We start from the raw sequence: 114400 nt of genomic DNA on the forward strand, positions 1-114400 counted from the left end.
CTTTCGCACACTTAGACTCAACAGTTGTATTAAGTCGTAATATCGCATCTCTTGGTATTTACCCTGCGGTTGACCCATTAGATTCAACTTCTCGTCAATTAGATCCATTAGTTGTTGGTGAAGAACACTATAATGTAGCACGTGGCGTACAAGGTACATTACAACGCTATAAAGAGTTAAAAGATATCATCGCTATTTTAGGTATGGATGAGTTATCTGAAGACGATAAATTAGTGGTTGCTCGTGCACGTAAGATCGAACGTTTCTTATCACAGCCATTCTTCGTTGCGGAAGTATTTACCGGTTCTCCAGGTAAATATGTATCATTAAAAGATACAATCCGTGGCTTCAAAGGTATCTTGGAAGGTGAATTTGACCATATCCCAGAACAAGCGTTCTATATGGCTGGTTCAATTGACGAAGTAGTGGAAAGAGCGAGCAAGATGTAATTGTTCCCTAACCCCAATTAGGAACTAAAGGAGAACAACATGGCATCTCAATTTGAGCTTAGTATCGTAAGTGCTGAAAAAGAAATCTTTAATGGCGATGTAATTAGCGTTCGTGTAACGGGTATTGATGGTGAGTTAGGAGTGTATGCAGGACATACACCTTTATTAACCTCGATTAAACCTGGTATGGTTAAATACACACTTGAAGATGGTAAAGAAGAGTTTATCTATGTGTCTGGCGGCTTTTTAGAAGTTCAGCCAACTATCGTGACTGTTCTTGCTGATATTGCGATTCGCGGTGAAGAGTTAGATCAACAACGAATTCTTGCTGCAAAACGTAAAGCAGAAGATACATTAAGCAAATCAAATAATGCAGAACTTTCTGCGAAACTATCTCGTGAAATTGCTAAATTACGAGTTTATGAAATCGTAAATTCAAAATTAGCAAATAGACGTTAATCAAAAAACCTCAGTGTTTTCACTGAGGTTTTTCTTTTTTTACTTCTTTATAATTATTTTTCTGCATTTTATTAATATGATTCTTATATATCGTTGCGGTGAAAATTCTTAGACTTAAAAAAAGAATTAAGTTTTATTCTACAATTGTTAATAATTTGTTCATTTTGTTCTAAAAATTAGCAAGCGGTAGATTTTTCTAAACTTTTTGCAAAAAAGTACTTGCAAGGATTTCATATTTCTCTATAATGCACCTCACACAACGACGCACTGTTGTGAACGATTTAAAATTGATTGCCAGTGCGTCGTTTCTTTTTGTTCTTTAACAATTTATCAGACAATCTGTGTGGGCACTTGTTGATTGACTTAATTGAAAAAATATTTTTGATTTTGAAGTCTTAATAGGTGCTTAAACTAGAAATTCATTTTTACTTTTGAAGTAATATGTAAACTTTAGCTAAGCAGTTTATTGAGCGATTAAACTTTTTGAATTGAAGAGTTTGATCATGGCTCAGATTGAACGCTGGCGGCAGGCTTAACACATGCAAGTCGAACGGTAGCACGAAGGAGCTTGCTCCTTGGGTGACGAGTGGCGGACGGGTGAGTAATGCTTGGGAATCTGGCTCATGGAGGGGGATAACTACGGGAAACTGTAGCTAATACCGCGTAATATCTTCGGATTAAAGTGTGGGACCGCAAGGCCACATGCCATGAGATGAGCCCAAGTGGGATTAGGTAGTTGGTGGGGTAAAGGCCTACCAAGCCGACGATCTCTAGCTGGTCTGAGAGGATGACCAGCCACACTGGAACTGAGACACGGTCCAGACTCCTACGGGAGGCAGCAGTGGGGAATATTGCACAATGGGGGGAACCCTGATGCAGCCATGCCGCGTGAATGAAGAAGGCCTTCGGGTTGTAAAGTTCTTTCGGTAGCGAGGAAGGTATCAAATTTAATAGATTTGGTAATTGACGTTAACTACAGAAGAAGCACCGGCTAACTCCGTGCCAGCAGCCGCGGTAATACGGAGGGTGCGAGCGTTAATCGGAATAACTGGGCGTAAAGGGCACGCAGGCGGTTGATTAAGTGAGATGTGAAAGCCCCGGGCTTAACCTGGGAATTGCATTTCATACTGGTCAACTAGAGTACTTTAGGGAGGGGTAGAATTCCACGTGTAGCGGTGAAATGCGTAGAGATGTGGAGGAATACCGAAGGCGAAGGCAGCCCCTTGGGAATGTACTGACGCTCATGTGCGAAAGCGTGGGGAGCAAACAGGATTAGATACCCTGGTAGTCCACGCTGTAAACGCTGTCGATTTGGGGATTGGACTTTAAGTCTGGTGCCCGAAGCTAACGTGATAAATCGACCGCCTGGGGAGTACGGCCGCAAGGTTAAAACTCAAATGAATTGACGGGGGCCCGCACAAGCGGTGGAGCATGTGGTTTAATTCGATGCAACGCGAAGAACCTTACCTACTCTTGACATCCATGGAATCTTGTAGAGATACGAGAGTGCCTTCGGGAACCATGAGACAGGTGCTGCATGGCTGTCGTCAGCTCGTGTTGTGAAATGTTGGGTTAAGTCCCGCAACGAGCGCAACCCTTATCCTTTGTTGCCAGCGGTTTGGCCGGGAACTCAAAGGAGACTGCCAGTGATAAACTGGAGGAAGGTGGGGATGACGTCAAGTCATCATGGCCCTTACGAGTAGGGCTACACACGTGCTACAATGGCGTATACAGAGGGAAGCAATATGGCGACATGGAGCAAATCTCACAAAGTACGTCTAAGTCCGGATTGGAGTCTGCAACTCGACTCCATGAAGTCGGAATCGCTAGTAATCGCAAATCAGAATGTTGCGGTGAATACGTTCCCGGGCCTTGTACACACCGCCCGTCACACCATGGGAGTGGGTTGTACCAGAAGTAGATAGCTTAACCTTCGGGGGGGGCGTTTACCACGGTATGATTCATGACTGGGGTGAAGTCGTAACAAGGTAACCGTAGGGGAACCTGCGGTTGGATCACCTCCTTACCAAGAATTAAGCGACTGCAAGTGTTCACACAGATTGTTTGATGAATGAATAAGCGTTTGCGTTAGATGGAGAGAAAAGTTATTGAAAAATAACGGAATTTAACGTAGAATAATGCGCTCAAATGGCAAAGTGGAGAGCATCTTTAAATGTTGTCCCCATCGTCTAGAGGCCTAGGACATCGCCCTTTCACGGCGGTAACCGGGGTTCGAATCCCCGTGGGGACGCCATTTAAAGATGACTTTTGTTGTCTAAATTGTTCTTTAAAAAATTGGAAACAAGCTGAAAAACTGAGAGATTTTCGAAAGAAAGTCTGAGTAGTTAAAAAAATCTTGACTGAACAAAAGCAGTCAAGTGTTTAGTTGAATAAAATACAGCATTGAATGGATTTGAATAAGATTTGAAAACATTTGAGGTTGTATAGTTAAGTGACTAAGCGTACACGGTGGATGCCTTGGCAATCAGAGGCGAAGAAGGACGTGCTAATCTGCGATAAGCTTGGATGAGTTGATAAGAAGCGTTTAATCCAAGATTTCCGAATGGGGAAACCCACTAGATGAAGAATCTAGTATTTACTACTGAATACATAGGTAGTAAAGGCAAACCGGGAGAACTGAAACATCTAAGTACCCCGAGGAAAAGAAATCAACCGAGATTCTGTAAGTAGCGGCGAGCGAAAGCGGAAGAGCCTGTTAGTGATAGCAGTAGACACAGAAGAACGAGCTGGGAAGCTCGACTATAAAGGGTGATAGTCCCGTATTCGAAGTGTCTATTGTGGTACTAAGCTAACGACAAGTAGGGCGGGACACGAGAAATCCTGTTTGAAGATGGGGGGACCATCCTCCAAGGCTAAATACTCCTGATTGACCGATAGTGAACCAGTACTGTGAAGGAAAGGCGAAAAGAACCCCAGTGAGGGGAGTGAAATAGAACCTGAAACCGTGTACGTACAAGCAGTGGGAGCCTCTTTGTGGGGTGACTGCGTACCTTTTGTATAATGGGTCAGCGACTTATATTTTGTAGCGAGGTTAACTGAATAAGGGAGCCGAAGGGAAACCGAGTCTTAACTGGGCGTTTTAGTTGCAAGGTATAGACCCGAAACCCGGTGATCTAGCCATGGGCAGGTTGAAGATTGGGTAACACTAATTGGAGGACCGAACCGACTAATGTTGAAAAATTAGCGGATGACTTGTGGCTGGGGGTGAAAGGCCAATCAAACCGGGAGATAGCTGGTTCTCCCCGAAATCTATTTAGGTAGAGCCTTGAGCGGACACCTTCGGGGGTAGAGCACTGTTTCGGCTAGGGGTCCATCCCGGATTACCAACCCGATGCAAACTGCGAATACCGAAGAGTGATACTCAGGAGACACACGGTGGGTGCTAACGTCCATCGTGGAGAGGGAAACAACCCAGACCGCCAGCTAAGGTCCCAAAGTACTAGTTAAGTGGGAAACGAAGTGGGAAGGCTTAGACAGCTAGGATGTTGGCTTAGAAGCAGCCACCATTTAAAGAAAGCGTAATAGCTCACTAGTCGAGTCGGCCTGCGCGGAAGATGTAACGGGGCTAAAACTAGTCACCGAAGCTGCGGCATCAGTCGAAAGACTGTTGGGTAGGGGAGCGTTCTGTAAGCGGATGAAGCTGAATTGAGAAGTTTGGTGGACGTATCAGAAGTGCGAATGCTGACATAAGTAACGACAAAACGAGTGAAAAACTCGTTCGCCGGAAGACCAAGGGTTCCTGTCCAACGTTAATCGGGGCAGGGTGAGTCGGCCCCTAAGGCGAGGCTGAAAAGCGTAGTCGATGGGAAACGGGTTAATATTCCCGTACTTGGTATAACTGCGATGTGGGGACGGAGAAGGTTAGGTTATCAGACTGTTGGATGTCTGTTTAAGCCGGTAGGTGGGAATTTTAGGCAAATCCGGAATTCCGTTAACACCGAGAAGTGATGACGAGTCTCTACGGAGATGAAGTAACCGATACCACGCTTCCAGGAAAAGCCACTAAGCTTCAGGTTATACTAAACCGTACTATAAACCGACACAGGTGGTCAGGTAGAGAATACTCAGGCGCTTGAGAGAACTCGGGTGAAGGAACTAGGCAAAATAGCACCGTAACTTCGGGAGAAGGTGCGCCGGCGTAGATTGTAGAGATTTACTCTCGAAGGTTGAACCGGTCGAAGATACCAGCTGGCTGCAACTGTTTATTAAAAACACAGCACTCTGCAAACACGAAAGTGGACGTATAGGGTGTGATGCCTGCCCGGTGCTGGAAGGTTAATTGATGGTGTTATCGAAAGAGAAGCTCCTGATCGAAGCCCCAGTAAACGGCGGCCGTAACTATAACGGTCCTAAGGTAGCGAAATTCCTTGTCGGGTAAGTTCCGACCTGCACGAATGGCATAATGATGGCCAGGCTGTCTCCACCCGAGACTCAGTGAAATTGAAATCGCCGTGAAGATGCGGTGTACCCGCGGCTAGACGGAAAGACCCCGTGAACCTTTACTATAGCTTGACACTGAACATTGAATTTTGATGTGTAGGATAGGTGGGAGCCTTTGAAGATGACACGCCAGTGTTGTTGGAGGCGTCCTTGAAATACCACCCTTTAACGTTTGATGTTCTAACGAAGATTGCGGAACGCGGTCTCGGACAGTGTCTGGTGGGTAGTTTGACTGGGGCGGTCTCCTCCCAAAGAGTAACGGAGGAGCACGAAGGTTTGCTAATCACGGTCGGACATCGTGAGGTTAGTGTAATGGTATAAGCAAGCTTAACTGCGAGACAGACAAGTCGAGCAGGTGCGAAAGCAGGTCATAGTGATCCGGTGGTTCTGAATGGAAGGGCCATCGCTCAACGGATAAAAGGTACTCCGGGGATAACAGGCTGATACCGCCCAAGAGTTCATATCGACGGCGGTGTTTGGCACCTCGATGTCGGCTCATCACATCCTGGGGCTGAAGTAGGTCCCAAGGGTATGGCTGTTCGCCATTTAAAGTGGTACGCGAGCTGGGTTTAGAACGTCGTGAGACAGTTCGGTCCCTATCTGCCGTGGGCGTTGGAGAATTGAGAGGGGCTGCTCCTAGTACGAGAGGACCGGAGTGGACGCATCACTGGTGTTCCAGTTGTCTCGCCAGAGGCATTGCTGGGTAGCTACATGCGGAAGAGATAAGTGCTGAAAGCATCTAAGCACGAAACTTGCCTCAAGATGAGTTCTCCCCGACTATAAGTCGGTAAGGGTTGTTGGAGACTACGACGTAGATAGGTCTGGTGTGTAAGTGGTGTGAGCCATTGAGCTAACAGATACTAATTGCCCGAGAGGCTTAACTATACAACGCTCAAGTGTTTTTGAGCACTACACTCAGTAGCAGCTTGTTTCGAATTTAAGAAGAAAGAACAAAGACAAAGAAAGAAGACAAAAGACATCAACAGAATATTCTGGCGACCAGAGTGCTGTGGCTCTACCTGACTCCATTCCGAACTCAGAAGTAAAACGCAGTAACGCCGATGGTAGTGTGGGGCTTCCCCATGTGAGAGTAGGGCATCGCCAGATTGAATTTAGGACCCCGTAGTTAGAGATAGCTACGGGGTTTTTGCTTTTCTACAACTGGCATGATGTTGTTTAATCCAGAGCCTTATTCTTAACCTCAACCTCATCCTTATCTTTACTTTCATTTTCTCCTTTCTTTTTTTCCTTTTTGCTGATTTAAATAGCCCTACTAATGATTTGCAAAACGGCAGGGAAATTTGACCGCTTATTGAGAATAAAAAAACGGCTAGAAATTGATTCTAGCCGTTTCCTTATTAAGCGGTATATATTATTTGTTGATATGGTGATCAATAATTTCTGCCCATGTAAGACGATAAGCTTTCCAGTATTGTTGTTCCGCATGATGTTTATTTTGGCACAGCGGCGTCCAAGGTTTAGCGATCCCTGTATAATGAATAAGTATCGGTGCTTGATCACCAATATTCATGATATCGTCATAAATATCTAAACGATTACTTTCAATTAAATAATAGCTTGCACCAAATTGATAATTATATTTTTTTGCTAATGGGAAGTATTGATTCTGTAGCACTAAATTTAAAATATCCTGATCGGCTAAGTCAGAACCGCTTTGCTGATAAGTCAGAATTGCATTTTCTAACCTCTGATCTATATCAGCGGTTTCTCGCCATTTTTTATTATTAAACAATAATACTCCGGCATTAAAATATTGCTCTATATGTGGGAAAAACTTATGGTAGAAGAAGCCGCTATTAATTAAAAAATCCGGTGAGGCTGCGGCTAAGTAATTTGTCAGATCTTGTTGGTATAGTGATAACAGAGAGCCATTTGCAATTATGTCACAATCGAGATAAAGCACTTTATCTTGAGGAATAAGTTGAGGAATTAAACAACGGTAGTAGCTTGCTTCGGATACATATTGCATAGTTTTTAAATGCGAAAAATTTGTCTGTTCAACTTTTATATCTGTAATACGGCAATTTATCTTATTCAAATTCAGATTAAGAGCATAAAACCACTGTTCTGAAAAATCTTTATTGATCAGATAAAAGTGTATGTCTTTATCAAAAAAGCAAATAGATTTAATTAGGGTAATAATTTGTTCTGCGTAGTTACGATCCGCAGCAAAAGCAATATGCATTGTAGCGGTCATTTAAAGGGCTACCTGTGGATGAAAGGTTTCACTAACCTTGACGAATTCTGTAAGCGAAATGGATTTAAATTTTGTGTTTAACCCTCTAGCTTCGAGATCGTTGGCTAATATAAATAAATGAGATATTTGTGAAAAAAGTTGAGGATATTTAACTGCTAGCAAGACACCGTCTTGCCATAAGACTATGGCATCATTTGCCGTAATTTGAGCGAGTATTTGGTTTAGTTCAGTTAACTCATATTGTGCTTTAGAAAATGTATAAAGCATAGGGATTCCTTATTAGAACGTTAGTACCTTTTCAGCTTGCGCAAGAATGGCAAACAGCTCTGTTTGAGGGATGATATTTGCGTTAGGTAAAATCCATTCGGCATTGCTTAATGCTCTTTGGTTGATGGATTCTTCACAAATAAAACATTCGGTTAAATCATATAGATCAATTAATTTAAAGGCTGAGATATGATCTTTCTGTAAGATGATATTAGGCTGCTGCTGCGCTAATAGATTGAATACGCTGTCATTTAAAAAGCAGATAGCGATTTCATCTTCGGCACAAAAAGCGCTGGCAGCAAGTAAAGTATCTAAGCCTTCACGACTGGTTGCCGTTCCAAAAGGTGGTTGAGTAAAAAGGAATGCAAGTTTATATTTTTTCATCATTAAAAGGTTAATAGTCTGTCTGCTTTGAGTGCCGCTTGGCTAAATTCACCAAGTCCTGCCAGTATAAAACCTTCGGCAAGATTCGTTTGCTGGGTTTTACTGGTTTGATGATCCACAACTCCCCGTCTTTGTGCTGCAGAAATACAAAGGTGTAAGGGTAAACCGTGTAATTTTGCGAGGTGTTGCCATTTTTCTAATAAATTTATTTCATCACTTGCAGGGTTTACTAAAGCATTTGCATTGCTGATACCGTCTTGAAAGAAAAATACTTGTTTAATGTTATGTTCTGCAGCTAATAATGCTTCAGCAACTTGATAAGCCAAATATGCCCCTTGTGCACCGTAAACAGGCGATGTTATCGCAAGTACATAATCCATTATTCGTTATCCTGTTTAATTTGTCGGATATAAAGGTAAACGGTATGGCGAGAAATATTTAAGCGATCAGCCACTTGATTGATCGCATCTTTGATATCAAAAATACCTTTCTCATATAACGATACGACAATATGGCGATTTTTATTGTTATTAGCAACATTACGATCCGCCATGGTTTCTTCAATCGTATGTTCGATAGTTTGAGCAACTAAATCTTCCACAGAACTCGCAAAATTAACTGCTGTGTCTTCGTCATCTTGTAGCGGCGCAATAAAGGCGCTTAAAAATTGTGATGCCGGTACATCTAAATTGATATTAATGCAAATAAAACCGATAACATGTTGTTTGCTATTACGGATCGCCACGGTGACGGATTTCATTAATACACCGCCTTTAGAGCGCGTGAAATAAGGCTTAGAGACGCTATCCGTTTTCATTTGATGTAACGATTTAAGCGCTTTATCAGTAAGAGGCGAGCCGATTTTGCGATCGGTATTATGCCCGTTTGCAATATATATGGCAGAGTTTTCAAGGAATTCTAGTGAATGCAGGACGATTTCGCAGTGTTCGCCGATTAAGGCGGCAATGCCGTCCACAATCGGAAAATAAGACGCTAGAATCGCATGATCTTCTTCGGTAAACGTTTGGAATTTTTTCATATGTATTTAGGGACTTTATGTCACTTTTGTTATGGAGTCATATTGAGGAGACCTAAAAAGCAAGCGGTCTAATTTGCAAAAAATTCTACAAATTAGACCGCTTAGATTCAAGGGTTATTTTTTCGCTTCAGCCGCTTTGAAATCTAATAATTCGATTTCAAATTTTAAGGTTGAGCTTGCCGGAATTTTACCTGCTTGACGTTCTCCGTATCCTAGCTGAGGCGGTAATACGATTTCCATCTTGCCGCCTTTTTTCAGCATTGGAATCGCTTCAATCCAACCCGGAATTAATTGATTTAATTGGAATTCAATTGGCTCACCACGATCGTATGAGCTATCGAACACCGTACCGTCCGTTAATGTACCTTTATAGTGTACTTTCACGGTATCTTCAGCTTTTGGTGATTCGCCGGTACCTGCTTTTTCAATTTTGTAGAGTAAGCCAGAAGCGGTTTTTTTCACGCCGGCTTTTTTCTCATATTCAGCACGGAATTTGTTTCCTGCTTCGATAGTTGCTTTACTTTTTTCAGCAGCAATTTTGCTTTCTTGGCTTGCAAGATAAGTATCAAGTGCTTTTAATTGTTTTTGTAAGTCTTCATCGGTTAATTTACCGGTTTTTTTAATCGTATCTTGTACGCCGGCTAAAATTTTATCTTGGTTGTAAGAGAAGATTTCTTTTTGTGATGCAACCACGCCTTCAATGTTTTTGCCCATTAATACGCCGACTGCGTATGAAGACTCATCTACAAATTTTTGATCTGCTTTTTGTTCTGCAAAGGTCGCTTGCGATGCTGCAAATACGCTCGCTGCGACTGCAAGTACAGAAAGTTTGCTTTTTAACATAGATTTTCCTTATAAATAATTGTTAAAAGAAAGATAGATAGGGTAAAGTGTATTCCTTTATTAGACAACCTTTTTTATTAAAAATGACGATAGAACACGATCTTTTACAACGTATAGCTGAATTAGAAACAAAAGTTGCTTTCCAAGAAGTGACGATAGAAGAGCTGAATCAAGCGTTGGTTCATCATCAATTTGCTTTGGATAAGCTCCAAACCCAAGTTCGACACTTTGCGGAAAAGTTGCAAGGCGTTCAATCAAGTAATGTTGCCTCATTAGCGGAAGAAACTCCCCCACCGCATTATTAGGTTATGAACTTATTCATTAGTTCGGATTCTAATCGCACATAGTTTTTATGAGGTAATTTTACTAAGTATGTTATTTAAGAATTTAGTGAAGTGGAGTGTTGGTTTAGCAATATCTATCTTGGCGTTAACTGTTTTTGCTTCTTCGGTACAAGCGGTTGAAAATGCGCAAAAAAATGCAAAAAATGAACCGCTTTTTAAAGATGGGAAAGGCTATTACTCTTATAAGAAACCAATAAGGATTGAGCTACCTAAAGATGGTCGCGTATTAATTCAATATTTCTTTAAATATGATTGTGCCATTTGTTTAAATGCTAATGACTATTTAAAACAGTACGCAGAACAACATAAAGATAAAGTTGTGTTGCAGCGTTCGCCTGCTTATGAAAAAGGTGATTCGTTTACCGGTCAAATGCATTCGACTTTTATGGTCATCGGGCGTGAGGATTTGAGTGAACTTTATTTATTTGATAGTGTAGGGCGCAAAGACCATGTCAGTTTAGTGAAAAGTGATGCGGCTGTGACACAATGGCTAACTTCAAAAGGTTTAGATGCTAGCGCATTTAATAAATTGTTTTATTCGGAAGAAGTTAAGCAACGAATGGAACAAGAAAGAGTGTTGTTTAACTTATACAATCCACCGTATGTACCGATAGCTATATTGAATGGCAAATACATTTTGTTACAAAATACTTTATACAACGACGATTATACTTACGGTGTATTAGATTTCTTAATTGAGAAACTACAACAAGAACAAAAAGAGGATAAAAAATAATGAAATTAAAAATTGGAATTATCGGCGCAATGGCGCAAGAAGTTGAAATTTTACGTAATTTAATGGTTGAAGCAAAAGTAACGGAAATAGCGGGTTGTAAAATTTATGACGGTAAAATTAATAATACGCGTGTGGCGTTATTACAATCCGGCATTGGTAAAGTTGCTGCTGCTGTAGGCACGACGTTATTACTTGAATTAGCAAAGCCGGATATGATTATTAATACGGGATCTGCTGGTGGCTTAGATCCAAAATTAAATGTCGGAGATATCGTGATTTCAACGGAAGTGCGTCACCACGATGTAGACGTGACGGCATTTGGTTATGAAAAAGGGCAATTACCGGCTAACCCTGCGGCATTTATTCCAAATGAGCATTTGATGAATGTGGCAATTAAAGAAACAGAAAAAGCGGGGTTTAATGCGGTATCCGGTTTAATTTGTAGTGGTGATTTATTTGTGAACGGAGCAGAAAAAATTGCGCAAATTCGTCAAAACTTCCCAAGCGTTGCAGCTGTTGAGATGGAAGCTGCGGCGATTGCACAAGTTTGCCATGCGTTTGAAGTACCTTTTGTGATTGTACGTGCGATTTCAGATGTTGCAGATAAAGAATCTCATCTTTCTTTTGATGAATTTTTACCACTGGCAGCAGAAAAATCATCAGAAATTGTAGTGGCAATGTTAAATAGCGTTGCTTAATGGAAAGTAAACAAGCGGTCGAAATTTAACAAAATTTTGCAAAAAAAGTTAAAAATTCGACCGCTTATTATCGCTATTCTATTGTAAGTTTTGTACAATATTCAATCTTTTACCTACGCTTATTTGTAGGTCTTTTTTTATTTATTGATTACCTAATTATATTTTTGAGAAATTTATGAGTACTACTCCCAATATTGGTTTTATCAGCCTTGGCTGCCCTAAAAATTTAGTTGATTCCGAACGTATTTTGACGGAGTTGCGTACAGATGGTTACAACATTATTCCAAGTTATGAAAATGCGGATTTAGTGATTGTTAATACCTGCGGTTTTATCGACAGTGCGGTACAAGAGTCATTAGAGGCTATCGGTGAAGCATTGGAAGAAAACGGCAAAGTCATTGTAACTGGTTGTTTAGGGGCAAAAGAAAACCAAATTCGTGAAGTGCATCCGAAAGTATTAGAGATTACCGGACCACATAGTTATGAAGCGGTTATGCAGCATGTACATAAATATGTGCCACGTCCGGAACGCAATATTTATACCAGCCTAGTACCGGCGCAGGGAGTTAAACTGACGCCTAAACATTATGCTTATTTAAAAATCTCAGAAGGCTGTGACCATCGTTGTACGTTCTGTATTATTCCTTCAATGCGTGGTGATTTAGATAGTCGCCCGATTGTTCAGGTGTTGGACGAGGCAAAACGTCTTGCTGACTCAGGAGTAAAAGAGTTATTAATCGTTTCTCAAGATACTTCCGCATATTCGTTAGATCAGTCAAAAGAAAATCAAAATAAAACGGTCTTCTGGAATGGTGCACCAATTAAAAATAATCTGATTACGCTATGTGAGCAATTAGGAACTTTAGGCATTTGGGTTCGTCTACATTATGTATATCCGTATCCGCATGTCGATGATTTAATTCCGTTAATGGCGCAAGGTAAAATCTTGCCGTATTTGGATATTCCGCTACAACATGCAAGTCCGAAAGTATTAAAAGCAATGAAGCGTCCGGGCTCTATTGAGCGCACGTTGGAGCGTATTAAAAAATGGCGTGAGATCTGTCCGGAATTAACGTTACGTTCAACCTTTATTGTCGGCTTCCCAGGGGAGACGGAAGAAGATTTCCAAATGTTATTGGATTTCTTGGAAGAAGCACAATTAGATCGTGTCGGCTGTTTTAAATTTAGCCCGGTAGAAGGTGCGGTAGCAACTGAAATGGCGGATCAAGTGCCGGAAGATGTGAAAGAAGAGCGTTTTCACCGTTTTATGCAAGTTCAGCAACGTATTTCAGCTGCTCGTTTACAACAAAAAGTGGGTAAAACCCTTGCCGTTATCGTTGATGAAATTGACGAAGAAGGTATTATTGGCCGTTCAATGGCTGACGCACCGGAAATTGATGGTGTAGTATATGTAGATAATATTTCAAATCAGGAAGTTAAAATTGGCCAAATCATTTCTGTAACGATTACAAACGCAGATGAATATGATCTTTGGGGAACGTGTTAATTTTTGGGACAATTCGTATGGAACACACTAAAAAACCTAATTTAGCAACATTTGAAGCTGCAGTAGCAGCAAAAAAATATGAAGAATCTTGTACCGAATTACTTGAGATTTTAGCGAAACTCGATAGTAATTTTGGTGGTATTCAAGACATTGAGTTTGAATTTCCTTCTCAATTAAAAGATCTTGAGCAAGAGAAAACAGTTTATTTCTGTACGCGTTTAGCGAATGCAGTGAGTACGTTGTTTTCTGATCCAGGCTTAGAGATTTCAGTAGAAGGTGCGCAGCGTTTTCTAGCATTCCAACGCTGGTTGTCCCTGATTTTTGCAAGTTCTCCGTATGTTAATGCGGATCATGTATTACAAACATATAATCGTAATCCAAATCGTGAGAATAGCTTAGATATTCATTTAGAAGCAACAAAAGCGGCATTAATTAAATTCTGTATTTTATATTTACCGGAATCGAACGTAAATTTAAACCTTGATGCTGCATGGAATGCAGATCCGGAACTTTGTGCTTCACTTTGCTTTGCATTACAGTCGCCTCGATTTATCGGTACGCCAGCATCATTCTCAAAACGTGGTGCGATTTTACAATGGTTCCCAGCTCGTTTAGCACAATTACAAAATCTAAATAATGTGCCGAGTGCCATTTCGCATGATGTTTATATGCACTGTAGCTATGACATTGCCGCAAATAAGCACGATGTGAAAAAAGCATTAAATCAAGTGATTCGTCGCCATATCGAAAATGAATATGGGTGGCAAGATCGTGATGTGACTAAAATCGGTTACCGTAATGGTAAGCCGGTAATGGTTGTATTACTAGAACATTTCCATTCTGCACATTCGATTTATCGTACTCACTCTACTTCAATGATTGCAGCTCGTGAACATTTCCACCTCATCGGTTTAGGTAATGCATCGGTTGACCAAGCGGGTAGAGACGTATTCGATGAATTCCATCTGGTTGATGGTAATAATATGAAAGACAAATTAGAGTTTATCCGCTCAATTTGTGAAACGAATGGTGCATTAGTGTTCTATATGCCGAGTATCGGTATGGATTTAGCAACGATTTTTGCAAGTAATACCCGTTTAGCGCCAGTACAAGTTATCGCTTTAGGTCATCCGGCAACGACTCATTCCGACTTTATTGAGTATGTGATTGTGGAAGACGATTATGTAGGTTCGGAAGAATGCTTCAGCGAAACGTTATTACGTTTACCGAAAGATGCATTGCCGTATGTTCCATCTGCGTTAGCGCCTGAGAAAGTTGAATACTTATTACGTGAGAATCCGGAAGTCGTAAATATTGGTATTGCTTCAACCACGATGAAGTTAAATCCGTATTTCTTAGAGGCATTAAAAGCGATTCGTGATCGTGCTAAAGTGAAAGTACATTTCCATTTTGCTTTAGGTCAATCAAATGGTGTGACCCATCCGTATGTGGAACGCTTTATTAAATCTTATTTAGGTGATTCGGCAACGGCACATCCTCATTCACCTTACCACCAATATCTCAGTATTTTGCATAACTGCGATATGATGGTGAATCCGTTCCCGTTTGGTAATACAAACGGTATTATCGATATGGTCACGTTAGGTTTAGTCGGTGTATGTAAGACCGGACCGGAAGTGCATGAACATATTGATGAAGGATTATTTAAACGTTTAGGTTTACCTGAGTGGCTTATCGCTAATACGGTAGATGAGTATGTTGAACGAGCAGTGCGTTTAGCAGAAAATCATCAAGAGCGTTTAGAATTACGTCGTCATATTATTGAAAATAACGGTTTGAATACGTTATTTACCGGAGATCCTCGCCCAATGGGACATATTTTATTAACGAAAGCGATGGAATGGGCTAAGCAGAATAGTGTTGAACTACAAATTAATACACTTGTAGATGAACCTAAAGCAAAAACGCCAAGAAAAACCAAAACGGTTAAAGCTGCTTCGACAACGAAGGTAAAAACAGCAACTAAAGCTAAAAAGGAAACGGCGAAAAAAGATTCTCCGTTAAAAGCAGCAGCTAAAAAAGTAAAGAAAACGACTAAATAATTAACGTATTTATTGTAAAAGCACCGAGGAGACCTCGGTGCTTTTTTATTGTTTAAATTCTGGTCAGATGAGTCTTGTTTTTCGAACCTTTTGATATGAATTAAGTCTTATGGAAAGCAAATGTTTATATAAACAATTTGTGATAGTAGTAACCTTTAAAATAAGGAATTAATAATGAAATTTATGGTAAAAGTACTTGCGGTTGCGGTATTGGCAACAACAGTTTCAGCGTGTAACGGCTTAACTAAATCACAACGTAATACGGCAATTGGCGCCGCAGTTGGTGGGGTTGCTGGTAATATGATTGGAAATTCTACTGGCGCGACATTAGGTGGTGCTGCATTGGGCGGTGTTATCGGTAGCCAAATTAAATAATTCTTCAAATAAGACCAGTTAATTATAAAAATTAGCTGGTCTTATTTTTTATACAAAAAGTTGCATAAATAAAATTATCTAATATAATTCGGATGTTTTGAAACGAAATTTAGATATTAAATATCGAAACTTCTCATGAGGAAAGTATGTCAAAAAGAAATACGCAACAACGTCGCCACCTAATTGTAAAAATGGTACAAGAACAGGGAGAGGTGAGTGTTGAAACATTGGCAAGTTTCTTCGAAACGTCTGAAGTGACGATTCGTAAGGATTTAACCGCTTTAGAAGAAAGCGGTTTGTTATTACGTCGCTATGGTGGAGCAGTAAAAATTCCATCAGAAATGATAGAAGATAGTAACGAGCAACTTTCAAAACAAAAATTAGCGATTGCGAATGAAGCGGTAAAACATATTCGAGATCATAATCGGATTATCATTGACAGCGGCAGTACGACCGGAGCGATGGTAAAAGCCTTGTACCAGACGGGCTTAGTGATTATGACTAATTCATTAGCATTAGCAACCGAATTAACCATGCTTGATAATGAGCCTACGGTTTTGATGACCGGTGGTACTTGGGATACTCGTTCTGATTCATTCCAAGGTAAAGTTGCCGAGCAAGTACTACGTTCTTACGATTTTGACCAACTATTTATTGGTGCAGATGGTCTAGATTTAGCACGTGGTACCACAACATTTAATGAACTCGTAGGCTTAAGCCAAGTTATGGCGGAGGTTTCTCGAGAAGTTATCGTCTTAATTGAGTCTCAAAAGATGGGGCGTAAAATGCCAAATCTTGAGCTTGAGTGGAAAGGCGTGAATAAATTGATCACTGATGCCGATATTGATGAAGAAATTAAAAAGACCATCGAATCATATGGGATAGAAGTGATTGTGGCTCGTGATTAAGCGAGCAAATAATAAACAGTGGCAATGATCGTATTTTAATGGAATTGGCACATTAGAATCGTAATTTATTCGCTATTGCCCAGTTATTTATTATTTTTTAACTTTAACATAGGAAAGACATTATGTGCGGAATTGTAGGTGCAGTAGCACAACGCGACGTAGCTAACATTTTAGTAGATGGTTTACACCGCTTAGAGTATCGTGGTTACGACTCTGCGGGTGTTGCAGTTCTAAACGAAGAACACAATATGCAAATTGTTCGTCGTGTAGGTAAAGTAAAAGCATTAGATGATGCTATTTCTGCAAACCCATTAGTTGGTGGTACAGGTATTGCTCATACTCGCTGGGCAACTCATGGTGAACCATCTGAAACCAATGCTCACCCGCATCGCAGCGGTAAAATTGCAGTGGTACACAATGGTATCATTGAAAACTATGAAGAATTAAAAGCGGTTTTACAAGAGCGCGGTTATGTATTCCAGTCGCAAACTGACACTGAAGTAATTGCTCACTTAGCAGAGTGGGAGCTCCGCACATCAAGTTCTTTATTAGAAGCGGTTCAAAAAACAGTCGTTCAATTACGTGGTGCATACGGTACAGTAGTAATGAATCAAGATGATCCATCTCGTTTAATCGTTGCGCGTTCTGGCAGCCCATTAGTTATCGGTTATGGTGTTGGCGAAAACTTCTTAGCATCAGACCCATTAGCATTATTAAGCGTAACTCGTCGTTTTGCTTACCTTGAAGAAGGTGATGTAGCGGAAATTACTCGTCACACTGTAGATATCTATAGCCGTGACGGTCAAAAAGTTGAACGTGAAATTCACGAAGGTAACTTCGAAGCAGATGCTGCAGACAAAGGCCCATACCGTCACTATATGCAGAAAGAAATTTTCGAACAACCGGTAGCGATCATGAATACCTTAGACGGTCGTATCGAAAATGGTAAAGTGAAAATCGATGCAATTGCACCAAATGCAGCAGATATTTTAACTAAAGTTGAACACGTACAAATTGTTGCATGTGGTACATCTTACAATGCGGGTATGGTAGCTCGTTATTGGCTTGAATCATTAGCTGGCGTTGCATGTGATGTAGAGATTGCTTCTGAGTTCCGTTATCGCAAATTTGTGACCCGTCCTAATAGTTTATTAGTAACTATTTCACAATCAGGTGAAACGGCTGATACGTTAGCGGCATTACGTTTAGCTAAAGAAGCTGGGTTTATGAGCGCAATGACAGTTTGTAATGTAGCAACTTCATCGCTTGTTCGTGAGTCTGATTTTGCATTTATGACAAAAGCTGGCGTAGAGGTAGGTGTTGCTTCAACTAAGGCATTTACTACTCAGCTTACATGTTTGTTATTATTAACAGCTGCTTTAGGTCGTTTAAAAGGTAATTTAACTGCATCACAGGAAGCAGATATTGTTCATGCATTACAGCGTTTACCTGCACAGATTGAGAGTGCATTAACGCATGAGAAAGAAATCGAACAACTTTCAGAAGATTTTGCAGATAAACATCATAGTTTATTCTTAGGGCGTGGAGAGTTTTATCCAATTGCAATGGAATCTGCATTAAAATTAAAAGAGATTTCATACATTCACGCAGAAGCTTATGCAGCAGGTGAGTTGAAACACGGTCCATTAGCATTAATTGATAGTGAAATGCCAGTTGTGGTTGTGGCACCAGAAAATGAATTACTTGAAAAAGTAAAATCAAATATTGAAGAAGTACGTGCTCGTGGTGGTCAGTTATTTATTTTTGCTGATCATGATGCAGGGTTAGGGTATAAAACGGTAGTGTTCCCTAAAGTAGATGAAGTAACTGCACCTATCTTTTACACCGTACCGTTACAATTACTTTCTTATCATGTTGCGCTAATCAAAGGTACTGACGTTGATCAACCTCGTAACCTTGCGAAGTCTGTAACAGTAGAATAATTGATCTAAATATAGAGAAAAGCCGGAGATTTGATTAATCTCCGGCTTTTTTTTATTCACAAGCGGTATAATTTCAACAATATTTTGCAAAGGGGAACAGTATGCAGAATTTTGTTAATCATTTACCTGCTTTTTTGCAATATCCATTGTTTTGGGTGTTGGCATTGCTTGCGATTGCTGTCGGCTTATTTATTCAAAATAAATTGCGAATGGATATTGTCGCTTTGTTGGTAATGTTGGGCTTTGGGTTAACGGGCATATTAACTACACAAGAAATTTTTGCCGGTTTGAGTGACCCGAATATTGTCTTACTGGCTTTGTTATATGTGGTGGGAGAAGCTCTGGCTCGTACGGGGGTGGCGTATCATATTAGCGATTGGTTGATGCGGGTGGCGGGTTCTAGCGAAACCAAAGTGTTGGCCTTGATGATGTTATCAATCGGGTTGTTGGGCGCATTTATGAGTTCGACCGGCATTGTTGCTATTTTTATTCCTGTAGCATTGGCGATTTGTGCCGGTATGAATATTTCTCCTAGGCGGATGATGATGCCGCTCAGTATTGCCGGCTTGATTAGCGGTATGATGACTTTAATTGCTACTGCACCTAACTTAGTCACGCATGCGGAATTAGTTAAAGCCGGCTACCAAGGGTTTGGCTTTTTTAGCTTTACACCGATTGGTTTGGTTGTTCTGCTGTTAGGTATTCTATATATGCTCATTGCTCGCCGTTGGTTGGATAATGGCGATGTGCAAGTGTTAGCTAAAGACGATAACAGTATGTCGCATTTGATTGAACAGTATCAATTGCATGGGCGTGCCAAGATGGTGATTTTGCAAGAAGATTCACCGTTTATCGGCAAAACTATGGACGAACTAAAATTACGTTCGTTATATCGAATGAATGTGATTGCTATCCAGCGCTATAAAAATTTCCGTTCACAAATTATGGCGGCGTTCGGTAACGATCAATTGCAAGCGAAAGATATTTTACTGATGGATATTAGCATTGATGAAGAATCTTTTGCGATGTTATGTGAGGAATGCAAATTACAGCGTATTGAACTAAAAGGCGAATATTTTTCTACACACGCTAAATCGGTCGGCATGGCGGAATTTGCGGTGATGCCGGAAACGGAAAGTATCGGAAAAACAGTACAACAGCTAAATTTTCGCTCGACTTACGGTTTAAGTGTGGTGGGGATTAAACGAGAAGATCGCATTCTACAAGAAAATCTACTCACCGAATCGGTGAAAGCCGGTGATGTGCTGTTAGTCATGGGCGTTTGGCAAAAAATCATTACGCTTGAAAAATACGATAAAGATTTATTTTTACTCGGTATGCCGAAAGAAGGAAAACAAATCGCACTGGCGACAAGCCAAGCGCCTTATGCATTATTTTCCGTTGGGTTAATGGTGATACTAATGATCAGCGGCTGGGTACCGAATGTGCTTGCTGCTTTGATTTGTTGCTTGTTACTCGGTAAGTTTCGTTGTATTGATATGAAAAGTGCTTATGACTCCATTCATATTCCGAGTCTGTTATTAATTGTCGGTATGATGCCGTTTTCGACCGCAATGCAAAAAACGGGTGGTGTATCGTTAATTGTGGAAGAGTTTTTAGCGCTTACCGGCGGGGAAAGTACGCATTATAGCTTGGTGTTATGCGGTTTATTTGTGCTTACTGCATTAGTTGGGCTGTTTATTTCGAATACGGCAACCGCAATCTTAATGGCACCGATAGCAATTGAAGTGGCGAAACAATTAGGCTATTCACCGATTGCATTTGTGATGGTGATTACGATTGCATCCTCGGCGGCATTTATGACGCCTATTTCTTCGCCGGTCAACACCATGGTGATTGCGCCCGCCGGTTATCGCTTTATCGATTTTGTGAAAGTCGGCGTACCGTTCACATTATTAGTAATGGGCGTAACGATATGGTTAGTTACGTTATTATTTCCGTTGTAGTTTGCGTCCATTAGCTAAAAAGCCTGTGATTTTTATGATCACAGGCTTTTTTTAGTAACATGAAGCGGTATAATTCGGCGGATTTTTTACAATAAGAGAGAATTATGCAAACGATCATCAATTATTTACCTTCCTTTATGCAACTTCCCTTGTTTTGGGTATTAGCGATTCTGGCTGTTGCGGTCGTGCTATTTATTCAAAATAAATTGCGTATGGACGTCATCGCACTCATGGTGCTATTGGCATTTAGTTTAAGCGGTATTTTAACCACCAAAGAAGCGTTAGCCGGATTTGGTGATCCAAACGTGATTTTACTTGCACTACTTTATATCATTGGTGATGCGCTTGTTCGAACCGGTGTGGCGAATCAAATGAGTGATTGGTTACTACGTGTAGCGGGAGCGAGTGAAGCTAAAGTGATTGCTTTGCTGATGTTATCGATCGGTACGCTCGGTGCATTTATGAGTTCGACCGGTATTGTGGCAATTTTTATTCCGGTGACTTTAGCAATTTGTGCCAGCCTCAATATTTCTCCTCGTCGTTTAATGATGCCGCTTGCCGTTGCCGGTTTAATCAGCGGTATGATGACCTTAATCGCGACAGCCCCTAATTTAGTGACACACGCTGAATTGGTTAAGGCCGGTTATGAAGGATTTCATTTCTTTAGCTTTACCCCGATTGGTGCCTTAGTTTTAGTACTTGGTATTTTATATATGTTGGCGGTACGTCGTTGGTTAGATGATGGTAGTGTGCCGGTGGTGGCAAGTAACGAAGATTCAATGGCGCATTTGATTGAAGAATATAAGTTAAATGGTCGTGCCAAAATGGTAGTGTTAAGCGAAAATTCACACTTTATTGGTAAAACTATTGATGAACTGAATCTGCGTTCGGTTTACCAGCTTAATATTATCGCAATTCAACGTTATAAGAATTTCCGTCATATTACTTTAGCCGCATTTGGTAAAGACCAATTACAAAAGAAAGATATTCTATTGATGGATATCGGGGTTGATGAGGCTCGCTTTGTACAACTTTGCGAAGAATTCGGTATGCAGCCGATTGAGTTGAAAGGCGAATATTTTTCGACTCAATCTAAGTCAGTCGGCATGGCGGAGCTAGGTGTAATGCCGGAAACCGAAACCATCGGGCAAACCGTTGATGCGTTAAATTTCCGCTCTAACTTCGGTTTAAGTGTGGTGGGTATCAAACGAGAAGGACAGATTTTACAAAATAATTTGCTGACTGAAACGGTCAAATCCGGTGATATTTTGCTAGTGATGGTGGTGGCGATTGCCTCTTCCGCTGCGTTTATGACGCCAATCTCGCCGGTCAACTCGATGGTGGTTTCGCTCGGTAATTATCGATTTAGCGATTTTCTTAAAGTCGGCTTGCCTTTTACGGTGATTACGATGTTAGTAACTGCTTTCTTGGTGCCGATTCTTTTCCCTTAATGTAAGCTTAAGCGGTCGATTTTGTCTATTTTTTTGCAAATTTAATGTCAAAGTTGACCGCTTGTATAAAGTTGTACACAAAAATCCTTAAATGATTATTTCTTTTTTTGTAATAGTCTATTAACTATAATCTATCTTATCATCAATAATTATTTCTCTATAATACGTTTCCGACACAAAAGAGAAGGGACGATATTCGAGGAATAATGAGATTAACTTTTAAACATATTTTTTTATCACTTTTTTTAGGCATTGCCTTAAGTATTACAGCCAGCTTACCCGTGATTTCTAATGTTGAAGCGAAACAAGAACAACAAGAGAAAGTTATCGAGGTATATGAAGAATTAAATAACGCATTGATTAACCCGAATTTTGCCAAGTTACAAAGTTTATTAGCGGATGATTTTGAATTGGTTACTTCGAAAAACGATACGATGACAAAGCAAGAATGGATTAAGAATATCCAAAAAGGCGGGATGAAGTACGGTGCGATTCAAGAATCTAAAATTAAGTCAAAGGGTTATGACGAATTATTAGTTACTGCTCGTGTGTTTGGCGATATGTGGGATCAAACAGGCAGTTGGAATGTCAAATTTGATATTGATACTAAACAAAACGGCGATAAGGTACAGATTACAAAAATCATTGTAACGCCTGTTAAAGCATAAGCTTGCCGTGTAAGAACAGTGTTCACCTTAGCGGTCGGAAATTGCAAATTTTTTGCAAAATTCGACCGCTTTTTTTATGGTTAGCTATAGCGTCTTTGCATAATTTCGGTAAGCAGATCAAACACTTTTAACACCCGAGGCGATGTAATTTGTTGATAAGGGCGATATAAATAGAGTTGCCATTTTTCAAATTGTTGCTCCGGAAAAAGTTGTATCAGTTGCCCATTTTCCAGATAAGGTTTACAAACCGTATTACCGATATGCGCAACGGTTCTGCCGGCAAGTACGGCTTGTAATTCACAATACAGATCGGTTGTGATAAAGCCCAATTTTTGTGGCACAAGAACGGTATGCTCATCAAGATAAATTTCCCACGGCTGACCGGTTGTTGCGTTAATTAGACTGCTAAAAGGGAAATTTTTGCGTAAATCATCCAGATCTTTTGGGATACCCCAGCGGGCAATAAAATCGGGTGAGGCAACAAAAATATCGTGCATTTCTGCCAACGGACGCACGATAAAATTCGGATCCGGCTCTTTACCGGCACGGATACCGATATCTATTCGATGTTTGACATTATCTAAGCGTGCGGCATCGACTCGCCAATCAATAATTAAATCCGGATAAGGCTTAAGAGCCTGTAGCAGTTCAAATAAAATTTGTTCTTGGTCTCGTAATTTCGGAAGCGTAATTCGTACCGTACCAGCCATTTCATCTTGTTGTTTTTTGCCTAAATTGAATACACGTTCACTCTCGGTTAACAGTTGTTTTGCGTGTAATAGAAATTCTTCACCGAAATCCGTTAAGGTAATATTGCGAGTGGTGCGCTTAAATAGTTGTTCGCCTAATTCACTTTCCAGCGCATTGATAACTCGAGTGATAACAGGCGGTGAAATAGCTAATTGGTTTGCCGCTTCTCGGAAATTTAATGTTTGTGCCGCAGTGCAAAAGTATTTCAACGCATCAAGTTTATTTAACATATGATTTTGCCATCAGAAATGGTTGGAAGAACGATTGTATAAAAATGCCGAGGATTTGAACATAGAAAGTTAGCTACTCACTCATTTTGTGATTTATTTTATATTCTAAAATATTTTGCATAGTTGTAATTAGTTTTATTTATTTGAGCAATAAGTAAAACTTTTTTATAATTAAAAGCCAAGTTTGGTGATATTTAAAGAAAATTTTTAAGGAGAATCTTGTATGTCATTCAAAAGTGGGGCGTTAGGACTTGTTTCACTCCTTTCGATTTCAATCGCACAAGCTCACAACGTATGGTTAGAACCAACCAAAAATACGAATGAATATGTTGTGAAGTTTGGTCATGAAACCACAGAACCCTATCCTGAAACAAAACTCCAATCTGTCCAATTACTACAAAAGAATGGTGTTCTCTCTTCCATAAAACCTCAATTTAATCAAGGTGAAGCCTATTTTAATGCCGGTCGTCATTCCATGGTATTTTTGGAATTTAATAACGGTGTTTGGTCGAAATTACCAAGCGGTAAATATGTTGAGAAAACCAAAGCACAAGAACCTACAGCGGTACTCAGTTTAAATCCAATAAAACTTGGTAAAGCGATTCTGGTGTGGAATGCCGATTCATTTAAATCTCATTCATTGGAATACGAGCTTGTTCCGCTTTCAAAACCGGTTGCGGGCGAAACGATGGATATTTTGGTATTACATTATGGTAAACCGGTATCCGGTATTAAGGTTGGATTAGGAGAGGATAAACCTTTTAATCTGACAAATGAAAAAGGGATAGCTCAATTTACGCCGGTAGCCGGTTATAACAAAGTTTGGGCTGAGTTTGAAGAAAAGGGTGTTGTTCATCCGGATTATACGGAACGAACAATCGAATACATGCTGACATTTGAAGTAAAATGATGAGATTAAAATATTTATTAGTAATACTATTTGCATTGACCTCTTTAGGTGTTTCAGCGCATAGCCTACATTTATTTGCGCTTTATGACGGACATGAGATTTCGGGTAAATCATTTTATTCCGATCAATCGCCAGCTGCCGAAACTTATTTGGAAGTTTTTAGATTGGGAAAAGATGGAAGCGAGACTGTACCGATTGCTACAGCAAAAACGGATGTTTATGGCAGTTTTTCTATTCCAATTTCCGGTGATGGTCCGTTTAAAGTAGTAGTTGAAGGTGCGGAAGGGCATCGTGCTGAGGGGATTGCGGATAATGTGATTAAACGCACTTTAGGGCGAGCCGAATTCGAAGTGTTACGAGAAGATATTCAGAAGTTAAAACACAAAATCTACCTGCATGATCTTATCGGCGGTATTGGTTATATCTTCGGATTATTTGGTATTGTTACGTTATTAAAATCGAGAAAGGACAAAAGCTAAGTGCATTTATCAGAAGGCGTTTTACATGCTCCAACACTACTTGTCGGTGCCGTTGTTGCGACTGTTGGGGTGACTATTGGCTTACGTAAACTCGATTATAGTCGTTTAACGTTAACGGCATTGTTTGCATCTGCATTTTTTGTTGCAGGAACCATTCATGTACCCGTCGGCATTGGTAGCGTGCATTTAATTTTAAATGGGATGGCAGGGCTGTTTTTAGGTTGGGCTGTGTTTCCCGCTTTCTTTGTCGCATTAGTGTTACAGACGTTATTATTTTCATTAGGCGGTTTTTCTGTTCTGGGCGTAAATTTATGCGTCATGGCTCTACCAGCGTTACTTGTACATTATATGTTTCGCCGACCACTTGCGGTAAATCTTTCTCGCCGACAATTAATGTTGTCCGGTATTGGTGCTGGTGTAATTGGTGTTGGAGGTGCAATTTTACTTGCTTCGACGGTATTGGCGTTTGATGGCGGTAAGAATTATGCGGATTTAATTGGCTTATTGATCGTCTCACATTTACCAATATTTTTAGTCGATAGTATCGTGAGTGTCGGCACATTATTTACGTTGGCAAAAATGTATCCTAACGCACTACAAGAAACATAATGGCGTATTTATTTCAAGCACATTGGCGGCTGTTTTATTTGTTTGTGTTTGGCGTAGTAATCAGCGGTCTGAAATCGGTAAATATTTTACTTTTTTTGACCGCTTGTTTAGTCCCTTGTGTTCTTATCAGTCAAATTTTTTATGGGCGATCATTAAAAGCATTAGCTCGCCGTTGGCTTAAATTCAATATTTTTACGTTATTGATTTGGTTAACGTTAAGTTGGCGTTTAGACACATTCTCCGTACAGTGCAATCCGCATGGTATTGAACTGGCAAGCTTAATTAGCCTACGGATGAATTTGATTTTATGTGCAACGTGGTTACTATTATTAAATGTGAATGAAGTTATGCTGGTGCAAGCGATCAGTCGGCTTCCTCTTTCACCGAAATTAATTCATCTCTTTGTTTTAAGTATTCGCTATATTTCCTTGTTAAATGAGGTAAACCGCAAGATGGATATCGCAATGCGAGCAAGGGGCTATCAGCCGAAATGTAATTGGCTCACCCTGAAAATCACTTCACAACGCGTGGCATTATTGCTTATTCACGCCATGGTGCGAGCGGAAAGAACAGAAATGGCGCTGAAAGCTCGAGGTTTTAAATTCGGTAATAAATGATTTGCAGTTAATTTAAACATAAAAAATGAATGTATTGGAAGTTAATAACCTGACGGTTTTACGTAATCGACAAGCGGTCATAAATGCCCTAAGTTTTACCATTGAGCCGCAGCAACGAGTATTTTTACAAGGTGAAATCGGCGTAGGAAAATCCACACTGCTGCTTTCATTGCTCGGTTTTTTGCCGATTCACTCCGGTGATATTTATTTGTTTGGTACGCATTGCCAACGAGAAAAAGATTTTGTGCCGTTTCGTGGCAAAGTCGGCATTTGTTTTCAAAATGCAGAAGACCAATTATTTGGCCCCACCGTATTAGATGATGTTGCCTTTGGTGTGTTAAACCAAGGCTACACTCAAGCACAAGCTTATAAAATCGCTCTTGAACAACTTCAGATATTAGATCTTGAATATCTGAAAGATCGTCCGGTGAATGCGCTTTCCGGCGGCGAACAGAATTTCACCGCCTTAGCCGGCGTACTTGCGATGAAACCCAAACTACTACTGCTTGATGAGCCGACCAATGGTTTAGATGCAAAAAATTGTGCGAAATTGACCGCTTTACTTAAACAACTCCAATTACCAATGTTGGTGGCTTCGCATGATCAAACCTTTACGCGACAGTTAGCAGATAAAACGCTTTATTTACAAAAATAGTGGCAAAGCCACAATATATGCAAACACACAGGAAAATTAAATGAAGCTTATTAAAACTACCCTTACAGGGATAGGGCAAATCTTTTTGCAAGAAAATGGTTTGTCCGGTTTGGTCATTGTTATCGCGATGTTTTTTAGTCACTGGACGCTTGGGGTAAGCTGTTTTCTCGGCGCGCTTATCGGTACGCTGACAGCTAAAATATTGAAGTATCCGCCACAGCAAATTAGCCAAGGGCTTTATGGCTTTAATGCAAGCCTAGCGTTTATGTGCACCATGTTTACCTTTGCGGAAGTGGATGCCTCAAATCCTTTAATTTGGTGTATTGGTTTTGTTGCTTCGATTGTTGCAACGTTAATTATGCGTTTATTTGTGAAAAAGAATAAAGTCGCATTTACCTTTCCGTTTGTATTGAGCTGCTGGTTCTTTTGTTGGGGAATCGCCAAATTAGGCTTATTCGGTTTAACCCAGACAACGCCTCCTTTAGCGGATTACACTGGCACGCTTGATGCAATCCAAGAACCTTTCTATGCTTGGGCAGAAGTGAATTTCGGTACCAGCATGGTAACCGGTACATTACTTTTTTTAGCGATTGCTATTAGTTCTCCCATTGCGGCTATGTACGGTTTGGCGGCAGCAGTTATCGGTACTGTATTTGCTCACCATTTACCGGATATTGATCATAATAGCCTTGCCAACGGTATTTACGGTTTCTCTCCTATTCTCGTAGCTTGTGCTTTTGCTGGCACACAATTACGCCATTTTTTATATGTCATTGTAGGCACTTTACTCGCGATTCTTATTCAATATGCGGTTGCTCAAACCGGACTGGCAACTTATACCATCGGGTTTATCATTGCCAGCTGGTTGTTATTGATCGTTAAGAAACGATTAGATAAAGCCGCATTTGATAAACATAAATTAGTACAATTACTCAATCCATAAATTCTTCCTCTTCCCCTCTTGGGAACCGGATTTTATAAATAACTCATAAAATTAAGAAGGTACAAAATGCATTTAACTTCAAGAGAACAAGAAAAACTGATGTTGTTTCTTGCCGGAGAGTTGGCGGCAAAACGCAAGGCTCGTGGTGTGAAATTAAATTATCCGGAGGCAATCGCTTATATTGCTAGCCATTTGCAAGAGGCTGCACGTGACGGTATGTCGGTGGCGGAAGTAATGCAATACGGTGCAACGTTACTGACGATTGATGATGTAATGGAAGGTATTGCGGAAATGGTTCACGAAGTTCAAATCGAAGCGACGTTTCCAGACGGCACGAAATTAGTGACGGTGCATAACCCTATTAGATAACGATACCCTCTCCCTCAAGAGGGAGAGAGTAAACAAATAAGGAATAAAAAATGATCCCCGGAGAATATCAATTAGCAGACGGTGATGTACAAGCGAATGTGGGTCGCAAAACCGTCAAATTAGAAGTAGTAAATGCAGGCGACCGCCCGATTCAAGTTGGTTCGCATTATCATTTTTTTGAAACCAATAACGCCCTAAAATTTGACCGCTTGCAGGCGCGCGGTATGCGTTTAAATGTGCCGTCAGGCAATGCGGTGCGTTTTGAACCCGGTGAAGCGAAAGAAGTAGAACTGGTTGAGTTTGGTGGTAATAAAGTGATTTACGGTTTCCATAACGAAATCGACGGCAAATTATAGGGAGTAAGAAAATGGCATTAACAATCCCACGCAGTCAGTATGTAGCGACTTACGGCCCGACAGTCGGTGATAAAGTCCGTTTAGGCGACACCGATTTATGGGCGACAATTGAACAAGATTTGTTAACCAAAGGCGATGAGTGTAAATTCGGCGGCGGTAAATCGGTACGTGACGGTATGGCACAATCAAGCACCGTAACCCGTGATAACCTGAACGTATTGGATTTTGCCCTCACTAATGTGATGATTATCGACGCAAAATTAGGCATTATCAAAGCGGATATTGGGATTCGTGACGGTCGTATTGTCGGTATCGGTCAGGCGGGTAATCCGGATACAATGGATAACGTCACGCCAAATATGATTATCGGCGCAAGCACCGAAGTACATAACGGCGCACATTTAATTGCGACCGCCGGCGGTATCGATACCCACATTCACTGGATCTGCCCGCAACAGGCACAACACGCTATCGAAAACGGTATTACTACGATGATCGGCGGTGGTTCAGGTCCGGCGGACGGCACACACGCCACCACTTGTACACCGGGTAAATTTAACATTGAAAGAATGTTCCAAGCTTGCGAATCCTTACCGGTTAATATCGGCTTTTTCGGCAAAGGTAACTGTTCTACGCTTGAACCGCTTAAAGAACAAGTGGTTGCTGGTGCGTTAGGCTTAAAAATCCACGAAGACTGGGGTGCAACACCGGCAGTGATTGACGCAGCGTTAAAAGTAGCGGACGAAATGGATGTGCAAGTAGCGATTCACACCGATACGCTCAACGAAAGTGGTTTCTTAGAAGACACGATGAAAGCGATTAACGGACGTGTGATTCACACTTTCCACACCGAAGGTGCCGGCGGCGGTCATGCACCGGATATTATTAAAGCGGCGATGTACCCGAACGTATTACCGGCTTCAACCAATCCAACCCGCCCATTTACTGTGAATACGATTGACGAGCATTTGGATATGCTGATGGTTTGCCACCATTTAGATAAACGTGTTCCGGAAGATGTCGCATTTGCCGATAGCCGTATCCGTCCTGAAACGATTGCCGCAGAAGATATTCTGCACGATATGGGCGTGTTCTCAATTATGAGTTCAGACAGTCAAGCAATGGGACGTGTTGGCGAAGTAGTGACTCGTACGTGGCAGACTGCGGATAAAATGAAAGAACAGCGTGGAGCATTGGGCGATGAAGGTAACGACAACTTCCGTATTAAACGCTATATTGCGAAATATACCATCAACCCGGCAATCGCTCACGGTATCAGCCAACACGTTGGCTCGCTTGAAGTGGGTAAACTGGCGGATATCGTACTATGGAAACCGCAATTCTTCGGTGTAAAACCGGAATTTGTGATGAAAAAAGGCTTTATCAGCTTTGCTAAAATGGGTGACCCGAATGCGTCAATTCCGACACCACAACCGGTATTCTACCGCCCAATGTTTGGGGCAAATGCGAAAGCGAATACTGAAAGTGCAGTTTATTTCGTTTCCCAAGCGAGTGTAGAAGCGGATATCAAAACCCAATATGGTATCCAGAAAGATACTTTAGCGGTAAAAGGCTGTCGTGATGTAGGTAAAAAAGACCTCGTTCATAATAACGCAACGCCTGAAATTACCGTTGATCCGGAACGCTACGAAGTTCGTGTGGACGGCGAGCATATTACTTGCGAACCTGCGACTAAAGTGCCGCTTGCACAGCGTTATTTCTTGTTCTAGTGTTCACCCTCTCCCCTTGCGGGAGAGGGACAGATTTTTCTTTGTTAAGAAGAAAAATCAGGGAGAGGGGGAACGGTTTTTTCCTCTCTTTGTTTCGCTAAACATTCCAACAAGCGGTTAAATTTGCATAAAATTTTGCAAATACCACGCACTGACGTGCGTGGTTAAGTATAGGGTCGTCGCTCTGCGACAATTCACCTAAGTTGGTTGCAGAGCAACCATACAATGTCTAACCTCATACGTGAGTATGAGGAAAAAGGAGAATCTATGAAACTCTGGTATTCCACTACTAGCCCTTTTGTGCGTAAAGTGTTAGTCACATTAAAACACCAACAATTAGAAGCTAAAACCGAGCTGTTAAAAATTAACTCATCGGTCGATCCAAATTCACCACACAACCAAGACAATCCGCTTGGACGTGTACCCGCTCTACAACGTAATTGTGGAAACTGGTTGTTTGGTAGTCAGCTGATTTGCGAATACCTTGATCAAAAAGGCGACCAACCGAAATTATTCCCAGAAAGCGGTAAACCACGCTGGGCGGCATTAGCGTTACATAACCTTGCGGACGGTATTTTAGAAAACACCGTACCGATTATGGCGGAACGTTTACTTCGCCCTGAAAATGAATGGTGGACAAGTCGCCAAGAACAGTTAATGGATCGTAATATTCGCTCATTCCCACAGCTTGAAAAAGCGATTGAGCCATTCGGCACAGAACTAAATATCGGCACAATTACTGCAGTTTGCTTAATTGATTGGTTGCAATTCCGTGCCGAAAAACTCGGCTACGATCTTGCAAAACATCACCCAAATTTGACCGCTTGGGCGGAGCAGATGAATGATAAGTATGCAGTGTTGGCAGAGACAAAACCTAAGGTGTGATATTTTTTATATGACCTAATGTTTTGACGATTGTTTGAAATCATCGAGGAATGATAACTGTTCATTTTTTCAGTATAATGATTAAATTATATTACTTAAAAGGAGAACTTGTATGGATCAACAATTACAAACATTAAAATTATCGCTAGAAGCATTAGTGCAGCGTATTGATCAAGATAATATTGAGTATTGGTTTGCTCGCGATTTACAACCTTATTTGGGGTATAGCCGTTGGGAAAACTTTAAACTTACGATTTTAAGATCAATGGAGGCTTGTGAAACTAGTGGTTTCCCTGTGTCAGACCATTTTCGTGGCATCACGAAAATGGTTAAATTGGGTAGTGGTAGTCAGAGAAAAATTGAAGATTTTATGCTGACTCGTTACGCTTGTTATTTACTTGCATAAAATGGAGATCCTCGTAAGCCTGAGATCGCCTTTGCTCAGAGTTATTTTGCTGTACAGACTCGTAAGCAAGAAGTAATAGAAGAGCGAATGAAGTTGCAGGTTCGTATTGAAGCAAGAGATCGTTTGCGGGAATCTGAAAAAATACTTTCAAAAAACTTATATGAAAGAGGTGTTGATGATGCCGGCTTTGGTCGTATTCGTTCGAAGGGTGATCAGGCGTTATTTGGTGGTTTTACTACCAAAGCAATGAAAGAAAAATATGGGATTGTTCCTAATAGAGCATTAGTAGATTTTTTACCGACATTAACTATTGCAGCGAAAAATCTTGCAACAGAAATGACAAACCATAATACCTTGCAAGATGATTTACAAGGCGAAACGGCTATTTCTGATGAGCATGTGCAGAATAATAAAACTATTCGAGAAATGCTGGGGCAACGCGGAATAAAACCAGAAAGTTTACCGGCAGAACCCGATTTACAAAAACTTGAAAGAAAAGTGAAGTCTGAAGATAAGAAACTAGCGAAACACGTGAAAAGTTTACCTAAAGAGAACTAAAATTATTATGCAAATCCTTAACCCAATCCTTCCAGTAATGGAAGATATTTTAGGCAATCTTGCCGAGCTAAAAGCTTCAGGCAAAATTACCAATCAACAAATCGACACCGTTGAATTGCAATGGTATGAAAGTGAACGCAATATATTGCGTAAAACGTCGAAATCAGGACGTGAAGTGGCGTTTCGTTTGCTGAAAGAAGGGCAACGTTTGAAGCATGATGATGTAGTTTTTGTGAGCGAGAGCCTAGTGATTACGATTGAAATCGTGCCAAGCGAAGTGATTGTGCTTTCACCGAAAACCTTGCCTGAGATGGCTCGTGCTTGCTATGAAATCGGTAATAAACATTCGCCATTATTTTTAGATGGTGATGAAGTCACGCTGCCGTACGACAAACCGATGTTTGAATGGCTACAAGCGGCAGGATTTGAACCGAAAAAAGCAGAACGTCGTTTAAGCCAAGCATTGCGAGCGAATTCGGCACAAGGACACGGACATTCTCACGGTCATAGCCATGCGCACGATCATCACGGCTATCATCACCATGGAGACGGAAATTGGCACAAGCACTAGATTTCGCACGTATGGGGCAGTTAGGGGCGTTGTTACACTTAGTTGATCCTACGCTGCCAATCGGTGGTTTTAATCATTCCAACGGCTTGGAAACCTTTGTGCAACAAGGCAAAGTGAACAGTCGAGCAAGTCTTGAAGAGTATGTTCAAACCCAGCTAATGCAGAACTGGATTTACAATGACGGTGCGTATTTATCACTGGCATTTGATGCAATGGCAAACCACGATTTAGACCGCTTGTTGGCGTTAGATCAAGAGCTTGCCGCCAGCAAAATCGCTCGTGAGAGTCGTGAGGGCAGTTATAAATTAGGTGTACGATTGCTGAAGATTTTTATTCGTTATGAAAATCACCCATTACTGAGTGCCTTCCAACAAGCGCTCAGCGAAAAACGTTGTCAGGGCTATTTCCCAATTGTGTTTGCAATGGTGGCTCAAGCGATGAATCTAGATAAAGCCGAAACGCTCTATGCGTTCTACTACAATGCGGCAGTCGGAGCGGTGACTAATGGCGTGAAACTGGTGCCGTTAAGCCAAATGGACGGGCAAGATATTTTATTTGCGTTACGCACACTACTTGCGCAAGCGGTTGAAAATAGCCTAAATCCTGATCCCGAATGGCTCGGCGCAGCAACGCTGGCAAGCGATATTCGCTCAATGCAACACGAACAGCTTTATACAAGACTTTATATGTCTTAATTTGAATAATAGGAAAACCAATGCGTAAATATATCAAAATCGGGGTGGCAGGCCCTGTGGGAGCGGGGAAAACCGCATTAATCGAACGTTTAACTCGTGAAATTGCAAACCGTTATAGTGTGGCAGTAATCACCAATGACATCTATACGCAAGAAGATGCGGAGTTTTTAACTAAAAACAGTTTGCTTCCACCTGAACGCATTATGGGGGTGGAAACCGGCGGTTGCCCGCATACGGCGATTCGTGAAGACGCTTCAATGAACCTTGAAGCGGTAGACGAAATGGTCGCTCGTTTCCCGGAAGTGGAATTAATTTTCATTGAATCGGGTGGCGATAACCTTTCGGCAACGTTCAGCCCGGATTTGGCAGACGTGACGATTTTCGTGATTGACGTAGCACAAGGCGAGAAAATTCCACGTAAAGGCGGGCCGGGTATCACGCGTTCAGACCTGTTAGTGATTAATAAAACTGACTTAGCACCGTTTGTGGGGGCGGATTTAAGCGTAATGGAACGTGATGCTCGCTGTATGCGTAACGGTCAGCCGTTTATTTTCACCAACCTAATGAAAAACGAAAACCTTGATGGTGTGATCGGTTGGATCGAAAAATATGCGTTGTTAAAAAATATTGAAGATCCGGCGTCTTTAGTTCGTTAAATACTATAACCCTCGCCCCTTGCGGGAGAGGGACGGATTTTTCTTCGTACAGAAGAAAAATCAGGGAGAGGGTAAGCGGTGAGAATATCGTAACATTTTGCAAATTTCCCCTCTCTCTGCAAAAAATTGCCTAACGCAATTTTTCGCTGTCTCTCTCCCACGAGGGGCGAGAGTGAGCAATAAAATGCAAAGCAAACTTTTACTTTCAACAAAACTTACCTCACAAGGCAAAACGCAGCTTGATCAATACTTTGTGTCGCCACCGTTTAAGGTGATGACCTTGCCGAATTTGGATTCGCATTGGCGCAATGCTTTGAATGCGATGCAGATGTCGTCATCGCCGGGATTACTGGCGGGCGATCAGCTGGATATAGAGATGACTTTGGCGGAGGGTTCTGCGCTTTCGTTGAACACGCAGGCATTTACTCGCGTGCAATCAATGAATGATGGCGATTATGCCACGCAAAAAACGTGCATAAAATTGGGCAAAAATAGCCGCTTATTTTATCTTCCGCATCCGTTGGTGCTGCATAAAGACAGCGGATTTAAGCAAACCACAGAAATTGAGATGGGGGAGCAGTCCGAGCTAATTTATGGAGAGATTGTGGCGATTGGGCGTGTGCTAAACGGCGAGCGATTTGCTTTCCGTCATTTTGCGTCCTATTTGCGGATTTCTCACCAAAATCGACCGCTTGTTACCGACCGTATTCAATGGCTGCCGGCAAAAATGGCATTGACCTCATTGAGCCAAATGGAAGATTTTTCGCATCAAGGTTCATTAACCTACATCAATTTGGCAAAAAATGCCTTAGAAATTAAGGCGATTGTGAGCGAGTTACAAACCTTGATTGCCGAGCAAAAAGAGATGTCGGTGGGGGTATCCCAGTTAAATGACGGCGGATTAATGATTCGAGTGCTTGCACATCGAGCGGATATCATTCAACATTTATTTGAGCGGATTGGGCAAGTTTTAAAAGCTCAGTCCAATATTGTTTAATTTAGGAGAGCAATTATGATCGCAGTTTATGCAGTATGCCATGTAAAAGCGGATAAAACCGCAGAATTTGAAGCATTGGCACAAAACTTAATTCGTGCTTCACTTAACGACCAAGGTTGTATTTCTTATGGTTGTGGTGCGGTGCAAGGTCAGCCGAATGTGTATACTTTTGTGGAACAATGGCAATCGCAACAAGATTTGGCGTTGCATACTCAGCAAGCGCATTTTATTGATGCAGGCGCTAAATTTGCCGAGTTATTAAGTCAGCCGATAGAGATTAATATCGTAGATTTACTTTAATTTGAAACAAGCGGTCGTATTTTCACAAGAATTTACGACCGTTTGTTTTTTTAATGATAGGTAAATTTGATTGGCAAGTCGGGTAACTTATTGCTAATTTGGCGAACAGCTAAGCACTTAGTGCGCTAAGTGTATTTACCCTCAATCTTATTGGAGAAGAAACCCTATGGATTTCAGCAAAATTTTAAATCAAGTGCTAAGCGTTGCACAGGAATCAGCAAAAAATGCGATGAACGGCAATACCACCACCGATAAAGTCGCCAAAATCGGTGGCGGAGCGGCGGCAATCGGCATTCTTTCGATGATCTTCGGTCGTAACGGCGGTTCTAGCTTAGCGAAATTAGGGTCATTGGCGGCAATCGGTAGTCTTGCTTATCAGGCTTACCAAAAATATCAGCAAAACCAAACGCAAGCCGCTCCGGTGAGTGAAGAAAATTTTGCGGTGACAGAACAAAATGCTCAAGCAAGTAGCCAAGTTATTTTACAAGCGATGATTGCAGCCGCTGCTTCTGACGGTGCGATTTCTAACGAAGAAAGACAAGCCATTTTAGGCGAAGCGGGACAAGATCCGGAAATCCAACAATGGATTGAACAGGCGATGTATCAACCGGCGACTGTACAACAAATTGCCGCACAAGTCGGTAACAACCCAGCATTAGCGGCGCAAGTTTATTTAGCCGCTCGAGTGGTATGTGCTGATCTAGCTCGTAAAGAAATTGTTTTCCTTGCCGACCTTGCCGAAGCACTCGGTTTAGACGATGCGTTAGTAGAGCAATTAGAACAACAAGCAGGCTTCTAATCCAAGTAGCGGTCGTATTTTGTAAAAATTTTGCGACCGTTTTTTATTGTAAATCAACAACAGTATAAAGCTCGGTTGATTCAAACTCGCTTTAGTATTAGAGTAACAAAGTGATTAACTTATAATTTATAGGGGTTTTTATGAAATCAGATAAACCGGTTGAATGTGTGGGTTGTAATACTTTTGATGTTGGCTCAATCATTGATAACAGTGAACGAGATGCAAAATTTGCAAAAGTATATGAAACACAAGCGGATGCGGAACAAGCACTTGTGAAATTAACCCAAAAAGCTCGTGACACGGAAAGCGAACCGTGTGAAATCACCAGCGAAATTAAAGCGGTAGAAGGTGGTTTTTTACTGGATGCGAATTTCCGTTTTAGTTGCCAAGCGGAAGTGGTAATTTTCCAATTAGGTACACGTGCAATCTAAATTGTAGTTATTTGAAAAGCGGTTGGATTTTGCTGAAAATTTGCAAAAAATGAGCAAAATCCAACCGCTTTTGTTTTCGGAGAAATTTATGAACCCTTGGGTTTTATTGGGCTTTGCGATTGTCATTGAAGTGATTGGCAGTAATTGCATCAAGGCAAGCGAAGGTTTTAGCAAACCGCTACCGACCGTAGTGGCAATTGGCGCTTTTGTGATAGCGCTATATTTATTATCGGTGATTACCAAAACATTGCCGATTGGTATTGTGTATGCGGTATGGTCTGGAGTCGGTATCGTACTGACCGCCATTGTGGCGTATTTCGCTTTCGGACAAAAACCGGATTTGGTAGGTTTTATCGGTATGGGAATGATTATTGCCGGCGTGTTGGTGATTAACCTGTTCTCAAAAGCATCCGCTTAATTTGTGAATGAGATACAAACGGTTGATTTTTGCAAGAGTTTTGCAAATTTTTCTTTAAAATCAACCGCTTGTTTTCGATTAAGGCTGCTCACCTGCTAATGCACGAGGGAATAAATTATTATTTTCCAAATCTACGTGCGCATCTAAATCAGCGGCAAATTCTTGTAAGCCTTGATATAGATTACGCCAAGATGTGCAAGCACCTTCTGGCGGAGTAAAGTTATTGGTCAGTTTTTGCATTGCTTCGACATCATTACCTGCTTCATCGTGTTCGGCTTCCATCACGGAAATCGGTGCCGCCGCCATTTTTCCTCTGCCGGCTTTAATCAATGGGAACAGAATTTGTTCTTCCTTCATCATATGATTCACTAAATCCGCATAAACTTTACGAATAAGTTCCGCTAAACCTTTCGGGCAATGAGCACTATCTGCGTGAACGGATTCCACTTTTTCCGCCAATTCAATCAGGATCGGTAATTGGTTGCGATGTGTATCGTGAAAACGAGGGATAATAAAATCAATGATTTCGCCAAGCGGTACGACATGCCAATCTTTATCGGTTAAAACAGACATCGTAAACTCCTAATAATATAGTTGATTAAATTAGTAGGAATTATAAATTTGGAAGTTTAGTGGCTCTATAATCAAGACGGGGTAGCAATTAGACTTAAATCAAAAAGCGGTTATTTTTCGCAACTTTTTCGGTATTATGTAGCTGTTGCACAAAATTATTGATAAATGAAACGTAGGGGCGAACCGATGTGTTCGCCCAAGAAAAACCAATAAGAAATGGTGTTTATCAAGGGCGGACACATCGGTCCGCCCCTACAAACTGATTTGTGCATTTGCTACATAATACTGAACTTTTTGCAAAAAATAACCACTTGTTAGGAATGGATTAGCGATTTAACCACGCCATATATTCTTTAGTGCCTTCGGCTACGGTTTTGAATGTACCTGTATAGCCTGCCGCACGAAGTTTTGTTAAATCCGCTTGGGTGAAGGTTTGGTAGCGAGATTTTAAGTGATCCGGGAATGGGATTTTTTCGATTTCACCTTTGCCGTGGAAGTCGATCACCGCTTGTGCTACCGCTTGGAACGACTCCGCTTTGCCGGTACCAAGGTTATAGATCCCTGAAATACCGTTTTGCCACGCCCAAATATTTACTTTCGCCACGTCTTCCACATACACGAAATCACGTAAGAAAGTTTCTGAACCTTCAAATAATTTCGGGTTTTCGCCTTTCAGCATTTGATTGTTTAAGTGGAACGCCACGCTTGCCATTGAGCCTTTGTGTTGTTCACGCGGGCCGTACACGTTGAAATATTTAAAACCGCATACCGGCGAATCCGCTTCCGGTAAAACTTGGCGTACATATTCGTCAAATAGGAATTTTGAGTAACCGTAAGCATTGAGCGGTTGTTCAAATTTACGCTCTTCAATAAAGTTATCCGAACGGCCGCCGTAAGTTGCCGCACTTGATGCGTAGAAGAACGGAATTTGGCGATCTAAACAGAAATGTAATAACTCTTTTGAATATTCGTAGTTATTGTGCATTAAGTATTTGCCGTCCCATTCGGTAGTTGCCGAGCAAGCACCTTCGTGGAATACCGCATCAATATCGCCGAAATCATCGCCGGCAATGATAGAAGCGATAAAATCTTCTTTATCACAATAATCCGCAATATCTAAATCTACTAAATTTACGAATTTTTCGCCGTTTTTTAAGTTATCTACAACAAGAATATCTTTTCTGCCGATTTCATTTAATGCTTTGACGATATTGCTACCGATCATACCAAAGCCGCCTGTTACGATAATCATAGCTTTTTCCTTTTTGAAATTAAAAACGGGGATATTATCGGTGGATTAGGGCGGATTTGCAAATTTTGCAGCAAATTAGACCGCTTGCTAGCAAACAAAGAAAAAGCGAGACAATGCTCGCTTTTCTTAATGGGTAGGATTATTTTGCACGCTCAATTTGTTTTTTGAGTTTTTGCATTTTTTCTTTAATGCGTTGGCGTTTAAGTGCAGAAATGTGATCCACGAACAGTACGCCGTTGAGGTGGTCGATTTCGTGTTGGATACAGATAGCGAATAAGCCATCCGCATCGTAAATCACTTCTTCGCCTTTACGGTTTAACGCTTTTACCTTCACTTTTTCTTTACGTGGCACTAACGCACGATGACCGGGGATCGATAAACAGCCTTCTTCGATACCGGTTTCGCCGCATGATTCTAAAATCTCCGGGTTAATCAGTACCACTTGGTTAGTTTTATCGCCTTCAATATCAATGGTAATAACACGTTTTAATACGCCCACTTGCGGTGCGGCAAGACCGATACCTTCGTGTTCGTACATCGTGTCAAACATATCATCGATGAACTGATTTAATTCATCGTCCACCTGTGCGACAGGCTCACACACTTTTGCTAACCCTTCATCCGGGTAAAGTACAACTTCTAAAACTGACATTTTTTGTGATCTCAATCGAAAAATAAAAAATTATAAATTGGTTAATTAACTCGTTTTCTTATGATTGGCTATTTTGTGAAAAACATAGCCAAATAAGACGAACGTCCGACTAAATTACCTGTTTAATTGCGGTTTGTCTATGTTTCCTTTCAATAATCCATAATTAATTTGGGGAACTTATTAATGTCACAGACTGATTTACTGAAATTATTACAAATCCCGCAATTGGGGGCGCAGCGAATTGCTCGCCTGTTATCCGAAGTAGATTTCGCCCAATTTTGCCAATATGACAAGCGCCAATTACAACAAATCGGTTGGAACGAAAAACAAATTCAACGCTGGTTCAATCCGGAAAAGCGTTGGATTGAGAGTGCATTGGCGTGGGCGGAGCAACCGAATCAACGTTTATTGACCTTATTTGATGAGGAATATCCGTTTTTATTACGGCAAATTAGCACCGCACCGCCGGTGTTATTTGTGCGAGGTTCGATAAGTAGTTTGAGCTTACCGCAAATTGCGATTGTCGGTAGCCGAGATTTTTCCGCCTACGGAGAATACTGGGCGGGCTATTTTAGCGAGCAACTGATTAAACATCATTTGGCGGTAACCAGCGGACTCGCGATCGGTATAGACGGCTTTTGTCATCAGCGAGCGGTAGCGGAACAGGGTATTACGATTGCTGTGTTGGGCAGCGGTTTAGATCAAGTGTATCCGGCAAGACATAAAAAATTGGCGGAACAGATTGTCGAAAGCGGTGGGGCGTTAGTATCGGAATTTTTTCCGAATCACCCGCCGCTTGCCGAGAATTTCCCGCGTCGTAATCGAATTATCAGCGGCTTATCACTCGGTACATTAGTGGTGGAAGCCACGGTGAATAGCGGTTCACTGATTACCGCGCGCTATGCGTTGGAACAAGGGCGAGAAGTTTTTGCGCTCCCCAATTCGGTACAAAATCCGTATGCACAAGGCTGTCATAAACTGATCAAAGAAGGGGCGGTCTTAACCGAAACGATAGAGGATATTTTACAAGCGATTCAATATCAACTGCCGGATCAGCCTCGGCAACAGGCGTTATTTGAAACGGAACAAGCGGTCGAAAAAACACAATTTTTTGCAAAAGCCAATATGCCAAATAAGGTAAATCATTTTGCAAAAAAATTGCCGGAAATGACCGCTTGTCAGCAACAAATTGTGGAACATATCGGTCTTAATCCGATTTCGATTGATGATTTAGCGAAAGCGACCGCATTGGAGGTGGAAACGCTATTAGTTGAGTTACTGGGTTTGGAATTATTAAGTGTGATTAAGCAGGTGAGTGGCGGTTATGTCAGACAATAAAAAACGGCATCTGTGGATGCCGTTTAGTTCAAAAGAAGGGAAATTTATTTTTTCGCTTGCAGTACACGACGAGCGAAAATAATACAGCCGATCACAAAAAGCACTAAGCCGAGTAATTCCGCCATACCGCCCCAGTTCTCGAGATTTAGCGCTAACGGCGCATCGGAACCGCCGGAGGTTACCGAACCTGCGATCACAAAGGCTAATAGTACGCCGACTAAACTTTCACCAACGATTAAACCGGCTGCGAAAAGTGTGCCGTAGCGTTCCGCTTTTTTGCTTGCCGCTTCAACATCTTTACCGTTACGTTTTGCATGGCGTTGGATATGACGATTAACTAACCAAGAAAGTAATGCGCCGATAATTAACGGTACGTTTACCACCGGCGGTAAGTAAATACCAATACCCACCGCTAAAGTCGGTAAACCTAAACGACCTGCGCTGGCTTTTTTCAGTAATGTATCCACGATAATTAAGCAAATACCGAAAGCAACACCGACTAAAATGTAAGTCCATTCAAGGCTGTTTGAGAAAATACCGTTCGAAATGGTCATCATAATGGTAGCTTGCGGTGCAGAAAGTGCTTGTGCCGCATCCATTCCTTCACGCGGCATTGCACCTGCAAAACCGTATGCGTGGTAAAGGATTTCCAATACCGGTGTAATGACGAACGCACCTACGATACAACCGATAATTAACGCAAACTGTTGACGCCATGGCGTTGCTTTCACTAAATAACCGGTTTTTAAATCTTGTAGGTTATCGTTTGAAATAGTCGAAACACAGAATACGATTGATGCGGTGAAAATAGTTAATGCCGTGAGGAAACGTTGTCCATCCGCATTTTCCATTAAACCGATCGTATTACCCACCACCATCAGAACCAGCGAAATAATCACGATTGAGATGATACCGATACCTGAAATCGGGCTTGATGATGAACCCACCAAACCAGCCATATAACCGGATGCCGCTGCAACTAAGAAGCCGACTACCACCGCCAGAACCGTACAAAGTACAACTAATAAGAACGCTAATTCCATCGGTAAACCGACCGGTTGTAAGAAGCTGACTAATGCAATAATGATTAACGCCACGCTAGCCAATACGGTATAAATCATCGTTTTCGGTGACAGATCTTGTGCGGTTCGTTCCACGTTTTGTAATGTCGGATCTTTTAACGCACGGAAAGCTTGTGACATACCTTGCAGCATCGGTTTAAACAATACGAGTAATGTCCAAATTGCCGCAATACCGATAGTTCCTACCCCGATAAAGCGAACTTTACTTTTCCATAAACCCATCGCAAAGCTAACCATATCTGCATCGGCCGGCATTGGTGTAGTCGCAGTGAAATAAGGGACTGCCACACCCCATGTAAAGATTGTACCGACTAACATTGCGATACCACCCATCATACCAACTAAATAGCCGGCACCGAGTAATGCAAAAGAGAAGCCCATTGGTAATTGGAAGATCGCATTACCGCCTTTAAACCAGTAGCTTGTACCGTCAGCAACCACACGTAAACCGTTAGTCAGGAAGCTCACTAATGCAGCCAAGAGACCGCCTGATACGATTTCTTTTACGCCGCTGTCTTTGCTATCTGCCTCATCACCGGCTTTTAGAATTTCTGCCGCGGCAACACCTTCCGGATAAGGAAGATCACTTTTCACTACCATTACATTACGTAATGGAACCGTGAAGATAACCCCTAAAATCCCACCGGAAATACAGATAAGTAAGGTTTGCCAAAACGGGAAGTTTTGCCAATAGCCCATCATTAATAATGCAGGGATAACAAAAATAACAGAAGAAAGCGTACCCGCAGATGATGCTTGAGTTTGTACCATATTGTTTTCAAGAATATTTGAACCCTTGAACATTTTAAGTACAGCCATTGAGATAACCGCAGCAGGAATCGATGATGCAAACGTCATCCCAACTTTCAGTCCTAAATAAACATTAGAAGCGGTAAACACCACTGTGATCAGCGCCCCTAAAATCATGCCCCGTAAGGTTAGCTCACGTAGAGCAGTAGGATTATGCATAAGTCCTCCAATATAAATAAAACAACATATTATAGGAAAACCAACAAATATAGATAATTATTCAGCCTATTTTGCGCGCATTCCAACGATTATTTACACAAATTTGTGATATAGCGCAAAAAATAGAGCCGATTTTATTAAATCGGCTCTAAATGAAAGAATGCGTAATTGCATTAAAATGCAATTTTTGCAAAATTTTATGAAAATTTGACCGCTTGTTATTCTGTATCGGTCACCGGTTTTTTGGCAAAATAGTTATAAGCGACTAATAGTACAAATAATCCAACAATAATAGCGGTAATCATATCTTTATTAAATACTTGTGCCATATAACCTAACACGATACCGACACCACCGAAATCTGCATCCGAGAAGGTGGTATTAGCAAAGCCTAATGAACCGAGAACAGGTAATAAGAACACCGGTAAGAAGGTGATTAATACACCGTGTGCGAATGCACCGATAATCGCACCGCGGCGACCACCGGTTGCATTACCGAACACGCCTGCGGTGGCACCGCAGAAGAAGTGTGGCACTACACCCGGTAAAATCAATACCCAATTTAATTGTCCTAATACGGCTAAACTGATGACCCCACCGGCAAAGCTGGCTAAGAAACCGATTAATACCGCATTCGGTGCATAAGGAAAAACAATCGGGCAGTCCAACGCCGGTTTTGCATCCGGTACCAGTTTTTCAGAGAAGCCGGTAAATGCCGGGACGATCTCCGCTAAAATTAAACGTACCCCTTGTAGAATCACATAGACACCGGCAGCAAAGGTAATTGCTTGAATCGTTGCATACACCAAATAGTGTTGTCCGCCACTGAGGGTTGAAACATATTCGCTACCGGAGGCGATTGCTAATACGTAGTAGATCACCATCATGGTGAGTGAGATTGAAATCGAACTATCACGTAAGAAGCTGAGATTTTTCGGCAAGTCCATTTCTTCGGTAGATTTTGAGCCTTTTCCGACCGCTTGCCCGATTGCACCGGCTAAGACATAACCTAATGTACCGAAGTGACCGAAGCCGACATCATTACTACCGGTTACCTTACGCATATAACGATGTGCAATTGCCGGGAAGAACGCCATAATTAAGCCTAAGGTTAATGCACCGACAAATACCAATTGTACGCCCTCAAAACCGGCTACGGTCAGAATCACGCCAATCATACATGCCATATAAAAAGTGTGGTGACCGGTTAAGAAGATAAATTTCAGACGGGTAAAGCGTGCAACGATAATATTCGCAACCATACCGAACGCCATAATCAGTGCGGTAGCAGTTCCGTATTTTTCGATTGCCATGGATACAATTGCTTCATTATTCGGAATAATACCCTGTACATTAAATGCGTGTTCAAACATACCGCCTAACGGTGTTAATGAACTGAGTAACACGGTTGCACCGCCGCTTAGCACTAAGAAGCCGAGAATTGTTTTTACCGTACCTTTGATAATATCGGGTAACGCTTTTTTCTGAGCGACTAAGCCGACTAAAGCGATTAATCCGACTAAAACGGACGGCACTTTCAATATATCTAAAATGAAAAAGAGAATTGAGTCCATAACTCACCTCACGCACGATTAAAATAAGCGGTTAATTTTTCTTCAAATTCATTCACGCTAATAATATTTTTAACGACAATAATTTTGTCTTCGGCAATGTTACTGCTGCTTGCAATATCTTTCGCCATCACAAATACATCCGCATCAGCCGGCGTCACAGAGGCCAAATCGGTATGTCCGACTTCTGCTTCAACCCCAATTTTGGCTAAGGCTTTTTTGATGTTCATTTCCATCATAAAACTGCTGCCGATACCATGACCACAAACTGCCATAATTTTCATGTTTGCCTCCATTTAAGAAAAATTGTTGATAACTTCGGCGAATTCGAAGTGGGATTGACTATAAAATAGAAAGATTACCCGCTGCAATGAGCAAAAACGAAAAATGTGAACTGGCTAACATTTATTCTGATAAGAAATTGAAAGCTATTGTGTTGTTTTGTTCGAACGAATCCTTTGCAAATTATTTTGAAATAAAAATTTTGGATAAATTTGCATAAAAGATCGTGGCAAGTAAGGCTAAAAATGTTAGAATCTAACGATTTTCAAAATAATTGTTCTCTTTTTCACAACATTTAGGTTTTATATGGCTACTGAGATTAAAAAGAAAACCCCTGAACAGATCGAAGAAAAGGGCGTTAAAAGTAAGGGTGTAAATGGTGCACTATGGTTTGTTGCTATTGCATTACTTGCTGTAGCTGCGATTGGTAATGCGTATTTCGCATCGCATTTTTCATTAGTTGTACGCGTATTATTACTTGTCGTATTAGTGGTAGGCGCTATTGTACTTGCAGCAATGACTAACCAAGGTCAAAAAGCGATTGGCTTTATTACAGAATCTCGCACAGAGCTTAGAAAAATTATTTGGCCAACTCGCCCGGAAGCGACTCAAACTACGTTAATTGTGCTCGCAATGTGTGTAGTGGTGTCATTAGTATTATGGGGTATCGACTCTATTATCGTTACATTGATTACGTTTTTAACAAATTTAAGGTTCTAAGATGAGCGAAGTAGAAAATACAGAAGTAACAAAAATGCGTTGGTATGTATTACAAGCATTTTCAGGTTTTGAAAACCGTGTTGCAGTAACATTGCGTGAATATATCAAATTACACCAAATGGAAGATCAGTTCGGCGAAGTATTAGTGCCGACTGAAGAAGTAGTTGAAAACGTAGGCGGTAAACGTCGCCGTACCGAACGTAAATTCTTCCCTGGTTACGTGTTAGTACAAATGGAAATGAATGACGACACATGGCATTTAGTAAAAAGCGTGCCGCGTGTAATGGGCTTTATCGGCGGTACTGCGGATAAACCGGCACCGATTTCTAAACGTGAAGCGGATCGTATTTTAAATCGTGTTCAAGAAACGGCGGAAAAACCACGTCATCGTAACGAATATCAACCGGGTGAAAACGTTCGCGTAACTGAAGGTCCGTTTGCAGACTTTACCGGTACGGTTGAAGAAGTGGATTACGAAAAAGGTCGCTTAAAAGTGTCTGTATCTATCTTCGGACGTGCAACACCGGTTGAACTTGAGTTCGGCCAGGTAGAAAAACAATCGTAATTGTTTTTGTACAGAATCTAGCTGAAAGCAAGCGGTTTGTTTTTACGTAATTTTTGCAAAAAAATTTAAAAAAATGACCGCTTGTTTCATTCTGTACTGTATCTTTTATGGTACGTATGAATTTTTCAGCAATAAAATTTTATTATTCCAAATAGTTTTGCTTGAAAAATGATCGCAATTTATTTAGAATAATCAGTCTATACGAGTTGGCTTGCTAACTCGTTTTTTGTGTAACAGGGGAGCCGATTTTCGGCGTTATTACCCACTTAGAGGAAACTTAAAAATGGCAAAAAAAGTCCAAGCATACGTTAAGTTGCAAGTTGCAGCTGGTATGGCTAACCCTTCACCACCAGTTGGTCCTGCATTAGGTCAACAAGGTGTTAACATCATGGAATTCTGTAAAGCATTCAACGCTCGTACTGAGAGCTTAGAAAAAGGTTTACCAATCCCTGTTGTTATCACAGTTTACGCAGACCGTTCATTCACTTTCGTAACTAAAACTCCACCGGCAGCAGTATTACTTAAAAAAGCTGTAGGTATCAAATCTGGTTCAGGTAAACCGAACAAAGATAAAGTGGGTACAGTAACTCAAGAGCAATTACGTCAAATCGCTGAAACTAAAGCAGCTGATATGACTGGTGCTACTATCGAAACTAAAATGAAATCAATCGCTGGTACAGCTCGCTCAATGGGCTTAATCGTAGAGGAATAATACAATGGCTAAATTGACTAAAAAAATGAAAGCAATTAAAGCTGGCGTAGATTCTACTAAAGCTTACGAAATCAACGAAGCGATCGCAGTTTTAAAACAATTCGCAACAGCTAAATTCGTTGAAAGCGTAGACGTAGCGGTGAACTTAGGTATCGACCCTCGTAAATCAGACCAAAACGTACGTGGTGCAACAGTATTACCACACGGTACAGGTCGTACAGCTCGCGTAGCAGTATTCACACAAGGCGCGAACGCAGAAGCAGCTAAAGCAGCAGGTGCTGATTTAGTAGGTATGGAAGATTTAGCAGAGCAAATCAAGAAAGGCGAAATGAACTTTGATGTTGTTATCGCTTCTCCAGATGCAATGCGTGTTGTAGGTCAATTAGGTCAAGTATTAGGTCCACGCGGCTTAATGCCAAACCCGAAAGTTGGTACTGTAACTCCAAACGTTGCTGAAGCAGTTAAAAATGCTAAATCAGGTCAGATCCGTTACCGTAACGACAAAAATGGTATTATCCATACAACGATCGGTAAAGCAGACTTCGCACCTGAACAATTAAAAGATAACTTAGTTGCGTTATTAGCGGCGTTAAACAAAGCTAAACCAACAACAGCTAAAGGTATCTTCATCAAGAAAGTAAGCATCTCTACAACTATGGGTGCTGGTGTTGCTGTTGATCAAGCATCACTTTAATTTTTGATTAAAATAAAGACCGTATAGGGTAAAATCTATGCGGTCTTTTTTTCGTTTTAAGGAAAATAATGCTAAAATTTTGGATTGTAATCTTTACACTATTTTTGACCGCTTGTACGAGTCTGCCCTCAGTTAAAACATTACCGACTCAAACGAAAAATATTCGGCTATTTAAAGTAGAAAGTAGGGGGCAAGCAAATTTATTATCAGTACAGTTTGAAGCCAACCAATGGCGTTGGGTACAAACTGACCCGCTAGGTTCGCCTAAAGCGAGAGTAGTATTAGATAAAAATGGCTGGAAAAATGATGGATTTATCATGCCGAATCAGCAAGCTAAACAGCTTTTTACGGCGATTGCAGTTGCACTTAATCCTAATAATCCGCCCTTTGAGCTAAATAAAAACTGGCGGATTGAGCAAAATGGTATGCATTTTAATATTATGCTTCCTGATGGCTCGGAATGGAAAGTGGATGAACTATAATAACTAAATACGGATAGAAAGAAGGACATGATGAAATTATTCTTATCTCGCCCTGCAATGATAAGTGCCTTAGGAGATGACCTCAATACTCACTTAGATGTGTTGCTTAACAATAAACCATCACCTCTTGCAGCTACAGATATACCTTATTCTGCGCATGGTATTATTGGTCAAGAGAAAATGCTGGGCGAAGTAAAGGAGACACTACGTGAATTTCCTGTTGATTTACCTGCAGAACATCGCAGCCGCAATAATCAACTGTTATGGCATGTATTGGCACAAATCGAACCGCAAATTGAGCAAGTAATTACTCGCTTCGGTAAGCAACGTGTTGCGGTGGTTATGGGAACTTCAACCACCGGCGTAGATGAGAATATTCCAGTTTTCCAATATGCAGCGGAACATAACGATTGGTCCGGTAAACCATTCTGGCAGCAGCAACAATATTTTTCCGCTCCAGCAGACTTTGTTGCCTACCAATATGGTGTGCAAAGTGCGAGTTATGGCATCTCAACCGCTTGTACTTCAGGAGCAAGAGCATTGATTTCTGCGGCTCGCTTATTAAAAGCCAATCTTTGTGATGCGGTGATTTGTGGTGGCGTAGATACGTTATCTCCATTGACCATTAGCGGTTTTAGCTCATTGGAGGTCCTTTCGGATCAGCGCACCAATCCGCTTTCTGCTAATCGTAATGGCATTAATATCGGTGAAGCGGCTACGGCATTTATTATGACCAGAGAAGCCATTGATGAACATCGAATTGAGCTACTTGGCTATGGTGCAAGTAGTGATGCTTATCATATGTCTAGCCCACATCCTGAAGGTATTGGTGCGATTTCTGCTTTTGAAAATGCGTTAAAATCAGCCGCACTTTTAGCAAATCAAATAGGCTGGATTAACTTGCATGGCACGGGGACGGTACATAATGATCAAATGGAAACGCTTGCGGTTGCAAAAGTTTTTGGAAATCATACCGCTTGTACCACAACTAAGCCTTACACCGGACACACGCTTGGTGCAGCAGGTGCATTAGAAGCTGCCATTTTATGGGCGGTGATTAGCCGAACCTATAACCCGCAAGGTATTTTACCTCCACAACTTTGGGACGGTATGCGAGATGAAAGTTTGCCTGAAATTCTCATTACCGATGAACATAGCCGCTGGCTACCAGGCAGACGCCTTGGTGCGAGCAGTTCCTTCGCATTTGGCGGCAATAATGCAGTGCTGATTTTAGGAGAAAGTGAATAATGGACTTTACACTGCCGATTGAAAATGTTGCGCCATTAGTGCCACAAAGTGGTGAGATGGTACTCATCGATCGTGTTACCGACTTTGGTGAAGACTTCTTAACTGGCGAAGCAGAAATTCGCTCAAACCATATCTTACTCAAAGCGGGAAAACTGCAAACTTTTGCTGGCATTGAAATTATGGCACAGGGGATTGCCGCGTGGGCGGGAATTCAAGCGAGAAAACGCAACGAACCGGTAAGATTAGGTTACTTGTTAGGCACGAGAAAGCTTTATATTACGCAACCTGAGATTGCAGTTGGTAGTCAATTAATGATTGAAATTAAAATGTCTATTCAAGATGCAACGGGTTTTGGTGTCTTTGATTGTCGTCTTATCGACAAAGTAACTCATCAAACATTACTGTCAGGCGCATTAAATGTGTTCAGCCCAAAAGACGGCAAAATTCAGAAATAAAGTTGATACGATAAATTTAACATAGTGGTGGGTCCTGTGCCCGCTCGAATAGAAACAGAATTTTATGGGCGGGCACAGGACCCACCCCTACGGAAATAGAAATGTCAGATAAAACAGTCCTTATTACTGGTTCAAGCCGTGGCATTGGTAAAGCGATTGCATTGAAATTAGCACAGTCAGGTTTTGATATTGTGGTGCATTGTCGTTCACGTATTGAGGAAGCAGAAGCTGTGGCGGAGGCAGTGCAAAAGTGCGGTCAAAATGCACGAATTTTACAATTCGATGTGAGTAATCGTGAAGAATGCCGAGCAAAATTGGAAGCGGATGTTGAAGCAAACGGAGCTTACTACGGTGTGGTATTAAACGCAGGTTTAACCCGTGATAATGCGTTCCCAGCATTAAGTGATGATGATTGGGATAGCGTACTTCGCACCAATTTAGACGGTTTTTATAATGTCCTTCATCCTGTGATGATGCCAATGATCCGCCGTCGCAAAGCGGGACGAATTGTTTGTATTACTTCTGTGTCTGGTATTATCGGCAACCGTGGACAAGTAAACTACAGCGCCTCAAAGGCGGGTTTAATCGGTGCGGCAAAAGCGTTAGCTGTGGAATTAGCGAAACGCAAAATTACCGTAAACTGCGTGGCTCCAGGCTTAATTGACACAGAAATTTTGGATGAAAATCTACCGCTTGAACAAATTCTCAAAGCGATCCCAATGGAGCGAATGGGCAACCCAGAGGAAGTTGCGCACACTGTAGATTTCCTAATGGACGAAAAAGCGTCTTACATCACCCGCCAAGTGATTGGGGTGAATGGTGGATTGTGTTAGAAACGAAATAATGTGAATTGTAGGGATGGGTCCTGTGCCCGTCCGAAAAAATGGAAATATTATGCAAACAAAACGAGTAGTTATCACCGGCATTGGTGCAGTCACCGCTTTTGGGCGAACCTGGTCTGAAATCAAAGCGGCTTTTCAGCGCAAAGAAAATGCCGTGCAGAATATGGGGTGGCGGGATAAATATCCTGAATTGGAAGCTCAATTAGGTGCACCTGTGCCAAATTATGCACCACCAAGTCATTGGAATCGTAAGCAACTTCGCAGTATGGGGCGTGTTTCACAGTTATGTGTAGATGCTGCCGAACAGGCTTTAACAAATGCAGGTTTGCTAAAAGATGGAGAAATTTCACCGCTTGTTCTTAATGGCAACATGGGGGTTGCAAGTGGTTCTAGCACTGGTTCAACCGCAGATGTGCGAGATATGGCAGAGCTGTTGATGACTGGTAAGTCAGACACTTTCAACGCCAGCACCTATGTTCGAGCGATGCCTCACACCACAGCGGCAAATATCGGTATTTTCTTCGGGTTGCAAGGGCGAATTATTCCCACTTCAAGTGCTTGCTCGTCAGGTTCACAGGGCATTGGCTATGCTTATGAAGCAATTAAATACGGCATGATTCCAATGATGTTAGCAGGTGGTGGGGAAGAGTTTTGTCCGTCTGAAGTATATGTTTTCGACAGCCTTTATGCGGCAAGTCGTAACAACAATAATCCGAAAGGCACGCCACGTCCTTATGATAAAGAGCGTGATGGTTTAGTCATTGGCGAAGGGGCGGGTATTTTCGTATTAGAAGAACTAGAACACGCTCTAGCACGTGGTGCAAACATTATTGCAGAGGTAGTGGGTTACGGTGCAAATAGCGATGGTAGCCATGTGACTCAGCCACAAGCTAGTACGATGCAACGCTGTATGGAAATCGCCTTAAAAGACGCAGGTATTGAGCCTTCACAAATCGGCTATGTAAACGGACACGGCACAGCAACAGAAAAAGGCGACATTGCTGAAACCCAAGCTACCTCAGCCGTATTTGGCACCCGAGTAGCGATTAGCTCGCAAAAAAGTTACCTTGGGCATACGCTTGGTGCGTGTGGTGCATTAGAAAGTTGGTTCAGCATTGAAATGATGCGAGACGGTTGGTTTGCCCCAACGCTCAATCTGGAAAATGTGGACGAACGCTGTGGCGATTTAGATTATATTCGTGGCGATGGCAAAACCATTCAAACCGATTATGTGATGAACAACAACTTTGCTTTTGGTGGAGTGAATACTTCCCTTATTTTTAAACGTTGGACAGGGTGCTAATGACGAAAAAAATTCTTTTAGTCAGTTATTCGCAAACAGGGCAACTTACTCGCTTGGCGGAAAGTTTTGTAAAACCATTGCAAAATCAACCGTACTTTTCCGTTGAACATTGCCAACTTCAACCGCAAACCGCTTACGGCTTTCCGTGGCGGTTTCTGCCGTTTTTTAATACCTTTCCTGAAACGGTACATTTACAACCAGCCCCCATTCAGCCAGTACAATTTGCCAGTGAAAAGTACGACTTAGTCATCATCGCTTACACGGTCTGGTTTCTCTCGCCAAGCCAACCGATTACCGCTTTTTTACAATCGGATTCGGCGAAAAAAATTCTGCAAGACACCCCTGTGATCACGCTGATTGGTTGCCGTAATATGTGGCTACAAGCTCAAGATAAAATGAAAAGACTACTCGCTGATTGCGGGGCAAATTTGGTTGGTAACGTAGTGAAAGTCGATCAATCAAACGACTGGGCAAGTTTTATTACCACGCCACTTTGGATGCTGACGGGCAAGAAAAAAGTGGGGAATTTACCGAGTGCAGGGATTGCGGAAAGTGAAATCCAAGATGCTTCTCGCTTTGGTGAAAAACTTTTGCAAACTTTTAATGAAAATCGACCGCTTGATCAGACCATTTTCCAAGGAATGGGTGCAGTGAAAATTGATGAAAAATTGATGATGAGCGAAAAAGTGGGGGCAAGAAGTTTCCATATTTGGGGCAAATTGCTGATAAAGTGCAGTCAAATTTCCCCAAGTTTACGCAAGTTTATTTTATGTTTTTATATTGTGTTTCTAGTGGCAATGATTTTAACGGTTGTACCAATTTCAGCAGTGATAAAACGTTTACTTAAACCATTGTTACAAAAGAAATTGGATGAGCAGAAAAAATATTATGCGCAACCTTCTGGAGAATAATACGTAGGGGCAGGTCCTGTGCCTGCCCGAAAGATATTTGATAAAACGGACGGGCACAGAACCCGTCCCTACAATGAATTCGAATAAAATGCAAAACGTCTATATCAATAAAATTTCTGCTTTCTTACCTAATGCTCCCGTTTCAAACGATGAAATGGAGACTGTACTTGGTATGGTGGGGGAAACACCGTCTCGAGTGCGTAAAATGATCCTACGTTCTAATGGTATTCAGCAACGTTATTATGCGATTGCTCCGAAAACTCGCCAAGCGACACACACTAGCACTGAACTTGCGGTGCAAGCGGTCAAAAATTTAGGAATTTCTGCAAATGCGTTTACCAGTCTTGCGGTAGGTACGTCTTACCCAGACCAAATTTTACCGGGACAAGGCGTGATGGTACACGGCTTGCTTGAAAATGCGCCGCCGATGGAAGTGATGTCGATGTCGGGTGTATGTGCGGCTGGAATGGCGGCAATGAAACACGCTTTCAATGCGGTTCGCACTGGCGAGCATCAATGTGCGGTGGCGGTAGCGTCTGAATGTGCCTCTGCGATTATGCGTAGCGAAAATTTCAAGGCGGAAGCAGACAGCAAATTACTTGAAAATGCGAGACCAGAAATCGGTTTTGAAAAAGATTTCTTGCGTTGGATGTTATCGGACGGTGCAGGGGCGGTGGCACTTTCCAATCAACCGAATGAAAAAGGGTTAAGTTTTAAAATCGACTGGATCGAACTGGTTTCTTTCGCCAATGAAATGCCTGTGTGTATGTACGCAGGTGGCGATGTGCAAGATGGTAAATTTGTGAGCTGGAAATCGGTTTCGCAAGCGGAGCGTGACGCACAAAGTTTTATGGCAATTAAGCAAGATGTGAAATTGCTGAATGAAAATATCGTGCGTTGCACCGTAGAAAATGCACTTAAGCGATTGATTTCAAAATATAATTTGCAAGCGGAAAATATTGACTATTTCTTACCGCACTATTCGTCAGGTTTCTTCCGTGATCGCTTGCTAGACGGCTTACGCAATATCAATTTTGAAATTCCGCAAGAAAAATGGTTCACCAACTTGACTTATTGCGGTAACACAGGTTCGGCTTCGATTTACATTATTTTGGAAGAATTTTCCCGCACTTTCCCACTTAAATCAGGGCAGAAGGTGCTGTGCTATGTGCCGGAGAGTGGACGATTTTCAAGTTGTTTTATGTTGTTAGAAGTGATAACGAAATAAATGATTTGTAGGGGCGTGTCCTGTGCCCGCCCGAATATCAACGAGAGTTTACGGGCGGGCACAGGACCCGCCCCTACGAGCAATATATGGAAATTGAAGACATTCCCCAAGACGACAGCAAAATTTTCCAAGGGCAACGTAAAGTGATTTACGCTACCCGCAACGGAAAATTTGAAGCAGGTACTAGCACAGGCTGGCAAGCGGAAGAGTTTGCCACCGAACAAGCCGTGGACGAACTCAACCAACTCACCGAACAAGCTCTACAAGCGGTCAAAAACGGTGAAAAATCGGTTATTTACTACCTAATGTACAAAAACCGCTACGATCTCCAAACTCTCGCCCAAGCCACAGGCTTTTGGCAATGGCAGATTAGACGACATTTTAGACCGGAGATTTTTGCGAAGTTGAGTGAGAGGAAGTTGGAAGTGTATGCGAGGGGGTTTGGGATAAATGTTGATAAGTTGAAAGGAATTATATGACAGAATCTGAGTTACAAGAATTGAAGAATAAAATATCTTTAATTTTGAAAGATATATCTAATCTATCAGAATCGGAATATCAGGCTATAGAGCAGGAAAAGATGATTAGAACTTCGAATGAAACAGAACTAAAGCCATATTATCTTATTTTCCTTCTTTTTGTGAGCTTTCTAGGTTATGGATATTCAGGAAAAGAAGAGAAAGTTAGTTTCACGATACCGATAAAATACAAAGGTAGTATTTTTTTATTACAACATCGAAAACTAGGAATGGCTCTTCTTTCTTTTAGTGGTGTATCTAAACGTGATAGTTTAAATGTTGTAAAAGTAATTAATAAAGCAATAAATAAAGCGAAACCTTTTTTTGATTATTATGCAAATGAAGCTTCTAACGCAAATGATTTAAATGTTATCAATAATAGTATTCCATTTTTTGATAGATTGTGTTTCCAATTAGAATTATATAAGCAAAAAGTAAAAGAAATAGATGTATTTATTATGAGTCATCAGAGTGATACAGGTGATATAGATGTATTAGCAGATTTTGTAAGTCGTTGGAATCAAGAAAATACACTACAAAGAGAAAAAAATTGGCTAGCAATTTCTGTAATAGATGCATTTTTCAGTTTTACAGAGCATGTGTTTATTCATTCGGCTATTTTGCAAGGGAAATTACAAACTAAACAGGAAATTGCTCAATTAACAGTAAGTGAATGGAAGGATAAATTCAAAAGATGCATAGATATATCAGTTCCTAAGAATAGAGATTTTTACGATAAATTAAGTTTACTAAAAGATCAAATTCGTAATCATTTAACTCATGGCGCCTTTGGTAAAAATAATGAAGCATTTCAAATTCATTCTCCAGTGGGTGCTATACCAATGTTGATATCACCTACAACATCTATGTTTTCTGTTGGCGAAAATTTAAAGTTTACAGATGAAGAAGCTATCAAAATTATAGAAGAATTTATTGAATATTATTGGGGTAGTAAAAATTTTATAGAGAATATTTATATACAAAGTGGACTACCTGCAGTTTTGACTTTTGCTCTAGATAGTACATATAAAAGGGCTATGGTTTCTTTAGATGAAATGGAAAATTTCACACATTATTTATCTGAAGAATTTTGTAATTCAATGAATATGGATTGGTAATGAACCATTTTTCCCATCAACACACCGCCCACTGCGAAAGCGGTGTGATGTCAACTTTATTAAAATCGCACGGGGCGGAGCTGAACGAGGCGATGGTCTTTGGTTTGGCGTCCGCTTTGACGTTTGTTTATCTGCCGATTATTAAGGTCAGCGGAATGCCTTTGATTTCTTACCGTATGCAACCGAAGCACATCATCAAAAAGGTATCGAAATTGCTGAAAGTGCGGTTGAAAATGCAGAAGTTTTCTAACGAAACGGCAGGACAAATGGCATTAGATCAGGCGTTGCAAAATGGCAAATTAGTCGGTTTGCAGACATCGGTTTTTTGGCTGCCTTATTTTCCGTCTGAAATGCGTTTTCATTTTAATGCCCATAATTTACTTGTTTATGGTAAGGAAAACGATGATTATTTAATCAGCGATCCTGTATTTGAAACGGTGCAACGCTGTGCCGCTCAAGACCTGCAAAAAGCCCGTTTTGCTAAAGGCGCATTGGCGGCAAAAGGGCTGATGTATTATTTCGAGCAAACGCCTGATTTTTCGCAAATTGACTTGCCTACGTTAGTTCGCAAAGCTATTCGCAAACAAGCAAAACAAATGCTTGCACCACTGTTTTTTGTCGGTGTGAAAGGCATTCGCACTGTAGCGAAATCTATTGAAAATCTCGCTGCTTGCAAAAAAGGCGAAAAATATAACCGCTTGTATCTCGGGCATATCGTGAGAATGCAAGAAGAAATCGGCACAGGCGGTGCAGGTTTCCGCTATTTATATGCTTATTTCTTAGAACAAGCCGCTGAAATTTGCAACGAACCCAAATTCAAACAGGCTTCCGAACAGATGACCGAAATCGGCGACCTCTGGCGAGAATTTGCTATTCTTTGCGTTAAGCAATGCCGTAAGCCGAGTGTGGAAGGATATAAGGAAACGGCGGCGTTTTTGAGAAGGATCTCAGAGAGGGAAGAAAAATTATGGAGAATGTTGAAATAATTGTAGGGGCGGGTCCTGTGCCCGCCCGAAATAATTGCCGAAACAGATATGAATAAACAACATTTACCACGTCGTAAAACTATCCGTTTACAACATTATGATTATTCCGAAAATGGATTATATTTCATCACTATTTGCGTTCAAGATCGTTTATGTTTATTCGGCAAGATTTTGAATGAGAAAATGGAATTAAACCCTGCTGGTAAAATGGTTGAGACTTGTTATTTGGAGTTGGAACAATATTTCCCTACAGTAAAATGTTTGGATTATGTGATTATGCCTAATCATATCCATTTTATTCTTCAGCTTGAAAATGCTATACATCTACCTCGTTATTCATTATTTGATGTGATTCAACGTTTTAAATCTCGAACGAATGTTGAATATATTAAAAATGTGAAACAAAAGAATTGGCAGCCTTTTAATAAGAGGTTATGGCAACGTAGTTATTATGAACATATTGTGCGAGATGAAAAAGATTATTTGATAATTGCGGAATATATTGAGCATAACCCGTTACATTGGGCGTTGGATAAATTGTATATAGCAGAATAATTTCGGGCGGGCACAGGACCCGCCCCTACGGAAGATTAATGATTGAAATAAATAACCTAAACCACCAATACCCCAACGCTCAAACACAGGCGTTATGCAATGTGAATTTACACATCCCCCAAGGCTCTGCCATTGGTTTACTCGGTCCAAATGGGGCGGGTAAAACGACCTTGATGTCGTTACTCGCTGGCTTGCAGTCGGTACAGCAAGGCGAGATTTTGTTTGAGGGCGTGCCGTTTGAGAAATTGTCGAAACAGCAACGTCATCAAATCTCGTTAGTACCGCAGGATTTTGCGTTTTATCCGTTGTTGACGGTGTGGGAAAATCTGAAATTCTTCGCCGCACTTTATGAAATTTCTGATAAAAATTGGCTGTTGGAGTTGTTGGAAAAAACGGGGCTAACGATACATAAATCCAAATTGGCAAAGCACCTTTCGGGTGGCTTGAAACGCCGTTTAAATTTTGCGATTGGTTTGATTAATCGCCCGAAAGTGATTTTTTTGGATGAAATCACGGTGGGGATTGATCCGCAATCTCGTCAGTTTATTCTCAATAGCGTGGCAGAATTAACCAAGCAAGGGGTAACGGTGATTTATACATCGCATTACTTGCAAGAAATTGAGCAACTTTGTTCACAGTTAGTGCTGTTAAATGAAGGGAAATTGATTTATCAAGGTGATTTGCAAGAAATTATCGGTAATCAACCGCTTGAGAAATTTTATTTGGATTTTTTAGATAAGCAGGTAGGAACAAGGTGCTAATTGCTTCGATTTTTAAAGAACTTCGCTTATTAAGTCGTGATCTGCACGGTGTGGCAGTGCTGTTTATTATGCCAATTTTGTTTATGTTGATTATGTCGGCAGCACTAAGTAATGAGAATGAACTTAGCCAAGATGCGCCGATAGTTTTATTAGCTGAGCCAAACAATCCGTTAAATGAAGCATTTTTTCAGAAATTGAAAGCGGAAAAGCTTAATATTCAACAGGCAGATATTGCGGAGTTGGCAAGGTATCAAGCTGCATTACAAGCGGGCGAATTTGAGCTATTAATTGCAAATTCTAATCAAAAATCGACCGCACTTTCAGATGAAAAAACGTTAGCGTTGTGGCTTAACCCAAGTGTTGATCGTGGTTGGCTATTAGGCGTGAAAGGTGTATTACAAAAACATTACACCCAATTGCGTTTAGATCAATATATGGCGGACAATAAGATTACGCTAAAAAATAATAAACAGAAGCAAATCAAAGCGATAGAGAAAAAGGTTAATCAGGATTTAGATAAAAAATTCGCTCAAATTAATGATTATCTGGCTAAAGATTTATGGCAAGAAATCTATCTGAACCGCCAAGGTAAGGAAGTTGCAAAACCTAACTCGGTACAACATAGTGTACCTGCGTGGCTGATTTTCGGGATGTTTTTTATTATGATTCCGCTTTCTAATGTAATGGCGATGGAGCGACAAACCAATACCATTACTAGACTGCGAATGGCGAGAGCTTCCGCATTTAAACTGATTGTAGCGAAGTTGATTCCTTATTTCTTGATCAATCAATGCCAATTTATCGGTATGGTGGCATTAGGCTATTTTGTTTTGCCTCGCCTTGAAATGCCTGCTTTTTCACTGATTGGCGAGTGGTGGCACTATGCGGTATTAGCGATGGCAGTTAGCCTGTCTGCGCTTGGTTATGGGCTATTTATTAGTGTAGTGGCTCGCACAACTGAGCATGCCGTGGTGTTAGGCGGTGGCGGTATTATCATTATGGCGGCGATTGGCGGTATTATGGTGCCAACCTATGTCATGCCGGAAATTATGCAAACTATCGCCGAGTTTTCGCCAATGGGCTGGGCGTTAAGCGGCTTCCAAAATCTGTTGTTGAACCAATATGAATTACCGCAAATTGCAAATTATTTGGCAAAATTGATCGCTTTTGGTGTTGTGATGATCGGGCTTGCCGCCTTGATTTATCAGCGACAATTAAGAACGCAGGCAAGATTTTAATGTGGTACATACTATGAAATATACATTTACCTTAGAACCTAATTTACTTGAATTAGAACTGAAAAAATTAATCGTAAACGAATCCGAAAAAGACGAGTTTGAGTCGCAAGATATTGCGGATAACGAGCCACTTTTTGGTGAGCAAAGTCGTATCCAGTTAGATTCGCTCGATGCTTTGCAAATTGCAGTGGCGTTGCAAGCGCATTTTAAAGTACGTTTGCAAGGTGATCGTATGGTGCGTAAGCATATGATGAATGTTGCCGATTTAGCTAAATTTATTCGGGATTCACATCAATAATGGCGGTTTATATCAATGCAAGCGGTCGAATTTCTGCAAAAAATTGCAAAAAACGAACCGCACTACAATTAGGGCAATCAATTGAATTGCCCTATTTTTCGGCTTTTGATTCTGTATTATTAAGTTTGCCGGCACTCTATGTGTTACTTGAACAGCAATTAGAGCAATGTCTGTCAAGTGCAGGCTGGGCAATCTCTGAATTAGCTGAAATACCAATTTTACTAGGTTCAACAGCCTATACGATTGCTGATTGCGAATATCGCTTTGCTACTCATCAAGCGTTAGCCAGTGAACCGAACATCACGATAATTGGTGATTATCTCCAACAAAAATATGGAGCAAAAGTCTTTAACTTTGCTACCTCTTGCACCTCTTCTGCGCAGGCGATTGGTTATGCGGCAAAAATGATTGAACAAGGCAAATGCCAGAAGGTGCTTGTACTAGGTTTTGAAATGTTTAATCGTTTAACCTTTGAGCATTTTCAGGCGATGGGTTTGCTGGCACAAAGTGCAGCAGAAAAAGGCATTATTTTAGGCGAAGGTATTGGTTGTGTAGCATTGAGCAATCAGGAGTCCGACTGCCGAATTTTAGCTGTTGCAAGCCTGACTGATCATTTCAGCTTAACCAATAATAGCGAGCAAAGTTTAGTGCGCTTAATTGACAAAGTGTTACAAAAATCCGACCGCTTGCCAGCAGAAATCAATGCAATTAAACCACATTTTGTCGGAGGAGACTTTGATGAAATTGAGCAAGCGATTTTGCAAAAAATTGTGCCAAATCGACCGCACTTCCTCCCTAAAAAAGAGCTGGGGCATACGCTAGGCGCAAGTGGTGCATTGGAAACGGCATGGCTGTTAGAACAGTTGCAAAAAAATACTGAAAATAGACCGCTTATCGTGTTGAATTATTTCCTTGGTTTTGGTGGCAGTAACATTGGGTGGATATTGCAATGGAAGTAATCGCAGAATTTCAAGTAACGGAACAATTGGATGATAAAACCTTGCGTCAACGCTTGAAAGAATTGGGCGTAGATGCTCGTCGCTTAAGCCGCTTTACACAATTGGCTTTGCTCGGTGCTTTAAACTTACGTGAATTTGTAAATGGAGAAAGTGCGGTTTATTTAGGCTCGAATTTCAATTCACCGAGTAAATTCTACAAAATGTTCAATAATTTATTACAAGAACATTTACCAAGCCCGTTGGATTTTATGGCAAATATCAATAATGCTGCGGTTTTTCAAATTGCGCAAAGTTTAGATTTACAAGGTGCAGGGATTTTTCTTGCACTGGAAAAACATGAAATGGCTAAATTATTCGATCTGGCCGAATTAGATCTTGCACCAAACCAAACTGCCCTGATTGGTTGGGTGTTTGAACACCCTCAACAACATCAGCAAGATGAAAGTTGTTGGTGGGTGGTGAGAGGGCTATAAGCATTTTGGCTTATATTGGTAGAAGGTCAGATTTCGTGTAGAATAAAAGAGTTATAGTTACATTAAAAGGAACAACTTATGAAAACATTATGGAAATTAATTGGGATTTTATCTATATCAGTCTTCTTAGGAGCTTGTAGCTCGATGACGTTAGATAGTAACTTAAAGCAAGATGTGAAGGAACAGTATACGACTTACAAGATTGTTAATGTGTCTTCTAATGAAACGATTTCGCCTGAAGTTGCCACTATATTCGAAAATAACTTAAGGACGCAATTACAAAAATATGGCTACAAAGAAGGCAATGATGTTGTGGTAAGTTATGATATTAAAGCTTTTGATGAAGGCAATCGGGCATTAAGAATGTTTATTGGGTTCGGTGCAGGTAAAGGTACGTTATCTGTTATAACGACATTAAAAGATAAAAACGGTGTTTACTTGGGTTCTGTCAATACGGAAACTACGTTAAGAATGGGATTTTTCGGTGGTAGCTTAAATAGCATTATTGCTTCAACAGCGAAAAAGACCGCAGCTCAAATTAGAAAATCGCGAATTATTAATGCTCATTAATTAAGGAATATTTATGAAAAAGCTAATGTTAGGTGCATTATCTCTATTGGTTGTCACCGCTTGTACTAATAATTTCCCAACAACGGATACAGTAGAAAAACGTGCAGATTTAACAAAATTATGTATTAAAGAATCATCAAATCCACGTTTAGCATCTTTTGTACCAAGCCTTGTAAAAAGCTTAAAAGCTAAAGGTATTGAAAGTGAAGTTCATATTAATACTGTCCCTCATGATTCGTGTAAATATATGCTTAGCTATGCACTAAATGAACGCCGTAATTTAGTATTACGCGCCACAGTAAGAGTGAGCGAATTAGATGGTTCGGATTATGATGAAATTGGTGAGGTTGTTTATAAACAACGTAGCAAAGAAGAACAATCCGCATCAAAATCGAATGGTGTTCAAGGTCAGACAGACCGTATTGTTGCTGAGCTGTTCAAACATTATTAATTTACTATGACAGACCATTGTGAATTTACATTTAATATTTCAGCATGGAATGTTGTAGCTAATAAACAACTTTCCATTGCTGATTGGCAACTAGGTGAGGCGCATTGGGTTAAAAATGCAAAAAATTGGGAAAATTTTACCCCTAAATTAGCGTTTTTGCCGGCAATTAAACGTCGTCGTTTAAGTGATTCAGCTCGGCTTTTCTTTGAGGCTGCTTGGGAGCTATTACCGTCGGAACAGGCAAATATTCCGGTTGTATATGCTTCAAACAATAGTGAAATTAACCGTAGTTTTGGTTTGTGGCATACGCTATTACAAGATGGTGATGTTTCACCTACCTCATTTAGTTTATCGGTACATAATGCATTAGTCGGACAATGGTCTGAATTTCGTCAAGTGACGGCTGAGACCATATCTATTACCGCTTCGCAAGACAACTTAGAGTCCGCTTTGTTAGAAGCTTATTTGCTCTTGAATGACGGAGCAGACCGTGTGCTCGTTGTTGTGGCGGAAAGCCCATTATTAGAAAACTATAATGCACAGCCGATTGAACGTCAGCCTTTTGCATATGCGCTAGCATTGGTAGTCACAAAAGGTGAGCAATATCAGCTGAGTTTGGTTGTAAAAGATAGCGTGAATACGACCGCTTGTTTAGCAAAAGATAATGCTTTAACGTGGGTTCAAAACCATTATGCGAATAGTGTGCAATGGCAAACTAAAAGTACAAATGGAAAGGTATGGCAATGGCGAAAAAATTAGACTGGCTGCGTCGATTCTTAGGGACGATGTTGGGTTTTGTGTTATTTGGCGTATTAGGAATCAGTTATAGAATTATTCTTTCTCCTTATGTTAAATACGTGAAAAACGGTGATCTGTCTCATGTTTTGCAAGCTCGCCGTTCAGTGGGGAAAATTTGGGCATTCTTTGTCAAATATCTAGTTGCCGTCGGTGTTCTTGAAGTGGAATATCATGGTTTCGAACGACTTGGACGTAAAGGTCAATTAATGGTTGCTAATCATCCTTCTCTATTGGACGTGGTGTTAATCTTTTCAAAAGAAAACCGTTTAAACTGTATCGTAAAAAAAGATTTGCTTGATAATCCGGTCATGGTTGATCCTATTATTGCATGTGGTTTTTTGCCTAATTCCGAAAGTGAAGAAGTATTAGAAAAAAGCCATCAGATTTTACAAGAAGAGTCGTTATTGCTTTTCCCTGAAGGTACTAGAACAGGTTGGGATGGTGTAGTTAATTTGCATAGAGGTGCCGTATCTATCGGCTTACGTAGCGCAGAAGTAATTACTCCGATTATAATTAAAATGTCTCCGCCGAATTTAAAAAAAGGTCAACCTTGGTATAAGGTTCCTTCTCAGAAAATTCGTTATCAATTAACGGTTGCCGAAGATATTGATCCGAAAGCGTTATTAGCGGAAAAGCCATTACCTATTGCTTCTCGTCGATTGAAAAAACAATTAGAAGATTTATTTAATTCACATACTCATACAATTTAAGGACAGAAAATGGAACTTGAACTGCAATTAAAACAATTAATTATCGATAGCCTTGGTCTTGAAGATATGAGCGTAGAGGATATTGAAACGGATGCTCCACTTTTCGGTGATGATGGGTTGGGTTTAGATTCAGTAGACGCACTTGAACTTGGTTTAGCGGTACAAAAAACTTTTGGATTACAACTAGATAGCGAAAAGCAGAATTTACGTAATCACTTTGAAAGTGTTGCGACATTAGCAACATTTATTCGTTCGATTAAGGGGTAAATAATGACTGAACAAGAAATTCAAACATTATTGGTAAATGCGTTGGAAACTTTGTTTGAAGTTGATCCGAAGAGCATTACGCCGGAAACAAACTTATATGAAGATTTAGAAATCGATAGTATTGATGCGATTGACTTAATTGATCATATTAAACGTGAAACAGGACACAAATTACAAGCCGAAGATTTTCGTAATGTTCGTACTGTTGCCGATGTGGTGCAGGCAGTCGTGAAAATCAGCCAAAAAGGCGAAGAATAGTATTTATCTCTTCACGAATGAATTACTCATCAACAGAGCTTATTGCTCAATATCCTACTTGGTATTATACCGATTTTGAACAGCGTGTTTGGCAAATTGCGACAGCGCTTCAACAGCAACAAATTCATACAGTTGCACTTTGGTTTGAAGATGGAGCAAAATTAGCCTGCACGCTGTTAGCTTGTTGGCATGCCAATGTACGCACCTTATTCCTTCCTAACTTTACTGAAGAAAGTATCGCTTGGGCAAATCAGCTGGCAGATATTTGGCTTGCTGATGTACCGGTTCATCTCTCGAATGCTAAATATTTTGATGAGTTTGCTAATCAGCTTGAATTGCAAAAAAGTGAGAAAAAGCGACCGCTTGCTGACTTTATTGCCGATACTCAACTTTTGATGAAAACCTCTGGCAGTACCGGTCAGCCTAAAACGATTATAAAAACGGCCGGTCAGCTATGGAAAAATGCCCAAGTCTGTGCACAAGCATTTGGATTTGAATCTGGTAATCAAATTACGGCCGTTTGTACCGTGAGTATTCAACATTTATATGGGTTAATTTGTCAAATTATGATGCCGTTGGTATTAGGTTGGCAGATTGGGCGTAAACAACAGTTCTTTCCTGAAAATGTGGCTCAAGTTTGTCGTCAAACGAAAAAAACAGTGCTGATTAGTAGCCCTACAATGTTGGCAAGTATTGATTGGCAGCGTTTATCTTTTCCCACGCTTAGCGAAATTGTTTCAGCAGGAGGTATACTGCCTTCAGGTGTGGCAGAGATGATTTTTAATTCGACAGGTTTTCATGTTACTGACTTCTATGGGACCACTGAAGCGGGAGCAATAGCGTTTAAGCAAGATTCTTCTCTTTGGCAGCCAATGCCAACTGCAAAAGTCGGGATTGATGAGCGTTCTACGCTATGGATTGAAGCCGATTGGTTAGAAGGGCGCGAGCAGTGTGAGGATGTAGTTGAATTTTCAAATCAACAATTTGCTATTTTAGGGCGTATTGATCGCATTATTAAGTTGGGTGACAAGCGAATTTCATTAGCAAGCGTCGAGCAAAATTTACAACAGCATATGGCGGTTTCGGACTGTTATATTGGTAAACATCCTTTGCAAAATCGTTTAGTTGCTTGGGTCGCGCTTTCTTCGCAAGGGATACAGTTATACAAACAGAATCGAAAAATATTGGTTGCAACTTTAAAGCAGCATTTATCAATAACACAAGAAAAAGTTGCCTTGCCTCGTTTTTGGCGATTTACCGATAAACTGCCACGTAATAGCCAATCAAAAATCAGCAAAATGGCGTTTGAACAAATTTGTACAGCAGAACAGCTTGATCAATTTGGAGTGTTATGCGGGTAGTCAATATTGTAACTCGTTGTTTATTGAGCGTATTTAGCATCGCTTATCCGTTATTATGGTGGTTATCACCAGAGATGGATTGGTTAACTTATATGCCGTTTGGCCTTGCATTCTTATGGTTTTTTCAAGGGATGCAAGCGGTCGGTTTTCAGCGTTTTTTTGCATTTTTTATGTCTATCATGTTGGGGGTGGTCGGTATAAGTCGAGGCTTAGATTGGATGTATTGGTATCCAGTTGCGATCAACGTTTTTATGTTAATAATTTTTGGCGGTAGTTTGTGGGCGAAGCAAACCATTATTGAAAAATTCGCTCGCTTACAAGATCCTGATTTACCTGCTGAGGCAATAGCTTATACCCGCAAAGTAACCCAAGTTTGGTGTGCGATTTTTATCTTCAATATTGTAGTAACTGTATCTCTGATTTATTTTAATCGACTTGATGCCTGGGCGCTTTATACCGGTGTGATTGCCTATATTATTATGGCAATCGTCATGGTGGGAGAATGGCTGATTCGTCCGAAACATAACAGAACATTTTAATTTTATGAACAAAAATCCTATTGCATTAAATCCTATTTGGCTCAGTGATGATTTTTTCCAGCGAGTAACACAAATTTCACAGCAATTCCAACAAGATAATGTGAGGTCTGTTGGCTTATGGTTAGAAGATGCCGCCCAATTTGCTTGCGTCTTATTAGCTTGTTTCCGTGCCGATGTGAAGGTGTTATTGCCCCCTAACTTGTTGGACGAAAATCAGATCTGGCTACAACAAAATGCCGATTTCCTATTTGATGGCATTCGTTTCCAAAGCTATGGGCATTTACAAAAAGTTGTGGATTTTTTACCGCTTGTAGATTGGCAATGCCAGACAGAAGTTTGGTTAAAAACCTCAGGCAGCAGTGGTGAGGCAAAGATTTTAAAGAAAACCGCTTCACTTTTATGGCAAGAGGCAATTGAGGTCGGCAAGTTTTTACCTTTCCAACAAAATGGTACCCATACAATCGGTAGTGTAAGCGTTCAGCATTTTTATGGTTTGACGTATCGAGTTTTGATTCCACTTTGGCATTTCTTGGAAGGACGAGCATGGACAATAGGTCGTGAGCAATTAGTTTATCCCGAATATTTATTGGCGGAAAGTAAGCAGAGTTCGCAGTGTTTATGGATCACGAGTCCAGCTTTACTTTCTCGTTTAAATTTGGCATTACCTCATTTAGCGGAACAACATGTTGTTGGAGTTATTTCGTCCGGTGGTGCGTTAGACGAGCAACTTGCCGAACAAGTTCAGACGGCAATGCGTTGTCCCGTATTAGAGGGCTATGGCAGTACGGAAACAGGTTGTATCGCTTTTCGTCAGCCTTATCAGCACTGGAAGCCTTTGCAAGATGTACATTTAGGTACAAATGAGCAGCAAGCGTTATGGGTTGAATCTAGCCGTACGCAAGGGAGAGAGCAAACAGCAGATGCCGTGGAATTTTTTGGTGATGGATTTGAATTATTAGGACGTCTAGATCGCATTGTTAAATTGGGTGATAAAAGAGTGTCATTAGTGAAAATTGAACAGGATTTATTAAAGCACTCATGGGTTGCTGATGCTTATGTCGCACAACACCCTGAGAAACAGCGAGCGGTAGCATGGTTGGCATTGAGTGATGAGGGCATTGATTGTTTACGTGAGAATGGCCGTAAATATTTGACGGATCATTTGAAACAAACACTTGCTATGACACAAGAAAAATTTGCTTTACCACGTTATTGGCGTTTAACCGACAAGTTACCTCGCAATGCTCAATCTAAAATCTTGCGCCAAGATTTCGAGTCTGTTTGTCAACACAATGTTTGTGATCCAATCTGGTTGCATACGATTGAACAAGACAATTCTCTTGAATTAATAGGAAAAGTGCCACTAGATTTGCATTATTTTAAAGGGCATTTCGCAAATTTTCCGTTGGTACCGGGAGTAATTGAGTTGCAATGGGTAATAGAACAACTCCCTCGCTTATTACAGAGAGAAATTGAAATTGAGCGAGTGGATAATTTGAAATTCCAACAGTTTTTACGTCCGCATGATGACGTACATTTAACACTTAATTGGGATGTTGTAAAACAGCGGGTAAAATTTCAGTTGAAAGGTAACGGTGAGATTTGTGCAAGCGGTCTAATTATCGAGAAAAAATGCGGAGCATAGCCATGGCAGAGAAATCTAACATTGTTGCATTAATACCTCATTATAATCACGTTAATACGATTGCGAAGGTCATTGAGCAATTGCTAGGGTTTGGTTTGCCAGTATTAGTTGTAGATGACGGTTCGAATGATGCTCAGCAACAAATATTGAAACAGATAACTCAACAGCCAAATGTATCCGTCGTATTCCGCTCACAGAACGGGGGAAAAGGTGCGGCAGTTAAAACAGGGTTACAATGGGCTTATCAGCAAGGTTTTACGCATGCAATACAAGTCGATGCGGACGGGCAACACAATTTAGCTGATATTGAAGCAATGGTGGAAATATCTAAGCAACATTCAACGGCGCTTATTTGTGGTAAACCGATTTATGGTATTGATGCGCCTAAAGCACGTTTGTATGGACGTAAAATCACTAATTTCTGGATTGCGATAAATACCTTATCAACTCAGATTGAAGATGGAATGTGCGGTTTTCGTTTGTATCCTTTAGCGTTAGTTGCGCCTATTCTTACTCAAGAAAAACTAGGTAATCGAATGGATTTTGATATTGAAATTCTTGTACATTGCCAGTGGCGTAAGATACCAATGATTTGGGTAGAAACTCCCGTAAAATATGATGAAGATGGCGTATCTCATTTTAGAGGTTGGGATGATAATTGGCTGATTAGTAAAATGCATGCCCGATTGTTTTTCGGGATGTTGGGTCGAGTGTTTACGGGGAAATTTTAATGACGGTTACTCGAAAGAATCAGCGACACTGGGCGAATCAGCAAGAGCGAGGAACCCATTTTTTTCTAATGCTAACTCGCCTCATTGTGCAATATTGTCCACTTTGGCTAATCCGCTTTTTTACTTTTTGGGTCGTGTTGTATTTTTATTTAACCTCAAGTAAAACTCGCCGATATATTGCAGAATATCAGCAAAATCTGACCGCTTATTTCCCTCAAGTGAGATTAAAAGGAGCGACTATTTTTCGTCAATTTCTTGCCTTTGGAGAGGCTATTACAGACCGATTTGCCGTTTGGCAACATCAAATACATTATGCGGATTTAGTGATTGATGATAGCGAAAATCTCTATGCAGAGATTGATGCTGGCGGAAGAGGGCAAATATTAATTTGTTCTCATTTCGGTAATATTGAAATTTGTCGAGCTTTACTTAATAACGGCCATCATCCGAATTTTAAACTCAACGCACTGGTTCATAGCAAACATGCTGAAGCGTTTAACCAAGCATTAGTTGATGCAGGAGCAGATGAATTACCTCTGATTCAGGTAGAAGATTTAGATGCGCACATAATGTTGGAGTTGAGTGAGCGGATTGAGCGTGGCGAATGGATCGCTATCGCAGCTGATCGTGTGCCTGTAAGAGGTGATAAGACCCAAACAGTTAATTTTTTAGGTAAGTTGGCTGAATTTCCAGAAGGAGCATGGTTATTAGCGAGTTTGTTGAAAGCACCGATTAATACGATTTTTAGTTTAAAAGAAAATGGCAAATATTGTTTGAAGCTTCGGCATTTTTCTTCGCCTATTAAAGGAAGAGGAAAGATCCGTCAGCAGCAGATTCAACAAGCTATGCAAGATTATGCAGATTTATTAGCGAATGAATGTGCAAAAAATCCATATTTATGGTTTAATTTTTATGATTTTTGGCAACAAAAATAGTGTATGCAGTATGGATTCATATAGGAGAACAACATGAAATTAGTGAAAGTAGCAGGTGTAGTAAGTACCGCATTAATTATGGCAGCGTGTGCCCCTCGTAATACAACACATTACTATTCTATTCAGGAAGCGTTAAATTCACCGCAAGCAAAAGAAGTGCTTGATCCAAGTGTAAAACTTTATTTCGGAAAAGCGGCTCCTGGGAAGGTTATTCGTAAGGGGATCACGACCAATCCAAAAACAAACGCGCTTAATAAAAGTGATTTAGAAGCGTGCCAATGGGCGTTCTTGTCCGCAGTTAAAAAATTCCAGGAACGAGCAAAGAAAGAAGGTGCGACTAAAGTAGGTAATTTAGTGAGTTATTATAAGAAGAATGAGTATAAAAGTACCTCACAATTTGAATGTCATGCGGGACGCAGTATTGCAGGCGTAGCGTTAAAAGGCGACATTGTGAAATAATTTTTGTAAAATGTGCGGCAATTGACCGCACTTTTTTATATCTATGAGAATGAAAAAACATATTTATTGTAAGCATCAATCCGAGTATGAGATCCAGTTCTTTGATGTAGATTCAATGAACATTATGTGGCATGGACATTATGTGAAATATCTGGAAATGGCTCGTTGTGCCTTTTTGGAAGAAATTAATTATACCTATGATGTTATGCGTCAAAATGGTTTTGCCTATCCGATCGTGGCACTGGATTTAAAATATGTCAAACCGGCACTCTTTCGCCAAAGAATTAGAGTGGAACTTGCATTAATTGAATATGAAAGTTGTATTCGTTTTGATTATATTATTGTTGATGCGCTAACGGGCGAAAAGTTAACGAAAGGCTCAACGACACAAATGGCAATAGAGATTGAGAGTCGAGAAACACAATTTGAAACACCGTTATCATGGCGAAATGCTGTGCAAAATTTTGAGGGTTTTCGACCGCTTGTGGGGGAATGTTAATGAAAAAATATCTACTTTTATTTTTACTTTTCTTTAGTCCACTTTCATGGGGCTTTTCTCAAACTGAGCTGATTCAACAATTACAAAAACCTCAATCTATACAAGGTAATTTTATCCAGCAACGCTTTTTAAAATCGCTAGCTAAACCGATAGTCGCAACAGGAAAATTCACCTTAGTGGCACAAAAAGGGTTGCTCTGGCATATGGAGAAACCTTTTATGAGTCAAATGAAAGTTACCTCTCAAGGGATCTCTCAATGGAATGGTTCAACTTGGGTGGCTAATTCGAGTATGGGGCAAGCAGAGCAAATCCAATTATTTTTAGGGTTGCTTAGCGGAGATATATCTGCATTATCAAGCCAATTTGATTTAAGTCTTACCGGAACTGCTTCAAATTGGCAGTTATCGCTCAAACCAAGCAGTTTATTGATGCAACAAATTTTCGAAAAAATTACTCTTGAAGGCAGTAATATTGTGAGTTCGATCGAATTGAAAGAAAAACAAGGTGATCGAACAGTTATTAAGTTTAGCAAACATCAGCTGAACCAGCCGCTCGCAGAAAGTATTTTATCAGCCCTACAATAAGTAAAATTTATGCAAAAAATGACCGCTTACCGCATATTATATGCGGTATTTTTATTCGTGATTTTCACATTATTTGGTATACAGAAATTAGCCTCATCATGGTTTGAGAGCGATTTACGATCACTTTTGCCCCAAACTCAGCAGTGGTCAAGTGTACAGATGGAAGCTGATTATCGACAAGAACAGCAACTTAATCGTCAGATCATTGCACTTGTGGGACATGCTGATGCTAAGCTGGCTTTTTCTATTGCAACAGAAATAAGCTCACAGTGGCAAGAAAGTGGGCTATTTGAGCAAATTTATTCCAAAACAGAACCTAATCTCGCCCAGTTTAAAGCAGAAATCCAATTATTAAAATGGGCTGTATTACCAAAGGAAATTAAGTCTCAATTATTAGACACGCCACAAACTTATTTTCAAGCGTATGCGGAACAGATTGTTAATCCATTTAAACAAAACCAACTGGTTTCATTTGAGCAAGATTGGCTGGGGGTTGGGCGGTTTGTTATACCACAAGCTCAGCAGCTATCTAATATGCGCTGGAATGCGGAAAATGGCATGATTTTTACGGAAAATCAGTCCAAAACATGGGTTATGTTGCGAGCTGAGTTAAAGCAATCTGATTTATTGAATACCGAACAATCCTTACCAAGTTTATTAGCAGAAAATCGCCGATATGCCACTGCATTACAAGCAGAATTAAATGTTACCGGTACATCATTATTTGCTATGGTTGCTAAACAGCAGGCAGAAAGTGAAAGCACATTTATGAGTAGTCTTGGTGTTAGCTTAACCCTTATCCTATTAATCGCTGTTTTTCGTTCTTGGCGAGTATTATCGCTGTTTATTCCTATTTTAATTGGTATGGGAGCCGGAATTGCCGTTACGGTATTTTTGTTAGGAAAAATTCACTTACTAACACTTGTTATCGGTACCAGTTTAGTAGGTGTGCTAATTGACTTTCCGTTACATTGGTTAGCCTCTTCATTATCAGTTCGTAATTGGCAAGCTGAACAAGCAATGAAAGATCATCAATTCACTTTCTTTATTAGTTTGATGGTGACTTTACTGGGTTATGGTCTGCTTTGGTTTACGGATTTACCGATATTAAAACAAACAGCTTTATTCTCTGCTGTAGCATTGGTAGCGGCAATTATCGCTACAATATTGTTTTTACCACCAATGTTTGTTCGTGTAGATTTTTCTCGCCGGCCTCGTTTTCCTATAGATAATATTAAATTACCGATGTTATTAAAGCATAAAGGTATAAAGATATTATTTTGTTTACTCGTCATCACTGGTGTATTTCGTTCGGAATGGCAGGATGATATTCGTCAGTGGGTTGCTCTGCCACATGGGATGTTACAGGAAGCACAAAAAATTAGTGAGTTAACTGGAATTGATTTAGGTAGCCAATATTTTCTTATTGTTGCAGATAATGATGAACAATTATTAGCCAAGACCGAATTACTGTCGCAGAGGCTTACTACGTTAGGTCAGTCTCATCAAGCATTGAGCCAATGGCTTAGTTCCGAGCAAGAACAGCAACAATTCAAGTTGCAATTGAGTGCAAAAATTCAACCGCTTGCATATCAACCGCTAATTGAATTGGGAGTGGAGAGCGAGGAAATAATACAATCCATCCATCAATTACAAAGACAATCGCCAGTTTCTTTACAGCAAGCCTTAAATACAAAATTGGGACAGGGGTGGAAAACACTCTATCTTGGTAAATTAAGTTCGAATCAAGTTGCTACTTTAATTAAAATTAAGCAAATGCAGAGTGCTGAACATTTATCTGCTTTGGCGAATAACAAAGATATCTTTTGGCAAGATAAACGAGCTTACTTAAATCAGGCATTTCAACAGACACGGAACGATGCCGCTTGGTTAAAAGGCGTATCGTTTTTACTTGCAGGTTTAGTATTATGGTGTTTGTTTGGACGAAAAGCGGCCGTTCAAATATTAGTACCTCCAATCATAGCGATTGTAACAACGGTTGCAATATTTGGTTGGCTTGCATTACCAATCACGTTATTTACGATGTTCGGCTTGCTGTTGGTTTCTGCAATTGGTATTGATTATACAGCTTATATGCAACACTCAGCAGAAAATTTAGCCACAAAAATAACCGCTATTTTGTTGGCGGCTACTACTACAATGATTTCTTTTTGTTTATTGGCGTTTAGCGCCACACCTGCAGTAGCAAGTTTTGGGTTAAGTGTGAGTATTGGTCTCGGCATCTGCGTCTGCATTATTTTTAGTCGAAAATATATATTTTAGTGAGGACAAGCAAATACCACTTTACACGTTTAAAAAATCAGCGTAGAATTTGCGACCTATTTTGCAGTATTGCAAATATTGATGGTGCTTGCCTATCAAGCCCCGTCCAAGACCGTAGGTGAAATGATGTTAATCATCTCTTAATTTGGCCTACGTAGATGGTGAACAGACAGAATTTTCTGCTTCTGGACACCTTAGGCTCAGAAGATTGCTACTTGCGATGCAAGCGGTGAGTTTTTTGAGGTTTTTTGTAAATTCCACTTTGGTGGAGTGTATCAGGAGCTAAAACCAATGGCATTAAATCTTCAAGACAAACAAGCGATTGTTGCTGAAGTAAACGAAGCTGCCAAAGGTGCCCTTTCAGCTGTTGTTGCGGATTCTCGTGGCGTAACAGTTGAGAAAATGACTGAGTTACGTAAATCTGCTCGTGAAGCTGGTGTAACAATGCGTGTTGTACGTAATACTTTATTACGTCGTGCGGTTGAAGGCACAGATTTCGAGTGCTTAAAAGATACGTTTACTGGTCCGACTCTTATCGCATTCTCTCATGAACACCCGGGCGCAGCAGCTCGTTTGTTCACTGAATTTGCGAAAGCAAACAAAGAGTTTGAACTTAAAGGTGCAGCCTTTGAAGGTAAAGTACAAGATGTAGAATTCTTAGCTACATTACCAACTTACGAAGAAGCAATTGCACGTTTAATGGGCACAATGAAAGAAGCTGCGGCAGGCAAACTTGTTCGCACTCTTGCGGCATTACGCGACAAATTACAAGAAGCTGCATAATTTTTAGCAGAAAACTTCTTAACTCGTTTAACAACTTATTTACTTTAGGAATTGATTGTCATGTCATTAACTAACGAACAATTAATCGAAGCGATCGCTTCAAAATCAGTATCAGAAATCGTTGAATTAATCGCAGCGATGGAAGAAAAATTCGGTGTTTCAGCAGCGGCAGCAGTAGCAGCAGCTCCAGCAGCAGGCGCAGCGGCAGCAGAAGAGAAAACTGAATTCGACGTAATCCTTGCTAACGCAGGTGCAAACAAAGTTGCTGTAATCAAAGCAGTACGTGGTGCAACTGGCTTAGGCTTAAAAGAAGCTAAAGACTTAGTTGAATCTGCACCAGCAGCATTAAAAGAAGGCATCTCTAAAGCTGAAGCTGATGCACTTAAGAAAGAATTAGAAGAAGCTGGCGCACAAGTAGAAATCAAATAATTTTTGATTTAACTTTTCCAGAACTTCAAGTTCAGAAAAAGCCAACGAGAAATCGTTGGCTTTTTCGTTTTTATTAAGCGGTGAAGGTGCAGATTTATTGTTTAGCAAGAGAGCTTTCATACGAAAAAAGTACTTTAGGCGTTATCATTGCAAACGGTTAAAATTTTCCCGTTTTTTGCAACAGGATTGACCAAAATTGCGAATCTCTGCTATAATTACCAACCATTTTTGCATTCCGGCTGACGGCTATAACTCCGTCAGCCTTTTGTGCTTGAACGCAATTGCTGATTTTGTCATTTTAATCAACAAATTTTGCAAATTCCCTGCCCATTTTGACCGCTTATAGTAGTGATTTTTGACTGTAAGTTAGGCAAATGGAAAATGACACCTCGTAAATTAATGCCACTTCCAACTCGTCCTGTGACAGTCGGATTGTGTAATCTTAACCAAAAAAATCAGAAGGCTATCTAACAATGGCATACTCATATTCCGAGAAAAAGCGTATTCGTAAGAGCTTTGGTAAGCGTCCACAGGTTCTTAACGTACCTTATCTATTAACAATTCAGCTTGATTCTTTTGAAAAATTTATTGAAAGAGATTCAGATGGACAACAAGGTTTAGAAGCGGCATTCCGTTCAGTGTTCCCTATTGTGAGCAACAATGGTGCAACTGAATTACAATACGTTTCTTACGAATTAGGTGAGCCGGTATTTGACGTTCGTGAATGTCAAATTCGTGGTACAACCTATGCAGCGCCATTACGCGTAAAATTACGTTTAGTGACTTTTGATCGTGAAGCGGCAGCAGGCACGGTAAAAGACATTAAAGAACAAAACGTGTATATGGGCGAAATCCCATTAATGACCGACAACGGTACTTTCGTTATCAACGGTACTGAGCGTGTAATCGTATCTCAGTTACACCGTAGTCCGGGCGTATTCTTCGATTCTGACAAAGGTAAAACCCACTCATCAGGTAAAGTGCTTTATAACGCACGTATTATTCCTTACCGTGGTTCTTGGTTAGACTTTGAATTTGATCCGAAAGACAACCTTTACGCGCGTATCGACCGTCGTCGTAAATTACCTGCAACAATCATTCTACGTGCATTAGGTTACACTACTGAAGAAATCTTAACGATGTTCTTCGATAAAATTACGTTCGAAATCCAAGATAATAAACTTTTAATGACATTGGTACCTGAGCGTTTACGTGGTGAAACAGCACAATTTGATATTGAAGCCAACGGCAAAGTTTATATTGAAAAAGGTCGTCGTATCACCGCACGTCATATCCGTACTTTAGAAAAAGACGATATTAAACAAATTGAAGTGCCGGTAGAGTACATTGTGGGCAAAGTAGCAGCGAAAGATTATGTTGATCTTTCAACAGGCGAATTAGTTTGCCCAGCAAACATGGAAATCTCAATGGAGATGTTAGCGAAGTTATCGCAAGCAGGCTACAAAGAGATCGAAGTACTCTTCACAAACGATTTAGACCATGGTCCGTATATTTCAGAAACATTACGTGTAGATCCAACTTATGACCGCTTAAGTGCATTAGTTGAAATTTATCGTATGATGCGTCCGGGCGAGCCGCCAACAAAAGAAGCAGCGGAAGCGTTATTCGATAATATGTTCTTCTCGGCAGATCGTTATGATTTATCTGCGGTAGGTCGTATGAAATTCAACCGCTCACTTGATATTCCGGAAGGTGTAGGTTCAGGTATTTTAAGCAACGATGACATCATCGGTGTAATGAAAAAACTGATCGAGATCCGTAACGGTCGCGGTGAAGTAGACGATATCGACCACTTAGGTAACCGTCGTATCCGTTCTGTAGGTGAAATGGCAGAAAACCAATTCCGTATTGGTTTAGTGCGTGTGGAACGTGCAGTGCGTGAACGTTTATCATTAGGTGACCTAGACGGTATTACTCCGCAAGATTTAATCAATGCGAAACCAATTTCTGCGGCAGTGAAAGAATTCTTCGGTTCTTCACAACTTTCGCAATTTATGGACCAAAATAACCCGCTTTCAGAGGTTACACACAAACGTCGTATTTCGGCATTAGGTCCGGGCGGTTTAACACGTGAACGTGCAGGCTTTGAGGTTCGAGACGTACACCCGACTCACTATGGTCGCTTATGTCCAATCGAAACCCCAGAGGGTCCAAACATCGGTTTGATCAACTCACTTTCGGTATATGCACGTACTAATAACTACGGTTTCTTAGAAACGCCATTCCGTAAAGTAGTGAACGGTCAAGTAACCGAAGATATCGAGTATTTATCGGCAATCGAAGAAGGTAACTACGTTATCGCTCAGGCGAACTCAAACTTAGATGAAGAGTTCCGTTTCACTGATACATACGTAACTTGTCGTGGTGAACACGGTGAGTCAGGTTTATACAAACCAGAAGATATTCACTATATGGATATCTCAACACAACAAGTTGTTTCTGTTGCGGCAGCGTTAATTCCGTTCCTTGAGCACGACGATGCGAACCGTGCGTTAATGGGTGCGAACATGCAACGTCAGGCAGTTCCTACATTACGTGCGGATAAACCTCTTGTTGGTACCGGTATGGAAAAACCAATCGCACTTGACTCAGGTGTTGCGATTGTGGCGAAACGTGGTGGTACTATCCAATACGTTGACGCATCTCGTATCGTAGTGAAAGTAAACGAAGATGAAACGATTCCGGGCGAAGCAGGTATCGACATCTATAACTTAATTAAATACACCCGTTCAAACCAAAATACCTGTATCAACCAAATTCCTTGTGTGAATTTAGGTGAGCCGGTAGCACGTGGTGAGATCTTAGCGGACGGTCCTTCAACAGACTTAGGTGAGTTAGCATTAGGTCAAAACATTCGTGTGGCATTCATGCCATGGAATGGTTATAACTTCGAAGACTCAATGTTAGTTTCTGAGCGTGTGGTACAAGAAGACCGTTTCACGACAATCCACATTCAAGAATTATCTTGTGTGGCACGTGATACCAAACTTGGTGCAGAAGAAATCACTGCGGATATTCCAAACGTAGGTGAATCAGCATTAAGCAAACTTGATGAATCAGGTATCGTGTACGTTGGTGCGGAAGTTAAGGGTGGCGACATCTTAGTAGGTAAAGTAACGCCTAAAGGTGAAACCCAATTAACACCGGAAGAAAAACTTTTACGTGCAATCTTCGGTGAGAAAGCATCTGACGTTAAAGATTCTTCATTACGTGTACCAAACGGTACTTCAGGTACGGTTATTGACGTTCAAGTATTTACTCGTGATGGCGTTGAAAAAGATAAACGTGCATTAGAAATCGAGGAAATGCAGCTTAAAGAAGCGAAGAAAGATTTAACTGAAGAGTTAGAAATTTTAGAAGCCGGCTTATTCACACGTGTTCGCAACTTATTAGTTGAAGGTGGCGTATCTGAAGCTGAATTAGATAAAGTTTCTCGTGAGAAATGGTTAGAACAAACCTTAGATGACGAAGCGAAACAAAATCAATTAGAACAGCTTGCGGAACAACACGAAGAATTACGTAAAGAGTTCGAACGTAAACTTGAAATTAAACGCAACAAGATCATTCAAGGTGACGATTTAGCACCGGGCGTGTTAAAAGTTGTTAAAGTTTACTTAGCGGTTCGTCGTCAAATCCAACCGGGTGATAAAATGGCGGGTCGTCACGGTAACAAAGGTGTTATCTCGAAAATCAACCCAGTTGAAGATATGCCGTACGATGAAAACGGCCAACCGGTTGAGATCGTATTGAACCCGCTGGGCGTACCTTCACGTATGAACATCGGTCAGATCTTAGAAACACACTTAGGTTTAGCGGCGAAAGGTATCGGTGATCAGATTAATAAGATGATCAAACAGCAACAAGAAGTGGCTAAATTACGTGAATATATCCAGAAAGCGTACGATTTAGGTCACGGTTCACAAGTTGTTGATTTAAGTACCTTTACTGATGAAGAAGTAATGCGTTTAGCAGAAAATTTACGTAAAGGTTTACCACTTGCAACACCAGTATTTGATGGTGCGCACGAAGCTGAAATCAAAGGCTTATTAGAATTAGGCGGCTTACCGACTTCAGGTCAGATTACATTATTTGACGGTCGTACCGGTGAGAAATTCGAGCGTCCTGTAACCGTAGGTTATATGTATATGCTCAAATTGAACCACTTAGTTGACGACAAAATGCACGCGCGTTCAACAGGTTCTTATAGTCTTGTTACTCAGCAACCACTTGGTGGTAAAGCGCAGTTCGGTGGTCAGCGTTTCGGTGAGATGGAGGTTTGGGCATTAGAAGCATACGGTGCTGCTTACACCTTACAAGAAATGTTAACGGTTAAATCGGATGACGTAAACGGTCGTACGAAGATGTATAAAAACATCGTAGACGGCACACACCAAATGGAACCGGGTATGCCGGAATCATTCAACGTATTGTTGAAAGAGATTCGTGCCTTAGGTATCGATATGGAGTTAGACGAAGACTAGTCGTCAACCTTCAAGCGGTCAAATTTAGTAAAAATTTTGCAAAATTTGACCGCTTGTAAAACCAGATTTCCTCGTTTAGAGCCCTGTGTTCTAAGCAAAACTTTAATTCCTCACTAGGGGCAAAAAGTGAAAGACTTAGTAAAGTTTTTAAAAGCACAATCGAAATCGAATGATGATTTTGATGTAATTAAAATTGGTTTAGCATCACCGGATAAAATCCGTTCTTGGTCTTTCGGTGAAGTAAAAAAACCGGAAACAATTAACTATCGTACCTTTAAACCTGAGCGTGATGGTCTTTTCTGTGCACGTATCTTCGGACCGGTAAAAGATTACGAATGTCTTTGTGGTAAATATAAACGCTTAAAACACCGTGGTGTAATTTGTGAAAAATGTGGCGTTGAAGTAACCCAAACTAAAGTACGTCGTGACCGTATGGGTCATATCGAACTTGCGTGTCCGGTTGCGCACATTTGGTTCTTAAAATCACTTCCGTCCCGTATCGGTTTAATCTTAGATATGCCTTTACGTGATATCGAACGTGTACTTTATTTCGAATCTTATGTTGTTACTGAACCAGGTATGACTGATTTAGAAAAAAATCAGTTATTAACCGAAGAACAATATTGGGAAGCGGAAGAGCGTTGGGGCGATGAGTTCGAAGCGAAAATGGGTGCGGAAGGTATTCAAGCACTTTTACGTGATATGGACTTAGAGCACCAATGTGAAATGATGCGTGAAGAGTTACAAGAAACTAACTCTGAAACAAAACGTAAGAAAATCACAAAACGCTTAAAATTATTAGAAGCATTCCAACAATCCGGTAACAAACCGGAGTGGATGGTAATGACTGTATTACCAGTGCTTCCACCGGATCTTCGTCCATTAGTACCACTTGATGGTGGTCGTTTTGCGACTTCAGATCTGAACGATTTATATCGTCGTGTGATCAACCGTAACAACCGTTTAAAACGCTTATTAGATTTAGTAGCGCCGGATATCATCGTACGTAACGAAAAACGTATGTTACAAGAGTCTGTTGATGCGTTATTAGATAACGGTCGTCGTGGTCGTGCGATTACAGGTTCTAACAAACGTCCATTAAAATCTCTTGCAGATATGATCAAGGGTAAACAAGGTCGTTTCCGTCAGAACTTATTAGGTAAACGTGTAGACTATTCAGGTCGTTCGGTAATTACCGTAGGTCCTTACTTACACCTACACCAATGTGGTTTACCGAAAAAAATGGCATTGGAATTATTCCGTCCGTTTATTTACTCTAAATTAGAATCTCGTGGTATTGCTTCAACAATCAAAGCTGCGAAGAAAATGGTTGAGCGTGAAGAACCGATCGTATGGGATATCCTTGCAGAAGTTATTCGTGAACACCCAATTTTATTAAACCGTGCGCCAACACTTCACCGTTTGGGTATCCAAGCGTTTGAACCGTTATTAATCGAAGGTAAAGCAATCCAGTTACACCCACTTGTTTGTGCGGCGTTCAACGCGGACTTCGATGGTGACCAAATGGCGGTACACGTACCATTAACACTTGAAGCGCAATTAGAAGCTCGTGCGTTAATGATGTCAACTAACAACGTACTTTCACCGGCAAGTGGTGACCCGATTATCGTACCTTCTCAGGACGTTGTATTAGGTCTTTACTACATGACGCGTGAGAAAGTAAATGCGAAAGGTGAAGGGATGTACTTCCTTGACCCACGTGAAGCGGAAAAAGCATACCGTACCGGTCAAGCTGAATTACACGCACGTGTAAAAGTTCGTATTACCGAACACGTGAAAAACGAAGCGGGTGAGTTAGTTGCGGAAACTAACTTAGTGGATACCACAATCGGTCGTGCAATCTTATGGATGATCGCACCGAAAGGTATGCCGTTTAAAGTATTCAACCAAACGTTAGGTAAAAAAGCGATTTCAAAATTAATCAATGAAAGCTACCGTCGTTTAGGTTTAAAAGAATCTGTCATTCTTGCTGACCAAATCATGTATACCGGTTTCGCATACGCTGCTCGTTCAGGTGCGTCAGTTGGTATCGATGATATGGTAATTCCGGCGCAGAAAAATGAAATTATCCGCGCGGCGGAAGCAGAAGTTGCAGAGATTCAAGAGCAGTTTAACTCAGGTCTTGTAACTGCAGGCGAACGTTATAACAAAGTAATCGATATTTGGGCGGCTGCAAACGAACGTGTTGCAAAAGCAATGATGGAAAACCTTTCAACGGAAGAAGTCATCAACCGTGAAGGTAACCCGGAAAAACAAGCGTCATTCAACAGTATCTTTATGATGGCTGACTCGGGTGCGCGTGGTTCTGCAGCTCAGATTCGTCAGTTAGCGGGTATGCGTGGTCTTATGGCTCGTCCGGACGGCTCGATCATCGAAACACCGATTACCGCGAACTTCCGTGAAGGTCTGAACGTTCTTCAGTACTTTATTTCAACCCACGGTGCACGTAAAGGTCTTGCGGATACCGCATTAAAGACAGCGAACTCAGGTTACTTAACACGTCGTTTAGTAGACGTAGCACAAGACTTAGTAATCACTGAAGATGACTGTGGTACACACGAAGGTATCGTGATGACTCCGTTAATCGAAGGTGGTGACGTTAAAGAAGCATTACGTGATCGTGTATTAGGTCGTGTGGTTGCAGAAGACGTATTAAAACCAGGTACGGAAGAAGTATTAATTCCACGTAACACCTTAATCGATGAGAAATGGTGTGATGTGATTGATGCGGAATCTGTAGACGTAATCAAAGTACGTTCGGTGGTAACTTGTAACACAGACTTCGGTGTGTGTGCGAAATGTTACGGTCGTGACCTTGCTCGTGGTCACCTTATCAACCAAGGTGAAGCAGTGGGTGTTATTGCGGCACAATCAATCGGTGAACCAGGTACACAGTTAACCATGCGTACGTTCCACATCGGTGGTGCGGCTTCTGCGGCAGCAAAAGAATCTAGCATCCAAGTGAAAAACGCAGGTACGATTAAGTTAACTAACGCTAAATTTGTAACTAACAAAGAAGGCAAAATCGTATTAACTTCACGTAACACAGAATTAACCGTAATCGACACATTCGGCCGTACCAAAGAAAACTATAAAGTACCTTACGGTGCAGTGCTTTCTAAAAACGACGGTGCAGAAGTTGCAGTAGGTGAAGTAGTTGCGAACTGGGATCCGCATACAATGCCGGTCATCTCAGAGGTAAGCGGTCGCATCCAATTCAGCGACATCGTAGATGGCTTAACCGTTACTCGTCAAACCGACGAATTAACCGGTTTATCCTCTATCGTGGTACAAGATGTGGGTGAACGTGCAACAGCAGGTAAAGATTTACGTCCGGCATTACGTTTAGTTGATGCGCAAGGTAACGACATCTTAATCCCTGGCACAGATGTTGCAGCACAATACTTCTTACCAGGTAAAGCAATCGTAACCTTAGATGACGGTGCGGAAATCGAAGTCGGTGAAGCATTAGCACGTATTCCGCAAGAATCTGTGGGTACGAAAGATATTACCGGTGGTCTTCCACGCGTAGCAGACTTATTCGAAGCACGTAAACCGAAAGAGCCGGCAATTCTTGCTGAAATTTCAGGTATCGTGTCATTCGGTAAAGAAACTAAAGGTAAACGTCGTTTAGTGATCACGCCGGCAGAAGGCGAAGCATTCGAAGAAATGATTCCAAAATGGCGTCAGCTCAACGTATTCGAAGGCGAGATGGTACAACGTGGTGACGTAATCTCTGATGGTGCAGAAACTCCGCACGACATCTTACGTTTACGTGGCGTTCACGCTGTAACAGATTACATCGTAAACGAAGTACAAGAAGTTTACCGCTTACAAGGGGTAAAAATTAACGATAAACACATCGAAGTTATCGTTCGCCAAATGTTACGTAAAGCGGTTATCACCAACGCATACGACAGCGAATTCCTCGAAGGGGAACAAGTTGAAGTGGCTCGCGTGAAAATTGCTAACCGTAAACGTGCAGAAGAAGGCAAACCTCTTGTTGAGTTCGAGCGTGAATTGCTTGGTATTACCAAAGCGTCGCTTGCAACTGAGTCATTTATCTCAGCAGCGTCGTTCCAAGAAACAACACGTGTTCTTACTGAAGCGGCAGTGGCAGGTAAACGTGACGAATTACGCGGCTTGAAAGAGAACGTAATCGTAGGTCGTTTAATCCCAGCTGGTACAGGTTTCGCATACCACCAAGCACGTGCGAAAAAACGTAGCCAACAAGAACAAGCGGTTGCTTTCGAAGCACCAGTTACACCGGCTAACGTATTCGCAACAGATGCTGATATCGAAGCAGAATTCGAATTCGTTGCAGACGATGCAACTCAAAGCCTAGCAGCGTTATTAAACGCAGGTGATGAAGAGTAATTCGTAGCGTATAGATAAAAAGCCCCTAGAACGAAAGTTCTAGGGGCTTTTTGTTTATTATATGATTTCTATTGGAGTTAAAATAACATCATATCCATCATTCCTTATATTATTTATAGTATTAAATAAACTTATCTTCGAGAAAGAACTCATATTAAGAGGGAAACCACTAATTTTCTTAGATTCTATTGCAATAGCAATTACAACAGTTTTCCTTGCTTCTTCTGAAATAGTAAAGGCGCTTGTACATTTTTCCCTAAATTCTTTTGAGTTTGCATATAAAGTAGATGCTATGTATGCTTGTGAAAATAGGTATGAGGATTTTGCTCCCCAGACATTTTTAATGTGAATAAAACGATGTTTACTATGATCATAAAGGTCGGCAAGTTCAATTTTTGACTTTTCATCAGTCTTAATTAAATTTCGATCAAGTAATAAGAAACCTTTCTGTTTAGAAACCTCATCATTATATATCTGTTCAGCATAAGTTTTTCTACCCTCATTTTTTTCTATGGAAATAATTTTGTTTTTTATGTCATCAGCATTCCATTTTGGTAGATAATCATTTTCAATGGTAATATTTCTTATTTTATCATCTATAAAAGAAATGATATTATCTAAAATATTAAACCATTTGCCATCTAATTTCACGTAATGTTGATTATTTAAAGAAGTTTCGCAAACAATAAGCCTTTCTAGTGAGTTATTATGATAAAAATCTTTTTCTCCCTCAGTTGTTATTCCCATTATATGTATATTTAATAGTTCTTTAAGAGATAGATTCATTTGAAAATTTTCTTGAATAAGGACTTTGATTTCATCTATATCAAGCTCATTTATTTTGAAATTATTATTTTTAATAGATAATTCATATTCAGAATAATCAAATCGTTTGAATGGTTCTGGTAAGTCTAAGTACAAGATACAGTCGCTGCTATTGATATTTTTATAGAACTTATATAGTTTCCGATAACAATTTAAATTTAACTTGTGTATTAATTCCTTATTTTTAACTTGTTTATATGATTTGGGCATCTTAATTTTTTCTTCTTGTCCTAGAATTTTATTAATTTCATCAAGTACCTGCTCTATATTTCTAATATCTTTTTCTGTGCGAAGAACAATGGAGGATTTACCTTGCACTACAAAGTGTTTTCCTGAGAATTCCCCTTTTCCTGATATGCTTTTTAATATTTTATTATAGTTTTCATTGTCGAAGTTAGGGTTATAATTCGCTACACTTCTTTGTATTTGCCTTGTTTGGCTCTTTATAGAAAACTGATGGATAGAAGAAATAGATAAATTATCTATTAATCGCAAGGCAACATCTAATCCAAATTCATCTTCAATATACTCTTGAATAATCTTAAACCCATATCCCCCTGTAAGGGCATAAAGGTTATCTTTATAGTTTATTAGATAGATAAAACTATTTGAATAATTCTCAAATGATATTTCAGGTGCTAACGGTGCTATAAATTTACTCCATTCAGGAATGCTTCTTTTATTTTTTTGTATAAATAAACTACTTTTTTCGTCTGAGAAAATCTTTTCGTATTCATTTATAGAAGAGAAATTAGCAAGGCTAAAATGAGAGCTTAATTTAAAGATGTTGATACGATTTGTTTTAGATCTAGCCATAATATATTTTCCTCAAAAATACGTTATATTATTTTGGCATAATGAAAGTTTGTACAAGCACTCGTCATAGATGAGCGCTATCATTTCTGGACATAGTGAGCAGAGAATAAAAAAACAAGCGGTCAAATTCTCCCAACTTTTTGCAAAAATCTTGAGGAATTTAACCGCTTGTATTGTATCAATTACTCTAAACCGACAATTTTCCAGCGGTTGTGAGACACGCCTTCAACTTTGCCTTTTTTCACGTTAGAGATGTAATCGATCATCATATTTTGAATGGTGCCGGCTTCGCTGCCCATTGCGACTTTAGATTCCCATAATACTGGGATTTGTTGTCCTTCCCATACGCCGCCTTTTTTGATGAGCTGCTCATAACGATATGAGTTCATACCGAGTTTGATTTTGCTGTCATCAGTGATTGCGGTGCCGTTGGCAAGGCTAAGATCAACAATTTTCTCGCCGCTTGGTTTGCGTAAATCAATATTGAATTCTACGCCGCCGAAAATATCAAACGTAACATATTTCGATTTACCGCGTTTTTCATTGATACGGTAGTCTTTATCTTGCGGCTGAATTGTATCGAAGTAATCTGCCGACCAGTTCATATATGCCTTGAGCTGTTTGCCGGTCACTTCGTACACGCTCACATCACCACCCGCATAGCGATAGTTATAGATAATATCTTTTTTCTTAATATCGCCTTTGTCTAAACGCACGGTTTGGTGGTCGAAGGCAAAAGACACGACGTCCGCTTTACTGTAATGTTGTTGCACGTCATTAATCAATGAAGATAAACCGGTATCTTGCGTGAAGGCAATCGCTACGCCGTGATTTTTACCTTGCGGAATCATGGTTTGTGCGGTTTCACCGATTTTCACATTGTTCAAACGGCGTAATTCGTCATGATATGGTTGATAAATTTTTTCGATTGCAGGATCTGAAGCCAATGCTTTAACCGGTACGGTTTTTGCATTTTTTGAAAGTAATTTCACTTTGCCATCATCTGCGACATCAAAGGCTAAATCCACTTCTGAAACCACCGTGCCGTAGCGGTGCGGTTCGGTAATCAGTGTATTTTTGATGGTTTCCGCTGAGACGTTTTTGTGCATATGACCGGCGATAATCACATCAATGCCTTCCACGTTATTGACTAAATCCGCCACGCCGGTATCAGGGATATTATTTTCGTTTTCAATCCCCATATGCGCTAACACGATAATCGCATCAACCCCTTTCGCTTTTAACTCGGCAATTTGTGCCTTCGCTTCTTCGCTTGGTGAGCTGAATTTCATCTCATCAAGGTGATGGGTATCTTTTTCGAAGGTTGCCGACATTGGTGTGGTTAAACCGATTAAACCGAGTTTTACACCGTCTTTTTCAATAATATCGGTGGCGGTAACGTAACGCTTACCATCTTTTTTGTAGTAGAAGTTGGCAGTTAATACTTTGGCATTAATGTCTTTAATGATTTCATTTAAAGCGGTCATACCGAAGTTAAATTCATGGTTACCTAAAATGAAATAGTCGTATTTCATTTCGTTTAATACTTTAGGAACCGGGTTGTCTTTGTAGTATTTTTTCGTTTTAGCAAAAACTTCCACTTGGTTGTCTTGAATCGCATCACCGATATCGACTAATACTACATTTTTATTATTTTGGCGTACCTCTTTTACATAGGTGGAAATTTGCGCGTAAGAACCGGATTTGTCCTCAATATCCGCGCCATAGTTCCAAGGTACGATACGCCCGTGAACATCCGATGTGCCTAAAAATTTAATATTCACTTCTTTAGCGACTGCAACGCTCGCCGCAGACAATACAAATAAAGTACTGAGTACTTTTTTCATGATGCTCTCCTTGTGAGATAAGTAGGGATAGATAGATTCCAAGCTATTTTAGCTTAGGCTGATTACAATTTGTAATCAATCAAAAGAGTTTTTCTGGAAAATGTGATCTTACCGACATAAATTGGAGTATTTACGAAACAAGCAAGCGGTCGAATTTCGCAAAAAATTTGCAAAATTTGACCGCTTGTAATGAAAAGCTATAAACCTATCGCATAGCGCAATGCTTTTTTCTTGATAGGTGTGATTTTTTCCGCCAGTACCAAGCCTAAATTTCGGGCGACTTTTACTGGCAATAACTCGGTTTTGAATGCCTTATAAAAAACATCCATACCGGTTTGCATCAATAAATTATCGGGTTTACGTTTATGTTCATAACGTTTAAGCACCACTTCATTTGCAAAGTTTTCGCCTTTTTTGACCGCTTGTTCAATCACTTCTAATAATACTTGCACATCTTTAAAACCGAGATTAACCCCTTGTCCGGCAAGCGGATTAATAGTGTGCGCCGCATCGCCAATCAATACCACGCCGTTTTTGACATAATGTTGAGCGTGTTGGCGAGTCAGCGGAAAACTGGCGGCATTGACTACTTCCACTTTGCCTAAACGAGCAGGGAAATGTTGCTGAATTTCAGCAGTGAGTTTTTCTGAAGACAGTTGTTTTAGTTGGGTAATACGTTGCGGTGCGTCATACCACACGATACAACCGTTGTGATCTGATAGAGGTAAAAATGCACGAGGGCCGCTCGGGAAGAATTGTTGCCATGTGACCGATTGTTGCGGTAATTCGGTTTTCACCGTGGCAAGTAAACAATGTTGGCGATATTGCCAGCTGGTTAGCCCAATACTCGCCCAGCTACGCACTTGTGAGTTTGCGCCGTCCGCCGCAATCAGTAGTGGAGCGGTAAATGTTTGCTCATCAACGGTTACCGTCCATAATTGTTCATGATAATTTGCAGAAATTTGCGAAAATCCGACCGCTTGTCGGCAGTTTGGATACTGGTTTAAGGCTTGCCATAAACCGAGCTGAATCGCATTATTTTCCACCATAAAGCCGAGCTTATCCAAGCCGATTTCCGCTGCATGAAAGGCAGTATTAAATCCTTCGATTTCCCAAGTTTCCAAACCGTCATACGGGCAAACTCGCATTTGGCTGATTGCCTGCCAAGCGCCCAGTTCTTCAAGCAGTTTGACCGAGGTAATACTAATAGCGGAAATACGCAAATCATAAGCGGCATTCGTATCAAATGAGGGAAGCGGTTTTTTTTCGATTAATGCGATATTTAACCCCTGCTTCGCTAAGCCGAGCGCCGCCGCTGCCCCGACCATACCGCCACCGATAATGATAATATCCTGTGTTTTCATTTTGCCCCCCATTTGCTGAATATTGATGCTCTATTATAACGTTTTAATCACCGGAACTAACTCAATATTTAGTGCTTTTAGGATTTTTAGCTTGGATTTAATAGAGAGGAAATTTATTTTTGCGATCCTGATCGAGAAAAGTGATTTTGTTGCTGTGACATAGAACATTTATCTTTTACCCTCCTAACAATTTTTAGGAGGGAAGATGTCTTTAGCCATTGTTTATAGCCGTGCATCGATTGGTGTAGAAGCACCGTTGGTAACGATTGAAGTACATTTGAGTAACGGAAAACCGGGGCTAACGATTGTCGGCTTACCGGAAACCACGGTAAAAGAGGCGGGCGATCGGGTGCGTAGTGCATTAATGAATGCCAACTTTATGTATCCTCCGCAACGGATCACGATTAACCTCGCACCGGCGGATCTACCTAAAGAAGGTGGGCGTTTTGATCTACCGATTGCGATTGGGATCTTAGCCGCTTCAGGTCAGATGGATTCGGATCGCTTAAAACAGTTTGAGTTTTTAGGAGAATTGGCTTTAACCGGTACATTACGAGGCGTTCACGGCGTGATTCCGGCGGTAATTTCCGCCGAAAAAGCCAAACGACAGATGATTATTGCCCGCCCGAATGTGAATGAGGCGTCGTTAGTGTCGAATGCCGAAACCTATTTTGCCAGTTCCTTATTACAGGTGGTCAATTTTATGAATAAGCGGGATAGCCTGCCGATTGCTCAGCAGATTCCGCAAAAAACACAAGAAATTCAACCGCTTGTAAAACGTGATTTAACCGATATTATCGGGCAACAGCATGCTAAACGAGCGTTGATGATTGCGGCTGCCGGACAACATAATTTACTTTTCCTTGGCCCTCCCGGTACCGGTAAAACAATGCTCGCCAGCCGTTTAGCGGATCTGTTGCCGGCAATGAGTGATGATGAAGCGATTGAAACCGCTTCGGTCACCAGTTTGGTACAAAACGAATTGAATTTTCACAACTGGAAAGAGCGCCCGTTTCGAGCACCACATCACAGTGCATCTATGGTGGCGTTGGTGGGTGGCGGTTCTATTCCTAAACCGGGTGAAATCAGTTTGGCGCACAATGGTGTTCTTTTTTTAGACGAATTGCCTGAGTTTGAACGCAAAGTGCTGGACGCATTACGTCAGCCGTTGGAAGCCGGTGAGATTATTATTTCTAGAGCGAATGCTAAGGTACAATTCCCCGCCAGTTTTCAATTAATTGCAGCAATGAATCCCAGTCCAACAGGACATTATCAAGGCACGCACAATCGTACTTCTCCGCAACAAGTGATGCGTTATTTAAATCGTTTATCCGGCCCGTTTTTAGACCGTTTCGATCTCTCGATTGAAGTCCCTTTATTACCAAAAGGCGCATTACAAAGTAGTGATAACCGGGGGGAAACCACCGAGCAAGTACGCAAGCGGGTATTTTTGGCAAGAGAATTACAAATGGCGAGAGCCGGCAAAATTAATGCCAAATTAACCACCAAAGAAATCGAACGTGATTGTCGCCTTGCAGAAAAAGACGCGCTATTTCTAGAAAATGCACTGACAAAATTAGGACTTTCAGTGCGTGCTTATCATCGGATTTTAAAAGTTTCCCGCACAATTGCCGATTTAGCTAACGAACCGAATATTCAACAAATCCATCTTGCCGAAGCACTAGGCTATAGGGCAATGGATCGGCTTTTACAGAGGTTGCAAGGTGAAAATTAGCTTCGTGTTTTAGTTACATTAATTGAGCTAAGAGGTTTTCCACAAATACTTGCGGTTGTTCGAAATGAGCGTTATGTCCCGCCTGTGAAATCACTCGGTAAGTGAGTTGGTTTTGCTCTGCCATATTTCGAAATTTTTGATCGTACTCGCCGATAAAAAATGTGATTGGTGGCGTGGTGGCTTGTTGTAAGTGTTGGGCGTAAGAAGGCTGTTTTGCCAAGCTAGTTGCTTCAAGCATCGTGGCGATGGCTAAGCTGCTGTTGTTTTGTCTTTTTTTGATTAAATTTGACCGCTTGTTTTGGTCTAAATTGGCAAAAACGGCTTGTTGGTACCAATCATTTAATACTTCCACCATCGGCTCGTGGCGGAAACGTTCTGCCCATTGATGATCGTTTTGCCAACGTGCTTGGCGTTCCGTATCAGTCACTAAGCCGATATTCGCCCCTTCAAGAATCGTATGTTTTAGCTGAGGATTATTGGCATTAAGTGCATAGTCCAACGCTAAACGCCCACCTAACGAATAGCCGACCAAATAAAAAGGCTGATTACCGATATAATGCAAAATAGTTTGATGAATGAGTTCTCTGGCGTGAGTAAAGCCGTGGCAGGCGATATGTTCGCTTGCGCCGTGTAAGGGGAGATCAATGGTAAGCGGTCGAATTTTTGGAAAATTTTGCAAGCGGTCTAACACCGCTTGCCAATCTTGTTGTGAACCGAGTAAACCGTGTAGAAAAACCACCGGAATACCCGTTTCACTATGCCATGTTGCGTGGAGCATTAGGCAATTTCCGCTTGTGAGATTTGTTTGATTAATGACTTATAAAGGTTGCTACCGTCTTGATCATTCACTTTAATTTCAACGATAGTCACGCCTTTACGTCCGTAAGCGAGTTTCAATTTGGCTTTCAGATCTGCCCAAGTGAACGGGCGGATATACTCAATGCCAAACATGGTTGCAATTGATGCAAATTCATAGTTGTGTGATAAGCGGTAGAATTGTTCTTTCGCTCTTGCTTCTACCGGTAACATATCGAAAATCGCACCGCCGCTATTGTTAATCACAAACAAAATGCAAGGGTGATTAATTTTGTTAAGTAAGGCGATAGAGTTCAAATCGTGTAATGCGGAAATATCTCCAAGCACACCGACAGTCGGCTGACCGCTACCTTTTGCTACACCCGCCATGGTTGCGATTAAACCGTCAATACCGCTTGCGCCACGGTTGGTATAAACCGGATAACCTTCCGGTAATTTGCATAGCGCATCGACTAAGCGCACGAAGAGACTGTTACCGATAAATAAATTACCGTTAGTTGCCAATACTTCTTCGATATGATGTGCTAATGAAGCTTCGTTTAGGCTGCCACCGACTTGTTGCTCAATAAAACCGGCACAGAATTGTGAAAGTGCCAGCGGTTCTAATAACCACGGTTTTTGGCGAAGCGGCGGATGTACGCGTAAAAAGTGGTGCGCTTTTGCTACAAAGCGGGTTTGATGATGCGCAAACGGATTGAGGTAATTGCTGTATTCATCCACTTGCCAAAACTCGCCTTTAAATTCTTCAAGGAATTTATTCACTCTTTTACTCACGATTTGGCTACCGAATTGAATCACGATATCCGCTTGTAACAAGCGCTGGTGAACCGTATTGTTCGACAACCAAATATCTGCATACGGTAAGCTTGCATCTACGCAAGATTGTACATCGGTAAGTAAGCACCAGCCGAGCGTTTCTGCCCAAGCTTTAATGCCGATGCCTTGCTCAACCGGTAATTTACCGACCACAATTACACCACGTTTGGTACGCCAGTAATCCCAATTCTCGTGCATTGACACTTCGCTTTGAATCGTTTGGCTGTTAATCCATTTCGTTTGTGAATTGATTAACCAACTTTGAATCGGTTTTAACCACGGGTGTGTGCTAATTGCATTTTCGTCCGCTTCATATAACGGCTCGGCAAACGGCGCATTGATATGTACCACACCACCTTGTTGGCTTTGCGTGACACAGGCTTGCTCGATAGTTGCGACTAACCAGCTTGCGTTATAGTGCTCCGCCGGTTTCGGTAAATTAACGCTCGCAACCGGATAATTAGCAAAAATCCCTTGTTGTGGAATCGCTTGATTTGCACCGCAGCCGATTAATTCCGGTGGGCGATCAGCAGACAGTACGATCAATTTATGATGAGTAAGACTGGCTTCGATAACTGCCGGATAAAGATTTGCGACAGCAGTACCTGAAGTCACAATAATCGCTACCGGATCATTGGTCGCTTTGGCAATACCTAAAGCAAAAAAGCCTAATCCACGCTCATCAAAATGGCTATGGCATTGCGCTTGTTGGTCTTGTTGCAACTGAAGCGCTTCGAGTGTTAAAGGTGTTGAACGTGAACCCGGTGCGATACAGAAGTGTTTCACGCCATAACGTAATAAGGCATTCACAATTACTTTTGCCCAAGAGCGGTTAAAGGTGCTGACTGTCATATCTCTTCTCTGTTCTTAATAACTGGTTGAATTTTCACTAAATAGCAAGATTGTAGCAAAATCTGTAAAAAATAGGTGGAAAATTACCGCTTATATATACATTTTATTCCTTTAATTTCATTGTTTTTTGATGTTTTTCCAAGAATTAATGAGATGTAGTTCACATATTTCTATTTTACTAAATGAAAATTACTCCATTATGGATATAATAAATGGTGTATTTATTCATAAAGTTTATGAGGTTTGGAGAAATGTTGTCAGATGAGGATATTGTTCGGCGTTATCTCGCAAAAAATACGGAGTTTAAACGTATTGCGGACATCAGTTTGCTTGGTCATTCTTTATTTGATATGTGGAGTGATTGGCAACATGAACTGACGCTTAATGGTTTGTCGGTGGCAAATTTAGGCATTTCCGGTGTGAGTACCCGCCAATACTTGGATGTGATTGCGAAACCGCAACGCATTACTTCATTAGGGCAAAAGGTTTTTCTCTTCTTAGGCGTGAATGATATTGTGAAAGAGCCTGACTATTCTCCTACCCAAGTCATGTATTGGTTATTGCAAATTATTCAGCAAATTCAACCGCTTGCAATGCCAAATACCCGTTATTTCTTGCTGGAAGCCACGCCTGTTCGTCATATTCATACGGTCACGAACCGCCAAATTCAGCAGCTTAATGCCTATCTCAGCGAACATTGTCCGGCAAATCTTACTTTTATTAAAACCTTTGACGCATTTGCGGATTCAGAGGGAAACCTTAATGCGGCATTCACAACGGACGGTTTGCACTTCAATTTACAGGGCTATGCGATCTTACGCCGCTTATTAGAAGCTTATGTGTAATGTGTGTTGGAAAGCATAACAGACTCAAGGAGTTTATATGTCAAAGTTATCTCGTACGGAAATATTAAATACGATTCGAAACGGTTTAATCGCCTCGTGTCAGCCGGTTGATGACGGCCCGATGGATAGGCCGGGCATTGTCGCCGCAATGGCGCAAGCTTCGATTATCGGGGGAGCGGTAGGGTTACGTATTGAAGGGGTAGATAATTTAAAGGCAACGCGTCCGACTGTGACAGCGCCGATCATTGCGATTGTAAAACGTGATTTACCGGATAGCCCGATACGCATTACGCCGTTTTTACAAGATATTGAAGATTTAGCGGCAGCCGGTGCAGATATTATTGCGGTGGACGGTACGGATCGGGTGCGACCGGTCACGATTGAAGCGGCGTTGAAACGGATTCACGAGCTAGGCTGTTTGGCAATGGCGGACTGTTCGACCTTGGCAGAAGGGCTATATTGCCAACAACTCGGTTTTGATATTGTCGGTAGCACAATGTCGGGTTATACCGGCGGGGAAGTACCGAATGAACCAGATTATCAGTTAGTTAAAGACTTAAAAGCGGCAGGTTGTTTTGTGATGGCGGAAGGGCGTTATAACTCCCCGCAACTGGCAAAAACCGCGATTGAAATCGGTGCAGATTGCGTCACGGTCGGTTCGGCGTTAACTCGTTTAGAACATATTGTCGGCTGGTTTGCCGATGCAATCAAAACGGTGAAAGCTTAGGAGGCGTTTATGCGTTGTTTAGCATTAGATATTGGCGGTACTAAGATTGCTTCAGCGTTAGTCGAAAACGGCGTGATTTCCCAACGCCGACAAATCAGTACGCCACAACAAGATGCGGTGGAAGCGATGCACCATACTTTGGCGAACATTTTGCAACAGTACCAAGGACAGTTTGATGCAGTTTCAGTAGCTTCGACCGGTATTATCAATAACGGCGTTTTAACCGCATTAAACCCGAAGAATTTAGGCGGGTTGGCTTTCTTTCCGTTGCAAGAAAGTATTGCACGTCATACTGACAAACCGATTTTCTTACTCAATGACGTGCAAGCGGCGGCTTGTGCCGAATATCAACATCAAGATAAACAAGCGGTCGAAAATTTCGTATTTATTACCGTTTCAACCGGGGTTGGCGGCGGCATTATCCAAAACGGCAAATTGCTAACCCAACCGAATGGCGTAGCAGGGCATATCGGGCATACTTTAGCGGATCCTAACGGGCCAATCTGTGGCTGTGGTCGCCGAGGGTGTGTGGAAGCGATTGCTTCCGGGCGAGCTATCGAAGCGGTTTCAAGCCAATGGGCGCAACCTTGTACACCGAAACAAGTGTTTGAGCAATTCCGAGCGGGCAAAGTACAAGCGGTCGAATTAGTCGAAAAATCTGCAAAAGCCATTGCCAATTTAGTGGCGGATTTAACCATCGGTTTAGATACGCAAAAGGTCGTGATCGGTGGCAGTGTCGGCTTGGCAGAAGGCTATTTACCGCTTGTACGACAATATTTAGTCGAAATGCCGCATTTCTATCATTGTGAATTGGAAGCAGCGAAATATGGCGGCGATGCCGGTTTAATCGGTGCGGCAGCATGGGCGGAACAACATTTTTAATTGAATTGATAAGGAACATAATATGAAAAATTTAACCGGTATTTTTAGTGCATTGCTCGTGGCATTCAACGAGGACGGCTCAATTAATGAAAAAGGCTTACGCCAGATCATTCGTCATAATATCGACGAAATGAAAGTGGACGGTTTATATGTCGGCGGTTCAACCGGCGAAAACTTTATGCTTTCCACCGCAGAGAAAAAAGAAATTTTCCGTATCGCAAAAGACGAAGCGAAAGATCAAATTGCGCTGATTGCTCAAGTAGGTAGCGTGAATTTACAAGAAGCGGTCGAATTAGGGAAATATGCAACCGAATTAGGCTATGACAGTTTATCGGCGGTGACACCGTTCTATTACAAATTCAGCTTTGCCGAAATTAAACATTATTACGACACCATTATTGCAGAAACCGGCAACAATATGATCGTCTATTCGATTCCATTCTTAACTGGTGTGAATATCGGTGTAGAGCAGTTCGGCGAATTGTATAAAAATCCGAAAATTTTAGGGGTGAAATTTACCGCGGGCGATTTTTATTTATTAGAACGCTTGAAAAAAGCCTATCCGAACCATTTAATTTGGGCGGGTTTTGATGAAATGATGTTACCGGCGGTAGCACTAGGTGTGGACGGCGCAATCGGTTCGACCTTCAACGTGAACGCCCCGCGCGCTCGTCAAATTTTTGAATTGACCAAACAAGGTAAATTGGCGGAAGCGTTAGCGGTACAACACGTTACCAATGATTTGATTGAAGGCATTTTAGCGAACGGTTTATATCTCACCATTAAAGAATTACTTAAATTACAAGGTGTAGAAGCCGGTTATTGCCGTGAGCCGATGACCGCCAAAGCAACCGATAAACAACTTGAAGTGGCAAAAGCGCTTTATGCAAAATTTTTATAAAATTTGACCGCTTGTCATATATATAACAACAATAATTAGGAAATATTATGCGTCTTATCCCATTACAAACCAGTGAGCAAGTAAGCCTTTGGGCTGCTCGTCATATTGTTGAACGAATCAATCAATTTCAACCGACGGCTGATCGTCCTTTTGTGTTAGGTTTACCGACCGGCGGTACGCCGCTACAAACCTATCAGGAATTGATTCGTTTATACCAAGCCGGCGAAGTGAGCTTTCAGCATGTGGTTACGTTTAATATGGACGAATATGTAGGCTTACCTAAGGAACACCCGCAGAGTTACCATACCTTTATGCACCGTAACTTCTTTGATCACATCGATATCCAGCCGCAAAATATCAATATTTTGAACGGCAATACCGAGGATCATGATGAGGAATGTCGCCGTTATGAAGAGAAAATTCAGTCGTACGGCAAAATTCACCTGTTTATGGGCGGCGTCGGTGTGGACGGTCATATCGCCTTTAACGAACCGGCTTCTTCTTTGCGTTCACGTACTCGGATTAAAACTCTTACTGAAGATACTTTGATTGCGAATTCCCGCTTTTTTGATAATGATGTCACTAAAGTACCGAAATATGCGTTAACCATCGGTGTGGCGACATTACTTGATGCGGAAGAAGTGATGTTACTGATTACCGGCCACAATAAAGCGTTGGCATTACAGGCTTGTGTTGAAGGTGCGGTAAATCATATGTGGACGGTCAGTGCTTTGCAACTGCATGAACGAGGGATTGTGGTGTGTGACGAACCGGCAACCCAAGAACTCAAAGTTAAAACCGTGAAATATTTCACCCAATTAGAAGCCAATGCAATTCAAAGCGTGTTGTAAGTTTTAAGGTCTGTTACACTATTAACAGACCTTTTCCTTTGGAGAACAAGAATGAAATATGCTTTCACCAACAGTGTAATTTATACCGCTAAAGATGTGTTATATGGGCACGCAGTTATTATTGAAGATGACAAAATTCAAGCGATTGTACGCGAAGAACAATTAGCGGACGATATCCAACGTATTGATTTAAAAGGACATAATCTCACCGCCGGTTTTATTGATTTACAGCTAAACGGTTGTGGCGGCGTAATGGTAAACAGTGAACCGACAGTTAACACTTTTGAAATTATGCAGCAAACCAATTTACGTTCCGGCACGACAAGTTATTTGCCGACCTTTATTACTGCGCCTGATGAGGGAATGAAACAAGTAGTCGCGGCGATGCGTGATTATTTGCAGAAATATCAAAATCAAGCGCTCGGTTTACATTTGGAAGGCCCTTATCTCAGCCTTGAGAAAAAAGGCGTACATCGTGCCGAATATGTGCGTGAAATCAGCCCCGAAATGCAGCAGTTTTTATGTGATAACGCTGATGTGATCACCAAAATTACCTTAGCGGCGGAAAACCCGACCGCAAAAGCAATTCCTGAGTTTGTGAAAAGCGGTATTATTGTGTCGGTTGGGCATTCGAACGCCACTTATGAAGTGGCAAAACAAGCGTTTGCTAACGGTGCAACCTTTGCTACCCATTTACACAATGCGATGTCGCCGATCAGTTCCGGACGTGCAATGGGCGTTGTCGGTGCTGTGTTAGACAGCGATGAGGTTTATACCGGTATTATCGTGGACGGTTTACATGTAGAATTCGGTAATGTCAAAATCGCCAAACGAGCTAAAGGTGACAAGCTTTGTATCGTCACCGATGCTACCGCAGCGGCAGGTTCGGATATCGAACAATTTGATTTTGTCGGTACCACGGTGTATGTGCGTGACGGTAAATGCTATGACGCTAACGGCACTTTAGGCGGTGCATCAATTACGATGATCGAATCGGTTAAAAATGCGGTGCAAGAAGTAGGGATTCCGTTAGATGAAACGCTGAGAATGTGTAATTACTATCCGGCGAAAGCGATTGGTGTTGATGATCGTTTAGGTTCGATTGAAGTGGGTAAAATTGCGAATCTGACCGTTTTTACCAACCGTTTCGAAGTGATTGGTTGTGCAGTCAACGGTGAATGGAACGCTTTTAGCTAAGAATTGAATAAGCATTGAATGGAACAAGCGGTTAAATTTCGAGAAAGTTTTGCAAAAAAACATTGAAATTTAACCGCTTGTTTTATGGATTAGAGTGCTGCAAACGCTTTGTCAGCCGCTGCTAATGTCGCTTGAATATCTTCATCGCTATGTGCAAGAGACATAAAGCCTGCTTCAAATGCGCTTGGGGCAAGATACACGCCTTGTTCCAACATTAAATGGAAGAAACGGTTGAATTTCGCCGCATCGCATTTCATCACATCTTGGAAATTATTGATTTCCGCTTGTTCGGTAAAGAATAAACCGAACATACCGCCGACATATTGTACGGTTAACGGTACGTTATGTTTATCCGCTAATGCTTTAAAACCTTCCGCCAATGTTTTAGTTTGTGCAGCAAGTTTCTCTTCGTTGCCCGCTTTGGATAGTTCGGTTAAACAAGCTAAACCGGCTGCCATCGCAATCGGGTTGCCTGAAAGCGTACCCGCCTGATATACCGGCCCTGTCGGTGCAATGTATTCCATAATTTCTTTTTTACCGCCAAATGCACCAACCGGCATACCGCCACCGATAATTTTACCGAGTGTAGTTAAATCCGGTTTAACATCGTAATAGGCTTGCGCACCGCCTAATGCGACACGGAAACCGGTCATTACTTCATCGATAATAAACACCGCACCGTATTGATCACATAAAGCACGTAAACCTTTTAAGAAATCATTTTTCGGCGGAATACAGTTCATATTGCCGGCAACAGGCTCGACGATTAAACATGCAATTTCATTCGGATATTGTTCGAAAGCGGTTTTTACCGAATCTAAATCGTTGTAAGTACAAGTGAGCGTGTGCTTCGCAAAATCAGCAGGTACACCCGGACCACTTGGCTGACCTAAGGTTAACGCACCGGAACCGGCTTTTACTAATAGCGAATCGGAATGTCCGTGGTAACAGCCTTCAAATTTGATAATTTTATCACGGCCGGTATAACCGCGCGCTAAACGAATCGCCGACATGGTTGCTTCGGTACCTGAGCTGACCATACGGACTAATTCGATAGAAGGGACTAATTTGGTAACCAATTCAGCGAGAGTGATTTCGCTTTCGGTCGGCGCACCGAAACTTAAACCGTTCGGTACCGCTTTCAGTACCGCATCAATAATTGCCGGGTGATTATGACCTAATACCATTGGTCCCCAAGAACCGACATAATCAATATATTGCTTACCGTCCGAATCGGTAATATACGCACCTTCCGCTTTTTGGATAAATACCGGTGTTCCGCCTACACCTTTAAATGCACGCACCGGTGAATTTACACCACCGGGGATAACTTTCTGAGCTTTTTCAAACAGTTGTTCTGATTTAGACATAAATGATTCCTTAAATTGAAATTCTGAATAGCGTTGATCGACAAGGTTCTGCTTTACAAAAAATAGTTTAAAAATAACCGCTATGAGTTCCCTTCTGAACTGCCTGAGCGTGTTGAAATTTGTAGGAACATTTTTCTTGAGCGAAGCGAATCTAAAATGTTCCGTTAAACAAATTACAACTAAGTGAAGATAAGCAGTGAAGTAGGATCGCCTTTCTTTTGGTTACTTTTCTTTGGCGAAGCAAAGAAAAGTAATGGAGAGAATATGTAACTGATTTTCTAAGGTTATGATTAAACCAAATAAAGCAAACTTTATATTTATCCATTTTATAAAAAAAAGCCCAAATAACCTAAAAAAATTTGAGAGTCCGCCCCTTTATGATATTCTGCACGCATTTTTGTACATTCGTTTTGAGGGAGTAAACCCTTTATGTGGCTTACTTTTATAGCTGTTTTTATTGTCTCGTTCGCCAGTCTCATTTTTATGCGCCCTGTGGCGGAAAAAATCGGTTTGGTGGATAAACCTAACTATCGTAAGCGCCACCAAGGGCTTATTCCATTAATCGGCGGTATTGCTTTATTTTTAGGTAATCTCACCTTCTATTTTATGGAATGGCAAGATATGCGCTTACCGTGGCTGTATTTAACGGCGGTAACGTCTTTGCTGATTATCGGTGTATTAGACGATCGCTTTGATGTCAGTCCGTTTATTCGAGCCATTATTCAAGCAACGCTAGCCGGTTTGATGATTTATAACGGGCTTTCGTTGGATAGTCTAGGTCAGGTAATTGCGCCGTTTAGTATTGAACTCGGGGTGTTGGGTATTATTTTCACTGTGTTAGTGACCATCGGGGTGATTAACGCCTTTAACATGGTTGATGGAATTGACGGCTTATTGGCAGGGCTTTCTAGCGCCAGTTTTGCCGGTATCGGTGTGCTGATGTGGCTGGATGAACAATACACCTTAGCTTATTGGTGCTTTGCGATTATTGTCGTATTGATTCCGTATGCGCTGTTTAACCTCAGTGTCTTCGGTGCCAAATGGAAAGTGTTTATGGGCGATTCGGGCAGTACCTTAATCGGCTTTACTATTATTTGGATTCTATTACTCAGCACGCAAGGACAAGGGCATACGATTAGCCCGATTACCGGTTTATGGCTGATTGCTGTGCCGCTAATTGATATGGTAGCGGTAATTATTCGCCGCTTGAAAAAGGGCAAAAGCCCGTTTCGACCGGATCGCTTACACTTACACCATTTAATGATGCGTGCGGGATTAACTTCGCGCCAAGCGTTAGCGGTGATTACCTTCGGGGCGGCAATTTGTTCTACCATCGGTGTGTTAGGTGAATATTACTATTGGAACCAGTGGGTGATGACTATTGGTTTTATTGCGCTGTTCTTTATCTATGCTTACTCAATTACGCATGCTTGGCGTGTTACTCGTTTGATTCGTCGAATGAAACGTAGAGCAAAAAGAAAGCTGAAACTTGAGCAATAATCATAAGGTTTTGTTATGCAACAACAGCAATCAATCAGCCTAAGCGCCTTTTTCAAAAGATTATGTAAAGGTGCGACAACGCTTATTTTCACTACCGCCATCGGTGCGGGCGCTGCTTTTGGCTTAGCGCAGTTACAAACACCAGTATGGAAATCGGTCGCACAGTTTGATCAGCCGAGAGTATTAGAGCTTGGTAATTACTATGCACTGTATTCGACTTATAGTTTTTTAAACGGCGGTGATAATGTTACTTACCACGTTTTAAAAGATGATAAAAGTGCGCTTTCTTTAGCACCGGCGGTGTCGCAAAAAGCGGAAGAACTTGCAGTACAGACGACGTATGAGGAATTTAAACGAAATCTGACTTCGGCAGATGTGTTAGTAAATTTCTTAGCGCAAACGGAAATCGTGAAGTTAAAAGCTCAGCTTGAAAACAAGCCGATTGCGGTAATGGCACAGCAAATGGCAACCCAGTTTGTGTTTGATAATGCTTCAAAACGTCACCCGGCGGATCGTTTAAGCGTATCGTCAGTCAATCCGGAAGAAGCGCAACAGTTGCTGAGCCAATTTATTGCCTTTGCTAATCAGCAAACAAAACAAACCTTAAATGCGGAACTGATTGCTAAATGGAAAATCTTATTTCAACAAGTGAAGACCGCAGCGGAAATTAAATTAGGTGCAACGCAACAAGGCAATCAAATAGCCGCACAAGATTGGAACGGTAAATTAGCATTAATGCGTTCGGTACAACCGTTGGATGATAAATTGGTGGCATTCCGTTTCGTCAAAGCACCGAATGTTCCGCTTTCACCCCATTCTCCTAATCAATCACTTTGGTTAATGATTGGCGGATTAAGCGGATTATTATTCGGTATCGTGCTGGTTTCTTTTTCGGGTTTATTGAGCAGAAAGCAAGGTAATGGCGAAACAAATTAATGTGTTAACCGTTTTTGGTACACGTCCTGAAGCGATCAAAATGGCGCCGCTGGCGAAGATGTTGGCGGATGATCCGGCATTTAATGCCAAAGTGTGCGTCACCGGACAACACAGAGAAATGCTGGATCAGGTATTGGAACTGTTTGAGATTCAGCCTGATTTTGATCTGAATGTGATGAAATCCGGACAAGACCTCACCGATATTACCGTGCGAATCTTGCAAGCACTACAAGCGGTATTTGCAGAGTATCGTCCGGATATTGTGTTGGTGCATGGCGATACCACCACGACATTTGCCACAACATTAGCTTGTTATTATCAGCAAATTCCGGTTGGACACGTTGAAGCAGGGCTTAGAACCGGTAATCTGTATTCGCCGTTTCCGGAAGAGGGCAATCGCCTCTTAACGAGTGTACTTGCCAACTATCATTTTGCGCCAACCCAAGAAGCGAAAGCTAACTTATTACAAGAGCGTAAAGCGGAGCAATCTATTTGGGTGACAGGTAATACGGTGATTGATGCGCTTTTGAGTATTTTGCAAAAAATTGGTCATAATGAACCGCTTGCTAGACAATTAGCCGCACGTTACTCGTTCTTGGATCATACTAAAAAAATGATTTTAGTAACGGGGCATCGCCGAGAAAGTTTCGGACAAGGTTTTGAGCGTATTTGCCAAGCATTGGTTGAGCTTGCGAATCAGTATCCTGAAGTACAAATTGTTTATCCGGTACATTTAAATCCGAATGTACACGAACCGGTCAGCCGTTTGTTAGCCGGCATTCAGAATATCTTTTTAATTGAGCCGCAAGATTATTTGCCGTTTGTCTATCTAATGGATCGTGCTTATTTGATTTTAACCGATTCCGGCGGCATTCAAGAGGAAGCGCCGGCGTTAGGCAAACCGGTATTGGTGATGCGTGAAACCACCGAACGTCCGGAGGCGATAAAAGCCGGTACGGTACGTTTGGTGGGGACAGATACCCGAAAAATTATTGCGGAAGTAGAACGCTTGTTACAAGACAAGAATGCCTACCAAGCAATGGTGCAAGCGCATAATCCTTATGGGGACGGTCAGGCTTGCCAGCGTATTGTGACCGCAATTAAACAAACTTTCTATTCATAAGCTTTGTGCTATCCACAAAGCTTTTTTACCACCTGTAGTTATATGGTGGTTTTCGGAAATCAGCAAATGACAACTTTTAATACCATTTCAGTAATTGGCTTAGGTTACATCGGGCTACCCACTGCAGCTGCGTTTGCAACAGCAGGCTGCCGAGTTTTAGGGGTCGATATTAATGCCGATACGGTTAATACCATTAACCAAGGCAAGATTCATATTATTGAACCGGATTTAGATCAAGCAGTACAACAAGCGGTCGAAAAAGGCCTACTTTCTGCAAGTGTTTCGGTTCAGCCTGCCGATGCTTTTCTTATTGCCGTTCCTACCCCTTTCCAAAATCATTACCAGCCGGATCTGAGTTATATTGAAGCCGCCGCGCGCGCGATCGCACCGCATTTAAACGCAGGCAATTTGGTGATTTTAGAATCGACTTCACCGGTTGGCACGACGGAACAATTAGCCCAGTGGTTGAAAGAAATTCGACCGGATTTGAGCTTCCCGAATGAAGCCGGAGAGGCTGCCGATATTCGTATCGCATATTGTCCGGAACGTGTGTTACCGGGCAAAGTGATGGTGGAATTGTTCCAAAATGATCGCGTGATTGGCGGACTAAGTGCTAAATGCGCACAACAAGCGGTCAATTTATACAAACTTTTTGTAAAAGGCGAATGTATTCAGACTAATGCCCGCACAGCGGAAATGTGTAAATTAACTGAGAATAGCTTCCGTGACGTCAATATCGCTTTTGCCAATGAGTTGTCGATGATTTGCGATAAATTGCAAATCAGTGTTTGGGAATTGATTGAGCTGGCGAATCGCCACCCACGAGTGAATATCTTGCAGCCGGGTGCAGGAGTCGGCGGGCATTGTATTGCGGTTGACCCTTGGTTTATTGTTTCGCAAGCACCGGAACAGGCGCGTTTAATTCGTACGGCACGAGAAGTGAATGACAGCAAACCGCATTGGGTGATGGATAAAGTAAAAGCGGCATTAGCGGATTGTGTAACGGAGAAAAACGTTAAACCGAGTGAGGTAAAAATCGCGTGTTTAGGCTTGGCATTTAAACCGGATATTGATGATTTGCGTGAAAGCCCAGCGGTTGAAATTACCGAAAATATTGCAAATTGGCACAGCGGTAAGGTGCTTGCGGTGGAACCGAATATCACTCGCTTACCGGCAAAATTGCAAGATAAAGTCAAGCTATTAAGTTTTGAACAAGCGTTGCAGCAGGCGGATATTTTAGTCTTGTTGGTGGATCATCAACCGTTTAAAGCGCTGTCGGTCGAGGTAATTCCGCAGCGCTGGTTAGTCGATACAAGAGGCGTATGGATAAAATAATGCAGCGTGAAATTGCACCGAATCAATGGTTATCCGAGTTTTTCGGGCGGGACATTTACGAAATCAAAGTCGCAGCAGACGATATAGAACGGATTCGCTTGGTACAGCAACAAGGGTTTCAGTTTGTTGAAGGTGAACTGGACTTCTGTTTGTCATTGGTAAATTTTTTGCCAAAAACGACCGCTTATCAGCTGGCGACCGAAGCGGATATTGTCTCATTACAAGCGTTGTTTGGTACGGCATTTCCTATGAGTCGCTTTCGAGCGCCGTGGTTTTCCGCAGAAGAAAATCAACGTTTTTACCAAACGTGGATTAGCAATGCGGTACGAGCGGAATTTGATGACGTTTGCTTAGTATTCAAAACGGCAAGCGGTCAAATTCAGGGCGGAATTAGCGTTCGTGTCCGAGATAAGCAGGCTCGGGTCGGTTTACTGGCGGTTGCGCCATCATTTCGCCGACAAGGTATCGCCAGTCAATTATTACAGGCGGCAATCAATTGGGCGCAACAGCAAGGTGCGGAAACATTCGCGGTTGCCACTCAAACGAGCAACTTAAACGCTATTCGCTTGTATCAGAAATTAGGCGCTTCGCTTCAGCAGGCAAGCTATTGGTTTTATCTTTAAATAACGTGATGAAATATGATTCCATTTAATAAACCGCCGGTCATTGGCAGTGAATTGGCTTATCTACAGAATGCGATTAATAGCGGAAAATTATCCGGCGATAGCTATTATACCAAGCAATGCGAACGCTGGTTTGAACAGCATTTCGGTACACCTAAAGCGCTATTAACGCCGTCATGTACCGCTTCACTTGAAATGGCGGCAATTTTGCTGAGTATTCAAGCGGGCGATGAAGTGATTATGCCAAGTTACACCTTTGTTTCTACGGCAAATGCATTTGCGTTGCGAGGGGCAAAAATTGTGTTTGTCGATATTCGTCCGGATACGATGAATATTGATGAAACGAAAATTGAGGCGGCGATTACCTCTCGTACCAAAGTTATCGTACCGGTACATTACGCCGGCGTTGCTTGTGAAATGGATAGCATTATGGCGATTGCGGCTAAACACAATTTATATGTGGTGGAAGACGCAGCGCAAGCCGTGATGGCATTTTATAAAGGCAAACCGTTAGGCACAATTGGCCATTTAGGTTGTTATAGTTTTCACGAAACCAAAAATTACAGTTCGGGCGGCGAAGGCGGGGCGATCTTAATTAATGATGCTAAATTGGTAGAGCGTGCTGAGATCGTGCGAGAAAAAGGCACTAATCGTAGCCAATTTTTCCGAGGACAAGTAGATAAATATACGTGGCGTGATATCGGCTCGAGCTTTTTGATGTCCGATTTACAAGCAGCTTATTTAGCGGCACAACTTGAAGCGGCGGAACAAATCAATCAGCGCCGTTTGAGTATTTGGCAACAGTATTTCGAAGCGTTTTCACCTTTTGTGGTAAGCCAACGCATTCAACTGCCACAAGTGCCGGCGGAATGTCAGCATAATGCGCATATGTTTTATCTAAAATTTAAAGATTTAACTGAACGTAGCGCCTTTATCGAATGGATGAAGCAAAAGGGTATTTTAGCGGTATTCCACTATATTCCGTTGCATTCAAGCCCGGCAGGGCAACAATTCGGCACTTTTTTCGGTGAGGATCAATACACCAGTGCGGAAAGCGATCGTTTAGTGCGTTTACCTTTATTTTATAATATGTCGGAAGCAGAATTACGCCTTGTGATTGAGGCGGTATTGGAATTTCTTCATCAATGAAATCGTTAAGTAGCACAACCCTTTGGACGGCATTTTCTACCGCATTTAAAATTGTCGTCGGGTTATTACTGATTAAGTTATTTGCGTTGCAATTCGGCACAGCGGGTTTAGGTCAAATTGCGAATTTTATGACTCTAATTACCGTGTTAGGTGTTTTTGCCGGTGCGGGTATTTTTAATGGTGTCACCAAATATGTGGCGGAATTTGAACATCAGCCTGAGAAGTTAACCGCTTTGCTCTCAACTGCCAATCGCATTATTGTGTCGTTTTCCGGTGTGTTGGCGTTGATTTTGTTCTTATTTGCCGAGCAGATTAGTCAATGGCTCTTTTATTCGAAAGAGTATCAAAGCGTAGTTATGGCAACTGGTTTGGCACAGTTCGGTATCGCCAATAGCAATTATTTTTTAGCGATCTTAAAAGGTTATCGTAACGTCAAAGCGAATGCGCTGAGTGTGATCATCGGCTCTTTGCTAGGCTTAAGTTTTTTTCTGATTAGTTTATATAGTTGTGGCTATCAAGGTGCGTTAGTCGGCTTTGTTGCGCTACCGGCATTGGTCTTTTTGCCTGCACGCTACTTTCTTAGTCGACAACTACAAGCGGTTAAATTTTGGGGAAATTTTACATTTTCAGCCAAATATGCGAAGAAGTTGCTGAAATTCAGCGTGATGGTCTTTCTGACAGCCGTAACTTTGCCGGTTGCTTATGTGTTGATGCGAGATTTATTAGTCGAATATCATTCATTGGAAGCAGTAGGCTTGTGGCAAGGGGTGAGTAAGATTTCTGATGCTTATTTACAATTTATTACGGCGGCATTTTCGGTTTACCTGTTGCCGACCTTCGCTAAATTACATGAAAAATCTGCGCTGCAGAAAGAGCTGATTAAGGCGCTCAAATTTGTCGGTATTTCTGTTATTTGGACGAGTTTAACCATTTTCACCTTTAAGCATTGGATTATCTTATTGCTTTATACTGAAGATTTTTTGGCAATGGAGCCGTTGTTTATCTGGCAGTTGCTGGGGGATGTCTTTAAAGTGATGGCGTATGTGTTCGGCTATTTGATTGTGGCTAAGGCATCGTTAAAATTATATGCGGCAGCCGAGTTTTTACAATTGGCGTTATTGGTTAGCATGGGCTATTTGTTTATTCCGTTACATGGTGCGGAAGGCGCAACGCAAGCCTATTTTGCCACTTACTTTTGTTATTTCTTACTATGTGTGGCAGGATTTAAATATTACCTGAAACATTAAAAAAAGCCCTCGGGACATCCTGTCTGAGGGCTTTGTCATTAACAATACTTGCTAATAGTTTGTTGGAATTGCGTTAGACAGATATCGTCACATTTTCTTTCACACGGCAGCTACACGCTAGCACATAACCTTGTGCAATTTCTTCTTCGGTTAAATCACCAGTGTGTACCACTTCATATTCCCCACCCGTTACTTTAGTTTTACATAAACCGCATAAACCGGTGCGACAGCCGGAAACCACCGGTTGTTCTTGTGCTTCTAATGCGGCTAATAGGGTCATACCGACCGGTACTTCTGCAGTGATTTGTTTTGCACCGTTGATGGTTAAGGTGGTTTTCTTATCCGAACTGATTTCACCGGCTAAGGTGGTATTAAAGAAGGCTTCGGTAAAGAAACGATCTTCGCTCACGCCTAATTCGGTTACGATATCTTTTAACGCCACCATATAGGCTTCAGGGCCGCAGGTCATCACGGTGTAATCGCTCACATTCGGCACCGCATTTTTGATAATTTCTGCTGAAATTCGACCGCTTGCAAAGCCCTCAGTTGCTCCGACCGAAGCGTTAATCACTAAGTTGAGTTTCGGATATTTAGCTTGTAGCTCTTGCCATTCCGCTTTGAAAATTACATCTTCCGGCGAATGTACCGAATGGATAACGGTTAAGTTCACTTCCGGGCGATTTGCTAATAACCAACGAGCCATTGACATAATCGGGGTAACACCGCTGCCAGCACCGACTAATAAGTAATTAGTCGCTAACACCTGTTGGCAAGAAAATTCGCCCATTGGGTTGGAGAACCATACTTGGTCGCCGACTTTCACGTCATTGTTGAGCCAAGTTGAACCGACCCCACCTTCAATTTCACGCACGGTAATCGACACGAAACGGCTCTCGCCCGGAGTAGAAGAAAGTGAGTAAGCACGGGTAATATGCGGTGTGTTTTTAATGCTAACTAACGCATATTGCCCCGCTTGGTATGGGTAGAAATCCTGTGCGATAAAGTTAATCGTTTTTACCTTTGGCGCTTCTTGTACGATTGAATAAACCTGTAATTCATTAATACATAAAGGGTTTTTATTGGTATTTGCCATTTTAATTATTCCTTCTTGTTCTTTTCGGGCGGGCACTGGACCCGCCCCTACAAGTGGTTTAAATTTGCAAAAATTTTGCGAAATTTGACCGCTCTTTTTTAATTAGCCGATTATTTATTGATGATATGACCGAAATCTTGTTCAGGGGTGGTTAAACCGCTTAAACCGAATTTTTCGTGTAATAAATTCATCACGTTGTCATTTAAGAATGCTGGTTTGCTTGGGCCTGAATAAACATTTTTCACGCCAAGTGCTAATAGCGTTAATAACACGATAATCGCTTTTTGTTCGAACCAAGAAAGCACAATCGAAAGTGGCAATTCATTTAAACCAATCCCTAATTTTTGTGAAAGCGTAACTGCTAGCATAATCGCTGAATAGGTGTCGTTACATTGACCAGCATCTAATAAGCGAGGCAAGCCGCCGTCAATCGTACCAAAGTCTAGTTTATTAAAACGGTATTTACCGCAACCGAGTGTAAGCACTGCGGTATCTTTCGGTAACGCATAGGCTAAATCGGTGTAGTAGTGGCGTTCTTCTTTATCGCCGTCACAACCGCCGATCACAAATACGTGGCTTAATTTGCCTGCTTTTACTAAATCAATTACCGCATCGGATGCGTCAATTAAGGTTTTACGACCGAAACCGACAGTAATGTAGTGTTCTAATTCGGTGTATGGGAAGCCATCACATTCCAACGCTTTTTCGATAACCGGTGCAAAGTTGTGTTTTTCTAAATGCACCACGCCCGGCCAGCCTACGATGTTACAAGTGAAGATACGATCGGCATAATCGCCCACATTCGGATCGATTAAACAGTTTGAAGTCATTACGATCGCCCCCGGGAAGCGCGCAAATTCTTTTTGTTGGTTTTGCCAGCCTGAACCGTAGTTACCGACTAAATGTTTGTATTTTTTCAGTTCCGGATAGCCATGTGCCGGTAGCATTTCACCGTGAGTGTAAACGTTGATACCTTTGCCTTCGGTTTGTTCTAATAATTCTTTTAAGTCTTTTAAATCATGACCTGAAATTAGGATACATTTGCCTTTCACCGGACGGATATTTACCGTTGCCGGCACCGGATTACCGAAAGTTTCGGTTTCGCCGGCGTCTAACATTGCCATCACTTTAAAGTTCATTGAGCCGATAGCGAGCGACTTTTCGAGTAATTCGTTTAAATCGCTTGGTTTTGTGCCTAACCAAGCCATAAATCCGTGGTATTCCACATATAAATCGTTATCAAATTTACCTAACACATAAGCGTGTTCTAAATAAGCCGCCGCACCTTTTAAGCCGTAAAGCGCTAATAAACGCACGCCGTGAACTTCTTCACCGATTTCCGCTCGGTCGGTATCTAACGCAAATTCTTTAGCCTGTTCGGCAAGTTGATCAATTGAAATGCCTTTGAGTTCAATATGTGCTAACGGGTGGTTGAGCGTTGGATTTGGCTCAACTTCGCTAATTGCTTTAATTAATTCGTTACGGTAAATAATCGCTTGTTGCGCATAGCCAACGATGCGATTTGAATCGAAGTTAACGTTGGTTAAGGTGGCGAAGAACGCACGAGGAGCAAAGTTGTCCGCATCGTGGTTGATAATGCCGTGTTCACGCGCTTTTAACGCCCACGCAGACAGGCTGTGTAAGCAGGCGATTAATAAGTCTTGTAAGTCTGAAGTTTCTGCCGTTTTACCGCACATACCTTGACCGAAACTACAACCATTTCCCACTGGGGTTACCATCGTTTGTTCACATTGAACGCAGTACATAAAATCACTCCAATTTAAATAGTAAAATAAGTAACCTACTAAAATAGTAGGAATTAATGTTCGCAATCATAGCGATAACAAAAATGGAGAAAAAGCAGAAAATTTTGGAAAATGCAGGGAATTTGATCTAGTCGTAGTTATCTACTTAAAATAGGGTATAGGTTATTTTTATTGCAAATTATTCCTAATTTTATTGGTAAAGTTTTAGTGGTTTTTGACCGCTTGTTTTGATTCTAAGCGGCATATGATAAACTTTTAATCGATGCTGTATTTTGCATCGGAAATGATCATGTAATTTAAACGTATTGTGGCGATCAGAATTGGTCGCCTTTTATCTTCTATTTGTTAGAAAGCATTTTATGAAACCGATTTATCACATTCTAGGCTCGGATATTCCACACCATAATCATACGGTGTTGAGCTTTTTCCAGAATGAACTGTTACCTCAATTAAGTGGTCAACAGCATTTCTTTTATGTTGTGGCGGAGCAGTCGTTACAGATAGCCTATCCGGATCTTGCTCTTTCTTGTTTCGATACGAAAAAAAGTATTGCTCAAGCTGTGGTACGTACAGCTCGCTTAGATAAGCAGGCACAATTTATTTTACATGGTCAGTATAATTTTCCGCTTTGGTTTGCCATTTTATCTGGAAATTTACCCGCTTCTCGTTGCTATTGGCATATTTGGGGAGCGGATTTATATGAAGATTCAAAAGCGTGGAAGTTTAAAATGATGTATCCCGTTCGCCGTATGGCACAAAATAAATTGCCGGTGTTATGGGGAACGAAAGGGGATCTGGCTTTTGCTCACCAAAAATTGCAACGAGATCCGACACAAGACTGTGTATTATATTTTCCAACCAAAATGGCAAATCTTCAGCCTCGAGAAATTACGCCGAATCATTCGTCATTAACCATTTTATTAGGCAATTCCGGTGATCGATCCAATCGCCATTTAGATGCATTGGTACAGCTTAAGCAGCAGTTAGGTGATCAGGTTCGCATTATTATTCCAATGGGCTATCCGGCGAACAACCAGCACTATATCGAGCAGGTAAGGCAACAAGCGGTCAAATTATTTCCGGAAAATGCAATTGAAATTCTAACGGAGCAATTGACTTTTGAAGACTATTTGGCGCTATTGGCAAAATGCGATGCGGGTTATTTTAATTTTGAACGCCAACAGGGTATCGGGACCATCTGTTTACTGACGCAGATAAATATCCCGACGATTTTATGTCGTAACAATCCTTTTACGCTAGATATGCAAGCGGAAAATGTTCCTTTTCTTTATAGTGAGGAGATAACGCCAGCCAAGCTTGCACAAGCTCAACAACAATTGGCAAATTTGGATAAAAGTACGATTAGCTTTTTTGCACCAAATTATCGTACGCAATGGTTAGTGCTTTTAACACAGGTAAGTGAAAAATAATTATGATAATGGAATATGCTTTACTCGGTGGATTTTATATTTTGTCGGCATGGCTGCTTTTAGTGCTTTGCTATATAGCTTATAAACGAAAGCCTTTTTCTTTCCACTTATTATTTAGTGTGATTTATTTTGTGACTTTTTATTTAGGTTTTCCGTTATCGCTAACATTATCCCTTGGGTTTGATGTTGAGCTACAAAGTACGGACAGCTTGTTGCTCACTTTATTTAGTGCTTTATCCGGTTATCTCATCTATTACGCTATCTATCACTCTTCATTATTATCAAGAGTGGATACAAGACAACAAGCGGTCGAATTTCCACAGAAATTTGCAAAATTTGAAGCAAAAGTGACCGCTTACCTATTAGCTGGCGTTGCGATTGCGAGCTTGGTGGCGTTTATTGTAATGAATGGGCTGTTGCTATTTAAACTTACGCAATATAACCAAATCTTTTCCGCAGCGGTAAGCGGCGTGGCTTTAAAACGCTTCTTCTATTTCTTTATTCCCGGGCTACTGATTATGTTTTTCCTATCTAACAATAAAAAAGCGTGGGTTACTTTTCTGATCTGCGGCGTAGCATTTGGATTGCTGACTTATCTAGCCGTGGGTGGCACCAGAGCCAATATGGCATTGGCATTTGTGTTGTTCTTTTTTATTGGTCTTTATAAACGCTACCTTAGCTTTAAATGGTTAGTGATGGCGGGAGTGGCGATGATCGGTGCAATGTTTGTCTTAGCACTGGTACGTTACGGCTTGAATGTTAGCGGTAAAGAAGCATTATTTACTTTCTTATATTTAACACGCGACACCTTCTCGCCGTGGGAAAATGTTGCCTTAATTTTAGATCAACCGATGGAACATCAGGGATTGATGCCGATAGTGCGAGATTTTTATGTGTATATTCCTAAATGGCTATGGTTGGACAGACCGGACTATGTTTTAAATACGGCAAATTATTTTACGTGGGAGATATTAGGTAATTTTTCCGGGTTGGCGATTTCGCCGACGCTCTTAGGCTCTTTCTATATTATGGGCGGCTTTCCAATGATCGCTTTAGGTATGGCATTTATTGGCTTACTTATTAAAGCTTTCGATAGATTACTGGATTATGGCAGAACACATTCTCAATGCAGCAAAGCGGCAATTATTCAGGCTTATTGCTTTGCCAATGTATTCAATATCATTGTGTTAGTTAGAGAAGGGAGCGATGCTTTCTTTTCTCGATTCGGTTTTTTCAGTGTGATTTTTGCGTTATGTTGGGGAATCGCTTATCTGGTTAGTTCGCTTGCTAACAACACTAAACATATAAAAGAAGGTTAATATGATACAAAGCGTCACAATAAGAAGCATTGAATTACTGGCAGTAAAAGACAAAATGACCTTTGTAGAGTTTTTAATGAACCAGCAAGCGGTCAAAACCGGCAAATTAATTGCAATTAATGCGGAAAAACTCATTATCAGCGAACAGCAACCAAAGATTCGCACACTGCTGGATAATGCAGAGTACAAATATGCGGACGGTATTAGTATTGTCCGTTCCATTAAAAAGAAATATCCGAATATACAAGAAATCGAAAGAGTTGCCGGTGCCGATTTATGGGAAGCGCTGATGCAGAAAGCCGGCGAGTTAGCGGTTCCGGTATTTTTAGTGGGAAGCACAGCGGATACATTGGCAAAAGTACAGCAAAAATTAACCGCTTGGAATGTCAATATTGTCGGGTCACAAGACGGCTACTTTAAAGCGGAAGATGAAGATGCACTAATTGAACGAATTCATCAGAGCGGGGCAAAGTTTGTGAGTGTCGCAATGGGTTCACCGAAACAAGAACTTTTTATGCAAAAAGCTCAACAAGCCCATCCTGATTGCTTATATATGGGTGTAGGCGGCACTTATGACGTATTTACCGGTAAAGTTAAACGTGCACCTAAACTTTGGCAAGATCTTGGCTTAGAATGGTTGTATCGTTTATTAAGCCAGCCGACACGTTGGCGACGTCAATTAAATTTACTTCGCTTTGCATATTACTACTACACGAAACAGCTATAAAAAGCAGCAAAATTGACAATTATTATTCATTTTGAATAAATTAAAAGCAGGCAAACATGTTTTTGTAACTTTTTTTAAAAAAGTGCTAGACAAGGTAAGGTGAAATCTATAATATACGCCTCCGTTGCGACGCACTAAACAAAACGATGAAAATCGTAAGCGTTCGTAGCTCAGTTGGATAGAGCGTTGGCCTCCGGAGCCAAAGGTCGCAAGTTCGAATCTTGTCGAGCGCGCCAGTGGTCAAAAGCAATATTCAATCGGCAATGGTGGCTATAGCTCAGTTGGTAGAGCCCCGGATTGTGATTCCGGTTGTCGTGAGTTCGAGTCTCATTAGCCACCCCATTTAAAACATACTCTTATGAGTAACTGACGGCGAGTAGCGCAGCTTGGTAGCGCAACTGGTTTGGGACCAGTGGGTCGTAGGTTCAAATCCTATCTCGCCGACCACTTTATTTTTTGTTCTTTAACAATTTATCAGACAATCTGTGTGGGCACTTGTTGATTGACTTAATTGAAAAAATATTTTTGATTTTGAAGTCTTAATAGGTGCTTAAACTAGAAATTCATTTTTACTTTTGAAGTAATATGTAAACTTTAGCTAAGCAGTTTATTGAGCGATTAAACTTTTTGAATTGAAGAGTTTGATCATGGCTCAGATTGAACGCTGGCGGCAGGCTTAACACATGCAAGTCGAACGGTAGCACGAAGGAGCTTGCTCCTTGGGTGACGAGTGGCGGACGGGTGAGTAATGCTTGGGAATCTGGCTCATGGAGGGGGATAACTACGGGAAACTGTAGCTAATACCGCGTAATATCTTCGGATTAAAGTGTGGGACCGCAAGGCCACATGCCATGAGATGAGCCCAAGTGGGATTAGGTAGTTGGTGGGGTAAAGGCCTACCAAGCCGACGATCTCTAGCTGGTCTGAGAGGATGACCAGCCACACTGGAACTGAGACACGGTCCAGACTCCTACGGGAGGCAGCAGTGGGGAATATTGCACAATGGGGGGAACCCTGATGCAGCCATGCCGCGTGAATGAAGAAGGCCTTCGGGTTGTAAAGTTCTTTCGGTAGCGAGGAAGGTATCAAATTTAATAGATTTGGTAATTGACGTTAACTACAGAAGAAGCACCGGCTAACTCCGTGCCAGCAGCCGCGGTAATACGGAGGGTGCGAG

Annotated in this window: 111 protein-coding genes, 4 tRNA genes and 4 rRNA genes (2 of these 119 only partly in view); 98 read left to right on the plus strand and 21 right to left on the minus strand. The window is 41.3% G+C overall.

Annotated elements, in window-relative coordinates; genetic code table 11:
* The 6 genes from atpD to rrf form a co-directional block, all read left to right on the plus strand.
* A protein-coding gene (gene atpD / locus ASU1_RS09585) for a F0F1 ATP synthase subunit beta (protein ID WP_005599061.1) crosses the window boundary here: on the plus strand, nucleotides 1-449 show its final stretch. 925 nt of this gene lie to the left of the window's left edge; only the last 449 of its 1374 coding nucleotides appear in the window; its start codon lies beyond the left edge, outside the window; the stop codon is at nucleotides 447-449.
* Between the two features lie 39 nt (nucleotides 450-488).
* Nucleotides 489-908 carry a F0F1 ATP synthase subunit epsilon gene (locus ASU1_RS09590; protein ID WP_015674175.1) on the plus strand — a complete coding sequence of 140 codons (420 nt, stop codon included), beginning with the start codon at nucleotides 489-491 and terminating at the stop codon, nucleotides 906-908.
* A gap of 485 nt (nucleotides 909-1393) precedes the next feature.
* Nucleotides 1394-2934, plus strand: a 16S ribosomal RNA gene (locus tag ASU1_RS09595).
* Nucleotides 2935-3086: 152 nt separating this feature from the next.
* Nucleotides 3087-3162: transfer RNA gene (locus tag ASU1_RS09600), tRNA-Glu, on the plus strand.
* A gap of 192 nt (nucleotides 3163-3354) precedes the next feature.
* Nucleotides 3355-6254 (plus strand): 23S ribosomal RNA (locus ASU1_RS09605).
* A 106-nt stretch (nucleotides 6255-6360) separates the two neighbouring features.
* Nucleotides 6361-6476: ribosomal RNA gene (gene rrf, locus ASU1_RS09610) — 5S ribosomal RNA — on the plus strand.
* The 16S, 23S and 5S rRNA genes sit together here with 1 tRNA gene alongside, the layout of an rRNA operon.
* A 265-nt stretch (nucleotides 6477-6741) precedes the next feature.
* Here rrf and ASU1_RS09615 read toward each other — a convergent pair.
* From ASU1_RS09615 to fkpA, 6 genes are all read right to left on the minus strand, one after another.
* Nucleotides 6742-7587, minus strand: a complete 846-nt coding sequence (locus tag ASU1_RS09615; protein ID WP_015674176.1) for a glycosyltransferase family 8 protein — start codon at nucleotides 7585-7587, stop codon at nucleotides 6742-6744.
* The gene (tusB, locus tag ASU1_RS09620; RefSeq protein WP_015674177.1) at nucleotides 7588-7854 is read right to left on the minus strand and encodes a sulfurtransferase complex subunit TusB; all 267 of its coding nucleotides are present in this window, start codon (nucleotides 7852-7854) and stop codon (nucleotides 7588-7590) included.
* Between the two features lie 12 nt (nucleotides 7855-7866).
* The gene (gene tusC, locus ASU1_RS09625) at nucleotides 7867-8241 is read right to left on the minus strand and encodes a sulfurtransferase complex subunit TusC (RefSeq protein ID WP_015674178.1); all 375 of its coding nucleotides are present in this window, start codon (nucleotides 8239-8241) and stop codon (nucleotides 7867-7869) included.
* Nucleotides 8241-8618, minus strand: a complete 378-nt coding sequence (gene tusD, locus ASU1_RS09630; protein WP_015674179.1) for a sulfurtransferase complex subunit TusD — start codon at nucleotides 8616-8618, stop codon at nucleotides 8241-8243. Before tusD ends, tusC begins: the two co-directional genes overlap by 1 nt.
* On the minus strand, nucleotides 8618-9277 hold the full coding sequence (locus ASU1_RS09635) for a helix-turn-helix transcriptional regulator (RefSeq protein WP_015674180.1): 660 nt from the start codon (nucleotides 9275-9277) through the stop codon (nucleotides 8618-8620). The genes tusD and ASU1_RS09635 overlap by 1 nt, the downstream gene beginning before the upstream one ends.
* Nucleotides 9278-9391: 114 nt before the next feature.
* Nucleotides 9392-10120, minus strand: a complete 729-nt coding sequence (gene fkpA / locus ASU1_RS09640; RefSeq protein WP_015674181.1) for an FKBP-type peptidyl-prolyl cis-trans isomerase — start codon at nucleotides 10118-10120, stop codon at nucleotides 9392-9394.
* A gap of 83 nt (nucleotides 10121-10203) precedes the next feature.
* On the opposite strand from fkpA, the gene ASU1_RS09645 reads away from it, so the two are divergent.
* The 11 genes from ASU1_RS09645 (at nucleotide 10204) to ASU1_RS09695 (ending at nucleotide 22780) form a co-directional block, all read left to right on the plus strand.
* Complete coding sequence (locus tag ASU1_RS09645; RefSeq protein WP_005621277.1) at nucleotides 10204-10425, plus strand: SlyX family protein; 222 nt, start codon at nucleotides 10204-10206, stop codon at nucleotides 10423-10425.
* A gap of 67 nt (nucleotides 10426-10492) precedes the next feature.
* Nucleotides 10493-11200, plus strand: coding sequence for a thiol:disulfide interchange protein DsbA/DsbL (locus ASU1_RS09650; RefSeq protein ID WP_015674182.1), 708 nt, complete (start codon nucleotides 10493-10495; stop codon nucleotides 11198-11200).
* Nucleotides 11200-11898, plus strand: coding sequence for a 5'-methylthioadenosine/S-adenosylhomocysteine nucleosidase (gene mtnN, locus ASU1_RS09655; protein ID WP_015674183.1), 699 nt, complete (start codon nucleotides 11200-11202; stop codon nucleotides 11896-11898). Before ASU1_RS09650 ends, mtnN begins: the two co-directional genes overlap by 1 nt.
* A 175-nt stretch (nucleotides 11899-12073) precedes the next feature.
* Entirely contained in the window at nucleotides 12074-13405 is a 1332-nt protein-coding gene (rimO, locus tag ASU1_RS09660; protein WP_015674184.1) for a 30S ribosomal protein S12 methylthiotransferase RimO, read from the plus strand.
* 17 nt (nucleotides 13406-13422) lie between these two features.
* Nucleotides 13423-15468, plus strand: a complete 2046-nt coding sequence (locus tag ASU1_RS09665) for a UDP-glucose:protein N-beta-glucosyltransferase (RefSeq protein ID WP_039195508.1) — start codon at nucleotides 13423-13425, stop codon at nucleotides 15466-15468.
* Nucleotides 15469-15642: 174 nt separating this feature from the next.
* Nucleotides 15643-15843 (plus strand): glycine zipper 2TM domain-containing protein, encoded by a 201-nt coding sequence (locus ASU1_RS09670; RefSeq protein WP_015674186.1) that lies wholly within the window; start codon nucleotides 15643-15645, stop codon nucleotides 15841-15843.
* A 146-nt stretch (nucleotides 15844-15989) separates the two neighbouring features.
* The gene (locus tag ASU1_RS09675; protein WP_015674187.1) at nucleotides 15990-16751 is read left to right on the plus strand and encodes a DeoR/GlpR family DNA-binding transcription regulator; all 762 of its coding nucleotides are present in this window, start codon (nucleotides 15990-15992) and stop codon (nucleotides 16749-16751) included.
* 122 nt (nucleotides 16752-16873) lie between these two features.
* Entirely contained in the window at nucleotides 16874-18694 is a 1821-nt protein-coding gene (glmS, locus tag ASU1_RS09680) for a glutamine--fructose-6-phosphate transaminase (isomerizing) (RefSeq protein ID WP_015674188.1), read from the plus strand.
* Between the two features lie 101 nt (nucleotides 18695-18795).
* Nucleotides 18796-20661 carry an SLC13 family permease gene (locus ASU1_RS09685; protein WP_039195510.1) on the plus strand — a complete coding sequence of 622 codons (1866 nt, stop codon included), beginning with the start codon at nucleotides 18796-18798 and terminating at the stop codon, nucleotides 20659-20661.
* A 104-nt stretch (nucleotides 20662-20765) separates the two neighbouring features.
* A complete protein-coding gene (locus ASU1_RS09690) occupies nucleotides 20766-22112 on the plus strand; it encodes an SLC13 family permease (protein ID WP_015674190.1) in 1347 nt (448 codons plus the stop codon).
* A 206-nt stretch (nucleotides 22113-22318) separates the two neighbouring features.
* Complete coding sequence (locus ASU1_RS09695) at nucleotides 22319-22780, plus strand: nuclear transport factor 2 family protein (RefSeq protein ID WP_015674191.1); 462 nt, start codon at nucleotides 22319-22321, stop codon at nucleotides 22778-22780.
* An 80-nt stretch (nucleotides 22781-22860) separates the two neighbouring features.
* Here ASU1_RS09695 and ASU1_RS09700 read toward each other — a convergent pair whose 3' ends face one another.
* Nucleotides 22861-23760, minus strand: coding sequence for a LysR family transcriptional regulator (locus ASU1_RS09700; protein WP_015674192.1), 900 nt, complete (start codon nucleotides 23758-23760; stop codon nucleotides 22861-22863).
* Nucleotides 23761-23983: 223 nt separating this feature from the next.
* Between ASU1_RS09700 and ASU1_RS09705 the strand changes: the two genes are divergently transcribed.
* From ASU1_RS09705 to ASU1_RS09795, 20 genes are all read left to right on the plus strand, one after another.
* Entirely contained in the window at nucleotides 23984-24670 is a 687-nt protein-coding gene (locus tag ASU1_RS09705) for a DUF4198 domain-containing protein (RefSeq protein WP_015674193.1), read from the plus strand.
* Nucleotides 24670-25149 carry a hypothetical protein gene (locus ASU1_RS09710; RefSeq protein ID WP_015674194.1) on the plus strand — a complete coding sequence of 160 codons (480 nt, stop codon included), beginning with the start codon at nucleotides 24670-24672 and terminating at the stop codon, nucleotides 25147-25149. The genes ASU1_RS09705 and ASU1_RS09710 overlap by 1 nt, the downstream gene beginning before the upstream one ends.
* Entirely contained in the window at nucleotides 25150-25758 is a 609-nt protein-coding gene (gene cbiM, locus ASU1_RS09715; protein ID WP_015674195.1) for a cobalt transporter CbiM, read from the plus strand. It begins immediately after the preceding gene.
* Complete coding sequence (locus ASU1_RS09720) at nucleotides 25758-26375, plus strand: energy-coupling factor transporter transmembrane component T family protein (RefSeq protein WP_015674196.1); 618 nt, start codon at nucleotides 25758-25760, stop codon at nucleotides 26373-26375. Before cbiM ends, ASU1_RS09720 begins: the two co-directional genes overlap by 1 nt.
* Nucleotides 26376-26400: 25 nt before the next feature.
* Complete coding sequence (locus ASU1_RS09725) at nucleotides 26401-27030, plus strand: energy-coupling factor ABC transporter ATP-binding protein (RefSeq protein ID WP_015674197.1); 630 nt, start codon at nucleotides 26401-26403, stop codon at nucleotides 27028-27030.
* A gap of 40 nt (nucleotides 27031-27070) precedes the next feature.
* Nucleotides 27071-27973, plus strand: coding sequence for an urea transporter (locus ASU1_RS09730; protein WP_015674198.1), 903 nt, complete (start codon nucleotides 27071-27073; stop codon nucleotides 27971-27973).
* A 66-nt stretch (nucleotides 27974-28039) separates the two neighbouring features.
* Nucleotides 28040-28342 (plus strand): urease subunit gamma, encoded by a 303-nt coding sequence (ureA, locus tag ASU1_RS09735; RefSeq protein ID WP_015674199.1) that lies wholly within the window; start codon nucleotides 28040-28042, stop codon nucleotides 28340-28342.
* Between the two features lie 50 nt (nucleotides 28343-28392).
* Complete coding sequence (gene ureB / locus ASU1_RS09740; protein ID WP_015674200.1) at nucleotides 28393-28698, plus strand: urease subunit beta; 306 nt, start codon at nucleotides 28393-28395, stop codon at nucleotides 28696-28698.
* 11 nt (nucleotides 28699-28709) lie between these two features.
* A complete protein-coding gene (gene ureC / locus ASU1_RS09745) occupies nucleotides 28710-30428 on the plus strand; it encodes an urease subunit alpha (protein WP_015674201.1) in 1719 nt (572 codons plus the stop codon).
* Between the two features lie 267 nt (nucleotides 30429-30695).
* Complete coding sequence (locus ASU1_RS09750) at nucleotides 30696-31313, plus strand: glutathione S-transferase (protein WP_015674202.1); 618 nt, start codon at nucleotides 30696-30698, stop codon at nucleotides 31311-31313.
* Nucleotides 31314-31425: 112 nt separating this feature from the next.
* Nucleotides 31426-31719 (plus strand): BRO family protein, encoded by a 294-nt coding sequence (locus tag ASU1_RS11990; RefSeq protein WP_197696918.1) that lies wholly within the window; start codon nucleotides 31426-31428, stop codon nucleotides 31717-31719.
* Between the two features lie 87 nt (nucleotides 31720-31806).
* The gene (locus ASU1_RS11995) at nucleotides 31807-32277 is read left to right on the plus strand and encodes a hypothetical protein (protein ID WP_197696919.1); all 471 of its coding nucleotides are present in this window, start codon (nucleotides 31807-31809) and stop codon (nucleotides 32275-32277) included.
* A gap of 7 nt (nucleotides 32278-32284) precedes the next feature.
* The gene (gene ureE, locus ASU1_RS09760; RefSeq protein ID WP_015674203.1) at nucleotides 32285-32848 is read left to right on the plus strand and encodes an urease accessory protein UreE; all 564 of its coding nucleotides are present in this window, start codon (nucleotides 32285-32287) and stop codon (nucleotides 32846-32848) included.
* Between the two features lie 11 nt (nucleotides 32849-32859).
* Entirely contained in the window at nucleotides 32860-33543 is a 684-nt protein-coding gene (locus ASU1_RS09765; RefSeq protein WP_162472411.1) for an urease accessory protein UreF, read from the plus strand.
* Nucleotides 33544-33563: 20 nt separating this feature from the next.
* Nucleotides 33564-34199 (plus strand): urease accessory protein UreG, encoded by a 636-nt coding sequence (gene ureG / locus ASU1_RS09770; protein WP_015674205.1) that lies wholly within the window; start codon nucleotides 33564-33566, stop codon nucleotides 34197-34199.
* Nucleotides 34200-34383: 184 nt separating this feature from the next.
* Nucleotides 34384-35196: an urease accessory protein UreD gene (locus ASU1_RS09775; RefSeq protein ID WP_015674206.1), complete on the plus strand. Its 813-nt coding sequence runs from the start codon at nucleotides 34384-34386 to the stop codon at nucleotides 35194-35196.
* A 15-nt stretch (nucleotides 35197-35211) separates the two neighbouring features.
* Complete coding sequence (locus ASU1_RS09780; protein ID WP_039195515.1) at nucleotides 35212-35496, plus strand: putative quinol monooxygenase; 285 nt, start codon at nucleotides 35212-35214, stop codon at nucleotides 35494-35496.
* 166 nt (nucleotides 35497-35662) lie between these two features.
* Nucleotides 35663-36295 carry a tellurite resistance TerB family protein gene (locus ASU1_RS09785; RefSeq protein ID WP_015674208.1) on the plus strand — a complete coding sequence of 211 codons (633 nt, stop codon included), beginning with the start codon at nucleotides 35663-35665 and terminating at the stop codon, nucleotides 36293-36295.
* A 140-nt stretch (nucleotides 36296-36435) separates the two neighbouring features.
* Entirely contained in the window at nucleotides 36436-36726 is a 291-nt protein-coding gene (locus ASU1_RS09790) for a YfcZ/YiiS family protein (protein ID WP_005621765.1), read from the plus strand.
* Nucleotides 36727-36814: 88 nt separating this feature from the next.
* Entirely contained in the window at nucleotides 36815-37144 is a 330-nt protein-coding gene (locus tag ASU1_RS09795; protein WP_015674209.1) for a DMT family transporter, read from the plus strand.
* 78 nt (nucleotides 37145-37222) lie between these two features.
* Here the strand turns inward: ASU1_RS09795 and ASU1_RS09800 are convergent, their stop codons facing one another.
* From ASU1_RS09800 to def, 3 genes are all read right to left on the minus strand, one after another.
* Entirely contained in the window at nucleotides 37223-37717 is a 495-nt protein-coding gene (locus ASU1_RS09800) for a hemerythrin domain-containing protein (RefSeq protein WP_015674210.1), read from the minus strand.
* 325 nt (nucleotides 37718-38042) lie between these two features.
* Entirely contained in the window at nucleotides 38043-38969 is a 927-nt protein-coding gene (gene rfaD, locus ASU1_RS09805) for an ADP-glyceromanno-heptose 6-epimerase (protein ID WP_015674211.1), read from the minus strand.
* Nucleotides 38970-39108: 139 nt separating this feature from the next.
* Nucleotides 39109-39621, minus strand: coding sequence for a peptide deformylase (gene def / locus ASU1_RS09810; RefSeq protein WP_039195517.1), 513 nt, complete (start codon nucleotides 39619-39621; stop codon nucleotides 39109-39111).
* A 183-nt stretch (nucleotides 39622-39804) separates the two neighbouring features.
* Between def and dprA the strand changes: the two genes are divergently transcribed.
* Nucleotides 39805-40959 (plus strand): DNA-processing protein DprA, encoded by a 1155-nt coding sequence (gene dprA / locus ASU1_RS09815; RefSeq protein WP_015674213.1) that lies wholly within the window; start codon nucleotides 39805-39807, stop codon nucleotides 40957-40959.
* A 44-nt stretch (nucleotides 40960-41003) separates the two neighbouring features.
* Here dprA and ASU1_RS09820 read toward each other — a convergent pair whose 3' ends face one another.
* The 3 genes from ASU1_RS09820 to ASU1_RS09830 all read right to left on the minus strand — a co-directional run bounded on the left by ASU1_RS09820 (nucleotide 41004) and on the right by ASU1_RS09830 (nucleotide 44865).
* Nucleotides 41004-43010, minus strand: a complete 2007-nt coding sequence (locus ASU1_RS09820) for an OPT family oligopeptide transporter (RefSeq protein WP_015674214.1) — start codon at nucleotides 43008-43010, stop codon at nucleotides 41004-41006.
* 218 nt (nucleotides 43011-43228) lie between these two features.
* Nucleotides 43229-44584: a PTS ascorbate transporter subunit IIC gene (locus tag ASU1_RS09825; protein ID WP_015674215.1), complete on the minus strand. Its 1356-nt coding sequence runs from the start codon at nucleotides 44582-44584 to the stop codon at nucleotides 43229-43231.
* A gap of 8 nt (nucleotides 44585-44592) precedes the next feature.
* Nucleotides 44593-44865 carry a PTS sugar transporter subunit IIB gene (locus ASU1_RS09830; protein WP_015674216.1) on the minus strand — a complete coding sequence of 91 codons (273 nt, stop codon included), beginning with the start codon at nucleotides 44863-44865 and terminating at the stop codon, nucleotides 44593-44595.
* A gap of 304 nt (nucleotides 44866-45169) precedes the next feature.
* Between ASU1_RS09830 and secE the strand changes: the two genes are divergently transcribed.
* From secE to rpoC, 39 genes are all read left to right on the plus strand, one after another.
* The gene (gene secE / locus ASU1_RS09835) at nucleotides 45170-45583 is read left to right on the plus strand and encodes a preprotein translocase subunit SecE (protein WP_039195520.1); all 414 of its coding nucleotides are present in this window, start codon (nucleotides 45170-45172) and stop codon (nucleotides 45581-45583) included.
* 1 nt (nucleotide 45584) lies between these two features.
* Complete coding sequence (gene nusG / locus ASU1_RS09840) at nucleotides 45585-46148, plus strand: transcription termination/antitermination protein NusG (protein WP_015674218.1); 564 nt, start codon at nucleotides 45585-45587, stop codon at nucleotides 46146-46148.
* A gap of 283 nt (nucleotides 46149-46431) precedes the next feature.
* Nucleotides 46432-46860, plus strand: coding sequence for a 50S ribosomal protein L11 (gene rplK / locus ASU1_RS09845; RefSeq protein ID WP_005599211.1), 429 nt, complete (start codon nucleotides 46432-46434; stop codon nucleotides 46858-46860).
* Between the two features lie 4 nt (nucleotides 46861-46864).
* On the plus strand, nucleotides 46865-47554 hold the full coding sequence (rplA, locus tag ASU1_RS09850; protein ID WP_005599212.1) for a 50S ribosomal protein L1: 690 nt from the start codon (nucleotides 46865-46867) through the stop codon (nucleotides 47552-47554).
* Between the two features lie 68 nt (nucleotides 47555-47622).
* The gene (locus ASU1_RS09855; RefSeq protein ID WP_015674219.1) at nucleotides 47623-48036 is read left to right on the plus strand and encodes a hypothetical protein; all 414 of its coding nucleotides are present in this window, start codon (nucleotides 47623-47625) and stop codon (nucleotides 48034-48036) included.
* A gap of 27 nt (nucleotides 48037-48063) precedes the next feature.
* Nucleotides 48064-49284 (plus strand): beta-ketoacyl-ACP synthase, encoded by a 1221-nt coding sequence (locus tag ASU1_RS09860; protein WP_039195523.1) that lies wholly within the window; start codon nucleotides 48064-48066, stop codon nucleotides 49282-49284.
* Entirely contained in the window at nucleotides 49281-49739 is a 459-nt protein-coding gene (locus ASU1_RS09865) for a hotdog family protein (RefSeq protein ID WP_039195525.1), read from the plus strand. The genes ASU1_RS09860 and ASU1_RS09865 overlap by 4 nt, the downstream gene beginning before the upstream one ends.
* 101 nt (nucleotides 49740-49840) lie before the next feature.
* Complete coding sequence (fabG, locus tag ASU1_RS09870; RefSeq protein ID WP_015674222.1) at nucleotides 49841-50572, plus strand: 3-oxoacyl-ACP reductase FabG; 732 nt, start codon at nucleotides 49841-49843, stop codon at nucleotides 50570-50572.
* Nucleotides 50573-50633: 61 nt separating this feature from the next.
* Nucleotides 50634-51884, plus strand: a complete 1251-nt coding sequence (locus ASU1_RS09875; RefSeq protein WP_015674223.1) for a beta-ketoacyl-ACP synthase — start codon at nucleotides 50634-50636, stop codon at nucleotides 51882-51884.
* Nucleotides 51884-52795, plus strand: coding sequence for a hypothetical protein (locus tag ASU1_RS09880; RefSeq protein ID WP_039195527.1), 912 nt, complete (start codon nucleotides 51884-51886; stop codon nucleotides 52793-52795). Before ASU1_RS09875 ends, ASU1_RS09880 begins: the two co-directional genes overlap by 1 nt.
* Nucleotides 52796-52868: 73 nt before the next feature.
* Complete coding sequence (locus tag ASU1_RS09885; protein ID WP_039195530.1) at nucleotides 52869-54023, plus strand: beta-ketoacyl-ACP synthase III; 1155 nt, start codon at nucleotides 52869-52871, stop codon at nucleotides 54021-54023.
* Between the two features lie 86 nt (nucleotides 54024-54109).
* Nucleotides 54110-54502, plus strand: a complete 393-nt coding sequence (locus ASU1_RS09890; protein WP_015674226.1) for a DarG family dialkylresorcinol biosynthesis protein — start codon at nucleotides 54110-54112, stop codon at nucleotides 54500-54502.
* Nucleotides 54499-55659 carry a hypothetical protein gene (locus ASU1_RS09895; protein WP_015674227.1) on the plus strand — a complete coding sequence of 387 codons (1161 nt, stop codon included), beginning with the start codon at nucleotides 54499-54501 and terminating at the stop codon, nucleotides 55657-55659. Before ASU1_RS09890 ends, ASU1_RS09895 begins: the two co-directional genes overlap by 4 nt.
* On the plus strand, nucleotides 55659-56645 hold the full coding sequence (darH, locus tag ASU1_RS09900; protein WP_015674228.1) for a BtrH-related acyltransferase DarH: 987 nt from the start codon (nucleotides 55659-55661) through the stop codon (nucleotides 56643-56645). Before ASU1_RS09895 ends, darH begins: the two co-directional genes overlap by 1 nt.
* A gap of 48 nt (nucleotides 56646-56693) precedes the next feature.
* The gene (locus tag ASU1_RS09905) at nucleotides 56694-57200 is read left to right on the plus strand and encodes a transposase (protein WP_015674229.1); all 507 of its coding nucleotides are present in this window, start codon (nucleotides 56694-56696) and stop codon (nucleotides 57198-57200) included.
* A 38-nt stretch (nucleotides 57201-57238) separates the two neighbouring features.
* Nucleotides 57239-57961 (plus strand): ABC transporter ATP-binding protein, encoded by a 723-nt coding sequence (locus tag ASU1_RS09910; RefSeq protein WP_015674230.1) that lies wholly within the window; start codon nucleotides 57239-57241, stop codon nucleotides 57959-57961.
* Nucleotides 57955-59199: an ABC transporter permease gene (locus tag ASU1_RS09915; protein WP_015674231.1), complete on the plus strand. Its 1245-nt coding sequence runs from the start codon at nucleotides 57955-57957 to the stop codon at nucleotides 59197-59199. Before ASU1_RS09910 ends, ASU1_RS09915 begins: the two co-directional genes overlap by 7 nt.
* A 13-nt stretch (nucleotides 59200-59212) precedes the next feature.
* Nucleotides 59213-59497 carry an acyl carrier protein gene (locus tag ASU1_RS09920; protein ID WP_015674232.1) on the plus strand — a complete coding sequence of 95 codons (285 nt, stop codon included), beginning with the start codon at nucleotides 59213-59215 and terminating at the stop codon, nucleotides 59495-59497.
* Entirely contained in the window at nucleotides 59497-60456 is a 960-nt protein-coding gene (locus tag ASU1_RS09925; RefSeq protein WP_015674233.1) for a beta-ketoacyl synthase N-terminal-like domain-containing protein, read from the plus strand. Before ASU1_RS09920 ends, ASU1_RS09925 begins: the two co-directional genes overlap by 1 nt.
* Nucleotides 60447-60929 (plus strand): beta-ketoacyl-[acyl-carrier-protein] synthase family protein, encoded by a 483-nt coding sequence (locus tag ASU1_RS09930; RefSeq protein WP_015674234.1) that lies wholly within the window; start codon nucleotides 60447-60449, stop codon nucleotides 60927-60929. Before ASU1_RS09925 ends, ASU1_RS09930 begins: the two co-directional genes overlap by 10 nt.
* Before the next feature lie 78 nt (nucleotides 60930-61007).
* Nucleotides 61008-61499, plus strand: a complete 492-nt coding sequence (locus ASU1_RS09935) for a DUF4410 domain-containing protein (RefSeq protein ID WP_015674235.1) — start codon at nucleotides 61008-61010, stop codon at nucleotides 61497-61499.
* 13 nt (nucleotides 61500-61512) lie between these two features.
* Nucleotides 61513-61950: a hypothetical protein gene (locus ASU1_RS09940; RefSeq protein WP_015674236.1), complete on the plus strand. Its 438-nt coding sequence runs from the start codon at nucleotides 61513-61515 to the stop codon at nucleotides 61948-61950.
* 6 nt (nucleotides 61951-61956) lie between these two features.
* A complete protein-coding gene (locus ASU1_RS09945; protein ID WP_039195534.1) occupies nucleotides 61957-62709 on the plus strand; it encodes a beta-ketoacyl synthase chain length factor in 753 nt (250 codons plus the stop codon).
* Nucleotides 62694-63458 carry a lysophospholipid acyltransferase family protein gene (locus ASU1_RS09950; RefSeq protein ID WP_039195536.1) on the plus strand — a complete coding sequence of 255 codons (765 nt, stop codon included), beginning with the start codon at nucleotides 62694-62696 and terminating at the stop codon, nucleotides 63456-63458. The genes ASU1_RS09945 and ASU1_RS09950 overlap by 16 nt, the downstream gene beginning before the upstream one ends.
* A gap of 9 nt (nucleotides 63459-63467) precedes the next feature.
* Nucleotides 63468-63725, plus strand: a complete 258-nt coding sequence (locus tag ASU1_RS09955) for a phosphopantetheine-binding protein (RefSeq protein WP_015674239.1) — start codon at nucleotides 63468-63470, stop codon at nucleotides 63723-63725.
* A 3-nt stretch (nucleotides 63726-63728) separates the two neighbouring features.
* A complete protein-coding gene (locus ASU1_RS09960; RefSeq protein WP_015674240.1) occupies nucleotides 63729-63983 on the plus strand; it encodes an acyl carrier protein in 255 nt (84 codons plus the stop codon).
* A 17-nt stretch (nucleotides 63984-64000) separates the two neighbouring features.
* Nucleotides 64001-65344, plus strand: a complete 1344-nt coding sequence (locus ASU1_RS09965; RefSeq protein WP_015674241.1) for an AMP-binding protein — start codon at nucleotides 64001-64003, stop codon at nucleotides 65342-65344.
* Nucleotides 65335-65883, plus strand: a complete 549-nt coding sequence (locus ASU1_RS09970) for a COG4648 family protein (protein ID WP_015674242.1) — start codon at nucleotides 65335-65337, stop codon at nucleotides 65881-65883. The genes ASU1_RS09965 and ASU1_RS09970 overlap by 10 nt, the downstream gene beginning before the upstream one ends.
* A gap of 4 nt (nucleotides 65884-65887) precedes the next feature.
* The gene (locus ASU1_RS09975; RefSeq protein ID WP_015674243.1) at nucleotides 65888-67528 is read left to right on the plus strand and encodes an ApeI family dehydratase; all 1641 of its coding nucleotides are present in this window, start codon (nucleotides 65888-65890) and stop codon (nucleotides 67526-67528) included.
* A 2-nt stretch (nucleotides 67529-67530) separates the two neighbouring features.
* On the plus strand, nucleotides 67531-68259 hold the full coding sequence (locus ASU1_RS09980) for a glycosyltransferase family 2 protein (protein ID WP_015674244.1): 729 nt from the start codon (nucleotides 67531-67533) through the stop codon (nucleotides 68257-68259).
* Entirely contained in the window at nucleotides 68259-69194 is a 936-nt protein-coding gene (locus ASU1_RS09985; protein WP_015674245.1) for an LpxL/LpxP family acyltransferase, read from the plus strand. The genes ASU1_RS09980 and ASU1_RS09985 overlap by 1 nt, the downstream gene beginning before the upstream one ends.
* A 33-nt stretch (nucleotides 69195-69227) precedes the next feature.
* Nucleotides 69228-69653 (plus strand): hypothetical protein, encoded by a 426-nt coding sequence (locus tag ASU1_RS09990; RefSeq protein ID WP_015674246.1) that lies wholly within the window; start codon nucleotides 69228-69230, stop codon nucleotides 69651-69653.
* 49 nt (nucleotides 69654-69702) lie between these two features.
* A complete protein-coding gene (locus ASU1_RS09995) occupies nucleotides 69703-70152 on the plus strand; it encodes an acyl-CoA thioesterase (protein ID WP_081541469.1) in 450 nt (149 codons plus the stop codon).
* Complete coding sequence (locus ASU1_RS10000; RefSeq protein WP_015674248.1) at nucleotides 70152-70736, plus strand: LolA family protein; 585 nt, start codon at nucleotides 70152-70154, stop codon at nucleotides 70734-70736. The genes ASU1_RS09995 and ASU1_RS10000 overlap by 1 nt, the downstream gene beginning before the upstream one ends.
* Nucleotides 70737-70745: 9 nt before the next feature.
* On the plus strand, nucleotides 70746-73019 hold the full coding sequence (locus ASU1_RS10005; RefSeq protein ID WP_039195540.1) for an MMPL family transporter: 2274 nt from the start codon (nucleotides 70746-70748) through the stop codon (nucleotides 73017-73019).
* Between the two features lie 291 nt (nucleotides 73020-73310).
* Complete coding sequence (gene rplJ, locus ASU1_RS10010; RefSeq protein ID WP_015674250.1) at nucleotides 73311-73802, plus strand: 50S ribosomal protein L10; 492 nt, start codon at nucleotides 73311-73313, stop codon at nucleotides 73800-73802.
* Nucleotides 73803-73862: 60 nt separating this feature from the next.
* Nucleotides 73863-74231 (plus strand): 50S ribosomal protein L7/L12, encoded by a 369-nt coding sequence (rplL, locus tag ASU1_RS10015; protein WP_015674252.1) that lies wholly within the window; start codon nucleotides 73863-73865, stop codon nucleotides 74229-74231.
* Nucleotides 74232-74704: 473 nt separating this feature from the next.
* A complete protein-coding gene (gene rpoB / locus ASU1_RS10020) occupies nucleotides 74705-78733 on the plus strand; it encodes a DNA-directed RNA polymerase subunit beta (RefSeq protein WP_015674253.1) in 4029 nt (1342 codons plus the stop codon).
* A 126-nt stretch (nucleotides 78734-78859) separates the two neighbouring features.
* Nucleotides 78860-83131: a DNA-directed RNA polymerase subunit beta' gene (gene rpoC / locus ASU1_RS10025; protein ID WP_015674254.1), complete on the plus strand. Its 4272-nt coding sequence runs from the start codon at nucleotides 78860-78862 to the stop codon at nucleotides 83129-83131.
* Between the two features lie 57 nt (nucleotides 83132-83188).
* Here rpoC and ASU1_RS10030 read toward each other — a convergent pair whose 3' ends face one another.
* The 3 genes from ASU1_RS10030 to ASU1_RS10040 form a co-directional block, all read right to left on the minus strand.
* Nucleotides 83189-84772: a DUF6119 family protein gene (locus ASU1_RS10030; protein ID WP_039195542.1), complete on the minus strand. Its 1584-nt coding sequence runs from the start codon at nucleotides 84770-84772 to the stop codon at nucleotides 83189-83191.
* Between the two features lie 182 nt (nucleotides 84773-84954).
* Complete coding sequence (locus ASU1_RS10035; RefSeq protein WP_015674258.1) at nucleotides 84955-86619, minus strand: bifunctional metallophosphatase/5'-nucleotidase; 1665 nt, start codon at nucleotides 86617-86619, stop codon at nucleotides 84955-84957.
* 197 nt (nucleotides 86620-86816) lie between these two features.
* Nucleotides 86817-87983, minus strand: coding sequence for an FAD-dependent oxidoreductase (locus tag ASU1_RS10040; protein WP_039195545.1), 1167 nt, complete (start codon nucleotides 87981-87983; stop codon nucleotides 86817-86819).
* 205 nt (nucleotides 87984-88188) lie between these two features.
* Here ASU1_RS10040 and ASU1_RS10045 point away from each other — a divergent pair, with 205 nt between their 5' ends.
* Entirely contained in the window at nucleotides 88189-89718 is a 1530-nt protein-coding gene (locus ASU1_RS10045; protein WP_015674260.1) for a YifB family Mg chelatase-like AAA ATPase, read from the plus strand.
* Between the two features lie 13 nt (nucleotides 89719-89731).
* On the opposite strand, the gene menH is transcribed toward ASU1_RS10045, so the two are convergent.
* Together menH and menD are read right to left on the minus strand one after the other, a co-directional pair.
* Nucleotides 89732-90496: a 2-succinyl-6-hydroxy-2,4-cyclohexadiene-1-carboxylate synthase gene (menH, locus tag ASU1_RS10050; RefSeq protein WP_015674261.1), complete on the minus strand. Its 765-nt coding sequence runs from the start codon at nucleotides 90494-90496 to the stop codon at nucleotides 89732-89734.
* Nucleotides 90496-92202 carry a 2-succinyl-5-enolpyruvyl-6-hydroxy-3-cyclohexene-1-carboxylic-acid synthase gene (gene menD / locus ASU1_RS10055; protein WP_015674262.1) on the minus strand — a complete coding sequence of 569 codons (1707 nt, stop codon included), beginning with the start codon at nucleotides 92200-92202 and terminating at the stop codon, nucleotides 90496-90498. The genes menH and menD overlap by 1 nt, the downstream gene beginning before the upstream one ends.
* 251 nt (nucleotides 92203-92453) lie before the next feature.
* Here menD and ASU1_RS10060 point away from each other — a divergent pair, with 251 nt between their 5' ends.
* From ASU1_RS10060 to nagA, 6 genes are read left to right on the plus strand one after another with little or no spacing between them, the layout of a single operon-like run.
* Nucleotides 92454-93047 (plus strand): SGNH/GDSL hydrolase family protein, encoded by a 594-nt coding sequence (locus tag ASU1_RS10060; RefSeq protein WP_015674263.1) that lies wholly within the window; start codon nucleotides 92454-92456, stop codon nucleotides 93045-93047.
* 37 nt (nucleotides 93048-93084) lie between these two features.
* Nucleotides 93085-93774, plus strand: coding sequence for an N-acetylmannosamine-6-phosphate 2-epimerase (locus tag ASU1_RS10065; RefSeq protein WP_015674264.1), 690 nt, complete (start codon nucleotides 93085-93087; stop codon nucleotides 93772-93774).
* 9 nt (nucleotides 93775-93783) lie between these two features.
* Entirely contained in the window at nucleotides 93784-94656 is an 873-nt protein-coding gene (locus ASU1_RS10070; RefSeq protein WP_015674265.1) for an N-acetylmannosamine kinase, read from the plus strand.
* Nucleotides 94657-94678: 22 nt separating this feature from the next.
* Nucleotides 94679-95557 carry an N-acetylneuraminate lyase gene (gene nanA / locus ASU1_RS10075; RefSeq protein ID WP_015674266.1) on the plus strand — a complete coding sequence of 293 codons (879 nt, stop codon included), beginning with the start codon at nucleotides 94679-94681 and terminating at the stop codon, nucleotides 95555-95557.
* Between the two features lie 47 nt (nucleotides 95558-95604).
* Entirely contained in the window at nucleotides 95605-96408 is an 804-nt protein-coding gene (gene nagB / locus ASU1_RS10080) for a glucosamine-6-phosphate deaminase (RefSeq protein ID WP_015674267.1), read from the plus strand.
* A 51-nt stretch (nucleotides 96409-96459) separates the two neighbouring features.
* Nucleotides 96460-97605, plus strand: coding sequence for an N-acetylglucosamine-6-phosphate deacetylase (gene nagA / locus ASU1_RS10085; RefSeq protein ID WP_015674268.1), 1146 nt, complete (start codon nucleotides 96460-96462; stop codon nucleotides 97603-97605).
* Between the two features lie 89 nt (nucleotides 97606-97694).
* On the opposite strand, the gene hemL is transcribed toward nagA, so the two are convergent.
* Nucleotides 97695-98975, minus strand: coding sequence for a glutamate-1-semialdehyde 2,1-aminomutase (hemL, locus tag ASU1_RS10090; protein WP_015674269.1), 1281 nt, complete (start codon nucleotides 98973-98975; stop codon nucleotides 97695-97697).
* Between the two features lie 429 nt (nucleotides 98976-99404).
* Here hemL and wecA point away from each other — a divergent pair, with 429 nt between their 5' ends.
* The 7 genes from wecA (at nucleotide 99405) to wzxE (ending at nucleotide 106888) form a co-directional block, all read left to right on the plus strand.
* Nucleotides 99405-100475 (plus strand): UDP-N-acetylglucosamine--undecaprenyl-phosphate N-acetylglucosaminephosphotransferase, encoded by a 1071-nt coding sequence (gene wecA / locus ASU1_RS10095; RefSeq protein ID WP_039195548.1) that lies wholly within the window; start codon nucleotides 99405-99407, stop codon nucleotides 100473-100475.
* A gap of 15 nt (nucleotides 100476-100490) precedes the next feature.
* Nucleotides 100491-101411, plus strand: coding sequence for a transporter (locus ASU1_RS10100; protein WP_231951975.1), 921 nt, complete (start codon nucleotides 100491-100493; stop codon nucleotides 101409-101411).
* The gene (gene wecB / locus ASU1_RS10105; RefSeq protein WP_015674272.1) at nucleotides 101395-102534 is read left to right on the plus strand and encodes a non-hydrolyzing UDP-N-acetylglucosamine 2-epimerase; all 1140 of its coding nucleotides are present in this window, start codon (nucleotides 101395-101397) and stop codon (nucleotides 102532-102534) included. The genes ASU1_RS10100 and wecB overlap by 17 nt, the downstream gene beginning before the upstream one ends.
* A 66-nt stretch (nucleotides 102535-102600) precedes the next feature.
* The gene (gene wecC / locus ASU1_RS10110; RefSeq protein WP_015674273.1) at nucleotides 102601-103869 is read left to right on the plus strand and encodes a UDP-N-acetyl-D-mannosamine dehydrogenase; all 1269 of its coding nucleotides are present in this window, start codon (nucleotides 102601-102603) and stop codon (nucleotides 103867-103869) included.
* Nucleotides 103869-104492 (plus strand): dTDP-4-amino-4,6-dideoxy-D-galactose acyltransferase, encoded by a 624-nt coding sequence (gene rffC, locus ASU1_RS10115; protein ID WP_015674274.1) that lies wholly within the window; start codon nucleotides 103869-103871, stop codon nucleotides 104490-104492. The genes wecC and rffC overlap by 1 nt, the downstream gene beginning before the upstream one ends.
* A gap of 15 nt (nucleotides 104493-104507) precedes the next feature.
* Entirely contained in the window at nucleotides 104508-105641 is a 1134-nt protein-coding gene (gene rffA, locus ASU1_RS10120; RefSeq protein ID WP_015674275.1) for a dTDP-4-amino-4,6-dideoxygalactose transaminase, read from the plus strand.
* Nucleotides 105638-106888, plus strand: coding sequence for a lipid III flippase WzxE (gene wzxE / locus ASU1_RS10125; RefSeq protein WP_015674276.1), 1251 nt, complete (start codon nucleotides 105638-105640; stop codon nucleotides 106886-106888). Before rffA ends, wzxE begins: the two co-directional genes overlap by 4 nt.
* Before the next feature lie 73 nt (nucleotides 106889-106961).
* On the opposite strand, the gene hcr is transcribed toward wzxE, so the two are convergent.
* Nucleotides 106962-107981 (minus strand): NADH oxidoreductase, encoded by a 1020-nt coding sequence (gene hcr, locus ASU1_RS10130; RefSeq protein ID WP_015674277.1) that lies wholly within the window; start codon nucleotides 107979-107981, stop codon nucleotides 106962-106964.
* A 110-nt stretch (nucleotides 107982-108091) separates the two neighbouring features.
* The gene (gene hcp / locus ASU1_RS10135; protein ID WP_015674278.1) at nucleotides 108092-109747 is read right to left on the minus strand and encodes a hydroxylamine reductase; all 1656 of its coding nucleotides are present in this window, start codon (nucleotides 109745-109747) and stop codon (nucleotides 108092-108094) included.
* Nucleotides 109748-110106: 359 nt separating this feature from the next.
* On the opposite strand from hcp, the gene ASU1_RS10140 reads away from it, so the two are divergent.
* From ASU1_RS10140 to ASU1_RS10170, 7 genes are all read left to right on the plus strand, one after another.
* The gene (locus tag ASU1_RS10140; RefSeq protein ID WP_015674279.1) at nucleotides 110107-111177 is read left to right on the plus strand and encodes a TDP-N-acetylfucosamine:lipid II N-acetylfucosaminyltransferase; all 1071 of its coding nucleotides are present in this window, start codon (nucleotides 110107-110109) and stop codon (nucleotides 111175-111177) included.
* A gap of 2 nt (nucleotides 111178-111179) precedes the next feature.
* Complete coding sequence (gene wzyE, locus ASU1_RS10145) at nucleotides 111180-112496, plus strand: ECA oligosaccharide polymerase (RefSeq protein WP_179130580.1); 1317 nt, start codon at nucleotides 111180-111182, stop codon at nucleotides 112494-112496.
* A 1-nt stretch (nucleotide 112497) separates the two neighbouring features.
* Complete coding sequence (gene wecG, locus ASU1_RS10150; protein ID WP_015674281.1) at nucleotides 112498-113223, plus strand: lipopolysaccharide N-acetylmannosaminouronosyltransferase; 726 nt, start codon at nucleotides 112498-112500, stop codon at nucleotides 113221-113223.
* A gap of 159 nt (nucleotides 113224-113382) precedes the next feature.
* A tRNA-Arg gene (locus ASU1_RS10155) sits at nucleotides 113383-113459 on the plus strand.
* A 30-nt stretch (nucleotides 113460-113489) separates the two neighbouring features.
* A tRNA-His gene (locus tag ASU1_RS10160) sits at nucleotides 113490-113565 on the plus strand.
* Between the two features lie 28 nt (nucleotides 113566-113593).
* Nucleotides 113594-113670: transfer RNA gene (locus ASU1_RS10165), tRNA-Pro, on the plus strand.
* 182 nt (nucleotides 113671-113852) lie between these two features.
* Nucleotides 113853-114400: ribosomal RNA gene (locus ASU1_RS10170) — 16S ribosomal RNA — on the plus strand; it runs 992 nt beyond the window's last position.

Source organism: Actinobacillus suis ATCC 33415 (assembly GCF_000739435.1).
Lineage (GTDB): Bacteria > Pseudomonadota > Gammaproteobacteria > Enterobacterales > Pasteurellaceae > Actinobacillus > Actinobacillus suis.

Excerpts from the sequence above, each read along its gene's own strand:
- ASU1_RS09590 (WP_015674175.1), top strand. The coding sequence starts at position 489 with ATGGCATCTCAATTTGAGCTTAGTATCGTAAGTGCTGAAAAAGAAATC.
- ASU1_RS09615 (WP_015674176.1), bottom strand. The coding sequence starts at position 7,587 with ATGACCGCTACAATGCATATTGCTTTTGCTGCGGATCGTAACTACGCA.
- tusB (WP_015674177.1), bottom strand. The coding sequence starts at position 7,854 with ATGCTTTATACATTTTCTAAAGCACAATATGAGTTAACTGAACTAAAC.
- tusC (WP_015674178.1), bottom strand. The coding sequence starts at position 8,241 with ATGATGAAAAAATATAAACTTGCATTCCTTTTTACTCAACCACCTTTT.
- tusD (WP_015674179.1), bottom strand. The coding sequence starts at position 8,618 with ATGGATTATGTACTTGCGATAACATCGCCTGTTTACGGTGCACAAGGG.
- ASU1_RS09635 (WP_015674180.1), bottom strand. The coding sequence starts at position 9,277 with ATGAAAAAATTCCAAACGTTTACCGAAGAAGATCATGCGATTCTAGCG.
- fkpA (WP_015674181.1), bottom strand. The coding sequence starts at position 10,120 with ATGTTAAAAAGCAAACTTTCTGTACTTGCAGTCGCAGCGAGCGTATTT.
- ASU1_RS09645 (WP_005621277.1), top strand. The coding sequence starts at position 10,204 with ATGACGATAGAACACGATCTTTTACAACGTATAGCTGAATTAGAAACA.
- ASU1_RS09650 (WP_015674182.1), top strand. The coding sequence starts at position 10,493 with ATGTTATTTAAGAATTTAGTGAAGTGGAGTGTTGGTTTAGCAATATCT.
- mtnN (WP_015674183.1), top strand. The coding sequence starts at position 11,200 with ATGAAATTAAAAATTGGAATTATCGGCGCAATGGCGCAAGAAGTTGAA.
- rimO (WP_015674184.1), top strand. The coding sequence starts at position 12,074 with ATGAGTACTACTCCCAATATTGGTTTTATCAGCCTTGGCTGCCCTAAA.
- ASU1_RS09665 (WP_039195508.1), top strand. The coding sequence starts at position 13,423 with ATGGAACACACTAAAAAACCTAATTTAGCAACATTTGAAGCTGCAGTA.
- ASU1_RS09670 (WP_015674186.1), top strand. The coding sequence starts at position 15,643 with ATGAAATTTATGGTAAAAGTACTTGCGGTTGCGGTATTGGCAACAACA.
- ASU1_RS09675 (WP_015674187.1), top strand. The coding sequence starts at position 15,990 with ATGTCAAAAAGAAATACGCAACAACGTCGCCACCTAATTGTAAAAATG.
- glmS (WP_015674188.1), top strand. The coding sequence starts at position 16,874 with ATGTGCGGAATTGTAGGTGCAGTAGCACAACGCGACGTAGCTAACATT.
- ASU1_RS09685 (WP_039195510.1), top strand. The coding sequence starts at position 18,796 with ATGCAGAATTTTGTTAATCATTTACCTGCTTTTTTGCAATATCCATTG.
- ASU1_RS09690 (WP_015674190.1), top strand. The coding sequence starts at position 20,766 with ATGCAAACGATCATCAATTATTTACCTTCCTTTATGCAACTTCCCTTG.
- ASU1_RS09695 (WP_015674191.1), top strand. The coding sequence starts at position 22,319 with ATGAGATTAACTTTTAAACATATTTTTTTATCACTTTTTTTAGGCATT.
- ASU1_RS09700 (WP_015674192.1), bottom strand. The coding sequence starts at position 23,760 with ATGTTAAATAAACTTGATGCGTTGAAATACTTTTGCACTGCGGCACAA.
- ASU1_RS09705 (WP_015674193.1), top strand. The coding sequence starts at position 23,984 with ATGTCATTCAAAAGTGGGGCGTTAGGACTTGTTTCACTCCTTTCGATT.
- ASU1_RS09710 (WP_015674194.1), top strand. The coding sequence starts at position 24,670 with ATGAGATTAAAATATTTATTAGTAATACTATTTGCATTGACCTCTTTA.
- ASU1_RS09720 (WP_015674196.1), top strand. The coding sequence starts at position 25,758 with ATGGCGTATTTATTTCAAGCACATTGGCGGCTGTTTTATTTGTTTGTG.
- ASU1_RS09725 (WP_015674197.1), top strand. The coding sequence starts at position 26,401 with ATGAATGTATTGGAAGTTAATAACCTGACGGTTTTACGTAATCGACAA.
- ASU1_RS09730 (WP_015674198.1), top strand. The coding sequence starts at position 27,071 with ATGAAGCTTATTAAAACTACCCTTACAGGGATAGGGCAAATCTTTTTG.
- ureA (WP_015674199.1), top strand. The coding sequence starts at position 28,040 with ATGCATTTAACTTCAAGAGAACAAGAAAAACTGATGTTGTTTCTTGCC.
- ureB (WP_015674200.1), top strand. The coding sequence starts at position 28,393 with ATGATCCCCGGAGAATATCAATTAGCAGACGGTGATGTACAAGCGAAT.
- ureC (WP_015674201.1), top strand. The coding sequence starts at position 28,710 with ATGGCATTAACAATCCCACGCAGTCAGTATGTAGCGACTTACGGCCCG.
- ASU1_RS09750 (WP_015674202.1), top strand. The coding sequence starts at position 30,696 with ATGAAACTCTGGTATTCCACTACTAGCCCTTTTGTGCGTAAAGTGTTA.
- ASU1_RS11990 (WP_197696918.1), top strand. The coding sequence starts at position 31,426 with ATGGATCAACAATTACAAACATTAAAATTATCGCTAGAAGCATTAGTG.
- ASU1_RS11995 (WP_197696919.1), top strand. The coding sequence starts at position 31,807 with ATGAAGTTGCAGGTTCGTATTGAAGCAAGAGATCGTTTGCGGGAATCT.
- ureE (WP_015674203.1), top strand. The coding sequence starts at position 32,285 with ATGCAAATCCTTAACCCAATCCTTCCAGTAATGGAAGATATTTTAGGC.
- ASU1_RS09765 (WP_162472411.1), top strand. The coding sequence starts at position 32,860 with ATGGGGCAGTTAGGGGCGTTGTTACACTTAGTTGATCCTACGCTGCCA.
- ureG (WP_015674205.1), top strand. The coding sequence starts at position 33,564 with ATGCGTAAATATATCAAAATCGGGGTGGCAGGCCCTGTGGGAGCGGGG.
- ASU1_RS09775 (WP_015674206.1), top strand. The coding sequence starts at position 34,384 with ATGCAAAGCAAACTTTTACTTTCAACAAAACTTACCTCACAAGGCAAA.
- ASU1_RS09780 (WP_039195515.1), top strand. The coding sequence starts at position 35,212 with ATGATCGCAGTTTATGCAGTATGCCATGTAAAAGCGGATAAAACCGCA.
- ASU1_RS09785 (WP_015674208.1), top strand. The coding sequence starts at position 35,663 with ATGGATTTCAGCAAAATTTTAAATCAAGTGCTAAGCGTTGCACAGGAA.
- ASU1_RS09790 (WP_005621765.1), top strand. The coding sequence starts at position 36,436 with ATGAAATCAGATAAACCGGTTGAATGTGTGGGTTGTAATACTTTTGAT.
- ASU1_RS09795 (WP_015674209.1), top strand. The coding sequence starts at position 36,815 with ATGAACCCTTGGGTTTTATTGGGCTTTGCGATTGTCATTGAAGTGATT.
- ASU1_RS09800 (WP_015674210.1), bottom strand. The coding sequence starts at position 37,717 with ATGTCTGTTTTAACCGATAAAGATTGGCATGTCGTACCGCTTGGCGAA.
- rfaD (WP_015674211.1), bottom strand. The coding sequence starts at position 38,969 with ATGATTATCGTAACAGGCGGCTTTGGTATGATCGGTAGCAATATCGTC.
- def (WP_039195517.1), bottom strand. The coding sequence starts at position 39,621 with ATGTCAGTTTTAGAAGTTGTACTTTACCCGGATGAAGGGTTAGCAAAA.
- dprA (WP_015674213.1), top strand. The coding sequence starts at position 39,805 with ATGTCACAGACTGATTTACTGAAATTATTACAAATCCCGCAATTGGGG.
- ASU1_RS09820 (WP_015674214.1), bottom strand. The coding sequence starts at position 43,010 with ATGCATAATCCTACTGCTCTACGTGAGCTAACCTTACGGGGCATGATT.
- ASU1_RS09825 (WP_015674215.1), bottom strand. The coding sequence starts at position 44,584 with ATGGACTCAATTCTCTTTTTCATTTTAGATATATTGAAAGTGCCGTCC.
- ASU1_RS09830 (WP_015674216.1), bottom strand. The coding sequence starts at position 44,865 with ATGAAAATTATGGCAGTTTGTGGTCATGGTATCGGCAGCAGTTTTATG.
- secE (WP_039195520.1), top strand. The coding sequence starts at position 45,170 with ATGGCTACTGAGATTAAAAAGAAAACCCCTGAACAGATCGAAGAAAAG.
- nusG (WP_015674218.1), top strand. The coding sequence starts at position 45,585 with ATGAGCGAAGTAGAAAATACAGAAGTAACAAAAATGCGTTGGTATGTA.
- rplK (WP_005599211.1), top strand. The coding sequence starts at position 46,432 with ATGGCAAAAAAAGTCCAAGCATACGTTAAGTTGCAAGTTGCAGCTGGT.
- rplA (WP_005599212.1), top strand. The coding sequence starts at position 46,865 with ATGGCTAAATTGACTAAAAAAATGAAAGCAATTAAAGCTGGCGTAGAT.
- ASU1_RS09855 (WP_015674219.1), top strand. The coding sequence starts at position 47,623 with ATGCTAAAATTTTGGATTGTAATCTTTACACTATTTTTGACCGCTTGT.
- ASU1_RS09860 (WP_039195523.1), top strand. The coding sequence starts at position 48,064 with ATGATGAAATTATTCTTATCTCGCCCTGCAATGATAAGTGCCTTAGGA.
- fabG (WP_015674222.1), top strand. The coding sequence starts at position 49,841 with ATGTCAGATAAAACAGTCCTTATTACTGGTTCAAGCCGTGGCATTGGT.
- ASU1_RS09875 (WP_015674223.1), top strand. The coding sequence starts at position 50,634 with ATGCAAACAAAACGAGTAGTTATCACCGGCATTGGTGCAGTCACCGCT.
- ASU1_RS09880 (WP_039195527.1), top strand. The coding sequence starts at position 51,884 with ATGACGAAAAAAATTCTTTTAGTCAGTTATTCGCAAACAGGGCAACTT.
- ASU1_RS09885 (WP_039195530.1), top strand. The coding sequence starts at position 52,869 with ATGAATTCGAATAAAATGCAAAACGTCTATATCAATAAAATTTCTGCT.
- ASU1_RS09890 (WP_015674226.1), top strand. The coding sequence starts at position 54,110 with ATGGAAATTGAAGACATTCCCCAAGACGACAGCAAAATTTTCCAAGGG.
- ASU1_RS09895 (WP_015674227.1), top strand. The coding sequence starts at position 54,499 with ATGACAGAATCTGAGTTACAAGAATTGAAGAATAAAATATCTTTAATT.
- darH (WP_015674228.1), top strand. The coding sequence starts at position 55,659 with ATGAACCATTTTTCCCATCAACACACCGCCCACTGCGAAAGCGGTGTG.
- ASU1_RS09905 (WP_015674229.1), top strand. The coding sequence starts at position 56,694 with ATGAATAAACAACATTTACCACGTCGTAAAACTATCCGTTTACAACAT.
- ASU1_RS09910 (WP_015674230.1), top strand. The coding sequence starts at position 57,239 with ATGATTGAAATAAATAACCTAAACCACCAATACCCCAACGCTCAAACA.
- ASU1_RS09920 (WP_015674232.1), top strand. The coding sequence starts at position 59,213 with ATGAAATATACATTTACCTTAGAACCTAATTTACTTGAATTAGAACTG.
- ASU1_RS09925 (WP_015674233.1), top strand. The coding sequence starts at position 59,497 with ATGGCGGTTTATATCAATGCAAGCGGTCGAATTTCTGCAAAAAATTGC.
- ASU1_RS09930 (WP_015674234.1), top strand. The coding sequence starts at position 60,447 with ATGGAAGTAATCGCAGAATTTCAAGTAACGGAACAATTGGATGATAAA.
- ASU1_RS09935 (WP_015674235.1), top strand. The coding sequence starts at position 61,008 with ATGAAAACATTATGGAAATTAATTGGGATTTTATCTATATCAGTCTTC.
- ASU1_RS09940 (WP_015674236.1), top strand. The coding sequence starts at position 61,513 with ATGAAAAAGCTAATGTTAGGTGCATTATCTCTATTGGTTGTCACCGCT.
- ASU1_RS09945 (WP_039195534.1), top strand. The coding sequence starts at position 61,957 with ATGACAGACCATTGTGAATTTACATTTAATATTTCAGCATGGAATGTT.
- ASU1_RS09950 (WP_039195536.1), top strand. The coding sequence starts at position 62,694 with ATGGCGAAAAAATTAGACTGGCTGCGTCGATTCTTAGGGACGATGTTG.
- ASU1_RS09955 (WP_015674239.1), top strand. The coding sequence starts at position 63,468 with ATGGAACTTGAACTGCAATTAAAACAATTAATTATCGATAGCCTTGGT.
- ASU1_RS09960 (WP_015674240.1), top strand. The coding sequence starts at position 63,729 with ATGACTGAACAAGAAATTCAAACATTATTGGTAAATGCGTTGGAAACT.
- ASU1_RS09965 (WP_015674241.1), top strand. The coding sequence starts at position 64,001 with ATGAATTACTCATCAACAGAGCTTATTGCTCAATATCCTACTTGGTAT.
- ASU1_RS09970 (WP_015674242.1), top strand. The coding sequence starts at position 65,335 with ATGCGGGTAGTCAATATTGTAACTCGTTGTTTATTGAGCGTATTTAGC.
- ASU1_RS09975 (WP_015674243.1), top strand. The coding sequence starts at position 65,888 with ATGAACAAAAATCCTATTGCATTAAATCCTATTTGGCTCAGTGATGAT.
- ASU1_RS09980 (WP_015674244.1), top strand. The coding sequence starts at position 67,531 with ATGGCAGAGAAATCTAACATTGTTGCATTAATACCTCATTATAATCAC.
- ASU1_RS09985 (WP_015674245.1), top strand. The coding sequence starts at position 68,259 with ATGACGGTTACTCGAAAGAATCAGCGACACTGGGCGAATCAGCAAGAG.
- ASU1_RS09990 (WP_015674246.1), top strand. The coding sequence starts at position 69,228 with ATGAAATTAGTGAAAGTAGCAGGTGTAGTAAGTACCGCATTAATTATG.
- ASU1_RS09995 (WP_081541469.1), top strand. The coding sequence starts at position 69,703 with ATGAAAAAACATATTTATTGTAAGCATCAATCCGAGTATGAGATCCAG.
- ASU1_RS10000 (WP_015674248.1), top strand. The coding sequence starts at position 70,152 with ATGAAAAAATATCTACTTTTATTTTTACTTTTCTTTAGTCCACTTTCA.
- ASU1_RS10005 (WP_039195540.1), top strand. The coding sequence starts at position 70,746 with ATGCAAAAAATGACCGCTTACCGCATATTATATGCGGTATTTTTATTC.
- rplJ (WP_015674250.1), top strand. The coding sequence starts at position 73,311 with ATGGCATTAAATCTTCAAGACAAACAAGCGATTGTTGCTGAAGTAAAC.
- rplL (WP_015674252.1), top strand. The coding sequence starts at position 73,863 with ATGTCATTAACTAACGAACAATTAATCGAAGCGATCGCTTCAAAATCA.
- rpoB (WP_015674253.1), top strand. The coding sequence starts at position 74,705 with ATGGCATACTCATATTCCGAGAAAAAGCGTATTCGTAAGAGCTTTGGT.
- ASU1_RS10030 (WP_039195542.1), bottom strand. The coding sequence starts at position 84,772 with ATGGCTAGATCTAAAACAAATCGTATCAACATCTTTAAATTAAGCTCT.
- ASU1_RS10035 (WP_015674258.1), bottom strand. The coding sequence starts at position 86,619 with ATGAAAAAAGTACTCAGTACTTTATTTGTATTGTCTGCGGCGAGCGTT.
- ASU1_RS10040 (WP_039195545.1), bottom strand. The coding sequence starts at position 87,983 with ATGAAAACACAGGATATTATCATTATCGGTGGCGGTATGGTCGGGGCA.
- ASU1_RS10045 (WP_015674260.1), top strand. The coding sequence starts at position 88,189 with ATGTCTTTAGCCATTGTTTATAGCCGTGCATCGATTGGTGTAGAAGCA.
- menH (WP_015674261.1), bottom strand. The coding sequence starts at position 90,496 with ATGCTCCACGCAACATGGCATAGTGAAACGGGTATTCCGGTGGTTTTT.
- menD (WP_015674262.1), bottom strand. The coding sequence starts at position 92,202 with ATGACAGTCAGCACCTTTAACCGCTCTTGGGCAAAAGTAATTGTGAAT.
- ASU1_RS10060 (WP_015674263.1), top strand. The coding sequence starts at position 92,454 with ATGTTGTCAGATGAGGATATTGTTCGGCGTTATCTCGCAAAAAATACG.
- ASU1_RS10065 (WP_015674264.1), top strand. The coding sequence starts at position 93,085 with ATGTCAAAGTTATCTCGTACGGAAATATTAAATACGATTCGAAACGGT.
- ASU1_RS10070 (WP_015674265.1), top strand. The coding sequence starts at position 93,784 with ATGCGTTGTTTAGCATTAGATATTGGCGGTACTAAGATTGCTTCAGCG.
- nanA (WP_015674266.1), top strand. The coding sequence starts at position 94,679 with ATGAAAAATTTAACCGGTATTTTTAGTGCATTGCTCGTGGCATTCAAC.
- nagB (WP_015674267.1), top strand. The coding sequence starts at position 95,605 with ATGCGTCTTATCCCATTACAAACCAGTGAGCAAGTAAGCCTTTGGGCT.
- nagA (WP_015674268.1), top strand. The coding sequence starts at position 96,460 with ATGAAATATGCTTTCACCAACAGTGTAATTTATACCGCTAAAGATGTG.
- hemL (WP_015674269.1), bottom strand. The coding sequence starts at position 98,975 with ATGTCTAAATCAGAACAACTGTTTGAAAAAGCTCAGAAAGTTATCCCC.
- wecA (WP_039195548.1), top strand. The coding sequence starts at position 99,405 with ATGTGGCTTACTTTTATAGCTGTTTTTATTGTCTCGTTCGCCAGTCTC.
- ASU1_RS10100 (WP_231951975.1), top strand. The coding sequence starts at position 100,491 with ATGCAACAACAGCAATCAATCAGCCTAAGCGCCTTTTTCAAAAGATTA.
- wecB (WP_015674272.1), top strand. The coding sequence starts at position 101,395 with ATGGCGAAACAAATTAATGTGTTAACCGTTTTTGGTACACGTCCTGAA.
- wecC (WP_015674273.1), top strand. The coding sequence starts at position 102,601 with ATGACAACTTTTAATACCATTTCAGTAATTGGCTTAGGTTACATCGGG.
- rffC (WP_015674274.1), top strand. The coding sequence starts at position 103,869 with ATGCAGCGTGAAATTGCACCGAATCAATGGTTATCCGAGTTTTTCGGG.
- rffA (WP_015674275.1), top strand. The coding sequence starts at position 104,508 with ATGATTCCATTTAATAAACCGCCGGTCATTGGCAGTGAATTGGCTTAT.
- wzxE (WP_015674276.1), top strand. The coding sequence starts at position 105,638 with ATGAAATCGTTAAGTAGCACAACCCTTTGGACGGCATTTTCTACCGCA.
- hcr (WP_015674277.1), bottom strand. The coding sequence starts at position 107,981 with ATGGCAAATACCAATAAAAACCCTTTATGTATTAATGAATTACAGGTT.
- hcp (WP_015674278.1), bottom strand. The coding sequence starts at position 109,747 with ATGTACTGCGTTCAATGTGAACAAACGATGGTAACCCCAGTGGGAAAT.
- ASU1_RS10140 (WP_015674279.1), top strand. The coding sequence starts at position 110,107 with ATGAAACCGATTTATCACATTCTAGGCTCGGATATTCCACACCATAAT.
- wzyE (WP_179130580.1), top strand. The coding sequence starts at position 111,180 with ATGATAATGGAATATGCTTTACTCGGTGGATTTTATATTTTGTCGGCA.
- wecG (WP_015674281.1), top strand. The coding sequence starts at position 112,498 with ATGATACAAAGCGTCACAATAAGAAGCATTGAATTACTGGCAGTAAAA.